Raw genomic sequence first — 90,213 nt, forward strand, 5'->3', positions numbered from 1 at the left:
GCAATATAATTGGCAATTAAAGAATCAGACCAATGCCATTGGAGCAATCCATAAAGGGTATTTATTTTCAGTAGGTTTATTTGACTGCAAAATCAATTCAGATGTTTTTCATTTTTGGATTGAGCAATTCCTCATACCAGCATTACCTGAAAATAGTGTAGTGGTTATGGATAATGCAGCATTTCATAAAAGAGCAGATATTCTGGAGTTATTGGAACAACAAGGGCATAAAATTCTTTGGCTTCCTGCATACAGCCCTGATTTAAATCCTATAGAACAGATGTGGGCATGGGTTAAACGTAAGCGTAAAGAATGGTTGATCGACTCAGTCGATGAATTATTTCGAGTTTTTTTCGAATCCTGTATGGATAATAAAGTAGTTTGACTATACTGTTAAACTTTCTGGATAAATAACTCACGATCAAAACGGTATTGCGGGAAGAACACGCCGTCTTTGGCGCGTTCACCTGCACCAATCACCATGACTGGATATTGCTGATCATTTAAGCCCAAGATATCGCGTACCATCGGTTCATCAAAACCTTCCATCATGCAGCTGTCAAAACCATAAGCACGTAAGGCCAAGACCAGATTTTCGCAAGCCAGTGCCGTTGTTTTGGTTGCCCAAAGTTTGGCATCATTTGGACTAAAGGCAGAAACAGGCATCTGTTTATCTAAAGTGCGGGCAACTTTGAAAGCCACTTTTTTAAAGTTGCCAAAGACATTTAAATAACCGGTTTTATAGTTATATGGAATGTATTTATAGTATTTTTTGATGGCAGCTGGCGCTTCCGGATATGGAAATTCATTGACATTCCGTTTGGCCATTTCATCAATACGGTCGGTACGTGCCACACAGATAATCAGCTCAGAAGCCGTTTTTGCTGCCAGTTGGCTCATGCAGGCTTTGACCAGTCGCTTTTTCTTCGCCGGGTTTTGTACCACATAAAATGTCCAGGGCTGCAAGTTTGACGAATTGGGAGCCAGCAACGCCAGATCCAGACAAGCATCAAGTACATCTTCTGGAATTGGTTTTTTGGTAAATTTACGCACTGAACGACGACTTTCGATCACTTTACGGAAATTATCGACATCAATATCCTGTGGAGCAGGTTCATAATAACGTTTTTTATCAGGATTGGCGCTATCAATGGTTTCAGGAGACTGGGCAATAATGGATGAATTTTCAGTAGACATATTCTTTATTCTTACAGGTAAAGGAATCAATGAGGCAGTCTAAACCAGCTCATTGAGATCCTAAGTTTGAAAATTAGTTGAATTGTGTGAAATCAGGTTTACGTTTTTGCATAAAAGCTTGTACGGCTTCCAGCATTTCCGGAGAGCCAACGCGCTGCATGAAAATTTCTGCTTCATGATCGATGCAGGCCACAATTTCATCCAGATTATGTTTCATCAAGGCTTTGGTTTGCTTCAAAGATGCCAAAGGTAATGCTGCTAAAGTCTGCGCCTGTTTTTGTGCAGCCGCATAGGCATCTTCTTCAATACTATTCACCAGACCGGCACCGAGTGCTTTTTCGCTATTGAATTTTTGTGCAGTCAGCAATAATTCAGCCGCTTTATGATAGCCCGCCTGCTGAATCAGCAATTTGCTTGAAGCGCCTTCAGGCGATAGGCCCAGACTGACAAATGGAATCTGGAACAGGGCAGTATTGTCACTATAGACCAAGTCACAATGCAATAAGATGGTTACCCCAATCCCGATTGCAACGCCACGTACCGCTGCAATTAAAGGCTTGGAAAACTTGGCAGCCGCTTTGAGTAAAATAAAGGGCGGGCCTTCAGCCGCAGGGGCCTGACCTTTCTTGGCAGCAGATTTCATGAAATCCTGCATATCATTGCCCGCGCTAAAGTCCGTGTCCTGACCGCGTAACACCACCACACGCACCTGATTGTCCTGATCTGCTTCATCGAGCGCTTGAGCAATCCATAAATACAGCTCGCTGTATAAGGCATTTTTCGCTTCCGGGCGATTGATGGCTAAAGTGAGTACGCCATGTTCTAAATTCGCATGCAAATGCTCATGAGGTTGTTGAATACAGCTCAGTGTCATCGTACTATCCTTGCTTTAAAACTTAATTTGATTTTATGAGATTGATTATGTCGCATATTTATTGGGGCGGCACAACTCATGAGTCATAAAAATGATCTGTTATGAACTATACATTTGATTATCTGGTTTTCATTGGCCGTTTTCAGCCTTTTCATCTGGCGCATATGCAAACCATTCAGATTGCTTTGGAACACAGTCAAAATGTGATTTTGGCCCTTGGTTCTGCGCAGAATAAACGCAATATCAAAAATCCATTTCTGGCTTCGGAACGTGAAGCCATGATCCTTGCAAATTTTAGTCCGGAAGATCAGGCGCGGATTCAATTTGTAGAAGTCATTGATGTTTATAACGATGAAAAATGGCAAAAACTGGTGAAATCGCTGATAAATCAGGCCATAGAACCGAATGCCAAAGTCGGACTGATTGGACATTTTAAAGATGATTCTTCATATTATTTAAAATTTTTCCCGGAATGGGAAATGGTCGAACTGGAAAGCCTGGAAGGTGCTTTATCCGCTACGCCGATGCGTGAAGCTTATTATCGCGGTGAAATTCAACGGGATAAATTTCCACAAGGCACGATTGAGTTTCTAGAGCAATTCCAGCATACCGAAACCTATCAGCAACTCAGTCAAAAATTTGTCCAGAAGGATAAAAGCAATCTGGCCTGACTCGATCAGATGGCTAGAGGCTGATTCATGGTGGTCTGAGCATGCTGTTTTAAACATTCACCCAGAATCGCCAGAGCAGGAGACTGCTGTTTCCAGTGATGCCAATACAAGGGGACTTCAATTCGCATTTCACCGGAAAGTTCAATCAATTGTCCTGATTCCAGCAAATGCCGGGTTTGATAATCCGGCAACCAGCCATAACCCAAGCCCATGACAATGGCATCAAAAAATGCATGCGTCGATGGAATAAAAAAGTGAGGATATTGTGCCGGACTCAGGCCAAATTCTTGCTGGATATACTGGGTATGCAACTGGTCTTTTTCATTAAACAGAATCGCCGGTGCGTGGCGTAAGGCATCACGATGTATTCCTTGTTGAAACCAGTTCCGGGCAAATTCAGGCGTGGCAACCAGACGGTAGTGCATTTGTCCAATCCGCTCGGCCAGACAGCCTTTCATGGCTTTGGCTTCAGTGCTCAAACAGGCATTGACCAGTCCGGCTTCCAGTAAATGATGGGTTTGTGATTGGTCATCCAGTTGAAAATGCAGCACAATTTTATGCTGGATCAGTTGGGCTTGTAAGGTCGGCAATAACCAGGTCGCAAGTGAATCGGCATTGGTGGCAATATTCAGACAGTAAAAACCTTCCTGTTGTACCTGTCCGCCCAAATCCTGCATCAAATTCTGTTCTAGCAAACGCTGATGCTGTAAATAATGCAATAAAGTTTGTCCAGATTGAGTCACGCGACAAGGCCGGTCTCTCACCAGCAGCAAGTGTCCCAATTGTTTTTCCAGACTCTGAACACGAAGGGTCACTGCTGAGGCAGTAATATTGAGTTGTTCTGCGGCCAGATCAAAACTTCCGGTTTTTGCAACCGCGTAAAAAGCATCACATTGTTTCGCATTCAGCATCGCTACAATCTAAGAAAAATTTAGTTAAATTGATATTAACTTAGTTTTAATGCATAGCTTCCTTTTTGTTGAATAATTCATGTATTCAAAAAAGGGGAATGTGATGTTCAGTTATATGGTCAGTGGCTTTGCTGTAGGTATGAGCCTGATTGTCAGTATCGGGGCGCAGAATGCCTTTGTACTAAAACAGGGTTTAAAACAGCAGCATATCTTCCTGGTCTGTTTGACGTGTGCCTTGTCTGATACTATTTTGATATTATTAGGTGTTTTTGGTTTTGCTCACATCATTGAACATTATCCAAATGCGGTTATGTTTTCTAAATATATCGGCGCAGGATTCCTGTTTTATTATGGTCTGCAACATGCAATCAGTGCATTTAAATCAACAGAAGTTTTGGCTCCAAGTGATCAAGTTACAGCACATTTTTTACAAGTGTTGATGATCTGTCTGGCATTTACCTGGTTAAACCCGCATGTTTATTTAGAAACCGTCATCCTGATTGGTTCAATTTCAACGCAATATAGCCTAGGAAAATGGTGGTTTGCGCTTGGTGCTGTCTGTGCATCTTGGTTTTTCTTTTTTAGCTTGGGCTATGGGGCAAAGATATTGACACCCTGGTTTCAGCATCGCCATGCCTGGAAGGTTCTGGATGCTCTCATTGCTTGTACCATGTGGATCGTCGCAGGGTCATTAATTCTCAGTATTTAATTCAACTGGTAATATAAAAATCCTCAATTGAGGATTTTTATATTTTGAGCAAGAGAATGCGAGTAAGGTCTGTAATTGATATTTGTCTAGACATTCTGTTTTAAACATTTTTCAAAGAGAATCACAATAGAAAATAGAGTTTGCAGTGCTCGCTGTGTAAGCAAATTTTACTTCAGATTTTGTTGAAATATATGATCATATTTAGGAGATGAATTTTAAAATCAAAGTATTAACAGTCTCCATTCGATGAGCATACTTCGATTAGGCCATTTCTTAAAAATAAATACTAACGATTATTTTTTCCATTAGTCACTAAGGGTTTTACAAAAACTTCAGTTAACTGGTATAAAAATAACGAAAACAAAAATTCTAAAACTGAAAAGAAAATTTAATTTCAGCTTGAAGCGTGTATCTAAATCCGATCAATAAGAAATTAAACAAGGTGGATTTAAAATTGAAAACAACAATAAAAACTGGACTGATTGGCCTGGCAATCTGTTTATTTTTCAGCAGTCAGACTTTTGCAAAATCATGGACGCTCACTCCTAAAAGTGATGTCGGCTTTGAGATCAAGTCAATGGGACTGACTGTGGTCAAAGCCAAGTTTAATCAGGTGCAATCCAGCATGCAGTTTGATGCCAAAGCACCGCAAAATGCTTCAACGCATCTGGTCATGGATGTCGAGAGTTTGAGTTTTAATAAACCGTTATTGAAACATATGATTTTGGGTGAAGACCTTTTTTATGTTGAAAAATACAAAACGGTAAGTTTTAAAAGTATCCAGTTTAAAGACCTGGGCAATGGTAAATACAATGTTTTAGGCAATTTGACTTTGCGTGGTGTGACCAAACCGGTGATTTTTGAAACAACCTTTAAGTCGAGTCTGTCTAATGACAACTTGCTCGAAGTCCAGGCATTTGCAGTGATTAACCGCAGTGATTTCGGCATGAGAAAGGGGATCGCAGGCGTAGGGGAGAAAGTGAATCTGCATCTCTCGGGTCATTGTGAAGTTAATTAAGGGTGTTTGAATACAGTCTTTTTTCAGATTAATAGACTGCTGCATGTCTATTGCTTAGCTTTAAAAATTGAAGCATAGAAGACATATAAAATGCTTGTATTACATCAAAGTAATCACAAAAAAAGCCCGATTTTTTCGAGCTTTTATCCTTGCAGGAAATAGTCAATTAAGCACTTTGCAGAGCTTTTAAATCTTCCAGGACTTGTTCGGCATGACCTGCGGCTTTGACTTTACGATATTCTTTGACCAGTTCGCCGTTATGGAAAATAAAAGTCGAACGCTCGATCCCCATGACTTGTTTGCCATACATGTTTTTTTCTTTAATCACATCAAAGTGATTACACAGGATTTCTTCTTTATCACTGATCAGATTAATACTCAGATTCTGCTTTTCAGTAAAGTTTTGATGGGCTTTGACCGAATCACGAGATACGCCAATAATGGTGGTATTTAAAGCATCAAACTGATCTTTTAAACAAGAAAATCCGACGGCTTGAGTGGTACAACCCGGAGTAGAATCTTTAGGATAAAAATAAATCACCAGCCATTCTGTATCCAGCTGGGTTAAATTGATTTCAGCTGTCGTTGCAGGGAAACTCTGGTCAAGCAAACTGATGGCAGTCATATTAACTCCTGTTTTATTTAAATTTTTCAAAAAAATAAGCCACATTATAGTGGCTTATTTCATCAAAGAATAATGAGATATTATTTCTTCGGCGCAGCTTGAGCTGATTTCATTGCTTCTTCAGTCAAAGTTTTCAGTTTGCCTGTTAACTGTGGACCAAAACATGCTTGCAGGTCTTTATTCTGCTTCTGTACAAAAGCTAAAGTTCCAGGACTTTTCTTCTGATTAATGGTGCTTTGGATTTCCCATTTTTGTGCATTGGTTAGTTTACCATCTGCTTCAACAGCGCAAGTACAATATTTACTGACTTCAGCAGCGGTCAGTTTTTTACCTTTGCCAGTTTCATCTTTACAAACATTGATCAATGCAGATTTTACATTGGTGCTTTTATAAGCTTGTTGTAATTTGTCATCAGCTGCCTGAGCCGTTGTTGCGAACATAGCAGCAGCTGAAACAATTGCTGAAAGCACGATGCTTGATTTTAAATTCTTCATAAACTCTACCTTGTTATTACGGTATATAACGTGTCGGGTCTTCAACACCTGCGTCCGCAAAACCCTGTTTACGTAAACGGCAACTGTCACATTTGCCACAGGCACGTCCTTGGTCATCTGCTTGATAGCATGACACCGTTTGACTGTAGTCTACGCCATGTTCAATACCTAAGCGAATAATATTTGCTTTGGATAAATGTAACAAAGGTGTTTCAAATTTGAGCGCCTGACCCTCTACGCCAACCTTGGTCGCAAGGCGTGCCATGTTGGCAAATGCGTCAATAAATTCCGGTCGGCAATCCGGATAGCCCGAGTAATCAACCGCATTAATTCCGATCACAATTGCTTCGGCTTTAAATACTTCCGCAGCGGCTAAAGCATAAGAAAGGAAGATGGTATTACGTGCCGGAACATAGGTAATCGGGATACCGGCTTGTTCATGATCAGGCACCTCAATGCTATGATCGGTAAGGGCTGAGCCACCCAGATTGCCCAGATCAATATTAATCACACGATGTTCCACACCGGCAGCTTGAGTCAGTGCTTTGGCTGCATCCAGCTCTGTGGTTGAACGCTGACCATACTTAAAACTGATCGCGATACATTCGTAGCGTGCCTGTGCCCAAGCCAGACATGTAGTTGAGTCTAATCCGCCAGATAACAGAACAATGGCACGAGGGCGCATAAGCTGATTCTCCAAAAAAGTAACTTTACAAAAAATTAACGACCAGTTTCATCATTCCATAACAACTTGTGCAGCTGTAACTGGAAACGAACAGGGAGATGGTCTTCTAAAATCCACTGAGCCAAATCACGCGCCAGTTGCGGTAAACGAACTGCGCCTTTTTCAACCGCAAATGCAGGCGAGAACCAGACTGTACTGACTTTCTTTTGAAGCTGATACTGTTCAAGCTGCTGCTTTGACCATTCATAGTCTTCACGGTTGCAGATCACAAACTTGATTTGATCATGTGGCGTTAAATGATCCAGATTGGATAACAAATTCCGTGCAACTTCACCTGAAGTTGGGGTTTTTAAATCTAGAACTTTGGAAACGCGCGGATCTACTTTAGCAACATCTAAAGCGCCACTGGTCTCTAAAGAAACCTCACAACCTAAATCAGCAAGGCGCTGCATTAAAGGCAGGGCATTCGGTTGAGCCAGTGGTTCACCACCGGTCACACAGACAAAGGGTGTTTTAAAATCGAGCGTGGTCTGAATAATTTCATCCAGAGATTGACGCTCACCACCTTCAAAGGAATAGGTGGTATCACAGTAGCTACAACGTAACGGGCAGCCGGTTAAGCGGATAAAAACCGTTGGCAAGCCCGCAGCATTGGCTTCACCTTGTAATGAATAGAAGATCTCCGTAATGCGTAAACCCGCAGACGGATCAGAAACTGGAATTGCGGAAGAACGAAGCGTATTCATAACAAAACTAACCACTGAGAAATAAATAACCGGGTATAAAAATAAAAATCCCTACGATCATGACTGATCGTAGAGACGGGGAGCGCTTGAAGCTCCGAGGAACACCAATGTGCCCTCTAAGTTAAGACATATTAGTCTTCGCGTAATAGATCGTTCAGGCTGGTTTTAGAACGAGTTTGCGCATCTACTTTTTTCACGATAATTGCAGCATAAAGGCTGTAAGTACCACATTTAGAAGGCAGACTACCTGCAACAACGACTGAACCTGCTGGTACGCGACCATAGTGAATTTCACCAGTGGCACGATCATAAATCTTGGTCGATTGACCAATGAATACGCCCATTGAAATTACAGAACCTTCTTCAACGATCACGCCTTCAACGATTTCAGAACGTGCACCGATAAAGCAGTTATCTTCAATAATTGTCGGGTTGGCTTGAAGTGGTTCAAGTACACCACCAATACCAACACCACCAGACAAGTGAACATTTTTACCAATCTGTGCACATGAACCCACAGTTGCCCATGTGTCCACCATCGTACCTTCATCTACATAGGCACCGATGTTGACATAAGAAGGCATCAAGATCACGCCTTTGGCCTGGAACGAACCTTTACGCGCCACCGCAGGAGGAACTACACGTACGCCAGCCGCTTTGAATTGTTCTTCAGTCCAGTCTGAGAATTTAGTATCTACTTTGTCATAGAAACGAAGATCACAAGCTTGCATTGGTTTGTTGTCGTTTAATTTAAATGATAACAATACCGCTTTCTTAATCCATTGATGAACAATCCATTCACCATCGATTTTTTCAGCAACACGTAAAGTACCATTGTCTAGACCAGCAATTACGTCCTCAACTGCTTGACGGATTTCAGCAGGGCAATCTGCAGCTGTGAAATTCGCACGATCTTCAAACGCTTTTTCAATGATTGTTGAAAGCTGTGACATGATCTTCCTTCCAGAAAAAATTTTCTAGATTTTACACTATATTGCATTAAAAATAGTTGAGCAGACTGAAAATAGATGAAAAATAGCCAAAAGTGTGGGAGGTTTGAAATAATGAATGTGATAAGTGTTATTTTTCATTATTTTAAAATGTAGTAGAAGTGTTAGAAAAAGCCAGGTTATCAACAAGAAAAACTAATTTGTATCAAAAAATAACAAAAGATCAGTAAAACATGAATAAAAAATATTTTTTAAGTCCTTTATATTGAACCCATCACGAATAACTAATGATCAAAATAAGTTCTTTTGAGGAGAGAAATAATGAAGTCTTTACATAAAATTTTAGCAGTTTCCATTTTGGCTGCAGCAGCTGGCTCTGCTATGGCTGCTGATGAAACGATCGTAACAGATGAAGGTGTAGCATCTTTCTCTTTCTTTAAACCCGCAGCTGTTCGTGCTGAAGTCGGTACTACCGGTTATGGTGGTGCACTTTCGTGGAACGTTAATCCATATGTTGGTGTGACTTTAGGTTATAACGGTGGTGACATCTCTTGGTCAGATGATATTGAAGTAGATGATGTCAACTACGATGTCGATATGGACAATAACCTGACCTATTTAAATGCTGAAATCCGTCCTTGGGCGAACTGGTTCTATGTTGCAGCTGGTGTAGGTTATATTGATCAGCAATATGGTTTACTTGCGCGTAATGATGGCGGTACTATTGAAATAGATGGTAATGCAACTAGTTTAACCAGCCTAGGTTATGACTTAGATTACAGTAACGAAATTGCGCCTTATCTCGGTATTGGCTTTTCACCAGCAATTACCAACCGTTGGGGTGTATTTGGTGAAGTAGGTGCTTATTATACTGGTAATCCTAATGTTACCAATGTACGTACTACAGGTGGAGAACCGGGAGATGCTCAGTTAGTTGCTGATCATATCAATGAAGTTCGTAATGATGATAAATATGAATGGCTACCAGTAGCAAAACTGGGTGTCAGCTTCCGCTTCTAAATTCTAACTATATAAAAAAACGAGCTTCGGCTCGTTTTTTGTTTTTTAGAATAATTTTAAAAGTGATAACCCAGTTTCAAACCTAGGATCCAGGCACTGTTATCGGAAACTGCAGATAAACCTGCAATCTGTGGCGTAATAGTTGCGGATGAAGAAATTTCAGGTTTTTGAAACTTTAAATAATATAGTCCTGTCGCAATATCCCAGGTTTCTTGAATCTTATAAAGATGACCTAAGCTGATGCCCCAATAGCCATCACTCGGATTCAAGGTTGAAGCCGGATTTCCTGTACCGGAATCCCATAAAAGCTCGATAGAATTTATGCCAAAAGAGGGCCATTGATGGGCAAGCCCAATTTTTGCCGACCATTGATCCTCACGATAATCAATCATCCTGAATGTTTGTACTTCTGGAAACTCTAAAGCAGCATAGTCAATCACTGCAGCGAATTCAGGCGGCTGAATGACAAAATTCTGCCAGTTTAACCAGCGTAAGGTGGCATAAAATGCATTCTGATAAGGCAAACCGGTTTGAAAATCCAGATTGACGGATTGAGGGGTTTGAATCTTGGTATAGGGAGATGGATGGGTACCCACTACAATAGATTCGGTCGTTTTATTCTGGTGAGTAATGCCTGAACGGTATGTCAGCGCAGTTCTGAAAAAATATTCCGGAATTTGATAACTCAATCCTGCAAGCCAACCCCAGGCAGGATCTTGTTCAAATGCAGCCTGATAACCATTAAATACATAAAAGGTTTGCCCGGATAAATACAAGCTTCCTTCCAGGCTTTGATAACTTAAACCTGTATAAAAATTCCAGGCATCATCCGGTTGAAAACCGATTAAAGAAGTGAGATTGTGGCTATTAAACTGAATGGTAGCCGCTTCAACAGGCAGCGTCTCACCTGCAAAAACCGGATTATAAGCATAGGCAACATCTACATGATAGGGCTGATCATAAATCAGTCCCCATGATAGCTGAGGGTGCAATTGCAGTTTGAGTGCAAGATTGGCGATCAATTGTGTACTGGCGAGTTGACCGGTAGAAAAGTCAGTAATACCCAATTCTTGCAATTGTTCGGTATGCTGTACCTGACCGCTAATATCAGGGCGAACCCAAGCCAATGAAATTTCAGCATAATGATTTTTTTCAAAAAAAGACTGAATACTTTGATTGGACTGTTCAAAAGCAGCGCTATAACCTGACCCAGAAAAAGCGCAGCCCATACAGAAAAGAGCAAATTTGCTGTCGATCATATTGGTATAATTCAATTTATTATTAATGTGATTATGCTTGATATTTATACAGATTATCCACTTGAAAATAACAAAGAGGCTCGCTGGCCTCTTTGACTGAAAACTTATATATTTTTATTCGTCTGGATAGGCGACTTTTTTAAGCGCTTTAATATCGGCATCCGGCGAGCACAGGGAAATAAACTCGTAGCCATAACCACGTAGTAAATGTCCTTTACGTACCGCAATCCAGGTGGTATTCATGCCAAAAATATCCGTTTTAATCTGCTTTAAACGGTAATCACGCTCCGGGTCATAAGCGACATCGTTGACAATGCCGACGCCCATATTCATTTCCACATAGGTTTTAATCACATCGGCATCGAGTGCGGACATGACGATATCGACATCAAAGCCGGCTTCTTCAAAGGCGGTATCAATCTTGGAGCGACCGGTAAAACCACCATGATAGGTAATAATCGGGTAATGGGCCAGATCTTCGATCCGGATCTGATCTTTAGTTGCAAGTGGATGATTTTGCGGCGTAATAATACTATGTTGCCAGTTATAATAAGGTACGCTGGCCAGATTGTCTTCAGTCGTCAGTGCTTCGGTTGCAATACCGATATCGGCTTGACCTTGCAGCAGCATTTCCGTGATTTCTACCGGGCTGGCCTGTTGCAGAATCAAATGTACTTTAGGAAATTCTTTTTTAAATTGGCTGACAATCGGCGGTAGCACATAGCGCGCCTGGGTATGCGTGGTGGCAATGGTCAAGGTACCTTCATCAACTTTATTAAAATCATCAGCCAGACGCTTAATATTATCGGCATCGACCAGCATGCGTTCTACAATTCCTAATAGTGCCTGACCCGGCTCGGTTAAACCCAGTAGACGCTTACCCTTACGGATAAACAGCTGTACGCCAAGCTCATCTTCCAGATCTTTAATATGCTTACTTACTCCAGACTGCGAAGTATAAAGTGCAGCTGAGGCTTCAGTTAAATTAAAGTTCTGTCTAACCGTTTCTCGTATAATTCTTAATTGTTGGAAATTCATAATTCTCTTTACCCTAGAAGAGGATGGGGCATTTCGAAGCCCCATCTTTTGGTCTTAAGCGACCTGATTTTCAAATAAATGCAAGTTCACCGCACTTAACCACACGGTTTGATTGGGGCGGAATTGGTGTGCTCTTGCTTCATCAGGTGTCAGTAAAATTTCAATCAAGTTACCCTGACGGTCATTCAGTTCTGCAACGACTTTACCCGCAATCCATAATTCACGTATGAAGGTGGCCTGAATGGCATTGTCTTGTGGCTGTGCATGAATGCGCAGCTCATCAGGACGTGCGAATAAAATCACTTCACCTTGAGCAGCATTTTTTGCGCCATCAAAGTGAATGCGATCTTGCCCGAGCTGAATAATGCCGCCGTTGTTCTGGCCTTCAAAACGATTGGCTTGACCCAAGAAATCAAACACAAATGGGGTTGCCGGCGTTTCATAGACCTCACGTGGCGAACCGATCTGTTCGACATTACCTTTGTTCATCACCACAATCTGATCGGCCACTTCCAGCGCTTCTTCCTGATCGTGGGTCACAAAGATCGAGGTGATGTGCAACTCATCATGCAAGGTACGTAACCAGCGACGTAATTCCTTACGGACTTTGGCATCCAGTGCACCGAAAGGTTCATCTAGCAACAGCACACGCGGTTCAACGGCTAAGGCACGTGCCAATGCAATACGCTGACGCTGGCCACCTGAAAGCTGAGCAGGGTAACGGTCAGCCAGAAAACCCAGCTGAACCAAATCAAGTAAACGCGTAACACGTTTTTTAATTTCCGCTTCAGATGGACGGGTTTTACGTGGGCGAACACGCAGACCAAAAGCAATATTGTCAAATACCGTCATATGACGAAACAGGGCATAATGTTGAAACACGAAGCCGACTTCACGTTCACGTACATGAACATTGGTCGCATCCTGACCTTCCAGAATGACCTGACCGCCATCTGCAGATTCTAGACCTGCAATAATCCGTAGCAGGGTGGTTTTGCCGCAACCTGATGGGCCGAGCAGGGCCACCAGTTGACCATCTGGAAAATCCAGCGAGATATTTTTAAGTGCATGGAATGCACCAAAGTGTTTTTCAATATTTTGTACTTGAATACTCATGTTGGCATTCCTTAAGAAACTGTAGAATCTTGATTACGTTTGTCCTGTTTTTCCTGGCGCAGTTCCACCCATGTTTTTAAAATCAGGGTGACAATTGCGAGGAGAGCCAGAAGCGAAGACACGGCAAACGCAGCACTAAAGGTATATTCGTTATAAAGAATTTCGACGTGTAGCGGTAAAGTATTGGTTTCACCGCGGATATGACCGGATACAACCGATACTGCACCAAACTCACCCATGGCCCGTGCATTACACAGAATCACGCCGTAAATCAGACCCCATTTGATATTTGGCAGGGTCACTTTCCAGAAAGTTTGCCAGCCAGATGCACCGAGCACAATCGCAGCTTCTTCTTCTTCCGTGCCTTGTGCTTCCATTAATGGAATTAACTCACGAGCCACGAAAGGTACAGTAATAAAGATGGTCGCCAGGACAATGGCAGGCACTGCATAAAGGATCTTGATGTCATTGTCCATTAGCCAGGACCCCATCCAGCCTTGCGTACCGAAAATCAGTACCAGCATTAAACCGGCAATCACGGGAGAGACCGAAAATGGCATATCAATCAAGGTGGTCAGGAAGGATTTACCCCGAAAGTTAAACTTCGCCACTGACCATGCCGCAGCCACACCAAATACCACGTTCAGCGGTACGGCGATTGCAGCAGTCAAAAGTGTAAGTTTGACCGCAGATAAAGTATCTGGATGCACCAATGCCTGTGTATAAACACCAATTCCCTGTTTAAAGGCTTCCACAAAAACCAGAATCAAAGGCAGGATCAGGCAGCTCAAGAAAAAAATCAGTGCAATAGTGATCAGGGTATAACGTACCCAGGTTGGCTCACGGGTTGCATCACGGGATTGCAGTTTTTCAGCCAGTGCATTGCTGTTGGTATTCAAACTCATCGTGCAGTTCTCCCGGTACGGCGGCTGGCCCAAGCTTGCAGTAAGTTAATCAGGAACAGCAGGACAAATGAAATCAGCAACATCACCACCGCAATTGTGGTTGCACCGGCATAATCATATTCTTCTAAACGGGAAATAATCATCAGTGGGGCAATTTCTGTTTCAAAAGGCTGATTCCCGGCAATGAAGATCACCGAACCATATTCACCAACACCGCGAGCGAAAGCTAACGCAAAGCCAGTGATAAGCGCAGGAAGTAAAATCGGGAAAATCACCTTGGTCACAATTTGCAAGCGATTTGCCCCGAGTGCAGATGCAGCTTCTTCCAGTTCAGTTTCCAGATCACTGAGTACCGGCTGTACGGTACGAACCACAAAAGGCAGGCCAATAAAGATTAGAGCCAGCGTAATACCAATCGGGGTATAAGCAACCTGAATACCAATCGGTTCAAGATACTGACCAATCCAGCCAGTCGGCGCATATAAAGAGGTCAAGGCAATACCGGCCACCGCTGTTGGCAGCGCAAAAGGCAAATCGACCAAGGCATCGACAATACGTTTGCCCGGGAAGCTATAACGTACCAGACACCAGGCCAATAACAGGCCAAACAGCACATTCACCAGCGCAGCAATAATGGCTGCACTGAAACTGAGTTGTAGGGATTTTTGAATACGTTCAGAGCTCAGGATTTCCCACAAGCCTTCCCAGCCAATGCCCAGTGATTTAATAAAAACAGCAGACAGCGGGATTAAAACGATTAATGATAAATACGCTAGGGTAAAGCCTAGAGAAAGACCAAATCCTGGCAGCACTCGGGATCGCTGCGACATGATGACTCCTCAAAAGAGAGAAAGCTGGTTAAAACTAACCAGCGAAAATTAAAAAAAGAAATTGGACACAAGCATAATTTGCAACGACTAAAATGCAAATTTGAAATAATACTTGCTGTCATCAGTATTGCTGATATGTTGCATAGTCTTTTCTGAAATCAAATACTGGGCAAGTTCAGGAAAAGGGCCAAATCCTGAAGCGACATTGACATGCTCCACCTGTCCGAGATTAATCGGTTTGAGTTTCCAGGCTTTGGCCAGAAACTCGGCATCTGCATAGCTTAACCAGGGATCATTTTCACTGATTAATAACGTGGCCGGAACCTGAATCTGCACTTGCTGAAAATAATGGCTGTAATCGGTCTGGCTGTTACGAACGAAACCATTTTCCCCAAAACGTGCCGGATTGGCAGGCGCGACCAGAATCAGCTTTTTAACTTTAGCAGCCAATTCTGGATGTTGTGCCAGTGCTGCGACCGAGGTTAAACAGCCAAAGCTGTGCGCTACAATCTGTACATCATCTTGAATATCTTGCAGGGCTTTGACAAATTCAGTGATCCATTCCTGCAAAACGGGATGATTCCAATCTTTTTGTTGCACACGAGAGCATCGACTGAGCTGATGTTGTAAGCATGTTTGCCAGTGATTGTATTCGCTACCACCTACACCTGGAACAATAAGCGTATGTATCATGTCGATGCTCCTGTCAGATCAGCTGCGAATTACTTCGCGCTGTTTGCCTTCACAATCTGGTCGAAAATACCGCCATTCTCAAAATGTGCTTTTTGCACTTTTGCCCAGCCGCCAAATTCCTGATCAATCGTCACCAGTTTGAGTGGTTTGAACACATGATTATATTTCTTTAAAGCTACTTCACTGCGTGGACGATAATAATGTTTGCCTGCCAGGTCTTGACCCAGTGGCGAGTACAGGAAGTTTAAATAACCTTGAGCCAGATGCTTATTGCCTTTTTTCGCTGCATTTTTTTCTACAATCGCCACTGGCGGTTCAGCCAGAATAGACAGACTTGGCGTGATAATTTCAAACTTACCTGGTTGCTCACGAATCGCTAAGTACGCTTCATTTTCCCAGGCCAGCAAGACATCACCGATCCCGCGCTCGGCAAAGGTGGTAGTTGCACCACGCGCACCTGAATCCAGGACTTTGGTGTTTTTATAAATTTGGCGAACAAATTCTTGTGCAGTCGTGTCATTGCCACCGGCCTGATGTTTGGCCCATGCCCATGCCGCCAGATAGTTCCAGCGCGCGCCACCTGATGTTTTCGGATTCGGGGTAATAATGCCGACACCCGGTTTCACCAGATCGCCCCAGTCTTTAATCCCTTTGGGGTTGCCTTTACGCACCAAAAATACGATTGTTGAGGTATACGGTGTCGAGTTTTGTGGCAGTTTCTTTTGCCAGTCTGCTGGCAATAATTTGGCTTTTTCTGCAAGCACATCAATATCGGCTGCGAGGGCCAAAGTCACCACATCTGCATTCAAGCCATCAATAACAGAGCGGGCCTGTTTACCAGAACCACCATGGGATTGCTTGAAGTTAATTTTTTGACCCGTACGGCTTTCCCAATATTTGCCAAAACTCTTGTTGACATCTTCATACAATTCACGTGTCGGATCGTAGGAAACATTCAAAAAATCACGTGCTGAAGCACCCAATGAGGTTGCCGAAATCACAGCAGCCAGAACCCCAAGTTTTATTGTTTTTGAAATACTCATTAGAAACCTCAATTTCTTACACGTTTTGTAACATAGCTGCAGAATAAACCTATTCTTTATGCGTAAAAAATAAATAAAAACGAATTTTATATGAAAAAAAAGATAAGACAGAGCTGAAGTTATTGAAATGAGAATGGCCTTATCAATAAAGGCCATTGTTTCTGCTGGACTGCCTCATTATTTCGTATGATTTGCCTTTACAATTTGATCAAAGATCCCGCCATTATCGAAATGTGCTTTTTGTACCTTGGTCCAGCCACCAAATTCTTTGTCGATGGTGACTAACTTTAAAGGTTTAAATACGCTGCTATATTTCTTTAATACTTCGCTATTACGTGGACGATAGAAATTCTTCGCAGCCACAGTTTGCCCCGCAGGAGAATACAGATAATTCAAATAAGCTTTGGCCAGGTTTTCATTGCCATCTTTCTTGGCGTTTTTCTCTACAATTGCCACCGGTGGCTCGGCCAAAATTGACAGACTTGGCGTGATGATTTCAAATTTACCCGGCTGTTCACGAGTAGCGAGATGGGCTTCATTTTCCCAAGCCAGTAATACATCACCGATCCCGCGCTCAGCAAAAGTGGTGGTGGCTCCACGTGCGCCTGAGTCCAGCACTTTGGTCTGTTTATAAATTTGACGCACAAAATCTTGTGCTTTGCTGTCATTGCCACCAGGTTGATGTTTGGCCCATGCCCATGCCGCCAGATAGTTCCAGCGTGCACCGCCAGAAGTTTTCGGGTTTGGCGTAATGATCTCTACTCCAGGTTTCACCAGATCTCCCCAATCTTTAATCCCTTTTGGATTGCCTTTTTTGACCAGAAAGACGATGGTGGAGGTATAGGGGGTCGAGTTTTGCGGGAATTTTTTCTGCCAGTCTTTAGGCAGCAGACCTCTCGCTGCAATTTCATCAATGTCGGCCGCCAGCGCGAGGGTCACGACGTCTGCATCCAGACCATCAATCACAGCACGGGCCTGTTTACCTGAACCGCCATGCGACTGTTTATAGTTCACGTCCTGACCCGTGGTTTTTTTCCAGTATGCGCTGAATTCCTTATTAAAATTGTCATATAATTCGCGGGTTGGGTCATAAGACACGTTCAGGAAATCTTTTGCAGACACACTGAAAGCAGTGGCCGAAACCAGTGCAGCCAATACCCCAATTTTTAATTTACCAATATTCATTTTTGCCTCAATTTTTTTAGCTTTTGTTGGACAAGGCAAGAATAGCTGGAGATATTTTGCATAAAAAATAATTAAAAATGCATTTGATGTGAGTAAAAGAGATAAATCGATGGAGCTTATCTCTCAGTACTCAATTGTTGATTTGAGAGGCAATAAAATATGCTCTGTTTGAAAAATGCGAACCATGTCAGTGAGATAGAAGTACTCGATCGGGCCTTTCATTATGGTGATGGCTGTTTTAGCACGGCCCGGATTCGACAGGACCGGGTGGAATTATATGATCGTCATCTGGCACGTTTGCAGCTCAGTAATCAAAAATTAAGTTTGCATGCTGATTTAGCTCTGATTGCAGAAAGTTTGGAACTTTTACGTGAATCAGAAAGTCAGCTGAATGGAACATTAAAGATCGTGCTGAGTCGTGGAGTCGGCGAGCGGGGCTATAGTTTGCCAGAGCATCCGGCGGATCTGTGGGTATTTTATTATCCTCAAGCCCTACATGATTTAAAGTATGAACAGATCCAAAGTGGGGTATTACAGCAGGCACTGGGATTGACCATGCCGGGTCTGGTCGGACTAAAAACCTTGAATCGCCTGGAGCAGGTTTTGCTCAAGCAGGAGGCGGATCAGCGCGGTTGGTCTGAGGCACTGGTGACAGATGTACAGGGCGGGGTTGTCGAAGGGGTGAGCAGTAATTGTTTCATTTGTATAAACAATACATGGATTACGCCGGAACTTCGTTATAATGGCGTCTTTGGGGTGATGCGTGCAGAAATTCTACAACGGATGCAAGATCAGGGAATTGCCTGTCAGCAACGTTACATCGATATGGAGGAAATAGCCCATATTCAGAGTCTGTTTTTTTGTAATGCGCTAAACCCGATGAAAATTGTCACTCAATTTGAGCAGCGATCCCTGGATGGCGATGCTTGTATTGAACTTTTTAACCGTCTTCGATTAAATCAGATGTCTTAATATGTCAGCTTCCAAGTCTAAAGCCAAAAAGAACAATACAGCCAAATTTTCGTCACTTTTCAAAGGAATTGCCTTCGTCCTGATTGGACTTGCCTTGATTTTGGTACTGGTCTTAAAAAGTAGTTTGTGGAAAGACTATCCTGTAGACGGACAAAAACAGCTGCTGGCGATTGGGTCAGGGGAAACCTATTCTAGTTTTATTGACCGTCTGGCCAAAGGAAAACAGGTCAGTTTCCCGATTATTCTCAAGCTTTATCAGCGCATCCTGATTCATGACACCATGAAAGCTGGCGTATATGAAGTGCGCCAGGGCATGAGTATTCGTCAGGTTCTGGATATGATCTCCAATGCTGAAAATGCCCAGATGAACCGGATTTTGGTGATTGAAGGAACCACATTCAAACAGCTGATTGATGCTTTGAAGAAAGATGATCTGGTGACCAAAGAAGTGTCACATTTGCCAACGGCACAACTCCTTAAAGAGCTCAATATTCCATTTTCACATCCTGAAGGTCTGTTTGCACCGGATACATACTTCTTTGCTAAAGGTGAAACTGACCGTAAAATTTTAACCAATCTGTATCAGCGCCAGATGAAGGCACTGGATCAGGCCTGGGAAAAACGCGTGACTGATCTGCCCTATCAGAATAAATATGAAGCGCTGATCATGGCGTCGATCATTGAAAAAGAAACCAGTGTGGATAGTGAGCTAGAACAGGTTTCTGGAGTGTTCGTGCGCCGTTTAAAAATTGGCATGCGTTTACAGACCGATCCTACCGTGATTTATGGAATGGGCGATGCCTATAATGGCAATATTACCCGCAAGGATTTACGTACGCCGACGCCGTATAACACCTATACCATGTCTGGTTTGCCGCCAACGCCAATTGCACTGCCAAGTAAGAAAGCCATTGAAGCAGCCATGCATCCGGATAATTCTGACAACCTTTATTTTGTCGCCACGGGCAATGGCGGACATACGTTTACGACCAATCTGAATGATCACAATAAAGCAGTGCAGGAGTATCTGACCATTTTACGCTCGAAGAATAAGGAATGAGTATGTTTATTAGCTTTGAAGGCACAGAAGGTGTAGGTAAAACCACACTCATTCGTTCGATCTATGACGATTTTATGGCCCAAGGCAAAGATGTGATGCTTACGCGCGAGCCGGGTGGTACGCCGATGGCCGAGCAGATCCGAGCACTACTTCTGGCTGTGAATCATGAAGAAGCGATGGCGCATGATACCGAATTACTATTGATGTATGCGGCGCGTGCCCAGCATTTGGCACAAGTCATTCTGCCAGCCTTAGCAGCCGGAAAAATTGTACTCTGTGACCGTTTTACTGATGCCAGCTTTGCCTATCAATGTGCAGGTCGTGGACTCAGTGAAACAAAGCTGCAGTTATTAAATGATCACTTTGTGGCACGTATGCCGGACATCACCTTCTGGTTAGAAGCACCGATTGAACTGGGAATGAACCGGGCACGCGCGCGTGGCGCACTGGATCGCTTTGAACAAGAGAAAGTCACTTTCTTTGAGAAAGTAAGAGCCGGCTATGAAACGTTGTGGCAGCGTCATCCGGAACGGATCAAACGTCTGGATGCAACCCGTACACCGGAGCAGGTATTCGAGCAGGCTTTAAGTTATTTGAAGTCTGGTTTAAATTGAAATCCTGTTTATTTTAATTTTCACTAGGTAAATGTGTGAAAAATCTTCTATATTGAAGGCAATATAGAAGATTTTTTTAATAAGATGAAAACGACCAAAACCGAAATCCAACAATTTTTACAACAAGAATTTCCACAAAGCCTAGAAAAATGTAGGATCGAAGCCGTTGTTCCACGCGGCGCAACTTTGCTGTATCAGGTTAGCGCACAAGAGTTGCGTCCGGGTGGTACTGTTTCTGGCCCAACCATGATGACCTTGGCCGATCTTGCCTTATATGTCGCTATTCTGGGCGAAATTGGCCTGGTGGGTTTGGCTGTCACCACCAATCTGAATATCAATTTTCTCCGTAAACCTTCAGGTGGCACGGATTTGCGAGGAGAGTGCAAGCTTATTAAAGTCGGTAAAGTTCTGATTGTCGGGGAAGTCTGGATTTATTCAGTAGACCTTGATGAGCCAGTGGCGCATGTTACTGCGACTTATGCCATTCCACCTCAACACTAAACACCTGAAGAATAGAAGTTCAGTGATATAAATAGCCTAAGCTTAATTAAGTAGGTGAGCGCTAAAAGACAGGGAGATATGATTTAAAAATCATATCTCCCCAATAATCTAAATATTGACCAAGGGTGTTTCTACTTCAAAATTCACCGGATTTAGAATGGTCTTGCGTAATTCAGGCAATAATTCCGGATAGTCCAGCGTGAAATGCAGGCCACGAGATTCTTTACGCTGCATGGCACAGCGCACAATCATTTCTGAGACCAGCACCAGATTGCGAAGCTCGATCAGGTTTTTGCTGACCTGATAATCTTGGTAATACTCGGTGATTTCTTTTTTCAGCATTTCAATACGATGCAAGGCACGTTCCAGACGTTTGGTGCTGCGCACAATACCGACATAGTTCCACATGGTCTGACGTAGCTCATCCCAGTTTTGCAGAATCACCACATCTTCATCCGGATTGGTTACCTGTGAGTCATCCCAGATGGGTACGGGCGGAAAGGCATAGTCAGCATTGAAATGAGATTCGATATGCTTGGCTGCACTCATGCCATACACAAAGCATTCTAAAAGTGAGTTACTGGCCATTCGGTTAGCACCGTGCAGACCAGTATAAGAGGTTTCCCCAATTGCATAGAGACCTGCAATATCAGTCTGGCTATGTTCATCGACCACAACGCCACCACAGGTGTAATGGGCTGCAGGTACCACTGGAATCATATCTTTGGTGATATCAATACCCAGTTCCAGCAGGCGGGCATAAAGCGTAGGAAAATGTTCTCTAACAAAGCTTTCATCCTTATGGGTAATATCCAGCCAGACATGCCGAATACCCAAGCGCTTAATTTCATAGTCGATTGCGCGTGCGACAATATCGCGTGGTGCAAGTTCGGCGCGCTCGTCAAAACGCAGCATAAAGCGTTCGCCATCGGGCAGACGCAGATAAGCCCCTTCGCCACGCATAGCTTCAGTGATCAGGAAGGAGCGCGCTTGTGGATGATAGAGACAGGTCGGATGGAACTGGTTAAATTCCATGTTAGCCACCCGGCAGCCTGCACGATAGGCCATGGCAATGCCGTCACCTGTGGCAATATCCGGATTTGACGTATAAAGATAGGCTTTCATTGCACCGCCACAGGCAAGGGCGGTAAAGGGCGCTAAAAAAGTATGTACTTTTTCATTTTTTTCATCCAGCACATATAAACCTAGCGCACGGTTTTCACCGTCTAGGCCAAGTTTATGTGAACAGATCAGATCAATCGCAATATAATTTTCAAAAATAGTGATATTTGATTTTTCTTGGGCGCGTTGTACCAAAGTAGTCGAAATTGCACGACCTGTGGCATCGGCAGCATGAATAATCCGGCGCTGTGAATGGCCGCCTTCACGGGTGAGATGCAACTGTTCCTGTTCATCCAGAGTAAATTGCACACCGTGTTTTAGCAGAAAGTCAACTGATGGTTTGCCCCCTTCTACCGTCTGTTTGACTGCGTCCATTTCACATAGCTGTGCACCTGCAATCATGGTGTCATCAATATGCTGTTCAATCGAATCCATTTTATCGAGTACTGCAGCAACACCGCCTTGCGCATAAAAGGTGCTGGCATCTGTCAGGGTGGATTTCGCTAAAACTGCAATATTAAAATGGTCCGGGAGCGATAAGGCTAAACTTAAACCGGCACCGCCACTGCCCACAATAATGACGTCAAATTGATGGGTAAGGGATGAATTAGACATGTCCATCAGCTAATTTTAAAAAAAGTTTGGTAATAACAGCGCTTTTTTGTGCAAAAGGCAAGCGTTGAAATGCTCATTTATTAATGAAAAAAATTAATCAAAGCCTTAACTTAGTGTTTTAATGATGAGATATTGTCCAGCGTGAAGCATTGAAACATATTATTACTTAAACTTTACAATGTTTGTGATAAAACCTATTTACATAAATTTATCAACAATTTGAGTGAATAATTTATATGAAAATTCTAGACTTAAAAAAAGGATTATTTGCAGCGACCCTGACCATGAGTGCTGCACAGTTGCAGGCTGTCACACCGGTTGATTTTTCAAATCTGGTCGAGCAGGTCAGTCCTGCCGTGGTCAGTGTCAATGTCGTTAAAAAAATGAGCGAAGAAGAACTCTTACAACAACAAGTTCCGGAAATTCTACGTCGCTTCTTTGGCAATCAGGTGATTATCCCTCAGCAGCGCATGCCACAGGAAAAAACCGGCTATGGCAGTGCATTTTTTATCAGTAAAGATGGCTATCTGCTGACCAACCATCATGTGGTTGAGGATGCATCTAAAGTCACCATTACCCTGAATGATCGCCGTGAAATTGATGCTACTGTGGTGGGAAGTGATGCACGTACCGACGTAGCTTTACTTAAGGTCACAGGTTCGAATTTTCCAGAATTGCGTACCGGGGATGTAGGCCGCTTACGTGTCGGTGAGCCTGTGCTTGCGATTGGTTCGCCATTTGGTTTTGATTATTCGGCCTCTGCCGGAATCGTCAGTGCCAAAATGCGGAATATGATGGGTGAAACAGCAGTGCCTTTTATCCAGACAGACGTGGCCCTTAACCCGGGTAACTCTGGTGGGCCTTTATTTAACCAGCATGGTGAAGTAGTCGGGGTGAACTCGCGGATCTTCAGTGGAACCGGCGGTTATATGGGGCTCTCCTTCTCGATTCCGATTGATGTGGCCATGGAAGTGGCAGAGCAGCTGAAAAAGAATGGTAAAGTGACCCGTTCCTATCTGGGGGTCAGCTTGCAGGATATCGACCGTAATCTGGCAGAGTCCTACAACCTTTCTAAGCCCGAAGGCTCCTTAATTACTCAGGTTGCACCAAATTCACCCGCTGCACGTGCAGGTCTGCGTGTCAGCGACGTGATTTTAAAATATAACGGCACTGCGATTTCACGCACCAGTGAATTATTAAACTATCTCAACCGTACTGCACCTCAGCAACAGGTACAGCTGGAGGTTTTACGTGATGATAAGCGCCGTAATATTTCAGCAACCTTAAGTACCGCACCGGATGATACCCCTGCAAAAGCCGGAGCACAGGCGCAGCCGAGCAAAGGACCTGTAATTGGTGTGGCTATTCGTGATTTAAGTTCGCTAGAAAAGGATCGACTGGAGATCAAAGGCGGGGTCATGATTCAGGATGTTCGTTCAGGTGGCATTGCCGCACAGGCGCGTATCATGCCAAACGATGTGGTGACGCATATTAATAACAAGGCAGTATTGAACGCAGAGCAATTTGTACAAGAAGTTTCTGAGTTGAAGAAGGGCAATGTGGCACGCGTTACGCTCATGCGCCAAGGGCAGCGTGCGATTGTCGGAATGCGTATCTAATTCTATTCAGATTTTTAAATATAAAAAACCGCTTTTGATGGGCGGTTTTTTATTATTTGCAATTTACCCAGCCTATAAATTCGGTAGACTCTATTCAGTTGAAAATAATGGAAAGGATAAGAGAAAAGTGACAGCTATTTTTGATCTTGCGTTAAAGGTGCAAGCTGAACATATCGATGGCTTGGGCCATGTCAATAATGTGGTCTATGTACAGTGGATGCAGGAGGTCGCCACAGCCCATATTGAAAAATTGGGATTGGGGTTAAAGGAATATGTGGAACTGAAACATGCCATGGTGGCAGTTGAGCATCAGGTGCAATATCGCAAGGCTGCTTTCGAGGGCGATGAAATTATTTTGCGAACCTGGTTGAACGATATCAATGCACTGTATTCATTTCGCCAATATGCATTTTATCGACCACAGGATCAAAACCTGTTATTTACAGGTAGTACGCAGTGGGCCTGTATTGAAATGGCCACTGGGCTTCCTAAACGCATGTCGCCTACCTTTACCCAAGCCTATCAACCTCTTTCTGATCAGATCAATCCTTATGATTTTTCAATAGTGTATCTAGATCAATAAGCGCTCGCTTCTTTGGCACAGAGTTAGATATTTCAATCAGGTTTAGCAAAAACATGGTGTGATTTTCAAATTTTCATTGCAGTGATTGAGCTTGAGATCGCTGGACAGGTATTTTGGCAGAGTGGACAAAGCTAAAAATATAATTCTTTTTCTAGATCACCATTCTGCTATAATCCTTCGCAATTTCTATTCGGCTTTTGTTATGTAATATTTTTAAATTACATAGCGCGTTTTTTCTCAAGGTAACCCATGGCGCAAGCTAAAAAATCTGTTGATATTAAAAACATTCGTAACTTCTCGATTATTGCGCATATTGACCACGGTAAATCGACCCTCGCAGATCGCTTTATTCAGACCTGTGGTGGTTTGCAAGATCGTGAAATGCAGGCTCAAGTCCTCGATTCTATGGAGCTTGAGCGCGAACGTGGGATTACCATTAAAGCCACTTCGGTGACGCTAAACTATACCCATCCAAATGGTGAGGTTTATCAGCTGAACTTTATTGATACGCCGGGACACGTCGACTTCTCGTATGAAGTGTCGCGATCGCTCGCAGCCTGTGAAGGTGCTTTATTAGTCGTTGATGCCGCACAAGGTGTGGAAGCACAGTCTGTCGCCAACTGCTATACCGCGATTGAGCAAGGTCTGGAAGTACTGCCTGTACTGAACAAGATCGATTTGCCACAAGCTGAACCTGAGCGTGTGATTCACGAGATTGAAGAAATTATCGGCATTGAAGCGACAGAAGCACCGACATGTTCAGCCAAAACCGGTCTGGGCATTGAAAATGTTTTAGAAACCCTGGTGAATGTGATTCCGGCACCGGTCGGTGATCGCGAAGCGCCGTTGCAAGCCCTGATTGTAGATTCATGGTTTGACAACTACCTTGGGGTAGTTTCTCTGGTACGTGTAAAGCAGGGTCGTGTGCGTAAAGGCGACAAGATGTTGATGAAATCAACAGGTCAAACGCACATCATTACTTCTGTTGGGATCTTTAATCCGAAACATACTGAAACAGGCATGTTGGAAGCAGGCGAAGTCGGCTTCGTGATTGCCGGTATTAAAGATATTTTCGGTGCGCCGGTGGGTGATACCATTACCTTGGCAACCACACCTGAAGTTGCAACCCTACCGGGCTTTAAAAAAGTAAAACCGCAGGTTTATGCCGGTTTATTCCCGATTGATGCCAGTGACTTTGAACCGTTTCGTGAAGCTTTACATAAACTGCAAATTAATGACTCGGCCTTGTTCTTTGAACCGGAAAGTTCGGATGCACTTGGTTTTGGTTTCCGCTGTGGCTTCTTGGGCATGCTACACATGGAGATTGTACAAGAGCGTTTAGAGCGCGAGTATGATCTTGATCTGATTTCTTCTGCGCCCACCGTAATTTATGAAGCGGTGATGAAAAATGGCCAGACGATTTATATCGACAGCCCATCTAAAATGCCGGATGGTTCAACCGTAGAAGATTTACGTGAACCGATTGCCGAATGTCATATTTTAGTACCGCAAGAATATCTGGGTAATGTCATGACCTTGTGTATCGAGCGCCGTGGCATACAAAAAGACATGAAATTCCTCGGCAATCAGGTGTCGATTACTTTTGAAATTCCAATGGCAGAAGTGGTCATGGATTTCTTCGATAAATTGAAGTCTTGTTCACGTGGTTTTGCATCCCTCGACTATAACTTTGTCCGTTTTGAAAGTTCTTCATTGGTAAAAGTAGATGTACTGATCAATGGTGAAAAAGTCGATGCTCTGGCAATGATCTGTCACCGTAACGACGCGCGTCATCGTGGCATTGCGCTGGTGGAAAAAATGAAAGACCTGATTCCACGTCAAATGTTTGATGTCGCAATTCAGGCGGCAATTGGTGCGCAAATCATTGCACGTTCTACTGTAAAAGCCATGCGTAAAAACGTATTGGCCAAATGTTATGGTGGTGACGTGTCACGTAAGAAAAAACTTCTGTCTAAACAGAAAGAAGGTAAGAAACGCATGAAGCAGGTGGGTAGTGTCGAAATCCCGCAAGAAGCGTTCCTCGCTGTGTTAAAAGTCGAACGCTAGAAGAATAAGGATATAAGCCCATGGATTTTGATTTTAATTTGATTCTTGTTCCTGCGACGCTGTTTTTTGTCGCACTGTGGTTGCTTGACAAGTTTGTCCTGAAACAAAGACAAACTCGCGGCAAGGGCAATGAAAATTTTATCATTACCTGGGCTTATGACTTTTGGCCAGTACTGACGATTGTACTGGTGCTGCGTTCGTTCTTGTTTGAACCGTTTAATATTCCATCGGATTCAATGGTGCCAACCCTGGAAACTGGGGACTTTATTCTGGTGAATAAATTTGACTATGGCGTGAAACTGCCTATAGTCAACACTAAAATTATTGATACTGGCAGTCCAGAGCGTGGTGATGTGGCAGTATTCCGTTATCCACCACAACCGACCATCAGCTATATCAAGCGTATTATTGGTTTACCCGGTGATCATATTGTCTATGATCATGGTCAGTTGAGCATCAATGGTGAACAAGTAGCGAAAGTTCCAGTGGAATTTAGCCGTGAAAAAGATCGTCTGGATACACCCAATGCCATTTATCATAAAGAAACTTTAGGTCAGCATAGCTTTACCATGCGTGAGCTGGAAGGGGTCAATGTCGCGCGTCAGGCGCCTTATATTAACTTTGTGGAAAATGGTAAATATTCAAGTGAAAATGGTTTATATTGGGAAGTAAAGGTGCCAGAAGGTCATTACTTTGCGATGGGGGATAATCGCGATCAGAGTGCTGACAGCCGTTTCTGGGGGCTTGTTCCGGAAGAAAACTTAACAGGTCGTGCATTCTATATCTGGATGCATAAAGAACCTGGCTTTAAATTGCCATCGTTTGGTCGCAACGGGACAATCGATTAATTGTTTCAATCAGGAAAATAAAAAATGAGACATCAACAAGGTGCTTCGTATATTGGGATTTTATTTGCAATCGTGGGGTTTGCATTTCTAGCCAAAGTAGCGATTGCAGTGTGGGGACCCTACTTTGATGATCGTATGGTCGATGGTGAAATTGAGGCGCTGTTAAAAAGTGCGCCAGCCAATATAACACCAGAAAAATTCCGTCAGCAGATGGATCAGCGTTTATCAATGAATAATATTCGCGATCTGAAGTTTGATGAAATTGCCAAAGTTATCCATACCGATGGTTTGCAGATACACAAGAATTATGAAATTCGTAAAAATTTCATAATGAATATCGATTTAGTGATGAAGTTTGAGAAAAATTTTGATCAAAGCGCAGTCAAAACTCAATGATGAACGTCTTGCCAGACGGATCGGTTATCAGTTTAAACAAGCTGAACTGCTCAAGCTGGCACTGACCCATCGTTCAGTCAGTCATAAACAAAACTATGAACGCCTAGAATTTCTAGGCGATTCTCTTTTAGGGATGATCATTGCGAATTATCTCTTCACTGCCTACCCAAGCGAAAACGAAGGCCGGCTGACGCGTATGCGTGCCACCTTGGTTCGACAGGAAGCATTGGGGAAAATCGCCAATGATTTAAAACTCAGTCAGAATTTAATTCTCAGTACCGGTGAATTGAAATCTGGCGGTCATCATCGCGAGTCTATACTGGCAGATACTGTAGAAGCCATTATTGGCGCAATCTATGTGGATTGCGCTGATCTCACTGTGTTAGAGCCGATTGTGTTAAAATGGTATGAACCGTATTTGGATCATATTGAACCGACCGATCAGCTTAAAGACCCTAAATCACGTTTACAAGAGTATCTACAAGCACGTAAGAAACCTCTCCCAGTTTACGAGGTTGTAGATATTCAAGGTGATGCCCCTAATCAGCATTTTAAAGTGGAATGTGAGATTGAGGGATTACCGACCATGCAAGGTGAAGGCGCCAGCCGACGTTTTGCTGAACAAGCCGTTGCGGCAGATATTTTAAAACTTTTGGAGCATAAGTCTTAATGACTACTCATTCCGATCACATTGATGCTGATCACGAGTCGCAAAGCGACAGTCACGACCTGGTAAATCAATTTTTTAGCGCACAAGGCACCGAAATTCCGTCGGATTATCGCAGTGGTTTTGTCGCTATTGTAGGTCGCCCGAATGTGGGTAAATCTACCTTAATGAACCATATTTTGGGTCAGAAACTCTCAATTACCTCACGTAAACCGCAAACCACACGGCATAAAATTGTCGGGATTGATTCGCGTGAAAAGTCTCAGGCGGTATTCGTGGATACGCCGGGGATGCATAAAAAGGAAGTACGTGCCATCAATAAAATGATGAACCGTGCTGCCCATTCGGCTTTACGTGATGTGAATCTGGTTTTGTTTGTGGTGGATGCACAGAAGTGGACGCCGAATGATGATCTGGTACTGGAAAAGCTGAAAAATGCTGAAATGCCGGTGATTCTGGTGATCAACAAATTAGATACTTTTGAGAACAAGAACGAAGCTTTACCACTGATTCGTGAGCGTGAAAAGCTGATGAACTTTGCGGAAATCGTACCTGTTTCTGCACTTCGTGGTGCCAATCTTGAGCATTTACGTGACACGATTGCCAAGTATCTGCCGTTCCAGCCGCCATTGTACTCCCTGGATCAACTAACTGACCGTTCAGAGCGTTTCCTGGCTTCTGAAATTATTCGTGAAAAAATCATGCGTCAGCTGGGTGAAGAACTGCCCTATGATTTAACCGTGCAGATTGAATCATTCAAAACTGAACAGCCAGTGATGAATGAAAAGACTGGTCGTATGAAGCCGGCCTGTACCTATATTGATGCTACGATTTTTGTCGATCGTCCGAGCCAGAAAGCCATTGTGATTGGTGAGAAAGGCGTTAAGCTGAAAAAAATCGGTATGGATGCACGTCTCGACATGGAAAAAATGTTCGAACAGAAAATCATGCTGACCCTTTGGGTGAAAGTCAAAGGCGGCTGGTCTGATGATGAACGTGCATTGAAAAGCTTAGGTTATAGCGATATCTAAGTTATAAAATTAATAAGCCCCTTTAAGGAATTTCGTGATGATGAAAGTGTTGGCAGTGCTTGCATGTGTTTTATTCTTGCAAGGCTGTATCCATAAAGTGGTCACGGTTCCTGTCAAGGTGGCTTATAAAACCACAAAAGTCGCAGTCAAAGGCACTGCGGCTGTTGTGGGCGCAGTCATCCCGGATGGAGATGACGACGATGATAAAAAATCAAAAAAAGATAAGGATTAAAGTGTCCGCTTATGCGTAACGAAGTACTGCATGGTTATCTGATTCATCATCGTAAGTACCGTGAGCGCAGCCATATTGTGCATTTATTTACCCAGGAATACGGTCGTATGGATGGCATTCTCCGGCAAACACCGCCGCCGCAATATCAGCCCATCAGTTTGCAAGCCACCGGAAAATCAGAACTCAAAAACTTTACCAAACTGGAAATTGTCAATCAGCCGATTTTCTTTTTTGGCGATGCCTTTTTTTCAGGCTTTTATCTGAATGAAGTCCTGTTGCGTTTGTGCCCCCTAGAAGTGGAAATGCCGCAAACCTTTGCCAAATATGCAGAGACATTAACTGCATTGCAGCAATTATCAGAACAATCTAATCCCAATTTATACTTAAAACAGATTTTGCGGCAATTTGAACATATCTTGCTGGAAGAACTCGGTTATGGTCTGGATTTTTCCCTAGATGCTCATCAGGTACAAATCGATCCGTTACAACACTATTATTTTCAGCTCAATGCCGGTTTTATGCCATCGGCCAAAGCATTACGCTCTACCATGTCAGGTCAGCAGATTTTAAGTATGCTAGATCATGAAAATGGTGGGGATTTTAATCCGGAACAGTTACAATTGTTGACGAAACTGTATCGACAGGTGATCACGGCCTTATTGGGTGATCGGCCATTAAAAAGTCGGCAACTCTGGATTCAAAACTCTCAATCTCAAACGTAGTTAGGAAAAGATTATGGCTGCATTACTTGGTGTCAATATTGACCATGTCGCAACATTAAGACAAGCACGTGGTACAACGTACCCAGACCCAGTCAATGCTGCATTGATCTGTGAGCAGGCCGGGGCAGAGGGCATTACCTTGCACTTGCGTGAAGACCGTCGTCACATTCAGGATGAAGATGTGCGTCGTATGCGTCCTGCACTGAAAACCCGTATGAACCTCGAGCTGGCGGTAACAGATGAGATGGTCGCTTTTGCCAAGGAAATTAAACCGCATCATGTCTGTTTTGTCCCTGAAAAACGTCAGGAAGTCACCACTGAAGGTGGTCTGGATGTGGTGACCCATTTCGAATCAGTCAAAGCAGCTACGCAAGAACTGGCGGCGATTGGTTGTGATGTGTCTTTGTTTATTGATGCTGATTTTGCCCAAATTGATGCAGCAGTTGCTTGTGGTGCACCGACCATCGAGATTCATACCGGTGCTTATGCCGATGCAGAAACGCCTGAAGCCCAGCAGGCTGAGCTTGAGCGCATTATTAAAGGCGCTGAATATGCCGCATCGAAAGGTCTGGTAGTGAATGCAGGCCATGGTTTGAACCTGGATAATGTAACACCAATTGCGGCGATTCCACAAATTCATGAACTTAATATTGGTCACTCATTAATTGCAGATGCTGTATTTGTAGGTCTGGCACAAGCCGTTCAGCAAATGAAAGCTGTGATTAAGTCAGCACGTTAAGATCAGAATCGTTATGTCGAATATTAATTATGATGAACTGATGCAGCCGGTGATTGCTTTCTTGGGGTGTGAAACGCCCAAGGCATGGCTGGATGTGGCGGTCGAAAATCTTGAAATCTTGATGCAAGATCATGCCAACTGTGAAAAAAAAGCAGCCAGCACGGCCATGAATCTGATGTTTCGCTATAGTTACTTTGTTGATTTACAGGTGAAGCTTGCGCAGTTAGTGCGTGAAGAAATGCTGCATTATGAACAAGTGCTTGAACTGATGAACAAACGTGGACAGGCCTGGCAGAACTTAAGTGCGGGACGTTATGCCGGTGGCTTGCGCAAAGAAATCCGGACTTTTGAACCTGAAGCCTTGATTGATGTCTTGGTGATTGGTGCTTTTGTGGAAGCACGCTCTTGTGAGCGTTTCTACGCGCTGGCTTCGCGTGTGGATGATGAGTTGGCACGTTATTACCGTTACTTGCTTAAGTCTGAATCTCGTCACTTTGAGGACTATCTGGCTTTGGCGATGGATGTGGCGACCACGGCAAAATTGAAAAATCCGCAAGAGGATATTCAAAGCCGGATTGATCATATTCGTAACGTTGAAAAGCAGCTGATTCTGACACCAGATGACACTTTCCGTTTCCATAGCGGTGTTCCGGCTCAAGCGGCTTAATTGCAGTGAACATTTAAAAATCCTCCGTTCATGGGGGATTTTTTATATCCAGAGCAAATATATAAATGAGAATTATTTACATCTACAGACTTAATCCATAAAATACAGCAGATTTCTTAATAACGATGATGAAATAATGAATAAGCTGGTAAAAGTCATGCCTTTTTTGATCTTTGGAGTGATCAGCAGTACAGCCTTTGCACACTATCCTTATGTTGCCCCACTAAGTTATCAAACTTTTAACAATCACACTGCGATTGTATCTGGCTTTTATGACAATCCATTTGCCTCGGAAGTGGCGATTAAAAACTTTAAGTTTCATTATCATACGCCTACAGGCCAAAAGATTTATCTTGCAGATGATGCATGGACCAAAACACAAACCCTAAGTAGTTATAGTCTGGAAAATAAACAAGAGGGTACCTATCGGATTCGTGGCGAGAAACAGGGGAATAGCCTAAAGTATGCACAGGTTGCTCAAAAATGGAAAATGGTTCTAAGTGCTGTTCCAAAAGCCAATCAAGCCGCCAATCAAAATGTGATTTATCAGCAAGCGCTGAAGAAAAACATGCCACAGAAAACTGTGCAGACTATCGATATTATTGAAACCTTTGTCTCACGGCGTGTGACGTCGAATCAGGTCATTCAGCATATCCATGCTGGCTTTGATGTTCAATTTATCACGCATCCAAATGCATTTAAAAAATCTCAAGTGATTCAATTGAAAGTACTGGATGATAAAAAAGGAGTTGCGAATTTAAACGTTGAGATTTTGGCACAAACGACAGATTTTAGTCGTGATAAAAAAATCTATAAAGCGCTCACAACAGATGCGCAAGGGTTACTCAACTTTAATATGCAGGAAAAAGGCCAGTACTTAATGAAAATTGATTATCAGCAGCCTTTCGAAATAAAAAAGAATGATTTAAAGCGTTATAAATATACCTTGGCTTTTAATGTAATGGATTAAGCTAAAACGAGCCTGAAATCATTCAGGCTTGTTTTATAAAATATTAAACGAAAAAAAGCCCACTTCGTTATGAGTGGGCTTTTTAGTATTTGGCTCTCCAACCTGGGCTCGAACCAGGGACCTGCGGATTAACAGTCCGTCGCTCTACCGACTGAGCTATTGGAGAATCTGAAAGCGATTATAGAGGGATTTTGACAGGGGTCAAGCAAAAACTGTCATATTTATAACAAATTCAGCCTGTCTGTTTTTAATTTAGACAATTGCATAAATTTTACGAAAAATACTTGTCAGAATAAATTTCACTTGCTAGATTAAAACCATAAAGTCGTTTGACCAAATGGTCAAACAGTGTGGATTTAAACCTACTTGCCAGCACAAAAATGGCTAAACCGGAGACAGCGAATGAATACGCTCAGCATCCCTCAAATTTTCTCTCAACTCACTTATTATCAAGAAAACTATCTGCAGGTTATTGCAGATCCAGCACAGTATTATATTCCTGTTACAGATGCTCATATCAAGCTATGGCCCTTGGCGCAACAGTCCTTGTATCTAGGTGATTTGCTGCAATTGTGGTTTGCAGAAAAATGGTTGGTAGAAACTGAACGTCAATTTAGCTTTGAAGTGTTTTTGAATGCCGATTATCTGAAAGAGCAAAGCAAAGAATTATATATCTATGCCATTTCAGGTAATCTTTTGACCGGTACCAATCAATCCAAAGCTTGGCAGGCATCGACAGCGCAAATACAAGATGTAGAGCTGGCCAATGTGTCCAAGCATTATTTTGAGTTTCAGGGCTTAAGCCGACCACAGATCGCCTGTGTTCAAGCCGGACAGACGAAGGGCAATATTGCTTAGGTCATCGATTGAATGCTGGCCATAGGTTCTCCTGGTTATTCAGGGCGAATAATCATACAGGTCGCAGTGGCATGGGCATATAAACGGCCTTCTTCATCCAGAATCCGACCTTCAGCAATACCCAGATTTTTACTGAGGTTAATTGATTGTCCGGTCGCTTTAAGCTGCTGGTCTCGAGGAATCGGTCGGCACATTTTAACATTCAGATCAATCGTGCCATAACCGACCCCTGCTTCGAGTAAAGTATGAATCGCACAGCCTGTCACCGTGTCTAAAACAGTTGCTGCAAAACCACCATGCACGCCACCAAGCGGATTTAAATGCCGGTGATCGGCTTTGACTTTAAATTCTACGTATCCGCTTTGGATAACGGCAGGTTGCATCGACATGGTTTCGCTAATGCTTGGAGCGGGAATTTTCCCATCTCGCATCGCTTGTAATAAGGCCAAACCGTTCATTTCTTTTGGATTCATTCTGCTTTTCCTGTGATTATTCTTTAGCTGTTTCGATTTTATTTAAAAGTGAAACATCAATAATAGCAAGTGACATATTTTGATGTAATGTTGCTCATAGCAATAGTTATATTAGATGGTTAAAAGTTATTGTGGTTAAAATATTTATTTTTTTCAATGCTATGTGTGGCATACACTTTGGCTGCGATCATTTGTTTGATCTGCTTAAAATACGTTATCAAAAGCATCTTGGAATGGCATAAAAAAACCCGCGATCAACGCGGGTTTTCTAAATCAAGCGAGTTGATTATTGTGCCGCTTTTTCAGCTTCGATTGAAGCAATCGCAGCGTCAACGCCTTCGATTGAATCAGCAGCTTTCTTGATACGCGCAAGTGCATCAACCAACACTTCATCTGCAGTTGCATAAGAAATACGCATGAAACCGCCTAGACCGAATGCATCGCCAGGAACAACGGCAACGCCAGTTTCTTCCAGTAACCAAGCAGAGAATTCTGTGCAAGATTTCAAACCTTTGGCACGAATCAACGGCTTGATGTTTGCGTATGCATAGAATGCACCATCCGCAGGTAAGCAAGAAATACCATTGATGTCATTCAAGCCTTTCACAACCAGGTCATGACGACGTTTGAATGCTTCAATCATTGGCTCAAGTACATCTTGTGGACCATTCAATGCAGCTTCGGCAGCAACTTGTGAAATTGAAGTTGGATTTGAAGTGGATTGTGACTGGATTTTTTTCATCGCACCGATCAGTTTAGTAGGGCCCGCTGCATAGCCAATACGCCAGCCAGTCATTGCATAGGCTTTAGATACACCGTTTAACACGATTGTGCGGTCATACAGGTCTGGTGCAACAGTGGCGATGTTATAGAACTCATCTTCCCAACGAATCGGTTCATACATGTCATCAGACGCGATGAATACTTCAGGGTATTTACGCAGTACCTCAGCCAAAGCAAGAAGTTCTTCTTTGGTGTAGATCATGCCAGTCGGGTTAGAGGGACTGTTCAATACCACTAAACGTGTTTTGTCAGTGATCGCAGCTTCTAGTTGTTCAGGTGTGATTTTGAAACGCTGTTCTTCACCACATTTCACAATCACAGGTACGCCTTCAGCGATGATCACCATATCCGGGTAGCTGACCCAGAAAGGTGCAGGAATGATAACTTCATCACCTTTGTTCAACAAAGCCAAAGACAGGTTAAAGAATGATTGTTTACCACCACAAGAAACCAGAATCTGGTTTGCTGCGTAGTCTAGGTTATTGTCACGTTTCAATTTAGCAATAATGGCTTTTTTAAGACCTGGCGTACCGTCAACAGCGGTGTATTTGGTGAAACCGTTGTTAATCGCTGCAATTGCTGCATCTTTGATGTGTTGCGGTGTATCAAAATCTGGCTCACCTGCGCCCAAACCAATAACATTATGACCTGCAGCTTTTAATTCAGCAGCTTTGTTGGTCACAGCAAGCGTTGGGGACGGTTTGATGGCATTTACACGATCAGAGAGACGTACGTCCACGGCAGTATTCCTTCTTATAGGGATTAAAAAATAAAAAGCACATTATCTTAGCTTAAAATGCGAGGCATGGGGCAAAAGAATTTGGAAAACTTTGAGGAAAAAATGGTGTACTTGCAGAGCTTTATCTTGAACTCCGATGCCAAGGGACAACAGTTAAAAGGCTTGAGTTATCCAGTAAACCCCCATAAGCCAGTCAATATAAACTAAAAATGGCCACTTTATAGTGACCATTTTGTGGTGTTGTCTTGGTACTTATTTATTAAAGCGTGACAGATCTTCATCCGGACGCGCGGTTAAGATTTCAACCCCTGTTTTAGTGACGAGCAGGGTATGTTCATATTGTGCTGACAATGAATGGTCTTTGGTGACCACCGTCCATTTATCACCCAGTAATTTGGTTTTCCAGTCGCCACCATTCACCATAGGCTCAATGGTAAAAGTCATGCCTTCTTCTAAAATCATCCCGGTATCTGGCTGGCCGTAATGCAATACTTGCGGTTCGTCATGGAAAGTCGTGCCAATTCCATGACCACAATATTCACGTACCACACCAAAACGTTCAGATTCGACATATTTTTGAATCACGTGGCCAATATCGCCAATGGTTGACCCTGGTTTTACAGTTTCAATACCCCGGTACATGGCTTCTTGCGCTACTTTACATAGACGGTTAGCAAGAATAGACGTTTCACCACCGACGATGTACATCATGTTGGTATCTCCATGATAGCCATCTTTAATCACAGTGACATCGATATTCAGAATGTCACCTTTTTTCAACTTTTTACTATCCGATGGAATGCCGTGACACACCACATGATTCACAGAAGTGCAAATCACATGCTGGAAAGCAGGCCGACCTGGTGCTGCACCATAACCTAAGCAGGCTGGAATGGCTTGTTGTTGGTTAACAATATAGTCATGACAAATCGTATCAAGTTCTAGCGTAGTAACACCTGGAACAATATGCGGTTTGATCATATCCAATACTTCTGCCGCCAGTCGCCCTGCCACACGCATTTTTTCAATTTCGTCAGGGGTTTTGATAAGTCGACGTGGCGCTTGGTAAGTGTTGTTCATGATCTCTAAAAACTTTTGGAAATTTGTGTGTGACTATGGTATAAATAGCCGCCCATTTTATCAAATGCTTTTTCGTGAATAAATTTCACGGGCTTTGTGCGATGGGGCAAAAAATCCGCACATATATCGACACATTACTCTGGGTGCTTCTAGGGATTGTTGTCACTTTATATGTGAGTTGCGTTGTCAGCTAAAATTTCGTCATGCGAGGCATGAAACGATGGTAATGGTATTCCCTTATCGAGTTTCATAACGAAGTATGAGGGGATTTTAGCTACAACCCTTCGGGATAGGGACGTTTTTTGACGCTACTGCGTTATGAATAGTTTATTTAGAATGTTAAATCTCACTATTCATGCCTTGTATCGCTAAAAAATGTCCTCTGTCGCAACCACTGATAAAATGACAGCAATCCCTTGGGTGGAGAATGCGGGTATATGGAGGCCTAACCCAAACTTTAAGGTAAAGAAAATGGCAGATTACAACGTAGGCATGCGCGACCTTCTACAAGCAGGCGCACACTTTGGTCACCAAACACGTTTTTGGAACCCAAAAATGCGCGATTACATCTTTGGTGCGCGTAACAAAATTCACATCATCAACCTTGAGCACACTGTTCCTGCGTTAAATGATGCTTTGAACTTTGCTAACAACTTGGCGAGCAAAAAGAACAAAGTTTTGTTTGTTGGTACTAAGCGCGCAGCTTCTGCAATCATCCGTGAACAAGCGCAACGTGCTGGTCAACCATATGTTGATCACCGCTGGTTAGGTGGTATGTTGACGAACTGGAAAACACTTCGCCAATCTATCAACCGTCTAAAAGACCTTCAAACTCAATCTCAAGACGGTACTTTCCTTAAGCTAACTAAACGTGAAGCTTTAGAACGTACTCGTGAGATGGAAAAACTTGAACGCGGTCTTGGCGGCGTGAAAAACATGGGTGGTTTACCTGACGCATTATTCGTAATCGACGTTGATCACGAAGCAATTGCAATCAAAGAAGCAAAGAACCTTGGTATTCCTGTAATCGGTATCGTTGATACAAACTCTAACCCAGACAACGTAGATTACGTTATTCCGGGTAACGATGATGCGATCCGTGCAGTAACACTGTATGCTTCTGCTATGGCTGATGCGATTCTTGCTGGTAAAGAATATGCTCAATCACAAGCGAATGCACAAGCTAAAGCAGAAGAAGCTCCAGCTTCTGAGGCTTAATGCGTTTGACGCAAGCTTGTCATTTTTGCGACATGTGATGGTGGCAAAGTAAGCGTTATGTATGCAGGCGGCCCATGAGAACTCCTCTGGGCCGTTTCTGTTCTAAAAAGAATTCATTTTCTACCGAATTTAGGAGATAAACATGACTGCAGTTACAGCAAGCATGGTTAAAGAATTGCGCGATCGTACTGGTCTTGCAATGATGGAATGTAAAAAAGCTTTGACAGAGGCGGGCGGCGACGTTGAATTAGCGATCGATAACCTACGTAAATCTGGTCAAGCGAAAGCTGCTAAAAAAGCGGGTAACATCGCTGCTGATGGCGCGATCACGATTGCTCAAGAAGGCAACAAAGCACTTCTTTTAGAAGTAAACTGCCAGACTGACTTCGTTGCAAAAGATGAAAACTTTGCTGGTTTCTCTGCGAAAGTTGCGGCTGCTGCACTTGCTGCAAACGTAACTGATCCTGCTCAAATCGCTGAATTGAAACTAGAAGATGGTGCAACTGTAGAAGAAGCGCGTATCGCTCTTGTTCAAAAAATCGGTGAAAACATCCAAGTACGTCGTGCGAAAATTGTTGAAGGTGCTAACCTTGCAGTTTACAAACACGGTCTTCGTATCGGTGTTGTTGTTTCTTATACTGGTGATGAAGCAACTGGTAAAGGCTTGGCAATGCACGTTGCTGCGTTCAACCCAGTCGCTGTAAATGCTGAAGGCGTTTCTGCTGAGCTTATCGCGAAAGAGAAAGAAATTGCTGAAGCGAAAGCACTTGAATCTGGCAAGCCAGCAAACATCGTTGAGAAGATGGTTGTGGGTTCTGTTGAGAAATACTTGAACGAAGTTGTTCTTGAGCGTCAAATGTACGTAATCGACAACGACAAGAAAGTTGCTGACGTTCTTAAAGCAACAGGTACTACTGTAGCTGAATTCGTTCGTTTCGAAGTTGGTGAAGGTATCGAGAAGAAAGCTGAAATGAGTTTCGCAGAAGAAGTTGCTGCTGCTCAGGCTGCTGCTCAATAATTCGGTAACGAATTATAAAGAAGCTCCACTTTGTGGGGCTTTTTTTATATCTGCATAAAAATACAATAAGTCGAAAGCGGTAGTTTTTCTTGGAAAATGCGAGTTTGCTTAGAAAGTACGCGTGATAAAATCAACGAAATTTAAAGAATTGAAAATCATTAATAGCGCATATAAAACCGACATGGGTATTGGGGCGATGATTGCTTATTGATTGCTGTATATCTGTGTTGATACCTAGCAAAACCAGTTTGAGTGGAGCTCCTTAACACAAAGTCAGCCAAGTCGCCACACCGACACTCATTTTGAAGCTATGTCTCAAGATGATCTCAATAAAATTTAGACTGCTTTTCAACATCATCAGGGTGCTATTGGGGTTCGATCTTATCGAACAATGATTGCAACGTTAGGTGATGATCATAAAGGATCACGCTATTAAGAGTTCATGCTTGAATGATCAAATTGTATTGGTGACATATAATATCGATTCCGCACCCGGCATTGGTTCGATTCAAAAAGATGATATTGTCGAATTTTATAGTGAATATAAATAGCGAGAAGGGGGATGTGGCGCACTGGATGCATCATGATTGTGCCCGAAAACATGTGTATGGCCGGTTAAAACATCAAGGAAGAACCTATCAAGAAGGTTCTTCTCATTAGAAAAAATGAAGAATGCTGCTAAATGCTCTTCATGTCTCGTATCTGGCGACTTTTCCAGGAAGGTGCTACTTTAGCTAAATAAGCATCCATGCACCAAATCGGGCCAATAAGAAGGAATTGAAGGTCTTTAAAGAAAGATGGCTTTTTGCCTTCCACTTTGTGGCCATAAAACTGACCAATCCAGGCAAAAACAAATAGGCCAACATAAAAACCGGCACCGACTGGCAGAATCCAGATTAACCAGGCCATGATCAATGTTAAAGCAGCCATTGCAACTGCCAAAACAATATCTAGTCGGGCATAGAAAATAAAAGCCAGAGCTAGCAGAAGGGCGGTCAGTAAAGCACTAAAGTGCGCAATAATGCCAATAATCGAAAAATAGATAGTCGGTACGCAGACCCAGTGAATCAGCTTATTGGTTTTGTTTTGATGACTGTCACTATATTCATCCAGCCATTCAGATATTGTTTTCATTATTCGCTCCATTCCATGAATACGTTGTGCTTGCCTGAAAATATAAAGCAGAATCTAGGTTTGGTCAAAAGTTAATCGTGCCAGAACGTGAATTTTATTTGGCGAATTTGCAACATTCAAGCTGTAATGGACAGGTAGCCGGAGATAAGAGGAACTATAGATTGATTGTCATTTTTCTATAACTTGAAGTTAATAAAAAAGCCACATTACTGTGGCTTTTGGTTAAATGTATTGCAAGTTAAATCTTAAGAATTTGGACCAGCGACACGCTCAATACTGACATTGCCAACACCGGCATTGGTAATGCCGAGTTTCTTCGCTGCGCCATAAGATAAATCGACGACACGGTTACCATGGAATGGGCCGCGGTCATTGACTTTAACCACTACGCTTTTACCATTATTTCTATTGGTCACACGAATATAACAGTTCAATGGCAGGCTACGATGAGCAGCAGTCATTGCATTCATGTCAAAGGTTTCACCGCTTGCAGTTTTACGGCCGTGGAACTGGCGACCATACCAAGAGGCTGTACCTGTCTGACTGAACTTGCGTACAGTATTAGAAGCCACGGTATTCAGTTTTTCAATCACTGAAGGCTCTTCTGCAGGAATTTCAATTTTCGCTGCAATGGTTTCACGGCGAACTTTATCGCCAGAACGCTCAGTGATTGAAAGGCTGTTCAAATTGGTGAAATTTGAATTGAAGCTTTGAGCTTCTTTATTTAATACACGCGTTGCAAGGCGCGAATTGTCATTTTCGTGATTAAACGAAGATGACGGAACCATATCTGCCTGCGATTGCGTCAGTGTGACTATCGTGGCAATAGCCATAAAATACTTCAAAATTGAAGAATGCATCGAATCAACTCCTAACAGCATATCGCATGGATTTGTTCATAAGTAACTGAAAAACCATGTAAACACGCCTGATATTTAACTTATGCAACTACATTTAACGAAATGGATAATATTCATGCCTGCAATATCCTGTCTAGTATTTAATTAAAATAGTTTAAAAAAGAACTTAAAATAAACAATGAGTGATTAAAATATGATCAATATTGTAACACAATATTAAAATTGATCAATATTTGCTCATAATCACTCATAAAAATGTTGACTTTAATAATTTATATTAAATTCTCATGTTAACGGCTAGTAATTTCTGTACCTAATAACCACAATGCAGTGGCATACATTCGGCTGCGATTATAAGTAGTAATCACTTGAAAATTTGGATAAGTAATATAGTAAATATGCCCATAATTTTCTTGTAATTGAATTACATTGACCAAGTCTAGATCGTCAATTTGAACAATAGGATTCATTGGGCTAATCCCTTGTGTTTTTAACACACCATATGGGCTAGGTTGAGTCAGATCTTTGGCAATTACCGCATCCGGGTTCGAGCCACTATAACGGGCCGGAAAAGCAATCGGTTGATTACGCTGCCAGCCATGCTGGGCTAAATAGTTGGCAATCGAGCCAATCGCATCTACTGCTGAATTACGCAGGTCAATATGTCCGTTACCATCGTAGTCCACGCCGAATTTTGGAATATTACTTGGCATGAATTGTGGATAACCGACCGCACCTGCATAAGAGCCGACGATAGAAGAAGCTGAAACGCCATCTTTATAAGACCAGGCAATTAATGCCGCCAGTTCATCTTGAAAATACTGGGCACGACGCTCATAACCAAAACCTAAGGTGGCCAGCGCATCACGGGTGACAAAAGAACCCTTATTGGTACCAAAGCCGGTTTCTACCCCTAAAATCCCGAGAATGATTGACTGTGGTACACCAAACTGCTGTTCAGCGCGATTCAGCGTTTCCGCATATTGCTGTTTAAAGCGCACACCGCGTTGAATGGTCGACTCAGCCAGAAAGTTGGTTTTATAAGAATACCAAGGCTTGCTTTCACCTGGACGATTCATAATATTGATGATATTGGGCAGGTTGCGCGCCCCGTTCATGGCTGAATCGACTTGCTGGGCACTCAGTCCATAATTTTGCATGGCAGTCTGTTTAAAACTGGCATAAGAGGGATGAGATTGGAAATCGTTGGCCAGACTGAAACTGCTGAGACCGAATGCGGTCAATGCGATTGAAAGCTGTTTAAATTTTTTATAAAAATTCGATTTCAACATCTTGGTACGATTTCCAATTTTTGATAAGTTGCGGGCAATGTTATTTGAATCATGCCATGAAAAAGATTAAGAAATTTTTTCAATCATGAGGCTGTAAAAACCAGATTAAAGATAACATTCGGATGATTAAGAGACCTAGATGCATATACAAAAATAGTGAAAGACTGGCTATTTTTGCGTCAGTTTGCCTTGTGGAGCTGCTTATCTGTAACAAGCTATTTCATTGAACATAAAAAAGCCTGACCGAAGTCAGGCTAATTTCAAAAAATCACTCTTAGATGACTCTATGCAGACCTATTCTGTATAGAACAAGGTGTCATGATATTCAGCCATGGCGCGAAGCTCATCCTTGCTCAGATTGAGAATGATTTTATCTGCAGCCATATTGATGGCCTTAATCACAGCAGAAGCACCAATATCTGCTGCCTTGCGTTTGATCATGCCGAGATCTAAGGTCTTATTAAAATCGACCATAAAGTGACGTACCGTCGCTTCACCAAACTGCTTATACAGGTTGCTAAACATTTGTTTGTCGATACTCTGACCGGCTTTTAGTTCCGCATAATGATGTTTTAAATTGGTCACCAGATTGGCATCCAGCGACTCACCAATACGGATTTGTCCTTCAGGGTCTTTAAACAGACTACGTTCAGAGAAAGCAATAGATTGCTTCACCACATCATTCGGCGCTTTACTCAATAACTGTTTCAGCAATACCGCCACAGTTGACTTGATATAGCCCGCCAGTTTTTCCGCAGTATCGCGCTTATCACTTGCAGGAAAACGACGCACCAGTTCCGTGAGAATCGCATCAATAATTTCATCATTAATCATCAATGCGGTTTTATCACGGAGTGGGTAAAGCGGCTCATTTGAATTTTTATTTTGTTGTGCAGTCTGAATTGTATTTAAAAGCTCTGCAGAAGGAATAAAACCAAAAAATGGCATTGTTAAACCTCAATGTTTTTATTGTCGCGCTAATCGAATAGGGCGAGGCATCCATGTTAAATCCGATACACGGCAAGGGTTGATATCCAACCCACCACGGCGTGTATAGGTTGCGTAGACCATCAGCTTTTCCGGTTTCAGTTGTTGCCAGAGATCGGCAAACATCTGCTCCACGCATTGTTCGTGAAAACCGTTATGCTGACGATAAGAAATAATATAAGCCAAAATACTCTTATAACAAGGTTTTTTGCCCTGATAGCGTATAAATACTGTACCCCAATCCGGTTGTCCAGTGACTGGGCAGTTACTTCTTAATAAATGTGAATACAGCTGGATTTCAACTTCTTCGGTATGGTTCGCATCCAGAGCCAAAAGACTCGCATCAGGATGATTTTCCAGACGTTCCGGAATTAGTTCATCAATGCAGATGCCTTCAGGCTTGGCAACTTCCAAGTCATCAACCTGAAATAAATCTAACGTAATCTCTGCGCCAGCCGCAGCAGATAAATCTTTTTCCACCGTGGCGATAAAGTCAGCTTGAGATTCAAATTTGGCAAAATTCAAACTATTAAAGTAGAGCTTGAGTGATTTGGATTCAATCAGATTCGGCGAAGAAGCAGGCAGGCTGATCCGTCCAATTGCGACTTGCGGCACACCGGCTGAATTTAACCAGGAAATTTCAAAAACATGCCACCAGTCGGTGCCTTGCTGAATCGCTTCAACATGTGCGTATTGTTCACGGGCAGGCGCGCGCGAAATTGGAAACAGAACATCCGGCTGATATTCTGTCGGGTAATTGGTGTCTTTACCAAGGAGAGATTGTTCTACACTCATTATTCACGCATTCCTGAACCACGGGAGAGTAAATGATAGGCCAATGCATAGAGCAGGCCGCAACATAAGGTGACCACTGCAAGTGAAACAGTTACATTGACATCGCTATGTCCTAAAATGCCATAGCGGAAGGCATTGACCATATACACCACAGGGTTGATCAAAGATAAATTTTGCCAGAATGGACTTAAGGCAGAAATTGCATAAAACACACCGCCTAAATAAGTCAGTGGCGTTAAAACAAAGGTCGGGATAATCGAAATATCATCAAAAGATTTGGCATAGACGGCATTGATAAAACCACCCAAAGAAAACAGCAGGGAGGTAATCAATACGGTATAAATCGTCACAAACCAGTTGGTAATGTATAGATCCGCAAAAAACAAACTTACGGCACTAACAATAATCGCCACCAGTACTCCACGAATCACACCGCCCAGCACATGTCCCCAAAGAATGGCATGCATCGGTACCGGACTCATGACCAGCTCTTCAATACTCTTTTGAAATTTTGAACTGAAAAAACTGGAAGAGACGTTGGCATAGCTGTTGGTAATCACGGCCATCATGATCAGACCGGGCACAATGAACTCCATATAGCTATAGCCGCCCATGTCTCCAATCCGCGAACCGATCAGATTGCCGAAAATCACGAAATACAAGCTCATGGTGATGGCAGGTGGTAACAAGGTTTGCGGCCAGATCCGCATAAAACGGCGGACTTCTTTATATACAATGGTATATAAAGCTACGCTGAGTTGATTAATGTTCATTGCGCAGCTCCATCCAGATTTTTTTCGACCATTTTGACAAAAAGCTCTTCCAGACGATTGGATTTGTTACGCATACTGCGTACCTGAATATTCTGTGATTCCAATAGCTGGAACAGATCATTCATGCTATGTGCCTTGTCCATGGTAATTTCTAAGGTCATCGGGTCGATTAAATTAAAACGTACCCCGATAATCTCCAGATGCAAAGGTTCAATCGGTGCTGCAAGATCAAAAATAAAGGATTCTTCATTCAGCTGACTTAGGAAGCTCTTCATGCTGGTGTCTTCTTTAATCACACCACGATCGATAATCGCAATGCGGCGACACAGCATTTCGGCTTCTTCTAAATAGTGGGTGGTGAGAATGATGGATGTCCCTTGCTCATTCATCTCGTTCAAAAACTCCCACATTGAACGACGTAATTCGATGTCGACACCCGCAGTTGGCTCATCCAGAATCAAAAGTTTCGGTTCATGCATCATGGCACGTGCAATCATCAAGCGACGTTTCATACCGCCCGACAGCATACGCGCCTGCGTTGCACGTTTTTCCCATAGGCCCAGCTTGGTCAGATAGAGTTCAGCCCGTTGCTGTGCAATTTTTTTAGGAATACCGTAATAGCCGGCTTGCGTCACCAGAATGTCGAAAGTTTTTTCAAACTGGGCGAAGTTAAATTCCTGAGGAACCACACCTAAACACTGTTTGGCTTGGGAGGGATGGGTATCCAGGTTATGACCAAAAATTTCGACTGTGCCGGCGGTTTTTTTTGTTAATGAACTGATAATACCGATGGTGGTGGATTTTCCGGCGCCATTTGGCCCCAGAAGTGCATAAAACTCACCTTCTGGTACATTTAAGTTGATTCCTTTTAATGCCTGAAAGCCATTGCGATAGGTCTTTGACACATCTCTTAAGATCAGTGCATCAGTCATGAATATCTCAAATGGTGAAAAGTTGAGATATTGTGAGTGATCTTGGAAAATAAGCCAAGTGATTCACATGGAATTCTGTGTTGCTGTTTTGGAACATTGTATAAAGTCTAAGCATAAAATGACGAAGTTATAGATAGTTGCTTTACCTTATGATTTTTTTTGTTATGATGTGCATCGCGCGCTCATAGCTCAACTGGATAGAGTACAGGTCTCCGAAGCCTGTGGCGTGGGTTCGAGTCCCGCTGAGCGCACCACTACTATCTATAAAATCAATAACTTGTAATACCTTTGGCGTAATTCTGGCGTAATCCATATTTTAATCAAGAAAAACCCCGCTATATTTTGCGGGGTCTGCCTACTGCTTTTTTTAAATCTTCCGGCCTACTTTCTAGCCAGTCAGATAATTTTTTTAAATTCCATCTTCGACCTTTTGTGGTTTCTGTAATGTATCTTGGTTTTGGAAAACCTTTTAAGCAAATAATGGATGATTTGAAATACACACCACCATATCCTAAAAATTCTGCCGCCTGATCATCTGTCAACCAAATGTCTGAAGGTGGCAGGGCAACAACCAGGTTACCCATATTTACCATTGCTGTCATTGACTCACCTCCAATCTTTTACCTGCTTCGATTTCTACATCAGTGGCATGACGGATAATCCTTTCATTCCACCACGGCCCATCCATTTCACCATCTTCAACAGTCATTAAGTCATCATGCCAAAGCTTAAGCATGACGTATTTATCACCAACCTCATACATCTTGTGTTCACGGCGGTATTCGAGCATTGCGCTGCGAATCATGCTAGTAGTCACAGATGCACAGCATTGAAGAATGGAGTTTTGTTCTTTTAACTGAAGCTCACGCTTCGCTTTTTCATACCCGCCCAACCGTTCAATTAGATTCATGACACCTCTCCCAAAGACTTCACCACACCACTCGGCAACCCAAACACATCTTTAAAAGCCTTATCAAATTCACCGCTTTCAATGAATTGATCCATCAGGTTTACTTGCTTATCGATCTCTAATTCTTTGTCGACATTTGTTTGTTGAATTTCAGTCATTGGCTTCATCCTCAATGTATGCCGACATTTCTATATAGTCGTATGCCCATTCGCGAAGAATTTCATTTTGAATAAATTCGTCTTTTTCAAAGAATCCCAATTTATCCCACTCTTCCTCAGAAATATGCTCACTTAGAAAAGTCTCTTCCTCGCGATTAGCTACAGGAAAACCGATTGACAGCTTTAGTTCGATTTTTATCTTGTTGAAATCAGTCATTGGCTGGCTCCTGTGCTTCGATTACTGCTAAAAGCTCATTTGCAGAACAAACAGCTTCATCATAATCATTGGGATTGAGTGCTTTATTCAGCGTATCCTTTGACACCAAAACAAACCCTTCCGGCACCGCTTGGGCTTTGGCTGCTTGCCATGTGCACCAGCTTGAATTAATTTCATTCAGGGCTTCGCTATATTCCTCATCCCATTCAATTAGCTCATAAACATTTTCCAATTCGTTATATTGAATATTCGGCAAATATTTGAAACCCACACCTTGTGAAAGCAGGTGTTTTTCATGAGCAATTTTTTCTTTCTGAATATCCATCACGCCACCTTCACATCTAAATAATCAGGGTTATCCAGGTGTTCTTCATATTCATCGAATAGCACCTGACATGCCGCATTACCTGTTAAATCTTTCTTTAAGAGCACGTAACTCAACGTCTTGCGTGTGCCTTTGCCTGAAAATGTAGAACTACCATCTGTAAGCTCATTTTTGGTATAGCCCAATTTTTCTAACCAAAGCTTGAAACCGACTTTATGTTTCTTTTTAATTCTGAAGATCATCTGTATCCCCAAGTGTTCGCAAAATTTTGCAGGCAATCATCAATACCAAATAGGTTGATATTGCGGTAAGTTCTAACCCGACCCTTGTGCTGCACAAGCAGCACGCGGGTCATTGAAGAGTAGGGGTAACTCATGGCGTTAGCGCCGCTTCTTGTGCTTCATACGCTGAGTTGATTTCATGGAGCTGACCCTCAGTCATCTGAGCCGTAAAAGGCTCAAAGCGTGAAGCCATGATGGCGTTAAGTGCTTCCAGATCGGCAGTGTTGCCAATTTCCTCAATTACCGCCTGAACGGATTCAGCAGGAAAAGCCTGAGCGGCCTTTAGCTCTTTACGCTTAGCTTTAAATACTTCACCGATTTCAGACTTAGCTGGCTCACCTAAATTCAACTCAGCAATGTCAGCACCGATCTGATCGAGTTCCTCAAGAGGGGTGGCGTTATCAATACGCTGGTAGTACGGGGTCAGGTCAATTTCTGTAGCAACCGACTCGACAGCATCTTTCTTTTTGGCCATGCGCGCTTTCAGCGATGACGATCCGCTATTTGCCTTCGTTGTACTGGTTTCTGGTGCAGTGGGAGTAATGTCAATTTCCTTATCTTTCTCCTCCTCGGCAATTGCCATGCCCTTAAGGACATCCGGGAACACATCACGCAGAGCATAGGAACGTGCACGTAGCTTCAACATGCGCTTTGGATACTGCGTCCAAGGCCCTTGTTTACCTGATAGACCTGCCTTTTTCGCATCCTCCATTGTGAATACTGAAGCAACTGGTTCTTCATTTTTCCGCTTCACAGTTACAGTGGCTTTTTGACCATCTTCGGAAATCTCCTCGCGGATGAAATCGAGCAGACCAGATCCACGAACAAGGGCAAGCATTGCATCGCCCCAGATAGAAGGGCGACCATTAATCACAGCAATGTTTTGCATAGCTTGTAATGGCTGTAAGCCAATTTCAGCACCCCATTGCATAGCAACAAGGATGTTGCCAGGCTTGCGCTGGTAGTCCTTCGGCACGATGTCGGAGCCAGCCAAAAGCTCTGCAATTTGCATTGCTTCTTGGAGGTTGTTCGGAGTTAGAAAATTTACAGCTTGGTTTGTTGGAGCTTTAGCAATTGAGTTCATGGTATTAATCCTTTGAATTTAATTCTTTAAGTTTTTGAAGCATTTGGTATGCTGCCTCTATTTCTTCCGCATACAAATAAACTTCACGACCATCATCTGTATCTATGCCGTAAATTTCCCTACCACTACCGCCCTGATCCAGCAGTAGGGATATGAATGCCTCTTTACTGTCATAAGTTAATTTTGTGGTGACTTTCTTTATCGTCATTTGACCCATACCCACCTCAACCAATCCGCAAAACACGAGTGCTAGAAGTCTTCACAAATTGTTCGTAAATGTCTGGGTGAGCTGCTTTTAGCGCTTTGCTATCTAGGGTGTTGCGTTCTTGGTATTTGAATGTTGCTAGACGCTTTTCCTCAGCAATAATCATCTCCGCATCTTCCATGCGGGTGCAGATTTGTAGCTTGAGGGCATCTAACTCACCACTGGCTTCTTTGATCGTGGCGTTTAGGTCCTTGTACTCAGCGACCAGATTGGCAAGCTCATCATCTGCCTGAACTGCTTGATCAGGATTGTGAGTAGACCAGCGATGCAGAACATCATCAAACGTGGTTGGCTCTGGTGGTACGTCTGCCTGAACATGCTCATTCCAGAACTTTGAGCATTCATCTGTGAGCATTTCAAACAGCTCAGGATCGAATGCGACCTGATAGCTACGGAATTTCTGCCCACCGATTAGCACACCAAGGCCACACATCGAAGCACCTGTAATGCCCATATACCACTGCACTTGCGTCAGGTAATAATCTGGCACCTGTTCCGATTGCTCATCACCCCACAGCTTCGCTAGGTACTGGTTCGCTGTCTTGCATTCTAGAATGCGGTCAGTGGTCAGCTTTCCATCTTTGATCCGCACATTGCCTGAAATCTCTGGATTGATAATGGCACGGTCAATATTGGCACGCATCCAGTCATGTTCAGGGTGAGCAATCGTTGCATTAACACGCTGTACCTTTACGCCGTTACGCTTGGCATATTCTTTAGCCACGATGTCTTCAAGCATGTTGCCCCAATAGGCTGGCTCGCTGGTGCTATCTTCTAGTTCAGATCGGCCAGTCTTATCAAGCCAGAGCTGGTACGGTGAGCTGTACTTGCTTAGACCAAGGATTGCCGCAACGTCTGAACCACCAATACCAAGACGGCGTGATTGCAACCATTCTTGACGAGCATCTTCGATGCTTTGTAAATTTACTTGAGTATTCACTTCACACCCCCAACAATCGCAGCATTAATCTTTTCAATCTCATAACGATCAACATAGGCATTGATGGTCTTGTCAAAATGGACCACGTTCAGAATGTCCAGAAACTCGACTGAGGCATCGTCCAAGGCATACTCAACATAGATGCTGTAATCGTCAGCTTTGACAGTAGCGACACAGGTTTCATTGCAAGTAAGTTTAAGCACTTCATATTTTTGAGCGGTGATAACCACTTGAGGATTATCATCAGCCACTTTGGCAGGCTGGAAAGCGTAAGCTACTGCTATCCCCGCGCTGATTGATGCTGCAATGAATGCAGACTTGAGAATATTGGATTTAGTTGTCATAATGACCTCGCTATATGCAAGCCCCGCTGTTTTCCAGACCGCCGGGGCTTTTTGTTGTTTACGAGATCAATAGTAAAATAGATTTAACAAGTTGTAAAGTGATTCGGTAAAATAAATTTAACATCATTTTGATTTTATTTTTTTTAGACAAAAGAAAACCCGCCATATAAGCGGGTGTGATTGCTGTGTTTTTTAAATCTTTCGATATAAGCCAACAACCTTACCAACTAAGCGACAATCTTCTGTCAGCTTAATAATTTGCTCATCCCACTTCGGGTTTAATGGCTTCAGGTATTTGGTTGTACCTTCGATAATAAGCTGCTTAAAGGTGGCCTCATTATCCCCAGTGCAAGAAACAATAACCAAATCCCCAGTCTTTAAATCACTAACTTGAAAATCAGGATTTACATAAATGCGATCTTCAGGCTCAAACTTTGGAGACATTGAGATGCCAGTCACTACCAATCCATAGCCATTTTTCCCACACTCCTTGATTGGCGGCAGGTATTCGTCGATTTCTGCATCCTTTAAAACAGTCTGAATTGGATCAAACGCGCCAGCAGCAACCCAAGAAATAACAGGAACCGGACGGCCTTCAAAAGGTATTCTCTGGGAAATATCCACATTGTTATCAAACCTCGCCTGCGACTCTTTTCCCGACATAAGCCAGTTCGGGTCTACCTTGAGTGCGTTAGCTAGATTTGTAAGATTTTCGCCAGTTGGTGCTGATTTACCCTCTATCCAATTCCCTATGGTTGGGCGTGATACACCGATCATACGAGCAAGCTTTGCATTACTCACATCCATATCAAGCATTAATTTTGAAATTCTCTGACCAATACTCACAAGGTATTCCCTCATCTCAATGTAAAAACATTTTAACAAGTGGCGTTGTAAATGTATTTTACGTGTGGTAAATTATATTTAACATTTTAGTTAAGGGTTTTTTACTATGGACTTTTCTTCCGTAGCCTCTCTTAAAAAGCACTTCGATGCCGATTCAGATCAAAAGTTAGCTGAAGCATTGGCAAAAATTGGAATTTTAAGAACTGGCTCACGACAAACAATTTATTTGTGGGGTGGCGTTGTTCCTCAACACGTTCAGGACGCACTTGAGCTTCGCCAGTACCGCATGAACGACAAGCAAAGAAGGGAAAAAGTGAGCTAAACATGGGAGTCGATGATTTGAAAGAAGCAATCGAAAAAGGATATTTGGGCGGGAAATACACCGTTCCGAAAACCATCAAATTTACACATGAAATGCTTGATGCAATCGCTATTGCTAGCGAAACCAATGAGCAGGATTCGTGTAACTGGGTGCGTGAGGTCATAGCGAAAGCCCTACTAGCTGAAGATGCTAAGTATGAGCGTATGGCAAGAGCGCGTAATCGGTCAAAGTGTACTTCGGGCACTTTGGTACACCAAAAAGAAAGCCCAGTGGGTGCAACCACTGAGCTTGATATTCAAAACCTAGAGGGAAATGAACAGTGAATATGTTAGCACAAATTCAAAATGATAATAACACAGACCAAGTGACCATGGTATCGCTTGAGCTTGTTGACTATATCAACGACAGCCGAAAGTTTGACGAAAAGCCAGTTCAGCTTCGCCATGCTGATTTCATGGCAAAAGTGCCAAAAGTTTTAGGGTGGGAGCTGAGCGAAAAATTTCGTTCAGTGTATACAGACACAACTGGCCGAACACTACCTTGTTATCGCTTCCCAAAACGCGAAGCTTGTCTAATGGCTATGTCATATAGCTATGAATTGCAGGCTCAAATTTTTGACCGCATGACTGCAATGGAAAACCATATTGCAGCGCAAAACCTACCATCCTACGCAATCGACGACCCAATCGAACGCGCCAAAAAATGGATTGAAGAAGAAAAGCAAAAACAGGCTGCTATTTACCAATTAGAACTCGCAGCTCCAAAAGTTGCATTCGTGGATAAATACGTTGCAGGGAATGGAAATAAGACATTCCGCCAAGTTGCAAAGCTACTGCAAGTCAAAGAAAACACCTTCCGCAGTTTTTTGGTTGAAAACAAAATCATGTATTTACTCAATGGTGAGTGGACTGCATACCAAAACCATGTAGATGCAAAGCGATTCCATGTCAAAACAGGCGTAAGTGATTCAGGTCACGCATTTAATCACGCCTTGTTCACACCAAAAGGTGTCGAGTGGGTTGCTGGGGAGTTGGCTAAGTTTAATTTAAGAGGTGTGGCGTAATGCATTACTACAAACGCAACATAGGTGATTATGCCAAAAAAGCAGGGCGCCTATCCATGCTTGAGCATGGTGCTTATACCTTACTCATGGATGCGATTTACGATCGTGAAACATTCCCGACTTTAGAAGAAGCATTGGACTGGGCATGGGCGCGTGATGATGCGGAAGTGGCTGCGATTAAGTTCGTTTTATCTAAATTTTTCACTCTTGATGGTGATCGTTATGTTCAAAAACGCATTCAAGATGAACTTGATTCATATAAAGCTAAAGCTGAAACAAATGCACGAATCGCCAAAGATCGTGAAGCAAAACGCAAATCTAAGCACGAACCGTCACGAAACGTGCACGAAGCGTGTGAAGAAAAGCACGAACCGTCACCTAACCATAAACCACTAACCAATAACCATGAACCAATAACCAGTAACCAATATATATATACATTCGACCTGGATTATGTGAACGCGAATTTATTGAAGTCTGGCCGTAAACCAGTTGACCAGAAATACATTGATCAACTGCAACCACAGTTCGAGTTGTACTACGCAAACCAACCCATGGTTGATAACAAAGCGCTAGTGAAATTTGTTCAATGGATTATGCGTAATCAGGATCAACCTCAAAAACAACAATCCATCACTAAAACCACAGCTCAGATTCTTGCTGAACAACGTATGCAGTTAGATCAACAGCAGGGACAGGTGATTGATGTTGGTGAACCAAAAAAGCCATTACTGATTGAGGAGGTGGGTCGTGCATAACGGGATCGCCTTAGACAAGGCACGCGAATACTACGACATCATGCAAGTGATGTATGGACACAAGTTCATTAGCCAATTTAACGGCATGACTGACCTGAATCGCATTCTGAATATCATCAACGGTGCTTTGGCAATGTTGAGTGATGAGCAATTTCAAAAGGGCATGGCTCAGTTGAATGCAAAAGCCGGATCAGGTGATTTCTGCCCAACACTTTCTGATTTCAAAACTTGGTGCATGTCTGGCAGCTGGTGGACGGCAACAGAGGCTTGGCAGCGTGCTTGTGATTATTCAAACCAATCAGAGCTTGAGTTGCTGGAAGGGAAATTGAAAGTCACTACCTTGACCAAAAAAGCATGGGACTCGGTTTACTGGCTGGTTGAGCAGGGAAGCATGAAGGAGGCTTTCAAACAGTTCAAGTCGATCTATGAGACCTATCTGGCCAAAGCTCAGATGCAAGGTCGTCAGCAAGAGTGGTATGTGCCACCGAAGATGATTGGTACATCCAAGGCAGCGCCTAAACTTAAATCATGGCTACCTGAGCCGACACCAGAGGAAAAATCTTGGGTGGAAAGCAAGGTGAAGGAATTTCAAGAAGCGGGCATGTCTTTGCCGATGGCGATGATGAATGCGATGAAGTTGAAGTATGAGCAAAGCGCAGGGGGTGGGGTGTGAAGAAACGTCAGATTAAGAAGCTAAATAAGAAAGCAATGCTCGCACTAATTGATTGCGGCTGGTGTGAGCTAGAGGATTTTGATCTTTGGAGTAACGACTGGATTATGTATGTCCACACCGAAACCAGAGAGGAGTCATGGGTTGATGAGATTGAGCCATTTTCATATTTGACTGGCTTGGTTCAGGACACACTGATTGACTACGTTGAGGTCAAGGATGATTCATGGATGGGATTTCATGTTGAGCAAGTGTGGAAAAGAAGCCCTGATTTAAGTGTTATTGAGATTTTTTCAATTTTCAAATCCACCTATGGATTGCGAGTAGGGGGTGGGGTGTGAGTTTTACTGTTCCAGAGAAATACAGAATTAAATCAGGACCATTGGCGAGCAATGAGAGCTACGGAAACAATGGTGCATTTTGGGTGAAGACCAAGAAATGTGTTTTCACTGTCATTGCTAGTGATCAAATGGGTTGGGAGCATGTCAGTGTTTCGCTTCCAGCGCGCTGCCCAACATGGGAGGAGATGTGCTTTATCAAGTCGCTATTTTGGGGTGAGGATGATTGTGTAATCCAGTACCACCCATCCAAAAGCGACTATGTGAACAATCACCCGTATTGCTTACACCTGTGGCGGCCAATCGAACAGTCATTACCAGTGCCACCAAGTTTTATGGTCGGTAAGGCGGGTGCCGCATGAACGAAAGAACGTATCGGCACAACAAGGCAGCCTCATTAAATCGTGGCATCGATGTATTGCTTGTTATCAAAAACACATCAATCGCCACAACCAAGGAAATTAAAGATCAAGCACTGCCATACATGACGATTAGATCGGTACAGCGCTACTTAAAAACCTTGGTGCAAATTGGCCTTATTGGATTTGTTGGGGGTGGTAATGACGAATATCGCTACTTCCTTACACCTAAAGCCAAACAGTTATTTGGGGTGAATACGTGAAGGACCTTAATAAAACCTTGATGTTTATTTTCATGGCAATTGGCGCCGTTGTGTTGAGGATGTGGGGTGAATGACCAGCTACTCAATCGCTGAATACAAGAAGATGGTTAAAGCTACCAAGCCGAAAGGGCGCTCCAAGCGTCCTAAGGTGAAAGGCGAAAAAGTACCGAATGAGTTTGAGGCGAAACTGGCCCGAGAACTAAAGACTTTAAAAATAGATTTTGAGCAGGAATTTAAGTTTCACCCAGAGCGTAAGTGGAAAGCAGATTTTCATTTAGTGGGTAAAAAAATATTGGTTGAAGTGGAAGGTGGGATCTGGAGTGGTGGTAGGCATACAAGAGGCAAAGGCTACATTGGGGATATGGAAAAATATAACGCAGCAACCATGATGGGTTATCAGGTAATACGGTTTAGCACAGAGCAAGTGAAATCAGGTTTAGCGATACAACAGATAGAGAAGATGGTAGGGGATTTAGGATGAATGCAGCAGTGAAAGTTCAAAATATTATGCAGGCGGTAGATTGGTCGAAGCACTCACTGGAAGAATGGCTTTATCAATTTGGTGCTTGGATGAATAGCGTATCTGGTGTGTGTGGTAATAGCGTCAATCCGATTGCTGTTGCTATGGATCAGGCGGTTGTTAAGCAGCGCAAGTTTAAGTTGGGTGTGAGAAAGACTCGTCAAATTATTGCTGATTCCATGTTGTCAGAGGAAAAGCCAAAATTATCCAGAGTTGGGGTGGCCTGTGAGATTAATGATAATGAAGCGCGTGCAGTCCAGCGCTTAATTCTGGATATGCAGGGCCAGAGCGAAATCATGGATGAGTGGATGGATGCGATTATCTGTCGATATTTTTATGGGAACTCATGGTCGCAGATGTGCAATGAAAATCGAACGGGCGTGGATGCAAAGTTTGATGTGAAGTGTGGTCTAGCTGCGCTGCATTGCCGATATGGGTTTATCGCATACGAAAAATGAATAGTATTTGACCTTGATCAAGGCATCTGTTAAATTCGCGTTATAGTGGCGCGAAGTGTAAGTAAGTCGCACTACTGATAGAAGGCTCATCGAAAGGTGGGCTTTTTGCATTATGGCGGTTTCATTAATTTCTAGTGGTTTTTAAATTAATGCCGCCACCTGTTAGTTTTAAAAGGTGAGTATTACTTTGGATTGGCGACCCATTAACACAGTCAGTTATGAGCCATTAAGCACACACTACTAAGCCAACTAGGAAGAATTACTTCTTAGTTGGTTTTTATTTGCGCCATTAGCTCAACTGGAAAGAGCATGGGTTTTCTATACCAATGGTTGTGGGTTCGAATCCTACATGGCGTGCCAGATTCTAAACCCCTCGAATTCGAGGCCTTTAAAACTACAAATAGAGGACTGGTATTTGCTTGATCGTTGCTTGCTTAGCCAGGAAGAAATCTTGCTTAGTTCGACAAAATCGCTGACATTATTTCGGAAATAAATATCATAAATTTATGTTTTATAAGTAAAAGTAACTGACATTTCTTGCGACATGATTGCTTGATTGTCCAGGAGTAAATCATGCTTACTTTCTTAAAACGCCTATTCTGCTTTCATCACTACGATTACGAGTCTGATATTTTTATTCAGGTAGAGTGTCGCAAGTGTGGAAAGCGTCGAGACAATTACACGAATTAGCCGGACATATTACGGCATATAAGGCCCTGCTCAATTCTGGAGATTTGAGTGGGGTTTTTCTTTTCTTATTGGTGGTACCCATGGCAGACAAAGTACAAGCGAAACAAGACTTAGAATTTTGCAGTGCTGAGCTGTCTAAGTATCAGAACCTCAGCCGTGTAGGCTTGCGGCATAGTGAATTGGTCGCAATTGATAATGTGATGATTCGACTTAAAGAGCGCATTAAGAATTTACGTGTGGCTTTGTATGGATGAGAAGTCCTATAAACTTTTTACTCAAAAAATCCCGCCAAAAAAGAAATCACGTACAAGACCATTACCAAAAGCATCTGACAAGTATTTAGAAGCATTCGATCGATTGAAAGAAATTCTTGATCGTATGGAGATTAAGTACGAAGAATACTTTCATTTTAAAAGTACTAAGCACTGGCGTTTCGATTTGCACCTGGTTGGCTATCTCACATTAATTGAAATTGCTGGTGGGCCTTGGTCTGGTGGTCGAAAAGGTAAATTAGCCACAAAAGCCTGGAGTATGGATCGCTATGACCATGCTGAAGAAATGGGTTACCGCTATCAGCGTTTTGAAGTCAATGATATCAACATGGGCCGTGCAACTACCTGGCTTAGAAATTTAAAGGCATCTTATGGAACAGTTCAGACCATTCCCGCCGACGGAGCTGATGGATCAGGCTGAGGAAGAGGAAGCCATTCGCTTGGCACCTGCACCAGAACTTAAAGAGTGGGTCATTACAAATTGGCTTACTTTAGGTGGTGAACTTCACAATCCTGATCACGACCATATTGCTGATCTACTTCACGACAATGAAGAGTTCCTTACATTCGCCTGGGCTTCATCTGCCGCCGTAGCTAAAAAACGTATGGTGCTGGGCCAATGTGAAAAGGTCATGTTTAACGTGGGTGGCTGGAAGAAAGCACGTCAGGAACAACAGATGCGGGACTGGTTCGGTTTTGTACCTCAATATCTGATAACAGTTGATGCTGCATTTTGTGAACAGGCCTCAGATCGTGAGTTTTGTCGGCTGATTGAGCATGAGCTATATCATATCGGCGTTGAACGCGATGAAGACGGCGAAATCATTTATAGCGATATGACTGGTCTGCCTAAGCATTACTTAGCCGGCCATGATGTTGAAGTGTTCTTTGGTGAGACCAAACGATGGGGTGCAGACGAATCTGTAAAACGGCTTTTGGAAATTGCCAAGAATGCGCCGTTTGTTTCAGAAACTAATATTGCTGCGTGTTGTGGGAACTGTGTCATCGGTTAAATTTTTTGCCCGTCTTCTTAGACGTACTTAGACGGATTGGAATTTATGGCCAGACTAAAAAAAGAGGTGCAAACCTATATAGTGCGGTCACTTGCACAATTCAATACACCACAAGAAACGGTAGTGCTCGTCAAAGAAGAATTTAACATTGATGTGAGTCGTCAGCAGTGTGAGGCATATGATCCAACTAAGCGTATCGGTAAAGATTTAAGCCAGAGTTTAAAAAAAGAATTTGAAGATACTCGCAAAAGTTATCTTGAGGCACCGCAGAATATCCCTATTGCAAACCAAGCCGTTCGCTTAGAGGTGTACCAGAGACTAATTAATAAGGCTAAAAGTCCTGCGATGGCTTTAAAAATCCTCAAGCAAGCTGCCGAGGAAATGGGTGGTAAGTACACTAATCGTCAAGAAATTACCGGTAAGGATGGGCAACCTATTAAAACCGAAAATACAAACAATAACCCGCCTCAATACACACCCGAGCAACTTGCAGGCATGACCGCGCAAGAGCTTTCACGTTTGGCAATTAATGGCAAGTTATGACTTATGCACTTGAAGAAATAGCGCCACTAATCAAAGAGTGGACGATAAACACACGCCTACCCGAAGTCATTGCTGAGATGACAAGGCGTTATTACTACAAAGCAGTAATTGAGCAGAGCGAACTAAGCAGACAGGCAGAGATCTATAAGTGCAGTAAAGATCCGGTACATTGGTTTAATAACTGGATCTGGACATACGATCCGCGTGGTATGGCTTTTGGATTGCCTGCGAATATCCCTTTTGTGCTTCGACCTAAACAGGTTGAGTTAGTGCACTGGTTACTTGATCGAGAGAGCAGTCAAACACACGGCTTAATTGAAAAGTCTCGTGATGAAGGGATGAGCTATGTTGTACTCGGGTTCTTTTTACATCGATGGTTATTTGTTGAAGGCTTTGCGGGTGGTGTGGGGAGTCGTAAAGAGGAACTTGTAGATAAACGCGGTGACCCAAAAACGTTACTGCATAAATTCCGCGACATGTTCAGCAAGATGCCAGACTGGATGAAGCCTAAAAACTTCTCATCGCGTGATCATGATAACTACATGCGTATTGTGAATCCCGACAATGGCGCAACGATTACAGGTGAAGCCGGTGACAACATTGGTCGTGGCGGTCGTACTTCAATGTACTTCCTTGATGAATGGGCATTCGTTGAACGTCAAGAAGCTGTAGATGCTGCAATCTCTCAAAACACCAACGTACATATTAAAGGGTCAACACCCAACGGTATTGGCGATAGATTCCATCGTGACCGTTTTAGCGGTCGCTATTCTGTCTTTACCATGCCTTGGCGTGATAACCCGGATAAAAATTGGCAAGTCGATCTACGCGGCAAACTGATTTACCCATGGTATGAAAAGCAGCTTGCCACACTAGATGAAGTGGTATTGGCCCAAGAGGTAGATATTAACTATGCCGCATCGGTTGAAGGTGTCTTGATTCCTTCGGTATGGGTTCAGGCTGCTATTGATGCTCATAAGAAACTTAATATTGAACCTACTGGTGACCGCATTGGCGCACTGGACGTTGCAGATGAAGGGCGAGACAAGAACTCTTTTGCAGGCCGTCACGGCATTGTTTTGGAATACTTGGAGTCATGGTCTGGTAAAGGTGATGACATCTTTGGTACCACACAAAAAACCATGGACCTTTGCATTGATGATGATTACGGTCTGCTTTATTACGATGCTGACGGCTTAGGCGCTGGCGTTCGTGGTGATGCTCGTGTGATCAATGAGCAGCAACGTGAAATAGGTGGTGTTGAGGTTAACGTCGAATCATTCCGAGGTTCTGCATCCGTTCATGATCCTGAAGGTGAAATGGTAGAGAAACGTAAAAATAAAGACTTCTTTGCCAATCTTAAGGCTCAGTCGTGGTGGTCATTACGTATGAGGTTTCAGAATACCTATCGTGCTTTAAAAGGCATGGAGTACGACCCAGACAATCTAATTTCACTATCTAGTGAGATTGATAAGAATGAGTTTGATCAACTGGTCATGGAATTATCACAACCTACATACATGAAAAACGGTGTCGGAAAAATCTTAGTCAATAAGCAACCAGATGGCGCTGTCTCTCCCAACCGGGCTGATAGTGTGATGATCTGTTTTAACCCTGCAATTTCCGATATGGCGATATGGGATAAGCTCTAACCGAGACATAAAATGAAATTCACAAATATTTTTACCGCAGATGGTTTTCAGAACTTTGCTGCGCGACTCGGCTTGGGTGCGGGAAGTCAGCAAGACCAATCAACATATGGTTTCGATTTTCTCAGTCGTGACCGATTAAAACTTGAAGCTATGTATCGATCAAGCTGGATCGTGGGTCAAGTGGTTGACGTTGTTGCAGAAGATATGACCCGGGAAGGGATCAATCTTCGCGGTCTGGATGATCCTAAGGATGCAGAGCTGATTCAGGCAAAATTGGATGAGTTGGAAATCTGGAATGGGATTACCAACGTTATTAAATGGGGCCGTCTATACGGCGGTGCTATTGCTGTGATGCTGGTTGATGGTCAGAACGTAAGCACGCCATTAAATATTGATACGGTATCTAAAGATCAATTTAAAGGTTTGATGGTTCTAGATCGCTGGCTCGTTCAGCCTACTTTGCAAGATCTGGTGACTGAGTATGGCCCTGACTTCGGTATGCCTAAATACTATGATGTGATTGCCGACTCGCTAGGGTTATCTAATCAGCGCATTCACTATTCTCGTATCATTCGATTCGACGGCGTGGATCTACCTTATTGGCAGCGTATTGCTGAAAACCTTTGGGGGCAGTCAGTTATTGAGCGCCTATTAGACCGATTGGTTGCATTTGACAGCACGACTACTGGTATTGCTCAACTCGTCTATAAAGCGCATTTACGCACATACAAAGTCAAAGGCTTGCGTTCAATTATTGCGGCAGGTGGCAAGGCTTTGGATGGCTTAGTGAAGCAAATGGAGCATATCCGCTTATGGCAATCCAATGAGGGGATGACCCTTATGGATGCAGAGGATGTATTTGAAGCTCACTCTTATAGTTTCTCAGGGCTTGATGCTGTTTTACTACAGTTTGGGCAACAACTTTCCGGTGCTTCGCAAATTCCATTGGTTCGCCTATTTGGTCAATCTCCTGCAGGCATGAATGCCACTGGCGAATCAGACCTAAGCAACTACTACGATAATATCAATCAACAGCAAGAACGCCGTATGCGCACAGGTCTTGGCAAGCTTTTAAAGATTGTCTCTCTGTCTGCACTTGGTAAAAAATTACCTGATTCATTCAATTTTGATTTTGCCTCTTTATGGCAAATGGACGATGTGCAAAAAGCTGATGTAGCTACCAAAATTACAGATGCTGTTTGTAAGGCTGAAGACCAGGGTTTGATTACACAGAAAACAGCATTAAAGGAACTTCGCCAATCGAGTGAAATCACCGGTATTTTCTCAAACATTACCGATGATGATATTGAAGCTGCAAATGATGATCCACCGGCACCAGTGAGTGAAGAAGATGAAACAATCAGTCCGACACACACCGAACCGGGCGAGGAAAGTGGAACTCAAGTACGGAAGACAGTTGAGGCAGATATCTAGTTATATCGATTCAATTGTTAAGGGTTTTGATGTTCAGGATGAAACGGTCTATCCCTCTATCGTCACAGCATTGCGCAAGTATGCTGAAACTTTAGATGTTTGGGCGCGTCATGCATCCGGAAAAATCCTAATGGATGTAGCCTTACGTGATGAGCGTACATGGCTGATCTATGCACAGGATATGTCCAGAGGTATTAAGGATCAGATCAGAAACACCGATATAGGCGCCACCTTTCAAATACTGCAGAATGATCAGGTTCGACTTATCAAGTCATTACCCCTTAATGCTGCACAACGCATTCAAGACCTATCAACACGTGCAGTCATTGAAGGTGGTCGATCTGATGAGATATCAGGCCTAATCATGGCAATCGGTGGAGTCACCAAGGCTAGAGCGAATACTATTGCACGAACTGAGATATCAAGAGCCACAACATTGTTCACACAGTCACGTGCTGAGGCATTGGGAAGCGATGGTTATATCTGGCGAACGTCCGAAGATAGCGATGTGCGTCATGATCATCAAGAGCTGAGCGGGCAGTACGTGCCATGGAATAAACCACCGATTGCAGATAAACGTACTGGTACGCGTGCTCATGCAGGTTGTATTTGGAATTGTCGCTGTTATGCTGAACCAGTGATTCCAGAGGATTGAGTGATGGCTGAATGGATAAGTGTTAAGGATCGGTTACCAGAAAACCAAAAAGGGTTCTTAATGCATAGTGACTTAATGGCGTACAGGGTTGAAGATGATGGGGCTTTTATTGATTATGAAGTGGCATTTAAGTACGGCAAATTTTACGCCTTTTGCTGTATAGATGGGGAGTTTGGAGTTATAACCAATGTTACCCACTGGCAGCCATTGCCCGAACCACCAAAAGATTAAACAAGCCACCGCAAGGTGGTTTTTTATTGCCTCAAATAAGGTGAATCATGTTCAAGAAAAAACAAACAAAGGATCGACAAACCAAAGATCGATCCAACTTTTACACCGTTGGCAAACTTGGCAAGACACGCGAAGTTACACCGGAAGGCTATTTGCTATGTCGTGATGTAGCGATTGCCTGTACTGGCAGCTTACTTTATGGCGAGGGTGAAGTGCCTGTAACTGCTGATGCGGGGCTGATTGTTATTACTCGTGGTGATGAGGATTTATTTAGCCCTCAAACAATTTCAAGTTTTGAGGGTAAGCCAGTCACCAACAATCATCCGGATACATGGGTAGCTCCTGAAAACTGGAAAGACTTGGCGAAAGGTGTAGCGCAGAACGTTCGTCGTGGTGAGGGTGTTGAAGATCACTTATTGATTGCAGATTTACTTATCCAAGATCAAGAAGCCATTAATGCTGTTCAAGAAGGTAAGGTGGAGATTTCTCTAGGCTACGATGCTGATTATCAGGAAATCAGTAAAGGCAAAGGGGTTCAGAGCAACATTATTGGTAATCACGTTGCATTGGTAGATAAAGGGCGATGCGGTTCTCGCTGCTCAATTGGAGATACACAGATGGCTAAGATAGTCAAAAAGAAGGTTAGCTTTGCTGATCGAATCCGTAATCTAGTGAAAACTAAGGATGCGGAAGAAGCTGAGAAATTAGCTCAGGCGGTTGAAGATGAAGATCTGGATATTGAAACCAAAGACGGTGAAGATGATCCAGAAGACGATGGTAAAGGCAAAACTGCTGATGCTGCTGTAAATCGTCAAATTCTCAAAATGCTTAAAACTATGGATTCTCGACTTGGTGCCTTGGAAAAGAAAAAAACCAAAGATTCGGATGACCCTGAAAAGGAAACTGAAGATGGCGAAGACGATCCGGATGATGAGCCAACCAAAGATGACATCCTAAAGCCAGAGCCAGCCGGTAAAGCTGATGTCGGCACAACCTACACTGGTGACTCACTTCAAGACATTCGTTCTCGTGTTGAAATTCTTGCACCAGGCTTGAAGCTTCCAACTATGGATTCGTCTGCTAAAGACGTTGGAAAAGTCGCAGATACAGCAAAACGTAATGCTTTGAAATTAGCTTATGCAACCGCTGATGGTCTGAAAACAATTGGCCCATTCGTTGGTGGTGCTAACGCAAATATTGACGCATTGCCTGCACATACGATTGATGCTGCATTCATCGGCGCATCCGAACTCATCAAGCAACAAAACAATTTGAAAGGTGTACGCACTGGTGTGACGACTCGTGACTTTGGTCGCTCAGCTCCAACACCTGCCGACATTAATGCTAAAAACAAAGCCTTCTGGAATAAAGGACATTAATCATGAGTAACGCATTTTTATACCGCATGCCTTCTGGTATTGCGGGTGATGTATCACGTAAGTCACATTCAACCATTGAAGCGCATAACACAGTGACTGGATTTACCGGTTTCGGCTTATTTGGAAAAATAAATGCTGATGGTAAGTTTGCCCCATTAGCAACTAGCGATACTGCTGCAAATGTATACGGCCTGATCGTTCGCTCATACCCAACCCAATCTGCGAGCAATGCCCTTGGTGGTGCTGTTCCGGTAACTGGTTTTAATGATGTATTGCGCCGTGGTTATATGACTGTGAAATGTAATGCGGGTACTGCGAAAGCAGGTGGCAAGGTATTCGTTCGCGTAAATGCTGGCACACAAGTTAAGCCAATTGGCGGTATTGAGGCTGTAGCGGATGCGGCAAACACAATCGAAGTGAATGCGATCTTCATGCATGCGGCTGATGCAAGCGGCAATGTAGAAATCTCTTACAACATCTAATTTAAACAAGCATAAATCAGGGCGCTCATGGCGTCTTTTTTTATGTTTGCAGGAAAATAAAACATGAAGAAATTGATTTTAGGTGCTGCGGTTGGTGCTGCAATGTCAGCCATTCGAGCACAAACGCGCGACCAGATGTTGACATTTGACCAGCGCACAGTGGATAGCTCGGGCGCTTTCTTGGTTGGTGAGCTTGAGCGCTTAGATCAAACCATGCACGAACCACTAGCAAGTGTTACGTGGTCGCGTGATATTGATTTGCGATCTGACGTATCCATTGCCGATGAAACATCATCTTTCACCAACTCTACTTTTGCTGCTGCAGGTGGTCCTTCGGGTAGTGGTAAAGCATGGGTCGGTAAAAATACTGATGCTATTCAGGGCATCGCCTTGGATATTGGCAAAACTGCATCCCCATTAACTTTATGGGCTATGCAGATCGGCTATACATTACCTGAACTTGAATCAGCTTTAAAAGTTGGTCGTCCAGTTGATGCGCAAAAACATGCAGGCCTAACACTTAAATACAACATGGATGTGGACGAACAAGTCTATATCGGTGATGAGCAACTTGGTCTTGAAGGTTTATTTAACTCGAGCAAAGTTGGTGCAACAAACGTAAATGCGACTTGGGCTACCGCAACACCTCAACAAATTTTGGATGATGTAAACCTTGTGTTGAATAACGCTTGGATTGCATCTGGCTTTGCTGTATGCCCTGATAAATTGCTTTTACCACCGCAGCAATTCGGTGTGCTCACCTCTCGTGTTGTAAGTGATGCAGGGAATATCTCGATCCTAGAGTTTTTGAAAATTAACTGCTTGGCAATGTCAGTAAATGGCAAGCCTTTGGATATTCAGCCATCCAAGTGGGCTGTGGGTCGTGGTGTTGGTAAAAAAGATCGCATGATGGTTTATACGCAGTCTGAAAACCGTGTTCGCATGCCCTTGGTTCCACTACAGCGCACCCCACTTGAATATCGTGACTTGCGCCAATTGACGACTTACTTTGGTCGTATCGGTGCGGTTGAGTGGGTCTACCCAGAAACCGCTTACTACGCTGACGGTCTATAAGGAGCACCATGGCCATGACTAAACTTATACAGATCCTTTTGACAAAAGAACTTGTTGTTAATCTCGGAAAAGATAAGCATGGTCAGCAAAAAACAGTAACCCTTCCTGCAGGTGTGCAGGAGGTGGAAGCTGAAATTGCTGAACACTGGTTTGTCAAAGCGCATTCGCAAGAAATCACCGCCTCTGCTGCAGCCAATAAAGAACTTCAAGATGCTCATGACGCACTCACTGCAGAACATGAAGCATTAAAAGTTCAGTCTGCCGCAGCTGATAAAAAAATTGCTGAACTAGAAAAATCGGGTCAGGCTAAAGATAAAGAAATCGAAGCATTAAAAGTTCAGTTGGCTAAGGCTCAAACACCGTCTGAAACAAAACCAGATCCAAAGGCTAAATAATGTTAGATGAATCAACCTTTCGGCAGACGATGCCAGCCTTCGCCAGTGTCGATGACTACCCATCAGCACAATTCAATTTTTACTTAAAACTTGGAGTAAAGCTGTTACCTGAAAGCCGTTGGGATGATTTGTTAGATGATGGCTTAACCTTCTTCATTGCACACTATTTAGTGCTGTATGCGCGTGATATGGCTTTTGTGGATATCGGTGGTATCGGTGGAAAGGTTGTTGGTAATGAAACAGCCAAGTCTATTGACGGTGTCTCTAAGTCAATGGATGTATCGGGCGTAATGATTACCGATGCGGGTCATTGGAATCAAACAACCTACGGCATTCAGTTCTATCAACTCATGCAGATGATTGGTGCGGGTGGTATTCAGCTATGAGTGTGACCATGACGGGTGAGGGTTTAGCTGGCATTTTTGAAGCAATTGAAAAGCTAACATCTCAAGAGGTGTTAGTGGGGATTCCACATGGTGAATCACGTTCTGATACCGATATAACCAATGCTCAAATTGGTTATATTCAAGAAACTGGCTCACCGGCAATGAATCTTGAAGCTCGTGCATTCCTTGCACCAGGTGTAGAGGGTTGTCAGGAATTGGTTAGCACTCAGTTAACCAAGGCAGCAGATGAAGCCCTAAAAGGAAACAATCAGGGTATAGAGCGTTGCCTGAATCGTGCCGGCATGATTGCTCAAAACAGCGTAAGAGCAAAAATTAATAGTGGTGACTTTGCTCCATTATCTGAAGCCACATTAAGAGCCAGACGACGTGCAGGTAAAACACGAACCAAGCCATTGATTGATACTGGTCAATTGCGTAATTCGATCACCTACATTATTAAGAAAGTTGGAGAGGATTGATGCCAGGCTTGGATGTAAGTGATGTTCTACTTGATCCTGATTTTATGAGCAAAGGCATTGACTGCAAACGAACAGCGGTCATTGCTGGTGATAAGGGGAGACCACAAACTACCGTTACCAATCATAAGTTCAATGGTGTTGTGACAAGTAATGATGGTTTTAAGTTAGATCGAAAACCTGATGGAACAGTCATTAAGGGCGCTATCAATATTCACACACGCTTTGTTTTAACTGAAGGTGATGCAAGTCATCAAGCAGATGAAATAACGTGGCAAGGGCGTGAATATATTGTTTCTCAAACACTTCCCAACACCCAGTACGGTCGCGGATTTATCAAAGCGATTTGTATCTTAAAACCAATCTCAGGATAACCATGAATACTTCAGCAACGGGTGGATACATCTTGCCTGATGGTGGAGCTGTGCCAAATGACCAAGAACTTGAAGATATTTTTCAGGCTTTTATTAAGGGCGTAACAGGTCTTTCGGGTTCTATGATTCGTCCTAGGTTTCAAGAAAAGCCACTTCCTGTACCGGCGGTCGGTGTGGATTGGGTTGCTTTTGGGATTAGAGCTCAACGCCCAGATGATGGCCCTTATTTTGAACAACATGATGAAAATGCTACATCAATTCGTCATGAAGTAATTGACATGGCTTTGTCATTTTATGGGAACCATGGTCAACACTTCGCAAAACTCTTTGTTGATAGCACAGCAATTCCACAAAACGTTAATCAATTAAAACCACACAAAATTAAGCTTATTGAAGTCGGTGATGTGCTTACAGCGCCCGACCTTGTTAATGAGCAGTATGTTCATCGTTTCGATGTTACGGCGACTTTTAGGCGTAAGACTGAGCGCACCTATCCAATCAAAACCTTTCGGGGTTATTAATTCGAATTAATCAGGAGTCTTTAATGGCTTTACCTACTTCAAATGTTGTCAATGTCAGCATTAGCCTGGCTGCATTGGCAGCAGGGCCGCGTTCATTCGGCTCTCTGCTTATTTTAGGCACCACAACAGGCGTTATTGATGCTATTGAGCGAATGCGCGAATACTCCAATATAGGTGAGGTTGCGGAAGACTTTGGGGTTGATGATCCTGAGTACAAGGCAGCACTTGCATACTTTGGGCAATCACCAAAACCACGGACCCTGTATATTGGGTTTTGGGATAAGGTGGGTGGGTTAGAAACGGCTCAAAATGTTGTTGCGGAGTGCTTAGAGTCACTTAAATGGTACGGCTTAGCATTTGCCAGTGATTTGACAGATGTTGAGGCGGATGAAGTTGCCGCATTGATTGAAGCAGCTTCCCCAGTCCGTAATTTTGGCCTTACTACACAAGATGAAAATGCGCTGAATAGCGCGGGTGTTTCAGATGTTGCTTACAAGCTTGCAAATAAGAAGTACCGCCGCACATTCACCATCTTCTCCAGCGATAATCCACATGCAGCAGCATCTTTTTACGGTCGTGCATTTAGTGTCAATTTTATGGGCACTAATACCACCATCACCATGAAGTTTAAGCAACTACCTGGAGTCGCACCTGAGGACTTAAAAACCAGTGAAGCAAAGGCTTTGACCTCCAAAAATTGTAATGTGTTTGCTAAATACAATAACGGAACAGCCATCCTGCAGGAAGGCGTGATGTGTGATGGATCATTCTTTGATGAAATCCATGGTCTGGATTGGCTTCAAAATCATCTGGAATCAGCGCTGTGGAATCTTTACTACACAACGAACACCAAGGTTTCGCAGACGCCTGCAGGCATTAATCGTCAATGTGCCGTGCTTGAACGTGCATGTGAGCAAGGTCTTACAAATGGCTTGCTGGGTGAGGGGCAATGGAGCGGTGAAAGTTTTGGGGCGCTAGAAACGGGCGACTATCTACCTAAAGCATTCTACGTGTATGCCAATAGCCTTGATGACCAAGCTCAAGCTGAGCGTGAAGCACGCAAAGCACCGATCTTCCAAATTGCAACCAAGCTTGCTGGAGCCACCCACTTCGCTGACGTTTTCGTTTCAGTTAATCGCTAAGGAATTCTTATGTCATCTTATTCGTTCATGGACACTCAATGCGCTCTAACGAGCGATGACGGTGTTGTGGATCTCGGTTATGGTGCTGCCATTGCTGAGGAAGGTATCACATTCGCTATGGCGGGTGATAAAAACACAATGACCATTGGTGCAGATGGTGAAGGCATGCATTCACTGCATGCAGATAACTCTGGTCAAGTCACTATCCGCTTACTCAAGACTTCGCCAGCTAATGCCAAGCTAATGAATCTCTACAATGCGCAAAAGTCAAAAACTGCAAAATGGGGTAAAAATACAATCACCCTCAACCACTCCGGCTCAGGTGATAACCACACAGCCTCAAAGTGTGCTTTCAAAAAGGTGCCTGACTATACCAATGCTAAAACTGGCTCAATGGTTGAGTGGATCTTTGATGCAATCAAACTTGACATGAAACTCGGCACATACGCATAAGGTGAAATATGGAAATTATCCCAATCGGTGGTCATGACTATACGATTGGGCGCTTGAATGCGCTCGATCAACTTCATGTGTCACGCAAAATCGCCCCAATTGTTCCGAACATCATGCCGATCCTAACCGAAGTGGCAAAAGGTGATTTGGAAAGAGTCATTGAATCTATTGAGGATGGCGAAAATAATGAGCTTGAAGGCCTGGAACCTTTAGCGGAAGCATTAGAACCTTTCATGGAGGCTATCGCTAAGATGCCTGAGGATGATGTGAACTATGTTGTTCATAAGTGTCTGTCGGTGGTTAAGCGTGGGGGTGCAGCAGTATGTCGCAATAACACAATCATGTTTGACGACTTGGACATGAATCACTTGCTGCCCCTGACTATTGCAGTGATCCGAATGAATCTTGGAAATTTTATTCAAGATCTGCTTATGAAGGCATCGAGCATGAAGCAGGTCAAGTAACTTTTAAGAACCTACCCAACCAAGAGGACTGGCTATTGCGGCCAGTCGTAAAAGGCATGTGTAGGTATGAATCCCTACTCGATAAGACTCTCGATCTGGCTGATATTGCTTTGATGAATGATGCCCTTGATGTCATTGCAGATAATGAATATTTGGTGGAAGAGGCCAGAGAAAGAAAGGGTAGTAAAAAATAATTGGTGGTGAAAATATGGCGATGAATAAGTTTGTGTTAAACAGCACACCGCAAAAAATAACAGATGGCACAAAAGAAGGCTTGGCTCAAGGCATGGGAAATCGTGATTTTTACTTTGCTCAGGGTGTAGGTATGCCATCAAAAGACATTTATTTATTTGACAGAAAAGTAAGCTTTCCTGCCAACACTACACTATGGGCTTGGTCAATTGACGCAAACCCCGTAACCGTATCTGTTTTAACCACCGACTAGGAAAAGCAATGATTAAAACACCACTTAGCACCATGATAGGTGGTGCATTTTGGACACCAGGTGCTGTAATTATCGGATCAATGGATGCAGGTTTATTGATGTGGAGTTTTATTGGTGCGGATTTAATGTGGAATGCGGTAGATAGCACCCCAATGTGGCAGCAATAATCAACTCAATTGTGTCTGAAGTCACATAAGGAGGCAGTATGGTTTTACCAGTATCTGGTGTTGTTGGCGTAAATGTTAGTGTTGCTTCCGGATCAACCTGGAAACCAAAAGCAACAATCATGACAGGTAATCTCAATGCGGTTATTAAAGCGCTGTTCGCAGAAGGTGAGCAGGGCCTAGCGTTCTATCCTAAGAATTTAAGCACTCTATATCAAGATGTGGCTGGTGGTATTCCTGTCATGTCACTTACACAACCTGTAGCAATGATGAAAGACTTATCCGGTCAGGATAATCATGCCTTTCAATCCACCCAGAGATTGAGGCCAATCATCTTGGATGCAGGATTCTTATATCCAAATGATTCACCCGGATTCACTATTAACATCCCTGAGAACCTGATTGACTGCACTGTAATTATGTCCTCGCAAACAAGTGTTTTTGGGGTATCTACCAATCAAGAAGTGCGGGCGGGTAAAATAAATATAACGCCAGAAGACTTTTGTTTGGTGATCAACCGACAGCTAACTGTGTACGAAATTGTAGCGATAAAAGCGGCAATAGGCAGCTTTATTACAAGGTCTTTGTACTGGCGCCTAAATAGTCAGAAGCTAATGTACAGCCCCGATGAAACCACTTTGATGTGGCAATAACTGATTAATTAAGGATTAAATATTATGGCTAATTTACCTGCATCAAGCAGCCTTGTCGGGTCTTCTGTCACAGAAGCAGGCTTTAAAGAAAATCTAACCAAAGTCATAGACTATATCGGCGGTACAACCGGGAATAATATTGAAGGTGGCAACCTTACGATTCTTGTAAAAGACTCATTGCGTCAATCGGTAGAGCTAGCATCTGGTGGCTTGCAAACCGTACTTTATACGGCCAAAGGTCAGCCGACTTATATGAACATCATTCAAAAGTACGATATGAGTACGATTGATGCTTCATTGAGTGGTACACACCCAGCGTTTATTGTGGACGGCGTAGAAAAGCCTGAAATCTTCATTGGGACATACCAGGGTCGAATTGTTGGTGGTGAGTTGCTCAGTCTGCCAAACGTAGAGCCAACGCACAGCACCAACTACACAAACTTCCTTGCGGCAGCAAGAGCGTGTGGCAATGGTCATCACCTGATCACAAATGCTGAATGGAGCGCCGTAGCCTTGCAATGCTACAAGGATAACACCCAGCCACTAGGAAATACTTATTATGGCCGAAGCTCAGAAGATCCATTGCTCATTGGTCGTCGTGCAGATGGCTTAAATCCGGGTGATACATCTGGGTCAGCACGCACATTAACTGGATCTGGCCCAGTTGAGTGGCGACACAACGGCAAAGAGAATGGTATTGCCGACCTTTCGGGTAACGTCTGGGAATGGAATTCTGGAATGCGTATTTTTAACGGTGAAATCCAGGTTATTGCAGACAATAATGCGTCAAAACTAGCGATTGATCTTGGTGCGGCTTCCACTGAATGGAAAGCGATTAATGGTGAAACCGGGAACCTAGTCACACCAGATGGCGCAGGAACCACGGTAGGCACAATCAAATATGCTGATGGCGGCACAGCAGACTACACAATTAATGGGTCTAATTTTGGTGGTATCCGCAATTTATCAACCACCAAGCCAGTGACCGCTGTAGCTTTAGCTCGACTGAAAGCATTGTGCTTATATCCTCACATTGAAAATACCGCTTCATATAACAGCGATTATTTTGCTAAAAACATGGATGGGGAGCGCGTGCCCCGCCGTGGCGGCCGTTGGAACGCCGCAGCCGGTGCTGGCGTGTTCGCCTTGACCTTGAGTGGCGTCCGTTCGAGCACGGATACGAGTCTCGGGTCTCGTCCAGCTTTCGTTAATCTGTAATCTGTACTGTGTTATCTGTATGCGTGCGTGATAACGCACGTTCTTAATTTTGTTTTGTAGAGATCTATTGTGTCTAGTGATTTATTAATCAGACAAAAATGCGAAGAAATGATTGCCTATGGCTATGTCGCATTACGTCAATTTCCAAAATTTGAAAAGCATGTGCTTGCAGCAGAAATGAGGAATGCCATGTGGGGAATATTGAGGTTGATTGTTGTCTGTAATAAACGCTACCACAAGAAAACCACACTACAAGAGCTTGATGCGGAACTTGATCTGTTACGCGCCCAGGTTCGGATTTCTAAAGAATTAGGTTATTTAGACTTTAAAAAATACGAACACTGGTCCAGACTAAACAATGAGATTGGCCGCATGGTAGGCGGCTGGATCAAAGTATTTGCCGTAGGCAAATAGGGGTGTGCGTTACAACGACGGTCCCTTCCCATCCGTGGCGGCAATTGGAACAACGCAGCCAATGCTGGCGTGTTCGCCTTGAACTTGAATAACGTCCGTACGAACACGAATACGAATATCGGGTCTCGTCCAGCTCTTAGAGCGTGTCAGAAATCTGGTTCCTACTGGAGCCAGGGCAGAACACTTTAAAAGGATGCGCACTCCTTAGATGAAAATCTAAAAAACTAAACAGGCGGCATAGCTGAGTAGCAATAGCGAAAACTTATGCCGCTTTTATTTTGAGATATACATGGCAATTACATACAACAATCTGTTTAGTCAGATTTACGACTTTGAAAATTTGTATAACGCATATTTGAAGGCCCGGCGCGGCAAGCGTGATCGGCGTGAAGTCTTAAAGTTTGAATTAAATCTGGAAGAAAACCTGATTCAATTACAGAACGAATTGATCTGGGGGACGTACAAGACAGGTGAGTATCGAATCTTTAAGGTATATGAGCCGAAAGAGCGCGATGTTGCAGCACTTCCATTTCGGGATAGGGTCGTACAACACGCTATTTTACTGGTTATTGAACCCATCTGGGAGAAACGATTTATTGACGACAGCTATGCTTGCCGAGTTAATAAAGGTACGCATGTTGGCGCAGATCAAGCACAACGCATGATGCAAAAGGTACTAAGAAACCACGGCGTTTTATACGCATTCAAGGCTGATATATCCAAATTCTTCTACAGTATTGATCATGAGATTATGAAAAGCCTGATCAGAAAGAAGATCTCATGCAAGAAACTACTCAAACTGACGGATGACATTATAGATTCATCCGGTGGCGGTGTTGGAATACCTATTGGCAACCTAACATCACAGCTATTTGCAAACATATATCTGCATGAGCTGGATGAGTATGTCAAATACCGGCTGTGTGAGAAGCACTATCTGAGATATATGGATGACTTCTGTATTTTCCATCACAACAAGGATCACTTGCGTCATTTACGCATTGACGTAGAGCGATTCCTATTTGAGAAGCTAAAGCTCCAAACCAATGCAAAAACACAAATATTTCCAGTGTCCGTCAAGAACGGACGAGCATTGGACTTCCTTGGCTATCAAATGTGGCCCACTCATCGACGTGTAAGAAAAAGCTCAATTTCCAGAATTTACCGAAAAATAAGGTTTATGAAGAAACAGTACAGCCAGGGCAGGATTGAGGCAAAGCGCATCCAGGCATCCATTAACTCTTGGCTTGCACATGCTTCTCACGCAGACAGCCTAGGCTTGCGAAAATCAATACTCAATAAGGCTGTTTTTGTCAAACAAGAGGACAAGAACACAACCACTACTGTTTTATTACCCAAAATAGAGGATTTAACCTAATGCTCAAGCTTGTATCAAACCGAAACGGCGCAGAGATTCACCAGCTCGAAGTCACACAAGATGGATGCACAATTACACCTGGCATGGATGGTGTTGTGGATCTAATCAAAGACCTCAATTACGACAAGAGAAAGATCCTAAACGCACTATCGCAATTCAATCCTGATTACGTGTGGGCAGTCACCTACGAAAAACCACCATTGAAACCATTAACACGCCGTCAATTCCGCTTGGCACTTGTCATGAATGGCTTTGCTCTTGCTGATATTGAAGCGATTATTAATCAAATTGAGGATAGTACACAGCGACAGATCACACTGATTGAATGGCAGGATGCTACGGTGTTTGAGCGAAATAATAGCAGCCTTTTCGCAATGGCAGCGCTGATGGGGCTGTCTTCGGCTCAAATTGATGAGCTTTGGTCGCAAGCACTAACACTCTAACTCGCTTTAAGTTAAGCCGCGCTAATAAGCGCTTTTTTTGTATCCAATAAAAAGGTGAATCCATGGCACAAGCAGGTGTGATTCGTGACTTCATGGTCGCATTAGGATTTAAGACTGACAATTCAGGCTTAAAGCAAATGCAGGATGCCATGGGTGGTGTGGAGCTGAAAGCGGCAGCCTTAAAGGGCGCATTACTGGCTCTCGCTACTGGTGCTGTCGTTGCAGTGCGTCAGACGGCAAGTGAACTAGATAAGCTGTACTTCTCATCACAGCGTATCGGTGCCAGTGTCACCAACATTAACGCATACGGCAACGCTATTGCTCAGTTGGGCGGTAGTGCTGAGGGCGCAGTAGGTTCACTTGAATCTCTAGCTGAGAAAATGCGTAATTCCCCGGGCTATGAAGGGATGCTCAATAGTCTTGGTGTGAGCACAAAAGAAGCAAACGGTTCAATGCGTGACCGTGTTGAGGTCATGAAAGACCTGAGCGGTGTTTTATCCAAGATGCCTGCTTACCAAGCCAATGCCTACGCAAGCTCACTTGGTATTGATCAAAATACCTTGCTGGCCATGCGTGACGGCAAGTTTGTATCGAACATGGATAAATACCAGAAGATACAAAAAGAACTAGGAATGAATGATGACCTTGCCAAATCTGGCAATGAGTTCATGACCGAGTACCGTGATTTGACCATGATGACTAAGACTGGATTTCAGGTCATCGTGATGCAGGCGGGTAAGGCGCTTATACCAATCTTGCGTTTACTCAACCAAATGCTACAGATGGGTATTTCTGCTTTTAGTCAGTTGAATCCTCAAATCAAAGAGGGATTGGCTGTAGGCTTACGCTTTGCCATGCTCGCCGTAGTATTTGGCGGATTCTTTAAAGTCTTTGGAGTGATTTTTAAATTCATTCCGATGCTGAAAAGCTTTATCGGCTTATTGAAGTTATTCCGGCTTGCATTTCTTGCATCACCGATCGGGATCATTCTCGCACTTGCTGCGGCTTTAGGTCTGCTTTACGACGACTATAAGACTTGGAGGGATGGCGGTAAGTCACTCTTCGACTGGTCTAAGTGGACGAATGGCATTGATACCATCATTGGCAAGATTAAAGATTTCTTGGAGATACTGGATCAAGTCAAAGATAAGGTAATCAACTTTGTTCAGAAAGTCCTTACTGATCCAGCCGGCGCCATTAAAGAAGTGGCAGAAGTAGCAAGCAAAAGCCTACACGACAAGATTGCGGAAACAGAAAAAGGCGCGAAGGCTCTTGATAAGGTTGGTGAGACCACAGCGAAAACCTTGGCATTTTTTGGTAATAAAGAGGCTCAGAATGCCGTAGCTGCTAATGAGGGTAAGCCTGCTGTTACTGCAAAAGGTTTGGCTATTGGTGTGGCTAAGGCTACTCAGGATGCAGTTAAGCAGGTGGTTGCAAGTGCAGCCTCGGAAGCCGATAGGATTGTAAGGCTGGTTGCTACTCAGGGCACTAAGAGAATTTACCAAATGGCGAATGGTGCAACTGAAACCAGAACGGGTGGCACTGTTGCGTGGAGAAACAATAATCCAGGCAATTTAAAGTTTGAGTTTAATGGTAGTGCAGACAAAACCGTAAAAACCAAGCGATCAAAGCAAAAAGCGTTAAGTGATGCACAAAAGCGATATGCAGGTGTTGTTGCGCTTGATCAGTGGGGTAACGCTATCTTTGAAACAATGGAAGCGGGTGCGGTAGCTAAGGCAAAACTTCTAAAATCTCGACACAGTGATAAAACTTATCAGCAAATGCTTCGCAAGTATGCGGTTGATGATTACTCTGGCAAAACAAACTATGCAGGGTATGAAAAGACAATCCGAGATACAGCAAAAAGCATGGGTGTAAGCCTAGAAGGCAAAACCATTGGGCAAATGAGTGATAAGGAGTTTCAGGCGTTAGCGGCAGGCATGGTCAAGGCTGAGGGTGTTAAGCAAGGCAAGATTGAACGAGTAAACACAACACCAAAAGCTATACCAAAAAAACGTGATGAATTGGCTAAGTTTGCTCAAAATGCAGAGATTCCATCGGGCAACCCACACAAGTCGCAGGTCAACAACTCGAATATGTCAGCGTCTAATGTGACGATTCACCAGAGTTTTAAAACCGACATGACCTTAAATGGTGTAAGTAGCCCAATTGAATCTGCTAACGCAGTAAAGCGTCAGCAGGAAAATTCAATGGTGATGGCGGCTAGAGGAGCTAAGAGTCTTATTGGTTAATTGAATGTCATTTCACCAAGGCTGTTTTTCTTAATCCAGCCTTGAGTGATTTTTGATGTTTTATTATTCACAAAAGAAACATAAGCCCATGTTTCGTTATTGCTAACAATATCTTGAAGTATTGCAACTTTGTCGTTTGGGATTATAAAAGCTTTTGATTTGCACTGAGCTGATGGCGCTGTGTGAAAATAAACTCTTGCACCTTTCTTGCCTTGAATTAGTGCAGTTGCTTCATCACCATAATTTGAGGCATTTAAGTCGGCAATTTTTGCCAACTTATCGCAAGTAGGTGATGCCCAAGCCCCAACACTAAAAACCAAGGATGCAGTTAAAAGGAGTAGTTTTTTCATTCGTCTTTTGCTCTTAATGTGGTTTTGATACTTAAAGTATCGTTTTGATCTGTACTGTTTTCAATACTTATGGGTTCATCAAAATAAGGTGTGTGAACTGCTTCCTCGGCTTCTTGGGAAAACTCTTGGTCTAGTGGGTCTTCCTCAATCTCTGGTTCGATAATTGTTTCTGGCTCGATCATCTCGGCAGCCACTTCTTCTTCAGGGGTTTCGCTTGGGCTTTTGCTGGCTTCGATAAAAAATGAAATAACAATTAAGGCGATTATAAATATGAGTGAGTATTTGATTAGTTTGCCCAAAAGACTGAGAGGTGTCTTGGGCTTCGGGGGCATGACAATAAAATCATTCCCACACTTTTTGCAATCATAGCCTTTTTGCCAATCTGCTAACTCAGCTGGATCAGTGGGCCTAGGATACTTTTTTGGTTGATTGGACATTGCTTTAACTTGAACGCTACTGCAATAAGGACAGCGTACTTGACTCATCTATTACCCCGATTTGCTACCGATTGAAGTGTTATTGCTAAAGTTTTAATAGTCTGATCCATGCGCTCAATCTGTTGTTTTAGTTGAGTTATATCACTGTTTTCTTGGTGTTCGAATGATTGTTCTAGGCGAGCAACCATATCGGCATTCATTGAGCGATTATATTGCTCTGAAGATGCTGCAATTTTGTCTCTTAGCTCAGGTGACACACGCAGCCTAACAGTCACGTGTTTTGGGTTGTTGCTCATATAAAACCTATAGCCTCAAACTGAGGTTAAAATATTTTTAAGATATATTGACAATACCGCAGATTGGGGTTACTTTTAAATGACCTCAAAATGAGGCTATTTGGAGAAGATATGAAAGATAAGCAAAAAGATTCTACAGATGTGCGTTTTCGCCTAAAAAACGAAGCACATGAGCTTTTGAAAGAGAAGGCGAAAAAAGAGGAGCGCTCAATGAATTACCTTATGAATAAGGCGGTTGAGCTTTTACTTAAACAAGAGAGTGCGAAAGCATGAAATCAACAGACAACAAAAAAGCCCAGACTTTCGACGGCAAGGGCTTCAGTGTTGTTAACAAAGGAATATTAACTATGTCTAGTTTAGCATTAAGTTTTAATGAAGTAAATTTTTCACCTGTTCAGCAGGGTGGTCAGGTTTGGCTAAAAACAAGTGAACTAGCCGAAGCTTTGGGTTACTCAGATCAGAGTGGTGTAACTCGCATTTATTCACGCAATGAAGATGAGTTTACTCAAGCGATGAGCTGTTCGGTCAAATTGACCGAGAAGGGGCAGACAAGGGAAATTCGTGTTTTCTCACTTCGTGGCTGCCATCTAATCGCAATGTTCTCCAAGACAGCAATCGCCAAGCAATTTCGTAAATGGGTTTTGGATGTGCTGGATCGTGAAGTTGTTACTAAGCAGCTTGAGAGTCGCCAATCCATTTCACCAGAGCAGCAAGCTTTGTTGCATGAAATCGTTGCACGTCGATCTGGTGGTGAGCGAAAGATTTACGCTGAAATGTGGAGTCGACATAATCGGCATTTCAAAATTCCACGTTATGCAGAGCTTTTAGAAATTCACTTTCCAGAGGCGGTGCATTATCTGGAAACAATGGATTTAAAGGCGAAAGTTGAAGCTAAAGTTGAAAAGCAGGAAGTAAAAGCCCTGCCTTACCCACAAGAAGTTATTCAGGTGGCCCAGCAGATTAGTAATGAGTTCAATAACTCCAAGTATGACTCTTGGCATGTGAGCGCTCGTAACGGTGTGCTGACCGCAATGCCACTACCACCGGGATTCTATCCAACCATGGATATTGCAGAATTCACCAAGCGATTCGATAGTGTGCTAGATCTGCTTTATGGTACTGATACTCTGCGCGTAGGAAGGCACTTTCTAAAAGAGTGAAACCCCAAATAAACAAGAACCACCTTCGGGTGGTTTTTTATTGCCTCAAATAAGGTGAATCATGAACCAACTCATTACATCCGCCTTAGGCGGTTTATCAAATCCCATGGTTGAAAAAGTGGGCTCACTACTTCTGTCTGGCCGTGGCCGTACCATTATGGGTCTATTCGCTGATGTAACAGTGGAGGAAAAGCACAAGGATGAACTGAAGATTACTGAGCATCCAACAGAGGTTGGTGCACCGATCAATGACCATGCTTACAAAGAAGCGCCAGAAGTATCAATGAAGGTAGGTTGGTCGGAAAGCGCAGGAAAGTTAAATGGTTTGGTTGGAAGTTCATTTTTAAGTGGCAACACTAGCCTAAACATTGTTTATCAGACGCTTATCCAGCTACAAGAATCAGCAGTTCCTTTAATTGTTTCTACAGGTAAGCGGCTCTATACAAACATGCTGATTAAATCAATTGGTTGCACAACGGATCTGCAGAGTGAGAATGTGCTAATGATCGACCTTACTTTTAAAAAGATTAACCTTGTTCAGACTTCTGAGACTGAGGTATTGGTTGAGAATCAAGCCAACCCGGCAGAAACATCAGGTGTATCAGATGGTGGTACGGTGCAACCAAAGCTTGTAGATAAATCAATAATTCGTGGTGGTTTTGATTTTGGGAAACAAATCCTATTTGGAGATTAGCGTGGCTATTTATGAAATACCGCTGCAAGTCGGCAATCAAAAATTTAACGTAACGCTCGGCAAAACCATCTATAAGTTGCGCCTGATCTACCGTATTGATGAATGGTATCTGGATACTCTAGATACTTCTGAAAAGCCCTTGATTACAGGGCTTTTACTTTGTCCGGGTATTGATTTACTTGAGCAATATAAACATGTCATTCCACATGGTCTGTATGTTACCATTTCAAATCCTGATGAACTATCCACATTCGATAGTCTGGGTTCAAAAATAAAACTCTATTACGAGGATTGAAAATGGGATTGCAGTGGGGTAGAAATTGCAGACTTACAATTCAGGTCGACCAGAATGAAGCCAGGGCGCTTGATTTATCGGAATTTAAAATAGTATTTCAGGTCAGTCAGGCAACCGTCGAACAACCCAAGGCTGCTGAAATTTATATCTACAATTTATCAGATAGCACAATGAATCTCTTGGCGGGAGACGATGGTCAGAAAATCAATACACAGGTTGTTTTAGAGTGTGGTTACGGTAGTGAGCTTTCAGTGTTATTTAAGGGGCGCGTATTCCAATATCGTCGTGGCCGTGAAAATCCCACAGATACTTGGTTATGTGTGTTGGCTGTTTCTGGTGATGTTGTACAGAGCGAAGCCTTAATCAATGTTTGCTTGCCTGCCGGCACCTCAAAAACCGATGTAGGAAAAGCACTCGTTGAAGAAACCAATAAGTATGGACTGGTCACTGGTGAAATAGCAGAGATTAGCGAGCAGCAGTACCCACGTGGCAGAGTCTTATTTGGTTCTCTGCACGATAGCATTCAGCAGTTTGGCCGGGAGAATAACGTTGAGTTTGACTATTCTGATGACATAATTAGCTCAATCAACTCTCTTAAATTCTCAATCGAACCAGTACAGGTTCTCACTGTTGAGACAGGAATGGTTGGCATGCCGCAACTGACCAGCGAAGGTTTGAATGTAAAATGCCTATTGAATCCAAAGTTAAAGCGAAAGGGGCGAATCCGGATTGATATGAGCAGCCTTCAGACCGAGAGCTACGATATTAGCTGGGGCGGTAGTGGTGTTGATCAACCCTATAAGAATCCAAAAACTGCGGCCAATGCTGACGGCATGTTCATCATTCAGGCTATTGAGCATAGCGGGGATACGCGCGGTGATGAGTGGTACACCACGCTGATATGCACTGCGATTAATGCGGTTGTTCCGAAGAGTGGCATCACGATTAATGCGGTGGATTAAATATGGCACTAACCAATAATGAGCGCTCACCCACGCAACTGCAAATCACAAGAAATGCAATCCGCGCAGCACTAGTAAATCTCTGGACCGCCTTACCTTGTGAGGTGGTGGAATATAACAGTGAAGCAGTGACAGTAAGTGTGCAGCCATTGATTAAGATTCCTGTGCACCTTCCAGATGGTGAGATCGAAACTGTAGGGCTGCCGATGCTACTTGATGTACCAGTGATGTTTCCTTGTGCTGGCGGATTCACTATTACCCATCCCATTAAAAAAGGTGATGAATGTTTGGTAAATTTTGCAGATCGGAATATTGATCTGTGGTGGCAGTCAGGCGGCATTCAGGATCCATTCGACACTCGAAAACATGATCTTTCTGATGGTTTTGCATTCTTCCGACCTCAATCTCAAGCCAAGAAAATTAAGAATATCTCTACCACTGATCTCGAGATCCGTAATGATGCCAATACCTGCAAAATTCAGATTACAGCAGATGGTGTGATTAATTTTCACGGCACTAAGTCCGTGTTTCATCACCCGGTCGAAATGAAAAGTACGCTTACTGTTGATGGAATTATCAATTCTTTAAGCGACGTGCTGGCTAAAGCTATTAGCTTGCTCGGTCATAAACATGGTGGGGTTCAGCCAGGTAATGGTGACTCTCAAACACCCAAGTAATTAAACTTAAATCGAGGGGCGCGAAAGCGTCTTTTTTTATGCGTTATAGAAAACACGATAAAAATGGCGACTACACATTCGGCAGCGGCTTAAATGATTTCTATATTGATAATGCAGAAGGTGTAGCCCAAGCAATTGACACACGGTTAAAGCTCTGGGTAGGAGAGTGGTTTGTCGATGTATCTGACGGCACAGGGTGGTCACAAGCAATCCTTGGTAAGCACTCCAAAAACCTTTACGAACTTACTCTGCGTCAGCGCGTACTTGAGACATATGGTGTTGTTAGCATTCAGGAATTTCAAAGTGAGCTTGATGTTAATGCACGAAAACTCGAAGTTGGAATGCTTGTAGATACCATATACGGGCAAACAGATTTAACAGGAGCATACGATTGGAACTAAATACAATTGCACCAACTATAGATGAGTCAGGCATTCATGCTCCGACATTTGATCAGATTCTGGAGTGGCTTAAAACTAAATATCGAGGCATTTATGGCAGCGATGCCTACCTTGAGAATGACAGTATGGATGGTCAATGGCTTGGCGTTCTAGCTCTTCAATTTAGTCAGACCAACAGTATCTGCATCAAGACATATAACTCATTTAACCCCAAAACTGCTGGCACTGATGCGCTTACACGCAATGTCAAAATTAATGGTATTCGCCGTGCACTATCCACTTTCTCCACAGCCGATATCATTCTGATCGGCACACCTGGCACCACAATTAAAAATGGGGTTGCAGGAGATGATAAAAATAATCGGTGGTTATTGCCAGCGTCAGTGACCATCCCTGCTTCTGGTGAGATCACTGTCACTGCTACTGCGGAGAAAGCAGGAGCTGTGTTTGCCCCAGTAGGGAGTATTAATAGAATATTCACGCCTACACGCGGATGGACAGCGGTGCTAAACATCAACACATCATCTATAGGGCAGGATGTCGAAGGTAATTCACAATTACGACAAAGACAGTCCCTATCTGTGTCTATCTCAGCCTTATCTCAGGTTGAGGCTATGCGTGCTGCCATTCTTAATCTTGGAAACGTGAGTAGCTGCAAGACATTTGAAAATAAAGGTAGCACTGTTGATTCAAACAATCTTCCACCCAAGTCCGTATGCGTTGTGGTATCTGGGGGTGATGCTCAAGAAATTGCCAAAATTCTACACTCAAAGAAATCAATGGGATGTGCATGGTATGGCAACACCAATCTTACAGTTTTAAATGCTTATAACGAACCGGATACTGTGTCTTTTTATCGCCCAAATACCAAAAATATTAGTTTCACCCTCCAGATCACGGCGAACGAAACCTATAGCTCGGACACTGCAATCACTATTTCTCAGCATCTTGCTGACTATGTGAATGCACTTGATATTAGTGACAAGATTATGCAGAACAAGCTGTATGGTCCCGCAAACCTTTATGGTGCAGAGGAAAGCCGATCTTATGAAGTTGTCAGTATTATCACAAAAGTTGATGGTGTTGATGTGGTTGGTGATTATGAGCTGCCATTTGGAACGATAGCATTTTGCGACCCAAGCACAATAGGGATCGAGGTGGCAGGTGGATAATAAAAAGATTACGGATTACACCGGCTTGATTACAAGTCAGCACCGGCATAAAGAAAATTTTATAGCAATGATTGAGGCAGTCTCTCAACCCATGATTGATTGCTTTAATTTTTTAAACAGCCTGAATTCAAAATTTGATATTGATAGCGCAGGCGATCCATACCTTGAGGTTTTGGCAAGATGGACAGGCACGCCATTGATTATTCAGGGTACAGCTCAACTCGAATATTTTGGTTTTGAGGAGCAGGACGGTGCACTCACTTTTGGCGAACTGGATGATCCTGAGGTGGGTGGGTATTTTCGAGAATCCGGCCAATCAGGAACTGGGGGGTTGGTGCCAACCGGTGAATTTCTGAGACGTCTTATTCAGGCTAAAATTATCAAAAATCACAGCATTGGAAGCATCAACGAAACTAAAGATATTTTAAAACTTATCTTAAATCACTCTGCTTTTAGGGTGGTTGATAATAAAGATATGACTGTGACTTTTATAAACAAATCCCCAGTATTTACCGCTACCGATAAAATATTGGTTCGCATGTTTTTCCCATTGCCGGCAGGCGTTGAATTAATTATTGAGGAATAAAATGACTATCGATAAACTCTCAGAGTTTGCCAGTGATGGGCAAAAAGATGTGGATGATCTTGTTTTAACAGACGGCTTTCCTGTCACAAGAAAACCCGCAAGGCAGTGGTTCAACTGGCTATTCAACACATTAACCTCAAAAATTAATGAGATAATTGATGCTGATTTTATGCCTAAATCGGATGTTGTTGATAACCTAACAACCAATGACGCAACCAAGCCTTTATCTGCAAAACAAGGTGAAGTGTTGGATGAAAAGATAACAAACATTCCTGTTTACTCTCTGCCCGCAGCAAGCACAACAGCAAAAGGCGGTGTTAAAGTCGGCACAGGCTTAAGTATTGCAAATGAAGTTTTATCTGTTTCACTCAATAACACACTAACAAGCACAAGTGCAACTGAAGCTTTAACAGCAGCACAAGGTAAAGTTTTGAATGATCAAGCTTTTGGTGTTGGTCAAACATGGCAGGACGTAAAAGCTAACAGAGTAACGGGGACAACATATGCAAACACAACAGGAAAACCCATTTTAGTCGTAGTAAATACTTATGATGGTACATCTATTGTTGATAGCGTAACACTTAGATATAAAGGTAATGATGCGGAAGGAGATTGGTCTTTTATTGTACCTTCTGGTTCAACGTATTCAGTGACTGGCAATATTCGATCATGGGCGGAGCTACGATAATGCAAAAATATATTTCAAAAAAAGACAATACAGATATTCGCTATTACGAACTGGATGTCGATGTAAGCAGATTTATCAATTTGAATGAATATCGCTTAATGACTGAGTCTGAAATTCTAGAACATGAAACACCAAAGCCGTCAATTTTCCATACAGAGTGGAACGGCACAGAATGGATCGATATACGCACTGAAGAAGAAAAACTTGCATACAAGCGTTCGGAATATTCAAAACTAACTCGCTATCAATTTATGCGTGGCATGCTTGAAAATGGGCATAAGTCTTCAGACATTGAAGCTCAAATCATGCTCATTGAAGATGAATATACACGTGAACTCACAATGCTAGGTTTTAAAGACGCTGGTTATTTTGATCGGAACAACCAAAGCATTGGCGTTATGCGTGACATGTTGGGTAAAACAGATTTGGAAATTGATGAGTTTTGGGAATTGTGTATGACTTTCTAATTACCCTGCAAATAGCAGGGTTTTTTATTACCAAAAATTAGGGGGATTCATGGAAGACCATGAAAAGAATTTACTTTTACTGATTGCAATCGGGGCAGCTATCGGCTTTGCCAAACTGCTTGTTTCAGATGAAAAGCTGACATGGCGATTGACGATAGGGCGCACCATTTTGGGCGCAGCAACTTCAACTATAGCTGGAGCAATCATTCTGCAAATTCCTGACATTAATCCACTGGCCCTGATTTCTCTAGCGTCAGCACTGGGGATTATGGGGAGTGCATTTATTGAGAATTGGCTTAAATCACAATCTATGAAATGGGGTGGTAAATGAAACTTATTGAAGACTGGAAACAGGCTTGGAAACTCAAGTCAGTACAAGTGGGTGCACTAAGCGCCTTTTTTTATGGCCTGATTTTATTTTCAGAGCAGTTTTTAAATATCTGGAATGTAATTCCCCGGGAACTTAAAAGCAAAATCCCTGAGAATATTGCTGAGTGGATCGGCATGCTTGTCGGCGTGGCTATGGTGCTTGCCCGACTTAAAAAGCAACCTGAATTGCATGGTGATAACGATGAATCTAGCCCAAATTAAAAAACTCCAAAGGTCAGTGGGCGTGCATGACGACGGTATCATCGGGCGTGGCACCCTGACTGCGGTATTCAAAAAATTAGGTGCCAGTCAATCACGCGCTGAAGAACTCGGTCTTGCTGCAAATGTTCATTTACGAACCTTTGACATCCTGGATAACTCGCTTCGCTTTATTCACTTCCTTTCACAACTTGCCCATGAGTCAGGCAACTTCCGTTATATGGAAGAAATTGCATCTGGTGCAGCATATGAAGGCCGAAAGGATTTAGGTAATACACAACCGGGCGATGGAAAGCGATTTAAAGGTCGTGGGCCAATTCAATTGACTGGACGTGCCAATTATCGCAAGTATGGTCAGCAGCTCGGCATCGACTTTGAAAACAATCCTGAAGTTGTGGCAATCCCAAGCATTGGCCTCATGGTTGCCTGCAAGTTCTGGTCTGATAACGGCTTGAATGCCTTAGCTGACAAAGACGATGTGCTGACTATTACTCGCCGGATCAATGGTGGCACCAATGGTCTTGCAGATCGTAGAACCCATCTGGCGAAATTGCGCTTATGGGTTTAAGGATTATTTTGCTGTGCCTCCTGCTCTCAGGCTGCACAGCTCATTCGATTACGACGAATGTGAGTGTGGGGATATGTGTGAAGGCTCTTTGATGGGCCTTAATCCAGCCTATTTGCAATCTCTGTTGCAGTCGCATTGTAATAAATCATCAGGCTTCTTAAATCCTTATGACCAATCATCCGCGCCAAATCCAATACTTCTAATTTCTGAGCAAGCCTTGTGCATGCTTCATGTCTTGAGTCGTGAAAATGCAAGTCTTCAATTTCACACTTATCTCGCAACTTTCTCCAAAGTGTATCAAAGCTCGAATCTTTCACCGTAAATACCTGATGACTGCCAACACCTTTCATAAGTTCAAGTAATTCGACAGCACGCTTTGACAGGGGCACATGTCGTTTGGTTCCATTCTTGGTTTCATTCAAAGTCACATATCTATTCTTTAAATAAACCCGGTCCCAAGTCAATCCGCGGATCTCACCAGCACGCATTGCAGTTTCAATCGCCAACAGGAAAGCAATCATAATTTGCTGAGTAAAGTTTTCTGGTGCCTGATCATCAAACTCAGCAGCCAGACAAAGCCTGTAAATTTCATCCTCTGATATGCGTCTATCGCGATGTGCTGGCGGTGGTGGCATCTTTAAGTCACTCATGGGTGAATCATAAACCCACTTCCATTCTGTGCGTGCAACAGTGAACAGGGCAGACAAGATATTACCTTCACGCCTAACTGAAGCCGGCTTGACTGTTTTTAGTCTGGTATCTCGCCACACCACAAAATCATCAGTCGTAATTTTAGCAATATGTTTTTTTGCAATCTTTGGGAAGTTCCTCTGAAATGCCCGAAATCTTTTAATCTCGGCATCACAACCTTTGTGCTTTGGACACACTTCTTCTATGTATCTATCAATTGCACAATTTAATGTATAATCAGGAAGCTTTCCGCGTGATAACTCTCTTAATTCAGTTTCACGTTTTGATGCCCATGCGCGAGCCTGAGTCTTAGTATCGAATGTCGCACTTTCCCGAGTACCACTCACACTAATCTCAACTCGCCAAGCATCACCCCTTTGTCTAAAGGTGGCCATAAATTCTCTCTCAAAATGTCGTGGCGTAAATTTGGCGTAATCAATATAGAATGAATAATAGGGAATAATAAGGAAACATTAAACTATTGAATTAATGAGCCACACTTAAACCCATAAAAATAAAGAAAAAATAAGGAAAACTAAGGAATAGTAAGGAAACCGCAAATTTCGGAAAGTGCCCGCTGAGCGCACCATTTTCTTATTTCTTACAACATAAAAATCTCTCTAAATTAAATCTTTATACCAGATTGCTTTTCATAAAACATTTTATTCAGTGCCACCATATAGATTGCATTGCTTAAATCGAATCTCAAACTCTGTCTTTTCACTTTATTCGATACTGCTCAAAAATAATCTTAAAAGTTTTCAGACAAACAAATGACATGCTCATTTTCTTTTACTTATTCTGATTCTATATTTTGAGTTGATGCGCTGATTCACAACGGCTTTGAATATTTTGAATACGAGAGCTGATTGCAATGCAGAATACGACTCTTGAATATCTTGAGGATGAAATAACTCAAATGTTTTAATAAACCCATTTTTGAACAGATTATTTGTTGAGTAAAATTCATTAAAATTAATTTAAACGTGAAAATATTGAAGTGATTATCCTGAAATAGATTATGCTATTCACCAAGCTTGAGTAGCTGGTTTCTGTATTTTTTTGGGTAAGCCATATGATAGAACTACGACATTTAAAAACACTGACAGCGCTAAGAGAACATGGATCACTGGTTGCAGCAGCAGGAGATCTCTGTTTAACACCTTCAGCTTTGTCTCATCAATTGCGCGAACTCGATCAATGGTTTGGGGTTGAAGTGGTCAATCGCCGTAGTCGCCCTGTGAGTTTTTCTAATGTAGGTTTACGTTTGTTGAAACTGGCTGATGATGTGCTACCACAAGTACAGATAGCGCAAAGTGATATCACACGTATTGTGCATGGACAGACAGGCCGTATTATATTCTCGTCAGAGTGTCATAGTTGTTTTGACTGGCTAATGCCACTTTTGAATCAGTATCGTATCCAATATCCAGATGTTGATTTGGATTTTGCTTCGGGCTTTGAAGCCAATCCGCATGAATTGTTACAAACGGGCGAGTTTGACTTGCTGATTACTGCCGATCCGATTGCACTCAAAGGTGTGGAATATTTCCCGGTATTTGAATATGAATCACGTTTGGTGTTGTCTAATACACATCCTTTAGTACGTGCCCAAGAGATTACGGTGCAGGAACTGGCAGAAGAAACATTAGTAACTTATCCGGTAGATAAGCATCGTCTGGATATCATGTCACGCTTGTTTATTCCTGCGAATATTTTGCCAAAACAGATTCGGACGACCGATCTGACTCAAATGCTGATTCAGCTTGTTGCCAGTGGTCGTGGGATTGCGGCATTGCCAGATTGGGTGGTAAATGAATATGAACAGAAGGGCTGGGTGACTTCGCGCCGTCTGGATTGTGTAGCCCCTGAAGGCTTACGCCGTACTTTATATGCAGGTTATCGAACTGAAGAAAAACAGAAAGATTACTTTGAGGGATTCTTAAAGCAGCTTGACCGATTCTCTAAAAAGCGGGCACAGTATTACACTTGATCCTAATCTCAAAGGAGCAGGCTCAATAATATGAATATTAAGGATTCTGTTCCTCTTCATCCTGATGTTGTTGACGGATTTGGTCTCTTTTTACCTGAGGGTCTTTATCTACGCCCAGCTGGCCGCGCTGCATCTCTCGATCCTGTTTTTCTTGTGGATCCAATTCCTCTTCTGGAAATTCTTCATTAATTTTTTCATCTGGATGAGTCATCGCAATATACCTTTTCTAGAAATATAAATTTGTTTTGATCGATTTAATATCGGGTTTGAGTACATTTGTTTATTGTATATGAGCGACTTTATTACACTGTTGTTTTATAACTGATTTGATTTTACAAATTGTGATGCTTGTAAGTGTGTTTATACAGTACATTTTAAATAAAAATTAGTGCTTTATGTTCAAAATAACAATGGATTATATCTATAAGAAAATTACTTTTAATTTGGCTAATTACAGCGGTTCCTGTAGAGGTTCGCTAATTTCTGAGTAGCGCTTATTATTCTCAATAATTTAAAAAAATAAATTTTAAAAAACTGAATAAATTAATAAAGGATGATGTGAACACATATTGAGCTAAATTAACTTAAATTAAAATTTTATAGAAATCATATGTTTATTCTAAAAATATTTCCTTCTAAAAAGGGCTTTGTTGCACAAACCTATCTGTAAAGGCTTTTTCAGCGATATAATTTTCAAATGAAGAAGCCTACACACAAAATCTACCGCACAACCAATTGGCCCGCATATAACCGAGCACTCATGAGTCGCGGAAATATTGCCATTTGGTTTGATCCTGCTACGCAATGGTATGCTCCATCAAAAGGCAAACAAGGGCGAAATCAAACCTACTCCGACGCAGCTATCCAATGCTGCTTAATGATTAAATCCTTATTCCGTCTATCTTTACGTATGGTCACTGGCTTTGTGCAAAGTCTGATTAAACTTTGCGGATTAAATTGGATAGCTCCAGATTACACCACGCTTTGTAGAAGACAAAAGCATATTGATATTGCAATCAGCTACCAAAAAAGTAGCGATGGGCTGCATCTACTCGTAGACTCTACAGGCATGAAGTTTCTAGGTGAGGGCGAATGGAAACGCAAGAAACATGGAGCTGAATATCGTCGC

General features: G+C 42.9%; 122 protein-coding genes, 3 tRNA genes and 1 pseudogene. 82 read left to right on the forward strand and 44 right to left on the reverse strand.

The window, feature by feature from the left end:
* On the forward strand, nucleotides 1-385 hold a 385-nt coding region (locus FTV30_RS05905; RefSeq protein ID WP_180001190.1), incomplete at its 5' end, for a transposase.
* Nucleotides 386-393: 8 nt separating this feature from the next.
* Here the strand turns inward: FTV30_RS05905 and FTV30_RS05910 are convergent.
* Nucleotides 394-1,197 carry a nitroreductase family protein gene (locus tag FTV30_RS05910; protein ID WP_005097588.1) on the reverse strand — a complete coding sequence of 268 codons (804 nt, stop codon included), beginning with the start codon at nucleotides 1,195-1,197 and terminating at the stop codon, nucleotides 394-396.
* 73 nt (nucleotides 1,198-1,270) lie between these two features.
* A complete protein-coding gene (locus FTV30_RS05915; protein ID WP_005097587.1) occupies nucleotides 1,271-2,071 on the reverse strand; it encodes an enoyl-CoA hydratase-related protein in 801 nt (266 codons plus the stop codon).
* Between the two features lie 101 nt (nucleotides 2,072-2,172).
* Between FTV30_RS05915 and FTV30_RS05920 the strand changes: the two genes are divergently transcribed.
* Nucleotides 2,173-2,742: a nicotinate-nicotinamide nucleotide adenylyltransferase gene (locus tag FTV30_RS05920; protein WP_180001191.1), complete on the forward strand. Its 570-nt coding sequence runs from the start codon at nucleotides 2,173-2,175 to the stop codon at nucleotides 2,740-2,742.
* 5 nt (nucleotides 2,743-2,747) lie between these two features.
* Here FTV30_RS05920 and FTV30_RS05925 read toward each other — a convergent pair whose 3' ends face one another.
* The gene (locus FTV30_RS05925; protein ID WP_100329049.1) at nucleotides 2,748-3,653 is read right to left on the reverse strand and encodes a LysR family transcriptional regulator ArgP; all 906 of its coding nucleotides are present in this window, start codon (nucleotides 3,651-3,653) and stop codon (nucleotides 2,748-2,750) included.
* Nucleotides 3,654-3,756: 103 nt separating this feature from the next.
* Between FTV30_RS05925 and FTV30_RS05930 the strand changes: the two genes are divergently transcribed.
* The gene (locus tag FTV30_RS05930) at nucleotides 3,757-4,362 is read left to right on the forward strand and encodes a LysE/ArgO family amino acid transporter (protein ID WP_159138204.1); all 606 of its coding nucleotides are present in this window, start codon (nucleotides 3,757-3,759) and stop codon (nucleotides 4,360-4,362) included.
* Between the two features lie 454 nt (nucleotides 4,363-4,816).
* On the forward strand, nucleotides 4,817-5,380 hold the full coding sequence (locus FTV30_RS05935; RefSeq protein WP_051064995.1) for a YceI family protein: 564 nt from the start codon (nucleotides 4,817-4,819) through the stop codon (nucleotides 5,378-5,380).
* Between the two features lie 166 nt (nucleotides 5,381-5,546).
* Here FTV30_RS05935 and FTV30_RS05940 read toward each other — a convergent pair whose 3' ends face one another.
* The 5 genes from FTV30_RS05940 to dapD all read right to left on the reverse strand — a co-directional run bounded on the left by FTV30_RS05940 (nucleotide 5,547) and on the right by dapD (nucleotide 8,883).
* The gene (locus FTV30_RS05940) at nucleotides 5,547-6,005 is read right to left on the reverse strand and encodes a peroxiredoxin (protein WP_005170083.1); all 459 of its coding nucleotides are present in this window, start codon (nucleotides 6,003-6,005) and stop codon (nucleotides 5,547-5,549) included.
* 80 nt (nucleotides 6,006-6,085) lie between these two features.
* Nucleotides 6,086-6,499, reverse strand: a complete 414-nt coding sequence (locus FTV30_RS05945; protein ID WP_005170085.1) for a hypothetical protein — start codon at nucleotides 6,497-6,499, stop codon at nucleotides 6,086-6,088.
* 16 nt (nucleotides 6,500-6,515) lie between these two features.
* Nucleotides 6,516-7,184, reverse strand: a complete 669-nt coding sequence (gene queC, locus FTV30_RS05950; protein ID WP_005170088.1) for a 7-cyano-7-deazaguanine synthase QueC — start codon at nucleotides 7,182-7,184, stop codon at nucleotides 6,516-6,518.
* Between the two features lie 35 nt (nucleotides 7,185-7,219).
* Nucleotides 7,220-7,930: a 7-carboxy-7-deazaguanine synthase QueE gene (queE, locus tag FTV30_RS05955; protein WP_180001192.1), complete on the reverse strand. Its 711-nt coding sequence runs from the start codon at nucleotides 7,928-7,930 to the stop codon at nucleotides 7,220-7,222.
* Nucleotides 7,931-8,061: 131 nt separating this feature from the next.
* Entirely contained in the window at nucleotides 8,062-8,883 is an 822-nt protein-coding gene (dapD, locus tag FTV30_RS05960; protein ID WP_005097576.1) for a 2,3,4,5-tetrahydropyridine-2,6-dicarboxylate N-succinyltransferase, read from the reverse strand.
* A 318-nt stretch (nucleotides 8,884-9,201) separates the two neighbouring features.
* Here dapD and carO point away from each other — a divergent pair, with 318 nt between their 5' ends.
* On the forward strand, nucleotides 9,202-9,900 hold the full coding sequence (gene carO / locus FTV30_RS05965) for an ornithine uptake porin CarO (RefSeq protein WP_180001193.1): 699 nt from the start codon (nucleotides 9,202-9,204) through the stop codon (nucleotides 9,898-9,900).
* Between the two features lie 56 nt (nucleotides 9,901-9,956).
* On the opposite strand, the gene FTV30_RS05970 is transcribed toward carO, so the two are convergent.
* The 8 genes from FTV30_RS05970 to FTV30_RS06005 all read right to left on the reverse strand — a co-directional run bounded on the left by FTV30_RS05970 (nucleotide 9,957) and on the right by FTV30_RS06005 (nucleotide 17,969).
* Nucleotides 9,957-11,159: an outer membrane protein transport protein gene (locus tag FTV30_RS05970; protein ID WP_218950551.1), complete on the reverse strand. Its 1,203-nt coding sequence runs from the start codon at nucleotides 11,157-11,159 to the stop codon at nucleotides 9,957-9,959.
* A 114-nt stretch (nucleotides 11,160-11,273) separates the two neighbouring features.
* Entirely contained in the window at nucleotides 11,274-12,197 is a 924-nt protein-coding gene (locus FTV30_RS05975; RefSeq protein WP_005097573.1) for a CysB family HTH-type transcriptional regulator, read from the reverse strand.
* A gap of 54 nt (nucleotides 12,198-12,251) precedes the next feature.
* Nucleotides 12,252-13,313 (reverse strand): sulfate/molybdate ABC transporter ATP-binding protein, encoded by a 1,062-nt coding sequence (locus FTV30_RS05980; protein WP_005097572.1) that lies wholly within the window; start codon nucleotides 13,311-13,313, stop codon nucleotides 12,252-12,254.
* An 11-nt stretch (nucleotides 13,314-13,324) separates the two neighbouring features.
* Nucleotides 13,325-14,218 carry a sulfate ABC transporter permease subunit CysW gene (cysW, locus tag FTV30_RS05985; RefSeq protein ID WP_005097571.1) on the reverse strand — a complete coding sequence of 298 codons (894 nt, stop codon included), beginning with the start codon at nucleotides 14,216-14,218 and terminating at the stop codon, nucleotides 13,325-13,327.
* Nucleotides 14,215-15,048 (reverse strand): sulfate ABC transporter permease subunit CysT, encoded by an 834-nt coding sequence (gene cysT / locus FTV30_RS05990; protein ID WP_005170095.1) that lies wholly within the window; start codon nucleotides 15,046-15,048, stop codon nucleotides 14,215-14,217. The genes cysW and cysT overlap by 4 nt, the downstream gene beginning before the upstream one ends.
* An 87-nt stretch (nucleotides 15,049-15,135) precedes the next feature.
* The gene (locus FTV30_RS05995) at nucleotides 15,136-15,741 is read right to left on the reverse strand and encodes an alpha/beta hydrolase (protein WP_180001194.1); all 606 of its coding nucleotides are present in this window, start codon (nucleotides 15,739-15,741) and stop codon (nucleotides 15,136-15,138) included.
* Between the two features lie 29 nt (nucleotides 15,742-15,770).
* Entirely contained in the window at nucleotides 15,771-16,784 is a 1,014-nt protein-coding gene (locus FTV30_RS06000) for a sulfate ABC transporter substrate-binding protein (RefSeq protein WP_180001195.1), read from the reverse strand.
* Nucleotides 16,785-16,961: 177 nt separating this feature from the next.
* A complete protein-coding gene (locus FTV30_RS06005; protein WP_159138201.1) occupies nucleotides 16,962-17,969 on the reverse strand; it encodes a sulfate ABC transporter substrate-binding protein in 1,008 nt (335 codons plus the stop codon).
* A 159-nt stretch (nucleotides 17,970-18,128) separates the two neighbouring features.
* Here FTV30_RS06005 and pabC point away from each other — a divergent pair, with 159 nt between their 5' ends.
* The 4 genes from pabC (at nucleotide 18,129) to FTV30_RS06025 (ending at nucleotide 21,116) form a co-directional block, all read left to right on the forward strand.
* The gene (gene pabC / locus FTV30_RS06010) at nucleotides 18,129-18,941 is read left to right on the forward strand and encodes an aminodeoxychorismate lyase (RefSeq protein ID WP_005170105.1); all 813 of its coding nucleotides are present in this window, start codon (nucleotides 18,129-18,131) and stop codon (nucleotides 18,939-18,941) included.
* 1 nt (nucleotide 18,942) lies between these two features.
* Complete coding sequence (mltG, locus tag FTV30_RS06015; RefSeq protein WP_180001196.1) at nucleotides 18,943-20,001, forward strand: endolytic transglycosylase MltG; 1,059 nt, start codon at nucleotides 18,943-18,945, stop codon at nucleotides 19,999-20,001.
* 2 nt (nucleotides 20,002-20,003) lie between these two features.
* A complete protein-coding gene (gene tmk, locus FTV30_RS06020) occupies nucleotides 20,004-20,615 on the forward strand; it encodes a dTMP kinase (RefSeq protein WP_074383333.1) in 612 nt (203 codons plus the stop codon).
* 84 nt (nucleotides 20,616-20,699) lie between these two features.
* Nucleotides 20,700-21,116, forward strand: a complete 417-nt coding sequence (locus FTV30_RS06025) for a PaaI family thioesterase (RefSeq protein WP_005097561.1) — start codon at nucleotides 20,700-20,702, stop codon at nucleotides 21,114-21,116.
* Between the two features lie 108 nt (nucleotides 21,117-21,224).
* On the opposite strand, the gene nadB is transcribed toward FTV30_RS06025, so the two are convergent.
* Entirely contained in the window at nucleotides 21,225-22,853 is a 1,629-nt protein-coding gene (gene nadB / locus FTV30_RS06030; RefSeq protein ID WP_005170113.1) for an L-aspartate oxidase, read from the reverse strand.
* Between the two features lie 236 nt (nucleotides 22,854-23,089).
* Here nadB and FTV30_RS06035 point away from each other — a divergent pair, with 236 nt between their 5' ends.
* From FTV30_RS06035 to FTV30_RS06090, 12 genes are all read left to right on the forward strand, one after another.
* A complete protein-coding gene (locus FTV30_RS06035; protein WP_005097559.1) occupies nucleotides 23,090-24,472 on the forward strand; it encodes a Do family serine endopeptidase in 1,383 nt (460 codons plus the stop codon).
* A 127-nt stretch (nucleotides 24,473-24,599) separates the two neighbouring features.
* A complete protein-coding gene (locus FTV30_RS06040; RefSeq protein WP_035337975.1) occupies nucleotides 24,600-25,055 on the forward strand; it encodes a thioesterase family protein in 456 nt (151 codons plus the stop codon).
* A 249-nt stretch (nucleotides 25,056-25,304) separates the two neighbouring features.
* Nucleotides 25,305-27,122 (forward strand): translation elongation factor 4, encoded by a 1,818-nt coding sequence (gene lepA, locus FTV30_RS06045; protein WP_005097556.1) that lies wholly within the window; start codon nucleotides 25,305-25,307, stop codon nucleotides 27,120-27,122.
* 20 nt (nucleotides 27,123-27,142) lie between these two features.
* Nucleotides 27,143-27,970, forward strand: coding sequence for a signal peptidase I (lepB, locus tag FTV30_RS06050; protein WP_180001197.1), 828 nt, complete (start codon nucleotides 27,143-27,145; stop codon nucleotides 27,968-27,970).
* 24 nt (nucleotides 27,971-27,994) lie between these two features.
* Complete coding sequence (locus FTV30_RS06055) at nucleotides 27,995-28,366, forward strand: DUF4845 domain-containing protein (RefSeq protein ID WP_005170117.1); 372 nt, start codon at nucleotides 27,995-27,997, stop codon at nucleotides 28,364-28,366.
* Nucleotides 28,338-29,036, forward strand: a complete 699-nt coding sequence (gene rnc / locus FTV30_RS06060; protein WP_159138197.1) for a ribonuclease III — start codon at nucleotides 28,338-28,340, stop codon at nucleotides 29,034-29,036. Before FTV30_RS06055 ends, rnc begins: the two co-directional genes overlap by 29 nt.
* Nucleotides 29,036-30,064, forward strand: coding sequence for a GTPase Era (gene era, locus FTV30_RS06065; RefSeq protein WP_005097549.1), 1,029 nt, complete (start codon nucleotides 29,036-29,038; stop codon nucleotides 30,062-30,064). Before rnc ends, era begins: the two co-directional genes overlap by 1 nt.
* A 37-nt stretch (nucleotides 30,065-30,101) precedes the next feature.
* Nucleotides 30,102-30,296 carry an NF038104 family lipoprotein gene (locus FTV30_RS06070; protein WP_005097547.1) on the forward strand — a complete coding sequence of 65 codons (195 nt, stop codon included), beginning with the start codon at nucleotides 30,102-30,104 and terminating at the stop codon, nucleotides 30,294-30,296.
* A gap of 11 nt (nucleotides 30,297-30,307) precedes the next feature.
* Nucleotides 30,308-31,018 (forward strand): DNA repair protein RecO, encoded by a 711-nt coding sequence (locus tag FTV30_RS06075; protein ID WP_074383331.1) that lies wholly within the window; start codon nucleotides 30,308-30,310, stop codon nucleotides 31,016-31,018.
* A 13-nt stretch (nucleotides 31,019-31,031) separates the two neighbouring features.
* Entirely contained in the window at nucleotides 31,032-31,757 is a 726-nt protein-coding gene (pdxJ, locus tag FTV30_RS06080; protein WP_005170127.1) for a pyridoxine 5'-phosphate synthase, read from the forward strand.
* 13 nt (nucleotides 31,758-31,770) lie between these two features.
* Nucleotides 31,771-32,424 carry a tRNA-(ms[2]io[6]A)-hydroxylase gene (locus FTV30_RS06085; protein ID WP_005097541.1) on the forward strand — a complete coding sequence of 218 codons (654 nt, stop codon included), beginning with the start codon at nucleotides 31,771-31,773 and terminating at the stop codon, nucleotides 32,422-32,424.
* 136 nt (nucleotides 32,425-32,560) lie between these two features.
* Nucleotides 32,561-33,394 (forward strand): DUF4198 domain-containing protein, encoded by an 834-nt coding sequence (locus FTV30_RS06090; RefSeq protein WP_180001198.1) that lies wholly within the window; start codon nucleotides 32,561-32,563, stop codon nucleotides 33,392-33,394.
* 90 nt (nucleotides 33,395-33,484) lie between these two features.
* Here the strand turns inward: FTV30_RS06090 and FTV30_RS06095 are convergent.
* A tRNA-Asn gene (locus tag FTV30_RS06095) sits at nucleotides 33,485-33,560 on the reverse strand.
* Nucleotides 33,561-33,796: 236 nt separating this feature from the next.
* On the opposite strand from FTV30_RS06095, the gene FTV30_RS06100 reads away from it, so the two are divergent.
* A complete protein-coding gene (locus tag FTV30_RS06100; RefSeq protein ID WP_180001199.1) occupies nucleotides 33,797-34,252 on the forward strand; it encodes a hypothetical protein in 456 nt (151 codons plus the stop codon).
* A gap of 35 nt (nucleotides 34,253-34,287) precedes the next feature.
* Here the strand turns inward: FTV30_RS06100 and FTV30_RS06105 are convergent, their stop codons facing one another.
* From FTV30_RS06105 to map, 3 genes are all read right to left on the reverse strand, one after another.
* Nucleotides 34,288-34,725, reverse strand: coding sequence for a PaaI family thioesterase (locus FTV30_RS06105; protein WP_100357436.1), 438 nt, complete (start codon nucleotides 34,723-34,725; stop codon nucleotides 34,288-34,290).
* 286 nt (nucleotides 34,726-35,011) lie between these two features.
* On the reverse strand, nucleotides 35,012-36,247 hold the full coding sequence (locus FTV30_RS06110; RefSeq protein ID WP_180001200.1) for a pyridoxal phosphate-dependent aminotransferase: 1,236 nt from the start codon (nucleotides 36,245-36,247) through the stop codon (nucleotides 35,012-35,014).
* A gap of 252 nt (nucleotides 36,248-36,499) precedes the next feature.
* Nucleotides 36,500-37,327, reverse strand: a complete 828-nt coding sequence (map, locus tag FTV30_RS06115; protein ID WP_005097535.1) for a type I methionyl aminopeptidase — start codon at nucleotides 37,325-37,327, stop codon at nucleotides 36,500-36,502.
* Between the two features lie 471 nt (nucleotides 37,328-37,798).
* On the opposite strand from map, the gene rpsB reads away from it, so the two are divergent.
* From rpsB to FTV30_RS16495, 4 genes are all read left to right on the forward strand, one after another.
* Complete coding sequence (rpsB, locus tag FTV30_RS06120) at nucleotides 37,799-38,545, forward strand: 30S ribosomal protein S2 (protein WP_005097534.1); 747 nt, start codon at nucleotides 37,799-37,801, stop codon at nucleotides 38,543-38,545.
* Nucleotides 38,546-38,687: 142 nt separating this feature from the next.
* Nucleotides 38,688-39,563, forward strand: coding sequence for a translation elongation factor Ts (gene tsf / locus FTV30_RS06125; protein ID WP_005097533.1), 876 nt, complete (start codon nucleotides 38,688-38,690; stop codon nucleotides 39,561-39,563).
* 410 nt (nucleotides 39,564-39,973) lie between these two features.
* Nucleotides 39,974-40,114, forward strand: a complete 141-nt coding sequence (locus FTV30_RS16490; RefSeq protein WP_347929327.1) for a DUF3465 domain-containing protein — start codon at nucleotides 39,974-39,976, stop codon at nucleotides 40,112-40,114.
* Complete coding sequence (locus FTV30_RS16495) at nucleotides 40,080-40,223, forward strand: DUF3465 domain-containing protein (RefSeq protein ID WP_347929744.1); 144 nt, start codon at nucleotides 40,080-40,082, stop codon at nucleotides 40,221-40,223. The genes FTV30_RS16490 and FTV30_RS16495 overlap by 35 nt, the downstream gene beginning before the upstream one ends.
* 18 nt (nucleotides 40,224-40,241) lie before the next feature.
* Here the strand turns inward: FTV30_RS16495 and FTV30_RS06135 are convergent, their stop codons facing one another.
* The 7 genes from FTV30_RS06135 to FTV30_RS06165 all read right to left on the reverse strand — a co-directional run bounded on the left by FTV30_RS06135 (nucleotide 40,242) and on the right by FTV30_RS06165 (nucleotide 46,336).
* Nucleotides 40,242-40,697, reverse strand: a complete 456-nt coding sequence (locus tag FTV30_RS06135; protein ID WP_005097532.1) for a DUF962 domain-containing protein — start codon at nucleotides 40,695-40,697, stop codon at nucleotides 40,242-40,244.
* A 245-nt stretch (nucleotides 40,698-40,942) separates the two neighbouring features.
* Nucleotides 40,943-41,557: a septal ring lytic transglycosylase RlpA family protein gene (locus FTV30_RS06140; protein WP_005097531.1), complete on the reverse strand. Its 615-nt coding sequence runs from the start codon at nucleotides 41,555-41,557 to the stop codon at nucleotides 40,943-40,945.
* A 290-nt stretch (nucleotides 41,558-41,847) separates the two neighbouring features.
* The gene (mltB, locus tag FTV30_RS06145) at nucleotides 41,848-42,849 is read right to left on the reverse strand and encodes a lytic murein transglycosylase B (RefSeq protein ID WP_074383547.1); all 1,002 of its coding nucleotides are present in this window, start codon (nucleotides 42,847-42,849) and stop codon (nucleotides 41,848-41,850) included.
* A gap of 294 nt (nucleotides 42,850-43,143) precedes the next feature.
* Nucleotides 43,144-43,797, reverse strand: a complete 654-nt coding sequence (locus FTV30_RS06150; protein WP_180001201.1) for a hypothetical protein — start codon at nucleotides 43,795-43,797, stop codon at nucleotides 43,144-43,146.
* An 18-nt stretch (nucleotides 43,798-43,815) separates the two neighbouring features.
* Entirely contained in the window at nucleotides 43,816-44,631 is an 816-nt protein-coding gene (gene queF / locus FTV30_RS06155) for an NADPH-dependent 7-cyano-7-deazaguanine reductase QueF (protein WP_180001202.1), read from the reverse strand.
* Nucleotides 44,631-45,404, reverse strand: a complete 774-nt coding sequence (locus FTV30_RS06160; RefSeq protein ID WP_005097525.1) for an ABC transporter permease — start codon at nucleotides 45,402-45,404, stop codon at nucleotides 44,631-44,633. Before FTV30_RS06160 ends, queF begins: the two co-directional genes overlap by 1 nt.
* Nucleotides 45,401-46,336, reverse strand: a complete 936-nt coding sequence (locus tag FTV30_RS06165) for an ABC transporter ATP-binding protein (RefSeq protein ID WP_005170164.1) — start codon at nucleotides 46,334-46,336, stop codon at nucleotides 45,401-45,403. Before FTV30_RS06165 ends, FTV30_RS06160 begins: the two co-directional genes overlap by 4 nt.
* A 178-nt stretch (nucleotides 46,337-46,514) precedes the next feature.
* Here FTV30_RS06165 and FTV30_RS06170 point away from each other — a divergent pair.
* A tRNA-Arg gene (locus FTV30_RS06170) sits at nucleotides 46,515-46,590 on the forward strand.
* Between the two features lie 81 nt (nucleotides 46,591-46,671).
* On the opposite strand, the gene FTV30_RS06175 is transcribed toward FTV30_RS06170, so the two are convergent.
* The 11 genes from FTV30_RS06175 to FTV30_RS06225 all read right to left on the reverse strand — a co-directional run bounded on the left by FTV30_RS06175 (nucleotide 46,672) and on the right by FTV30_RS06225 (nucleotide 51,706).
* Nucleotides 46,672-46,938 carry a hypothetical protein gene (locus FTV30_RS06175; RefSeq protein ID WP_180001203.1) on the reverse strand — a complete coding sequence of 89 codons (267 nt, stop codon included), beginning with the start codon at nucleotides 46,936-46,938 and terminating at the stop codon, nucleotides 46,672-46,674.
* Nucleotides 46,935-47,246, reverse strand: coding sequence for a hypothetical protein (locus tag FTV30_RS06180; RefSeq protein ID WP_180001204.1), 312 nt, complete (start codon nucleotides 47,244-47,246; stop codon nucleotides 46,935-46,937). Before FTV30_RS06180 ends, FTV30_RS06175 begins: the two co-directional genes overlap by 4 nt.
* Nucleotides 47,243-47,404 carry a hypothetical protein gene (locus FTV30_RS06185; RefSeq protein ID WP_180001205.1) on the reverse strand — a complete coding sequence of 54 codons (162 nt, stop codon included), beginning with the start codon at nucleotides 47,402-47,404 and terminating at the stop codon, nucleotides 47,243-47,245. Before FTV30_RS06185 ends, FTV30_RS06180 begins: the two co-directional genes overlap by 4 nt.
* Entirely contained in the window at nucleotides 47,397-47,621 is a 225-nt protein-coding gene (locus tag FTV30_RS06190) for a hypothetical protein (protein WP_180001206.1), read from the reverse strand. The genes FTV30_RS06185 and FTV30_RS06190 overlap by 8 nt, the downstream gene beginning before the upstream one ends.
* The gene (locus FTV30_RS16255) at nucleotides 47,614-47,946 is read right to left on the reverse strand and encodes a hypothetical protein (protein WP_257228912.1); all 333 of its coding nucleotides are present in this window, start codon (nucleotides 47,944-47,946) and stop codon (nucleotides 47,614-47,616) included. Before FTV30_RS16255 ends, FTV30_RS06190 begins: the two co-directional genes overlap by 8 nt.
* Nucleotides 47,946-48,188 (reverse strand): hypothetical protein, encoded by a 243-nt coding sequence (locus FTV30_RS06200; protein ID WP_180001207.1) that lies wholly within the window; start codon nucleotides 48,186-48,188, stop codon nucleotides 47,946-47,948. Before FTV30_RS06200 ends, FTV30_RS16255 begins: the two co-directional genes overlap by 1 nt.
* 130 nt (nucleotides 48,189-48,318) lie before the next feature.
* Nucleotides 48,319-49,311, reverse strand: a complete 993-nt coding sequence (locus tag FTV30_RS06205) for a recombinase RecT (RefSeq protein WP_180001208.1) — start codon at nucleotides 49,309-49,311, stop codon at nucleotides 48,319-48,321.
* A gap of 4 nt (nucleotides 49,312-49,315) precedes the next feature.
* Nucleotides 49,316-49,528: a hypothetical protein gene (locus FTV30_RS06210; RefSeq protein ID WP_180001209.1), complete on the reverse strand. Its 213-nt coding sequence runs from the start codon at nucleotides 49,526-49,528 to the stop codon at nucleotides 49,316-49,318.
* A 7-nt stretch (nucleotides 49,529-49,535) separates the two neighbouring features.
* Nucleotides 49,536-50,516, reverse strand: a complete 981-nt coding sequence (locus tag FTV30_RS06215; protein WP_180001210.1) for a lambda-exonuclease family protein — start codon at nucleotides 50,514-50,516, stop codon at nucleotides 49,536-49,538.
* On the reverse strand, nucleotides 50,513-50,860 hold the full coding sequence (locus tag FTV30_RS06220) for a hypothetical protein (RefSeq protein ID WP_180001211.1): 348 nt from the start codon (nucleotides 50,858-50,860) through the stop codon (nucleotides 50,513-50,515). Before FTV30_RS06220 ends, FTV30_RS06215 begins: the two co-directional genes overlap by 4 nt.
* A gap of 192 nt (nucleotides 50,861-51,052) precedes the next feature.
* Nucleotides 51,053-51,706 carry a LexA family protein gene (locus FTV30_RS06225; RefSeq protein ID WP_373683707.1) on the reverse strand — a complete coding sequence of 218 codons (654 nt, stop codon included), beginning with the start codon at nucleotides 51,704-51,706 and terminating at the stop codon, nucleotides 51,053-51,055.
* A gap of 106 nt (nucleotides 51,707-51,812) precedes the next feature.
* Between FTV30_RS06225 and FTV30_RS06230 the strand changes: the two genes are divergently transcribed.
* The 39 genes from FTV30_RS06230 to FTV30_RS06420 all read left to right on the forward strand — a co-directional run bounded on the left by FTV30_RS06230 (nucleotide 51,813) and on the right by FTV30_RS06420 (nucleotide 77,060).
* Nucleotides 51,813-52,028: a hypothetical protein gene (locus tag FTV30_RS06230; protein ID WP_180001213.1), complete on the forward strand. Its 216-nt coding sequence runs from the start codon at nucleotides 51,813-51,815 to the stop codon at nucleotides 52,026-52,028.
* A 2-nt stretch (nucleotides 52,029-52,030) separates the two neighbouring features.
* Nucleotides 52,031-52,351, forward strand: coding sequence for a hypothetical protein (locus FTV30_RS06235; RefSeq protein WP_180001214.1), 321 nt, complete (start codon nucleotides 52,031-52,033; stop codon nucleotides 52,349-52,351).
* Nucleotides 52,352-52,353: 2 nt separating this feature from the next.
* Nucleotides 52,354-53,091 (forward strand): phage antirepressor KilAC domain-containing protein, encoded by a 738-nt coding sequence (locus tag FTV30_RS06240; protein ID WP_218950554.1) that lies wholly within the window; start codon nucleotides 52,354-52,356, stop codon nucleotides 53,089-53,091.
* Nucleotides 53,091-53,849, forward strand: a complete 759-nt coding sequence (locus FTV30_RS06245; protein WP_180001216.1) for a YdaU family protein — start codon at nucleotides 53,091-53,093, stop codon at nucleotides 53,847-53,849. The genes FTV30_RS06240 and FTV30_RS06245 overlap by 1 nt, the downstream gene beginning before the upstream one ends.
* Nucleotides 53,842-54,522 carry a hypothetical protein gene (locus FTV30_RS06250; RefSeq protein WP_180001217.1) on the forward strand — a complete coding sequence of 227 codons (681 nt, stop codon included), beginning with the start codon at nucleotides 53,842-53,844 and terminating at the stop codon, nucleotides 54,520-54,522. Before FTV30_RS06245 ends, FTV30_RS06250 begins: the two co-directional genes overlap by 8 nt.
* Nucleotides 54,519-54,860, forward strand: a complete 342-nt coding sequence (locus tag FTV30_RS06255) for a hypothetical protein (protein ID WP_180001218.1) — start codon at nucleotides 54,519-54,521, stop codon at nucleotides 54,858-54,860. Before FTV30_RS06250 ends, FTV30_RS06255 begins: the two co-directional genes overlap by 4 nt.
* Nucleotides 54,857-55,219 (forward strand): hypothetical protein, encoded by a 363-nt coding sequence (locus FTV30_RS06260; protein WP_180001219.1) that lies wholly within the window; start codon nucleotides 54,857-54,859, stop codon nucleotides 55,217-55,219. The genes FTV30_RS06255 and FTV30_RS06260 overlap by 4 nt, the downstream gene beginning before the upstream one ends.
* A complete protein-coding gene (locus FTV30_RS06265) occupies nucleotides 55,216-55,479 on the forward strand; it encodes a hypothetical protein (RefSeq protein ID WP_180001220.1) in 264 nt (87 codons plus the stop codon). The genes FTV30_RS06260 and FTV30_RS06265 overlap by 4 nt, the downstream gene beginning before the upstream one ends.
* Nucleotides 55,480-55,549: 70 nt before the next feature.
* Nucleotides 55,550-55,960, forward strand: a complete 411-nt coding sequence (locus tag FTV30_RS06270) for a DUF559 domain-containing protein (protein WP_180001221.1) — start codon at nucleotides 55,550-55,552, stop codon at nucleotides 55,958-55,960.
* The gene (locus FTV30_RS06275; protein WP_180001222.1) at nucleotides 55,957-56,457 is read left to right on the forward strand and encodes a hypothetical protein; all 501 of its coding nucleotides are present in this window, start codon (nucleotides 55,957-55,959) and stop codon (nucleotides 56,455-56,457) included. The genes FTV30_RS06270 and FTV30_RS06275 overlap by 4 nt, the downstream gene beginning before the upstream one ends.
* 283 nt (nucleotides 56,458-56,740) lie before the next feature.
* A tRNA-Arg gene (locus FTV30_RS06280) sits at nucleotides 56,741-56,817 on the forward strand.
* Nucleotides 56,818-57,227: 410 nt separating this feature from the next.
* Nucleotides 57,228-57,401 (forward strand): hypothetical protein, encoded by a 174-nt coding sequence (locus tag FTV30_RS06285; protein WP_180001223.1) that lies wholly within the window; start codon nucleotides 57,228-57,230, stop codon nucleotides 57,399-57,401.
* Nucleotides 57,394-57,840, forward strand: coding sequence for a hypothetical protein (locus FTV30_RS06290; protein ID WP_180001224.1), 447 nt, complete (start codon nucleotides 57,394-57,396; stop codon nucleotides 57,838-57,840). The genes FTV30_RS06285 and FTV30_RS06290 overlap by 8 nt, the downstream gene beginning before the upstream one ends.
* The gene (locus tag FTV30_RS06295; protein ID WP_180001225.1) at nucleotides 57,791-58,432 is read left to right on the forward strand and encodes a putative metallopeptidase; all 642 of its coding nucleotides are present in this window, start codon (nucleotides 57,791-57,793) and stop codon (nucleotides 58,430-58,432) included. The genes FTV30_RS06290 and FTV30_RS06295 overlap by 50 nt, the downstream gene beginning before the upstream one ends.
* A 45-nt stretch (nucleotides 58,433-58,477) precedes the next feature.
* The gene (locus tag FTV30_RS06300) at nucleotides 58,478-58,975 is read left to right on the forward strand and encodes a DUF2280 domain-containing protein (protein WP_180001226.1); all 498 of its coding nucleotides are present in this window, start codon (nucleotides 58,478-58,480) and stop codon (nucleotides 58,973-58,975) included.
* Nucleotides 58,972-60,627, forward strand: coding sequence for a terminase (locus FTV30_RS06305; protein ID WP_180001227.1), 1,656 nt, complete (start codon nucleotides 58,972-58,974; stop codon nucleotides 60,625-60,627). The genes FTV30_RS06300 and FTV30_RS06305 overlap by 4 nt, the downstream gene beginning before the upstream one ends.
* A gap of 12 nt (nucleotides 60,628-60,639) precedes the next feature.
* Entirely contained in the window at nucleotides 60,640-62,061 is a 1,422-nt protein-coding gene (locus FTV30_RS06310) for a DUF1073 domain-containing protein (protein ID WP_180001228.1), read from the forward strand.
* A complete protein-coding gene (locus FTV30_RS06315; protein ID WP_373683708.1) occupies nucleotides 62,021-62,716 on the forward strand; it encodes a phage minor head protein in 696 nt (231 codons plus the stop codon). Before FTV30_RS06310 ends, FTV30_RS06315 begins: the two co-directional genes overlap by 41 nt.
* Before the next feature lie 3 nt (nucleotides 62,717-62,719).
* On the forward strand, nucleotides 62,720-62,947 hold the full coding sequence (locus FTV30_RS06320; protein WP_180001230.1) for a DUF551 domain-containing protein: 228 nt from the start codon (nucleotides 62,720-62,722) through the stop codon (nucleotides 62,945-62,947).
* 47 nt (nucleotides 62,948-62,994) lie between these two features.
* Complete coding sequence (locus tag FTV30_RS06325; protein WP_180001231.1) at nucleotides 62,995-64,326, forward strand: DUF2213 domain-containing protein; 1,332 nt, start codon at nucleotides 62,995-62,997, stop codon at nucleotides 64,324-64,326.
* Nucleotides 64,327-64,328: 2 nt separating this feature from the next.
* Nucleotides 64,329-64,808 (forward strand): hypothetical protein, encoded by a 480-nt coding sequence (locus FTV30_RS06330; protein ID WP_180001232.1) that lies wholly within the window; start codon nucleotides 64,329-64,331, stop codon nucleotides 64,806-64,808.
* A 63-nt stretch (nucleotides 64,809-64,871) separates the two neighbouring features.
* Nucleotides 64,872-65,882 carry a DUF2184 domain-containing protein gene (locus FTV30_RS06335; RefSeq protein WP_180001233.1) on the forward strand — a complete coding sequence of 337 codons (1,011 nt, stop codon included), beginning with the start codon at nucleotides 64,872-64,874 and terminating at the stop codon, nucleotides 65,880-65,882.
* Nucleotides 65,883-65,890: 8 nt separating this feature from the next.
* Nucleotides 65,891-66,277 (forward strand): hypothetical protein, encoded by a 387-nt coding sequence (locus FTV30_RS06340; RefSeq protein WP_180001234.1) that lies wholly within the window; start codon nucleotides 65,891-65,893, stop codon nucleotides 66,275-66,277.
* A complete protein-coding gene (locus FTV30_RS06345; protein WP_180001235.1) occupies nucleotides 66,277-66,663 on the forward strand; it encodes a DUF4054 domain-containing protein in 387 nt (128 codons plus the stop codon). The genes FTV30_RS06340 and FTV30_RS06345 overlap by 1 nt, the downstream gene beginning before the upstream one ends.
* Complete coding sequence (locus FTV30_RS06350) at nucleotides 66,660-67,142, forward strand: hypothetical protein (protein ID WP_180001236.1); 483 nt, start codon at nucleotides 66,660-66,662, stop codon at nucleotides 67,140-67,142. The genes FTV30_RS06345 and FTV30_RS06350 overlap by 4 nt, the downstream gene beginning before the upstream one ends.
* Entirely contained in the window at nucleotides 67,142-67,513 is a 372-nt protein-coding gene (locus tag FTV30_RS06355) for a hypothetical protein (RefSeq protein ID WP_180001237.1), read from the forward strand. Before FTV30_RS06350 ends, FTV30_RS06355 begins: the two co-directional genes overlap by 1 nt.
* 2 nt (nucleotides 67,514-67,515) lie before the next feature.
* Nucleotides 67,516-68,034 carry a hypothetical protein gene (locus tag FTV30_RS06360; RefSeq protein WP_180001238.1) on the forward strand — a complete coding sequence of 173 codons (519 nt, stop codon included), beginning with the start codon at nucleotides 67,516-67,518 and terminating at the stop codon, nucleotides 68,032-68,034.
* Between the two features lie 23 nt (nucleotides 68,035-68,057).
* Nucleotides 68,058-69,176, forward strand: a complete 1,119-nt coding sequence (locus FTV30_RS06365) for a DUF3383 family protein (protein WP_180001239.1) — start codon at nucleotides 68,058-68,060, stop codon at nucleotides 69,174-69,176.
* A 9-nt stretch (nucleotides 69,177-69,185) separates the two neighbouring features.
* Nucleotides 69,186-69,629: a phage protein gene (locus tag FTV30_RS06370; protein ID WP_180001240.1), complete on the forward strand. Its 444-nt coding sequence runs from the start codon at nucleotides 69,186-69,188 to the stop codon at nucleotides 69,627-69,629.
* Nucleotides 69,630-69,637: 8 nt separating this feature from the next.
* Complete coding sequence (locus tag FTV30_RS06375) at nucleotides 69,638-70,093, forward strand: phage tail assembly chaperone (RefSeq protein WP_218950552.1); 456 nt, start codon at nucleotides 69,638-69,640, stop codon at nucleotides 70,091-70,093.
* A 35-nt stretch (nucleotides 70,094-70,128) separates the two neighbouring features.
* The gene (locus tag FTV30_RS06380) at nucleotides 70,129-70,287 is read left to right on the forward strand and encodes a hypothetical protein (RefSeq protein WP_180001241.1); all 159 of its coding nucleotides are present in this window, start codon (nucleotides 70,129-70,131) and stop codon (nucleotides 70,285-70,287) included.
* 14 nt (nucleotides 70,288-70,301) lie between these two features.
* Nucleotides 70,302-70,538 (forward strand): hypothetical protein, encoded by a 237-nt coding sequence (locus FTV30_RS06385; RefSeq protein WP_180001242.1) that lies wholly within the window; start codon nucleotides 70,302-70,304, stop codon nucleotides 70,536-70,538.
* A gap of 8 nt (nucleotides 70,539-70,546) precedes the next feature.
* Nucleotides 70,547-70,705: a hypothetical protein gene (locus tag FTV30_RS06390; RefSeq protein ID WP_180001243.1), complete on the forward strand. Its 159-nt coding sequence runs from the start codon at nucleotides 70,547-70,549 to the stop codon at nucleotides 70,703-70,705.
* 38 nt (nucleotides 70,706-70,743) lie between these two features.
* Entirely contained in the window at nucleotides 70,744-71,355 is a 612-nt protein-coding gene (locus FTV30_RS06395; RefSeq protein WP_180001244.1) for a hypothetical protein, read from the forward strand.
* Nucleotides 71,356-71,532: 177 nt separating this feature from the next.
* Nucleotides 71,533-72,573 (forward strand): formylglycine-generating enzyme family protein, encoded by a 1,041-nt coding sequence (locus FTV30_RS06400; protein ID WP_257228914.1) that lies wholly within the window; start codon nucleotides 71,533-71,535, stop codon nucleotides 72,571-72,573.
* A gap of 69 nt (nucleotides 72,574-72,642) precedes the next feature.
* On the forward strand, nucleotides 72,643-72,987 hold the full coding sequence (avd, locus tag FTV30_RS06405) for a diversity-generating retroelement protein Avd (RefSeq protein ID WP_180001246.1): 345 nt from the start codon (nucleotides 72,643-72,645) through the stop codon (nucleotides 72,985-72,987).
* Nucleotides 72,988-73,276: 289 nt separating this feature from the next.
* The gene (locus FTV30_RS06410; protein ID WP_180001247.1) at nucleotides 73,277-74,365 is read left to right on the forward strand and encodes a reverse transcriptase domain-containing protein; all 1,089 of its coding nucleotides are present in this window, start codon (nucleotides 73,277-73,279) and stop codon (nucleotides 74,363-74,365) included.
* On the forward strand, nucleotides 74,365-74,808 hold the full coding sequence (locus FTV30_RS06415; protein ID WP_180001248.1) for a hypothetical protein: 444 nt from the start codon (nucleotides 74,365-74,367) through the stop codon (nucleotides 74,806-74,808). Before FTV30_RS06410 ends, FTV30_RS06415 begins: the two co-directional genes overlap by 1 nt.
* A 62-nt stretch (nucleotides 74,809-74,870) precedes the next feature.
* Nucleotides 74,871-77,060: a phage tail tape measure protein gene (locus tag FTV30_RS06420; RefSeq protein ID WP_180001249.1), complete on the forward strand. Its 2,190-nt coding sequence runs from the start codon at nucleotides 74,871-74,873 to the stop codon at nucleotides 77,058-77,060.
* Here FTV30_RS06420 and FTV30_RS06425 read toward each other — a convergent pair.
* The 3 genes from FTV30_RS06425 to FTV30_RS06435 are packed head-to-tail and all read right to left on the reverse strand — an operon-like array spanning nucleotide 77,057 to nucleotide 78,143.
* Complete coding sequence (locus tag FTV30_RS06425) at nucleotides 77,057-77,410, reverse strand: hypothetical protein (RefSeq protein WP_180001250.1); 354 nt, start codon at nucleotides 77,408-77,410, stop codon at nucleotides 77,057-77,059. The genes FTV30_RS06420 and FTV30_RS06425 overlap by 4 nt on opposite strands.
* A complete protein-coding gene (locus tag FTV30_RS06430; RefSeq protein ID WP_180001251.1) occupies nucleotides 77,407-77,895 on the reverse strand; it encodes a hypothetical protein in 489 nt (162 codons plus the stop codon). The genes FTV30_RS06425 and FTV30_RS06430 overlap by 4 nt, the downstream gene beginning before the upstream one ends.
* A complete protein-coding gene (locus FTV30_RS06435) occupies nucleotides 77,892-78,143 on the reverse strand; it encodes an Arc family DNA-binding protein (protein ID WP_180001252.1) in 252 nt (83 codons plus the stop codon). The genes FTV30_RS06430 and FTV30_RS06435 overlap by 4 nt, the downstream gene beginning before the upstream one ends.
* A 111-nt stretch (nucleotides 78,144-78,254) precedes the next feature.
* Here FTV30_RS06435 and FTV30_RS06440 point away from each other — a divergent pair, with 111 nt between their 5' ends.
* The 14 genes from FTV30_RS06440 to FTV30_RS06505 all read left to right on the forward strand — a co-directional run bounded on the left by FTV30_RS06440 (nucleotide 78,255) and on the right by FTV30_RS06505 (nucleotide 86,401).
* Nucleotides 78,255-78,416, forward strand: coding sequence for an Arc family DNA-binding protein (locus tag FTV30_RS06440; protein ID WP_180001253.1), 162 nt, complete (start codon nucleotides 78,255-78,257; stop codon nucleotides 78,414-78,416).
* 74 nt (nucleotides 78,417-78,490) lie between these two features.
* The gene (locus FTV30_RS06445; protein ID WP_257228915.1) at nucleotides 78,491-79,303 is read left to right on the forward strand and encodes a Bro-N domain-containing protein; all 813 of its coding nucleotides are present in this window, start codon (nucleotides 78,491-78,493) and stop codon (nucleotides 79,301-79,303) included.
* 61 nt (nucleotides 79,304-79,364) lie between these two features.
* Nucleotides 79,365-79,997: a phage baseplate protein gene (locus tag FTV30_RS06450; protein WP_180001255.1), complete on the forward strand. Its 633-nt coding sequence runs from the start codon at nucleotides 79,365-79,367 to the stop codon at nucleotides 79,995-79,997.
* 1 nt (nucleotide 79,998) lies between these two features.
* On the forward strand, nucleotides 79,999-80,292 hold the full coding sequence (locus FTV30_RS06455) for a hypothetical protein (RefSeq protein ID WP_180001256.1): 294 nt from the start codon (nucleotides 79,999-80,001) through the stop codon (nucleotides 80,290-80,292).
* Nucleotides 80,293-80,294: 2 nt separating this feature from the next.
* Nucleotides 80,295-81,254 carry a hypothetical protein gene (locus tag FTV30_RS06460; RefSeq protein WP_180001257.1) on the forward strand — a complete coding sequence of 320 codons (960 nt, stop codon included), beginning with the start codon at nucleotides 80,295-80,297 and terminating at the stop codon, nucleotides 81,252-81,254.
* A gap of 2 nt (nucleotides 81,255-81,256) precedes the next feature.
* A complete protein-coding gene (locus tag FTV30_RS06465) occupies nucleotides 81,257-81,931 on the forward strand; it encodes a Gp138 family membrane-puncturing spike protein (protein ID WP_180001258.1) in 675 nt (224 codons plus the stop codon).
* A 38-nt stretch (nucleotides 81,932-81,969) separates the two neighbouring features.
* Nucleotides 81,970-82,332, forward strand: coding sequence for a hypothetical protein (locus FTV30_RS06470; protein ID WP_180001259.1), 363 nt, complete (start codon nucleotides 81,970-81,972; stop codon nucleotides 82,330-82,332).
* Nucleotides 82,323-83,504 carry a baseplate J/gp47 family protein gene (locus FTV30_RS06475; RefSeq protein ID WP_180001260.1) on the forward strand — a complete coding sequence of 394 codons (1,182 nt, stop codon included), beginning with the start codon at nucleotides 82,323-82,325 and terminating at the stop codon, nucleotides 83,502-83,504. Before FTV30_RS06470 ends, FTV30_RS06475 begins: the two co-directional genes overlap by 10 nt.
* Nucleotides 83,497-84,090, forward strand: coding sequence for a DUF2612 domain-containing protein (locus FTV30_RS06480; protein WP_180001261.1), 594 nt, complete (start codon nucleotides 83,497-83,499; stop codon nucleotides 84,088-84,090). The genes FTV30_RS06475 and FTV30_RS06480 overlap by 8 nt, the downstream gene beginning before the upstream one ends.
* Before the next feature lies 1 nt (nucleotide 84,091).
* Nucleotides 84,092-84,778: a hypothetical protein gene (locus tag FTV30_RS06485; protein ID WP_180001262.1), complete on the forward strand. Its 687-nt coding sequence runs from the start codon at nucleotides 84,092-84,094 to the stop codon at nucleotides 84,776-84,778.
* Complete coding sequence (locus FTV30_RS06490; RefSeq protein WP_180001263.1) at nucleotides 84,778-85,245, forward strand: hypothetical protein; 468 nt, start codon at nucleotides 84,778-84,780, stop codon at nucleotides 85,243-85,245. Before FTV30_RS06485 ends, FTV30_RS06490 begins: the two co-directional genes overlap by 1 nt.
* Before the next feature lie 49 nt (nucleotides 85,246-85,294).
* Complete coding sequence (locus tag FTV30_RS06495) at nucleotides 85,295-85,576, forward strand: holin (protein ID WP_180001264.1); 282 nt, start codon at nucleotides 85,295-85,297, stop codon at nucleotides 85,574-85,576.
* Nucleotides 85,573-85,836 carry a hypothetical protein gene (locus FTV30_RS06500; protein WP_257228916.1) on the forward strand — a complete coding sequence of 88 codons (264 nt, stop codon included), beginning with the start codon at nucleotides 85,573-85,575 and terminating at the stop codon, nucleotides 85,834-85,836. The genes FTV30_RS06495 and FTV30_RS06500 overlap by 4 nt, the downstream gene beginning before the upstream one ends.
* Nucleotides 85,817-86,401 carry a glycoside hydrolase family 19 protein gene (locus FTV30_RS06505; protein ID WP_180001265.1) on the forward strand — a complete coding sequence of 195 codons (585 nt, stop codon included), beginning with the start codon at nucleotides 85,817-85,819 and terminating at the stop codon, nucleotides 86,399-86,401. Before FTV30_RS06500 ends, FTV30_RS06505 begins: the two co-directional genes overlap by 20 nt.
* A gap of 98 nt (nucleotides 86,402-86,499) precedes the next feature.
* On the opposite strand, the gene FTV30_RS06510 is transcribed toward FTV30_RS06505, so the two are convergent.
* Nucleotides 86,500-87,486 (reverse strand): site-specific integrase, encoded by a 987-nt coding sequence (locus FTV30_RS06510; protein ID WP_180001266.1) that lies wholly within the window; start codon nucleotides 87,484-87,486, stop codon nucleotides 86,500-86,502.
* A 680-nt stretch (nucleotides 87,487-88,166) separates the two neighbouring features.
* On the opposite strand from FTV30_RS06510, the gene FTV30_RS06515 reads away from it, so the two are divergent.
* Nucleotides 88,167-89,084, forward strand: coding sequence for a LysR family transcriptional regulator (locus tag FTV30_RS06515; protein ID WP_005097509.1), 918 nt, complete (start codon nucleotides 88,167-88,169; stop codon nucleotides 89,082-89,084).
* Between the two features lie 37 nt (nucleotides 89,085-89,121).
* On the opposite strand, the gene FTV30_RS06520 is transcribed toward FTV30_RS06515, so the two are convergent.
* Nucleotides 89,122-89,295, reverse strand: a complete 174-nt coding sequence (locus FTV30_RS06520; protein WP_005097508.1) for a hypothetical protein — start codon at nucleotides 89,293-89,295, stop codon at nucleotides 89,122-89,124.
* 486 nt (nucleotides 89,296-89,781) lie between these two features.
* Here FTV30_RS06520 and FTV30_RS06525 point away from each other — a divergent pair.
* Nucleotides 89,782-90,213, forward strand: a pseudogene (locus tag FTV30_RS06525) (IS5-like element IS17 family transposase); the annotation flags it as partial.

Origin of the sequence: Acinetobacter sp. YH12255, from assembly GCF_013417355.1 — a bacterium.
Taxonomy (GTDB): Bacteria; Pseudomonadota; Gammaproteobacteria; order Pseudomonadales; family Moraxellaceae; genus Acinetobacter; species Acinetobacter pseudolwoffii.

What these genes read in the sequence shown, in the direction of transcription:
- FTV30_RS05910 (WP_005097588.1), bottom strand. Translation starts at nt 1,197, where the DNA reads ATGTCTACTGAAAATTCATCCATTATTGCCCAGTCTCCTGAAACCATT.
- FTV30_RS05915 (WP_005097587.1), bottom strand. Translation starts at nt 2,071, where the DNA reads ATGACACTGAGCTGTATTCAACAACCTCATGAGCATTTGCATGCGAAT.
- FTV30_RS05920 (WP_180001191.1), top strand. Translation starts at nt 2,173, where the DNA reads ATGAACTATACATTTGATTATCTGGTTTTCATTGGCCGTTTTCAGCCT.
- FTV30_RS05925 (WP_100329049.1), bottom strand. Translation starts at nt 3,653, where the DNA reads ATGCTGAATGCGAAACAATGTGATGCTTTTTACGCGGTTGCAAAAACC.
- FTV30_RS05930 (WP_159138204.1), top strand. Translation starts at nt 3,757, where the DNA reads ATGTTCAGTTATATGGTCAGTGGCTTTGCTGTAGGTATGAGCCTGATT.
- FTV30_RS05940 (WP_005170083.1), bottom strand. Translation starts at nt 6,005, where the DNA reads ATGACTGCCATCAGTTTGCTTGACCAGAGTTTCCCTGCAACGACAGCT.
- FTV30_RS05945 (WP_005170085.1), bottom strand. Translation starts at nt 6,499, where the DNA reads ATGAAGAATTTAAAATCAAGCATCGTGCTTTCAGCAATTGTTTCAGCT.
- queC (WP_005170088.1), bottom strand. Translation starts at nt 7,184, where the DNA reads ATGCGCCCTCGTGCCATTGTTCTGTTATCTGGCGGATTAGACTCAACT.
- queE (WP_180001192.1), bottom strand. Translation starts at nt 7,930, where the DNA reads ATGAATACGCTTCGTTCTTCCGCAATTCCAGTTTCTGATCCGTCTGCG.
- dapD (WP_005097576.1), bottom strand. Translation starts at nt 8,883, where the DNA reads ATGTCACAGCTTTCAACAATCATTGAAAAAGCGTTTGAAGATCGTGCG.
- carO (WP_180001193.1), top strand. Translation starts at nt 9,202, where the DNA reads ATGAAGTCTTTACATAAAATTTTAGCAGTTTCCATTTTGGCTGCAGCA.
- FTV30_RS05970 (WP_218950551.1), bottom strand. Translation starts at nt 11,159, where the DNA reads ATGATCGACAGCAAATTTGCTCTTTTCTGTATGGGCTGCGCTTTTTCT.
- FTV30_RS05975 (WP_005097573.1), bottom strand. Translation starts at nt 12,197, where the DNA reads ATGAATTTCCAACAATTAAGAATTATACGAGAAACGGTTAGACAGAAC.
- FTV30_RS05980 (WP_005097572.1), bottom strand. Translation starts at nt 13,313, where the DNA reads ATGAGTATTCAAGTACAAAATATTGAAAAACACTTTGGTGCATTCCAT.
- cysW (WP_005097571.1), bottom strand. Translation starts at nt 14,218, where the DNA reads ATGAGTTTGAATACCAACAGCAATGCACTGGCTGAAAAACTGCAATCC.
- cysT (WP_005170095.1), bottom strand. Translation starts at nt 15,048, where the DNA reads ATGTCGCAGCGATCCCGAGTGCTGCCAGGATTTGGTCTTTCTCTAGGC.
- FTV30_RS05995 (WP_180001194.1), bottom strand. Translation starts at nt 15,741, where the DNA reads ATGATACATACGCTTATTGTTCCAGGTGTAGGTGGTAGCGAATACAAT.
- FTV30_RS06000 (WP_180001195.1), bottom strand. Translation starts at nt 16,784, where the DNA reads ATGAGTATTTCAAAAACAATAAAACTTGGGGTTCTGGCTGCTGTGATT.
- FTV30_RS06005 (WP_159138201.1), bottom strand. Translation starts at nt 17,969, where the DNA reads ATGAATATTGGTAAATTAAAAATTGGGGTATTGGCTGCACTGGTTTCG.
- pabC (WP_005170105.1), top strand. Translation starts at nt 18,129, where the DNA reads ATGCTCTGTTTGAAAAATGCGAACCATGTCAGTGAGATAGAAGTACTC.
- mltG (WP_180001196.1), top strand. Translation starts at nt 18,943, where the DNA reads ATGTCAGCTTCCAAGTCTAAAGCCAAAAAGAACAATACAGCCAAATTT.
- tmk (WP_074383333.1), top strand. Translation starts at nt 20,004, where the DNA reads ATGTTTATTAGCTTTGAAGGCACAGAAGGTGTAGGTAAAACCACACTC.
- FTV30_RS06025 (WP_005097561.1), top strand. Translation starts at nt 20,700, where the DNA reads ATGAAAACGACCAAAACCGAAATCCAACAATTTTTACAACAAGAATTT.
- nadB (WP_005170113.1), bottom strand. Translation starts at nt 22,853, where the DNA reads ATGTCTAATTCATCCCTTACCCATCAATTTGACGTCATTATTGTGGGC.
- FTV30_RS06035 (WP_005097559.1), top strand. Translation starts at nt 23,090, where the DNA reads ATGAAAATTCTAGACTTAAAAAAAGGATTATTTGCAGCGACCCTGACC.
- lepA (WP_005097556.1), top strand. Translation starts at nt 25,305, where the DNA reads ATGGCGCAAGCTAAAAAATCTGTTGATATTAAAAACATTCGTAACTTC.
- lepB (WP_180001197.1), top strand. Translation starts at nt 27,143, where the DNA reads ATGGATTTTGATTTTAATTTGATTCTTGTTCCTGCGACGCTGTTTTTT.
- FTV30_RS06055 (WP_005170117.1), top strand. Translation starts at nt 27,995, where the DNA reads ATGAGACATCAACAAGGTGCTTCGTATATTGGGATTTTATTTGCAATC.
- era (WP_005097549.1), top strand. Translation starts at nt 29,036, where the DNA reads ATGACTACTCATTCCGATCACATTGATGCTGATCACGAGTCGCAAAGC.
- FTV30_RS06070 (WP_005097547.1), top strand. Translation starts at nt 30,102, where the DNA reads ATGATGAAAGTGTTGGCAGTGCTTGCATGTGTTTTATTCTTGCAAGGC.
- FTV30_RS06075 (WP_074383331.1), top strand. Translation starts at nt 30,308, where the DNA reads ATGCGTAACGAAGTACTGCATGGTTATCTGATTCATCATCGTAAGTAC.
- pdxJ (WP_005170127.1), top strand. Translation starts at nt 31,032, where the DNA reads ATGGCTGCATTACTTGGTGTCAATATTGACCATGTCGCAACATTAAGA.
- FTV30_RS06085 (WP_005097541.1), top strand. Translation starts at nt 31,771, where the DNA reads ATGTCGAATATTAATTATGATGAACTGATGCAGCCGGTGATTGCTTTC.
- FTV30_RS06090 (WP_180001198.1), top strand. Translation starts at nt 32,561, where the DNA reads ATGAATAAGCTGGTAAAAGTCATGCCTTTTTTGATCTTTGGAGTGATC.
- FTV30_RS06100 (WP_180001199.1), top strand. Translation starts at nt 33,797, where the DNA reads ATGAATACGCTCAGCATCCCTCAAATTTTCTCTCAACTCACTTATTAT.
- FTV30_RS06105 (WP_100357436.1), bottom strand. Translation starts at nt 34,725, where the DNA reads ATGAATCCAAAAGAAATGAACGGTTTGGCCTTATTACAAGCGATGCGA.
- map (WP_005097535.1), bottom strand. Translation starts at nt 37,327, where the DNA reads ATGAACAACACTTACCAAGCGCCACGTCGACTTATCAAAACCCCTGAC.
- rpsB (WP_005097534.1), top strand. Translation starts at nt 37,799, where the DNA reads ATGGCAGATTACAACGTAGGCATGCGCGACCTTCTACAAGCAGGCGCA.
- tsf (WP_005097533.1), top strand. Translation starts at nt 38,688, where the DNA reads ATGACTGCAGTTACAGCAAGCATGGTTAAAGAATTGCGCGATCGTACT.
- FTV30_RS16490 (WP_347929327.1), top strand. Translation starts at nt 39,974, where the DNA reads ATGATCATAAAGGATCACGCTATTAAGAGTTCATGCTTGAATGATCAA.
- FTV30_RS16495 (WP_347929744.1), top strand. Translation starts at nt 40,080, where the DNA reads ATGATATTGTCGAATTTTATAGTGAATATAAATAGCGAGAAGGGGGAT.
- FTV30_RS06135 (WP_005097532.1), bottom strand. Translation starts at nt 40,697, where the DNA reads ATGAAAACAATATCTGAATGGCTGGATGAATATAGTGACAGTCATCAA.
- FTV30_RS06140 (WP_005097531.1), bottom strand. Translation starts at nt 41,557, where the DNA reads ATGCATTCTTCAATTTTGAAGTATTTTATGGCTATTGCCACGATAGTC.
- mltB (WP_074383547.1), bottom strand. Translation starts at nt 42,849, where the DNA reads ATGTTGAAATCGAATTTTTATAAAAAATTTAAACAGCTTTCAATCGCA.
- FTV30_RS06150 (WP_180001201.1), bottom strand. Translation starts at nt 43,797, where the DNA reads ATGCCATTTTTTGGTTTTATTCCTTCTGCAGAGCTTTTAAATACAATT.
- queF (WP_180001202.1), bottom strand. Translation starts at nt 44,631, where the DNA reads ATGAGTGTAGAACAATCTCTCCTTGGTAAAGACACCAATTACCCGACA.
- FTV30_RS06160 (WP_005097525.1), bottom strand. Translation starts at nt 45,404, where the DNA reads ATGAACATTAATCAACTCAGCGTAGCTTTATATACCATTGTATATAAA.
- FTV30_RS06165 (WP_005170164.1), bottom strand. Translation starts at nt 46,336, where the DNA reads ATGACTGATGCACTGATCTTAAGAGATGTGTCAAAGACCTATCGCAAT.
- FTV30_RS06175 (WP_180001203.1), bottom strand. Translation starts at nt 46,938, where the DNA reads ATGACAGCAATGGTAAATATGGGTAACCTGGTTGTTGCCCTGCCACCT.
- FTV30_RS06180 (WP_180001204.1), bottom strand. Translation starts at nt 47,246, where the DNA reads ATGAATCTAATTGAACGGTTGGGCGGGTATGAAAAAGCGAAGCGTGAG.
- FTV30_RS06185 (WP_180001205.1), bottom strand. Translation starts at nt 47,404, where the DNA reads ATGACTGAAATTCAACAAACAAATGTCGACAAAGAATTAGAGATCGAT.
- FTV30_RS06190 (WP_180001206.1), bottom strand. Translation starts at nt 47,621, where the DNA reads ATGACTGATTTCAACAAGATAAAAATCGAACTAAAGCTGTCAATCGGT.
- FTV30_RS16255 (WP_257228912.1), bottom strand. Translation starts at nt 47,946, where the DNA reads ATGGATATTCAGAAAGAAAAAATTGCTCATGAAAAACACCTGCTTTCA.
- FTV30_RS06200 (WP_180001207.1), bottom strand. Translation starts at nt 48,188, where the DNA reads ATGATCTTCAGAATTAAAAAGAAACATAAAGTCGGTTTCAAGCTTTGG.
- FTV30_RS06205 (WP_180001208.1), bottom strand. Translation starts at nt 49,311, where the DNA reads ATGAACTCAATTGCTAAAGCTCCAACAAACCAAGCTGTAAATTTTCTA.
- FTV30_RS06210 (WP_180001209.1), bottom strand. Translation starts at nt 49,528, where the DNA reads ATGGGTCAAATGACGATAAAGAAAGTCACCACAAAATTAACTTATGAC.
- FTV30_RS06220 (WP_180001211.1), bottom strand. Translation starts at nt 50,860, where the DNA reads ATGACAACTAAATCCAATATTCTCAAGTCTGCATTCATTGCAGCATCA.
- FTV30_RS06230 (WP_180001213.1), top strand. Translation starts at nt 51,813, where the DNA reads ATGGACTTTTCTTCCGTAGCCTCTCTTAAAAAGCACTTCGATGCCGAT.
- FTV30_RS06235 (WP_180001214.1), top strand. Translation starts at nt 52,031, where the DNA reads ATGGGAGTCGATGATTTGAAAGAAGCAATCGAAAAAGGATATTTGGGC.
- FTV30_RS06240 (WP_218950554.1), top strand. Translation starts at nt 52,354, where the DNA reads ATGTTAGCACAAATTCAAAATGATAATAACACAGACCAAGTGACCATG.
- FTV30_RS06245 (WP_180001216.1), top strand. Translation starts at nt 53,091, where the DNA reads ATGCATTACTACAAACGCAACATAGGTGATTATGCCAAAAAAGCAGGG.
- FTV30_RS06265 (WP_180001220.1), top strand. Translation starts at nt 55,216, where the DNA reads ATGAACGAAAGAACGTATCGGCACAACAAGGCAGCCTCATTAAATCGT.
- FTV30_RS06270 (WP_180001221.1), top strand. Translation starts at nt 55,550, where the DNA reads ATGACCAGCTACTCAATCGCTGAATACAAGAAGATGGTTAAAGCTACC.
- FTV30_RS06275 (WP_180001222.1), top strand. Translation starts at nt 55,957, where the DNA reads ATGAATGCAGCAGTGAAAGTTCAAAATATTATGCAGGCGGTAGATTGG.
- FTV30_RS06285 (WP_180001223.1), top strand. Translation starts at nt 57,228, where the DNA reads ATGGCAGACAAAGTACAAGCGAAACAAGACTTAGAATTTTGCAGTGCT.
- FTV30_RS06290 (WP_180001224.1), top strand. Translation starts at nt 57,394, where the DNA reads ATGGATGAGAAGTCCTATAAACTTTTTACTCAAAAAATCCCGCCAAAA.
- FTV30_RS06295 (WP_180001225.1), top strand. Translation starts at nt 57,791, where the DNA reads ATGGAACAGTTCAGACCATTCCCGCCGACGGAGCTGATGGATCAGGCT.
- FTV30_RS06300 (WP_180001226.1), top strand. Translation starts at nt 58,478, where the DNA reads ATGGCCAGACTAAAAAAAGAGGTGCAAACCTATATAGTGCGGTCACTT.
- FTV30_RS06305 (WP_180001227.1), top strand. Translation starts at nt 58,972, where the DNA reads ATGACTTATGCACTTGAAGAAATAGCGCCACTAATCAAAGAGTGGACG.
- FTV30_RS06310 (WP_180001228.1), top strand. Translation starts at nt 60,640, where the DNA reads ATGAAATTCACAAATATTTTTACCGCAGATGGTTTTCAGAACTTTGCT.
- FTV30_RS06320 (WP_180001230.1), top strand. Translation starts at nt 62,720, where the DNA reads ATGGCTGAATGGATAAGTGTTAAGGATCGGTTACCAGAAAACCAAAAA.
- FTV30_RS06325 (WP_180001231.1), top strand. Translation starts at nt 62,995, where the DNA reads ATGTTCAAGAAAAAACAAACAAAGGATCGACAAACCAAAGATCGATCC.
- FTV30_RS06330 (WP_180001232.1), top strand. Translation starts at nt 64,329, where the DNA reads ATGAGTAACGCATTTTTATACCGCATGCCTTCTGGTATTGCGGGTGAT.
- FTV30_RS06335 (WP_180001233.1), top strand. Translation starts at nt 64,872, where the DNA reads ATGAAGAAATTGATTTTAGGTGCTGCGGTTGGTGCTGCAATGTCAGCC.
- FTV30_RS06340 (WP_180001234.1), top strand. Translation starts at nt 65,891, where the DNA reads ATGGCCATGACTAAACTTATACAGATCCTTTTGACAAAAGAACTTGTT.
- FTV30_RS06345 (WP_180001235.1), top strand. Translation starts at nt 66,277, where the DNA reads ATGTTAGATGAATCAACCTTTCGGCAGACGATGCCAGCCTTCGCCAGT.
- FTV30_RS06350 (WP_180001236.1), top strand. Translation starts at nt 66,660, where the DNA reads ATGAGTGTGACCATGACGGGTGAGGGTTTAGCTGGCATTTTTGAAGCA.
- FTV30_RS06355 (WP_180001237.1), top strand. Translation starts at nt 67,142, where the DNA reads ATGCCAGGCTTGGATGTAAGTGATGTTCTACTTGATCCTGATTTTATG.
- FTV30_RS06360 (WP_180001238.1), top strand. Translation starts at nt 67,516, where the DNA reads ATGAATACTTCAGCAACGGGTGGATACATCTTGCCTGATGGTGGAGCT.
- FTV30_RS06365 (WP_180001239.1), top strand. Translation starts at nt 68,058, where the DNA reads ATGGCTTTACCTACTTCAAATGTTGTCAATGTCAGCATTAGCCTGGCT.
- FTV30_RS06370 (WP_180001240.1), top strand. Translation starts at nt 69,186, where the DNA reads ATGTCATCTTATTCGTTCATGGACACTCAATGCGCTCTAACGAGCGAT.
- FTV30_RS06375 (WP_218950552.1), top strand. Translation starts at nt 69,638, where the DNA reads ATGGAAATTATCCCAATCGGTGGTCATGACTATACGATTGGGCGCTTG.
- FTV30_RS06385 (WP_180001242.1), top strand. Translation starts at nt 70,302, where the DNA reads ATGGCGATGAATAAGTTTGTGTTAAACAGCACACCGCAAAAAATAACA.
- FTV30_RS06390 (WP_180001243.1), top strand. Translation starts at nt 70,547, where the DNA reads ATGATTAAAACACCACTTAGCACCATGATAGGTGGTGCATTTTGGACA.
- FTV30_RS06395 (WP_180001244.1), top strand. Translation starts at nt 70,744, where the DNA reads ATGGTTTTACCAGTATCTGGTGTTGTTGGCGTAAATGTTAGTGTTGCT.
- FTV30_RS06410 (WP_180001247.1), top strand. Translation starts at nt 73,277, where the DNA reads ATGGCAATTACATACAACAATCTGTTTAGTCAGATTTACGACTTTGAA.
- FTV30_RS06415 (WP_180001248.1), top strand. Translation starts at nt 74,365, where the DNA reads ATGCTCAAGCTTGTATCAAACCGAAACGGCGCAGAGATTCACCAGCTC.
- FTV30_RS06420 (WP_180001249.1), top strand. Translation starts at nt 74,871, where the DNA reads ATGGCACAAGCAGGTGTGATTCGTGACTTCATGGTCGCATTAGGATTT.
- FTV30_RS06425 (WP_180001250.1), bottom strand. Translation starts at nt 77,410, where the DNA reads ATGAAAAAACTACTCCTTTTAACTGCATCCTTGGTTTTTAGTGTTGGG.
- FTV30_RS06430 (WP_180001251.1), bottom strand. Translation starts at nt 77,895, where the DNA reads ATGAGTCAAGTACGCTGTCCTTATTGCAGTAGCGTTCAAGTTAAAGCA.
- FTV30_RS06435 (WP_180001252.1), bottom strand. Translation starts at nt 78,143, where the DNA reads ATGAGCAACAACCCAAAACACGTGACTGTTAGGCTGCGTGTGTCACCT.
- FTV30_RS06440 (WP_180001253.1), top strand. Translation starts at nt 78,255, where the DNA reads ATGAAAGATAAGCAAAAAGATTCTACAGATGTGCGTTTTCGCCTAAAA.
- FTV30_RS06445 (WP_257228915.1), top strand. Translation starts at nt 78,491, where the DNA reads ATGTCTAGTTTAGCATTAAGTTTTAATGAAGTAAATTTTTCACCTGTT.
- FTV30_RS06450 (WP_180001255.1), top strand. Translation starts at nt 79,365, where the DNA reads ATGAACCAACTCATTACATCCGCCTTAGGCGGTTTATCAAATCCCATG.
- FTV30_RS06460 (WP_180001257.1), top strand. Translation starts at nt 80,295, where the DNA reads ATGGGATTGCAGTGGGGTAGAAATTGCAGACTTACAATTCAGGTCGAC.
- FTV30_RS06465 (WP_180001258.1), top strand. Translation starts at nt 81,257, where the DNA reads ATGGCACTAACCAATAATGAGCGCTCACCCACGCAACTGCAAATCACA.
- FTV30_RS06470 (WP_180001259.1), top strand. Translation starts at nt 81,970, where the DNA reads ATGCGTTATAGAAAACACGATAAAAATGGCGACTACACATTCGGCAGC.
- FTV30_RS06485 (WP_180001262.1), top strand. Translation starts at nt 84,092, where the DNA reads ATGACTATCGATAAACTCTCAGAGTTTGCCAGTGATGGGCAAAAAGAT.
- FTV30_RS06490 (WP_180001263.1), top strand. Translation starts at nt 84,778, where the DNA reads ATGCAAAAATATATTTCAAAAAAAGACAATACAGATATTCGCTATTAC.
- FTV30_RS06495 (WP_180001264.1), top strand. Translation starts at nt 85,295, where the DNA reads ATGGAAGACCATGAAAAGAATTTACTTTTACTGATTGCAATCGGGGCA.
- FTV30_RS06500 (WP_257228916.1), top strand. Translation starts at nt 85,573, where the DNA reads ATGAAACTTATTGAAGACTGGAAACAGGCTTGGAAACTCAAGTCAGTA.
- FTV30_RS06505 (WP_180001265.1), top strand. Translation starts at nt 85,817, where the DNA reads ATGAATCTAGCCCAAATTAAAAAACTCCAAAGGTCAGTGGGCGTGCAT.
- FTV30_RS06510 (WP_180001266.1), bottom strand. Translation starts at nt 87,486, where the DNA reads ATGGCCACCTTTAGACAAAGGGGTGATGCTTGGCGAGTTGAGATTAGT.
- FTV30_RS06515 (WP_005097509.1), top strand. Translation starts at nt 88,167, where the DNA reads ATGATAGAACTACGACATTTAAAAACACTGACAGCGCTAAGAGAACAT.
- FTV30_RS06520 (WP_005097508.1), bottom strand. Translation starts at nt 89,295, where the DNA reads ATGACTCATCCAGATGAAAAAATTAATGAAGAATTTCCAGAAGAGGAA.